The sequence below is a fragment of the Arthrobacter jiangjiafuii genome (assembly GCF_018622995.1).
GTDB classification, from domain to species: domain Bacteria; phylum Actinomycetota; class Actinomycetes; order Actinomycetales; family Micrococcaceae; genus Arthrobacter_B; species Arthrobacter_B jiangjiafuii.
Genome location: NZ_CP076022.1, coordinates 957,527 through 1,072,869, shown reverse-complemented (window position 1 = coordinate 1,072,869; position 115,343 = coordinate 957,527). Strand labels below are relative to the sequence as shown.

General features: G+C 66.9%; 95 protein-coding genes, 1 tRNA gene and 1 pseudogene (2 of these 97 running past the window's edge). 41 read left to right on the top strand and 56 right to left on the bottom strand.

What is annotated here, in order from left to right:
- A protein-coding gene (locus KKR91_RS05110; RefSeq protein ID WP_210230392.1) for a tetratricopeptide repeat protein crosses the window boundary here: on the bottom strand, window positions 1-730 show its 5' portion. 290 nt of this gene lie to the left of the window's left edge; the window shows 730 of its 1,020 coding nt (coding positions 1-730); it begins with the start codon at window positions 728-730; its stop codon lies off the left edge, out of view.
- A 503-nt stretch (window positions 731-1,233) separates the two neighbouring features.
- Here KKR91_RS05110 and deoC point away from each other — a divergent pair.
- The 3 genes from deoC (at window position 1,234) to KKR91_RS17100 (ending at window position 2,461) form a co-directional block, all read left to right on the top strand.
- Window positions 1,234-1,908 carry a deoxyribose-phosphate aldolase gene (deoC, locus tag KKR91_RS05105; protein WP_210230390.1) on the top strand — a complete coding sequence of 225 codons (675 nt, stop codon included), beginning with the start codon at window positions 1,234-1,236 and terminating at the stop codon, window positions 1,906-1,908.
- A gap of 39 nt (window positions 1,909-1,947) precedes the next feature.
- On the top strand, window positions 1,948-2,199 hold the full coding sequence (locus tag KKR91_RS05100) for a hypothetical protein (protein WP_210230388.1): 252 nt from the start codon (window positions 1,948-1,950) through the stop codon (window positions 2,197-2,199).
- A 127-nt stretch (window positions 2,200-2,326) separates the two neighbouring features.
- Window positions 2,327-2,461 carry a hypothetical protein gene (locus KKR91_RS17100; protein ID WP_273544463.1) on the top strand — a complete coding sequence of 45 codons (135 nt, stop codon included), beginning with the start codon at window positions 2,327-2,329 and terminating at the stop codon, window positions 2,459-2,461.
- A gap of 62 nt (window positions 2,462-2,523) precedes the next feature.
- On the opposite strand, the gene mfd is transcribed toward KKR91_RS17100, so the two are convergent.
- Entirely contained in the window at window positions 2,524-6,141 is a 3,618-nt protein-coding gene (mfd, locus tag KKR91_RS05095; protein WP_210230386.1) for a transcription-repair coupling factor, read from the bottom strand.
- Between the two features lie 496 nt (window positions 6,142-6,637).
- On the opposite strand from mfd, the gene KKR91_RS05090 reads away from it, so the two are divergent.
- From KKR91_RS05090 to nhaA, 4 genes are all read left to right on the top strand, one after another.
- The gene (locus KKR91_RS05090) at window positions 6,638-7,393 is read left to right on the top strand and encodes a hypothetical protein (RefSeq protein WP_210230384.1); all 756 of its coding nucleotides are present in this window, start codon (window positions 6,638-6,640) and stop codon (window positions 7,391-7,393) included.
- A 156-nt stretch (window positions 7,394-7,549) separates the two neighbouring features.
- Window positions 7,550-8,047: a DUF2505 domain-containing protein gene (locus tag KKR91_RS05085; protein WP_210230382.1), complete on the top strand. Its 498-nt coding sequence runs from the start codon at window positions 7,550-7,552 to the stop codon at window positions 8,045-8,047.
- 7 nt (window positions 8,048-8,054) lie between these two features.
- Window positions 8,055-8,288 (top strand): SCO4848 family membrane protein, encoded by a 234-nt coding sequence (locus KKR91_RS05080; protein WP_237686581.1) that lies wholly within the window; start codon window positions 8,055-8,057, stop codon window positions 8,286-8,288.
- Window positions 8,289-8,342: 54 nt separating this feature from the next.
- Window positions 8,343-9,776 carry a Na+/H+ antiporter NhaA gene (nhaA, locus tag KKR91_RS05075; protein WP_210230381.1) on the top strand — a complete coding sequence of 478 codons (1,434 nt, stop codon included), beginning with the start codon at window positions 8,343-8,345 and terminating at the stop codon, window positions 9,774-9,776.
- A 13-nt stretch (window positions 9,777-9,789) separates the two neighbouring features.
- Here the strand turns inward: nhaA and KKR91_RS05070 are convergent, their stop codons facing one another.
- The 5 genes from KKR91_RS05070 to KKR91_RS05050 form a co-directional block, all read right to left on the bottom strand.
- A complete protein-coding gene (locus tag KKR91_RS05070; protein WP_210230380.1) occupies window positions 9,790-10,410 on the bottom strand; it encodes a hypothetical protein in 621 nt (206 codons plus the stop codon).
- Complete coding sequence (locus KKR91_RS05065) at window positions 10,407-11,387, bottom strand: hypothetical protein (RefSeq protein ID WP_210230379.1); 981 nt, start codon at window positions 11,385-11,387, stop codon at window positions 10,407-10,409. The genes KKR91_RS05070 and KKR91_RS05065 overlap by 4 nt, the downstream gene beginning before the upstream one ends.
- Complete coding sequence (locus KKR91_RS05060; protein ID WP_210230378.1) at window positions 11,387-12,163, bottom strand: signal peptidase I; 777 nt, start codon at window positions 12,161-12,163, stop codon at window positions 11,387-11,389. The genes KKR91_RS05065 and KKR91_RS05060 overlap by 1 nt, the downstream gene beginning before the upstream one ends.
- A 21-nt stretch (window positions 12,164-12,184) precedes the next feature.
- On the bottom strand, window positions 12,185-12,733 hold the full coding sequence (locus tag KKR91_RS05055) for a hypothetical protein (protein ID WP_210230377.1): 549 nt from the start codon (window positions 12,731-12,733) through the stop codon (window positions 12,185-12,187).
- 90 nt (window positions 12,734-12,823) lie between these two features.
- Complete coding sequence (locus KKR91_RS05050) at window positions 12,824-13,378, bottom strand: alternate-type signal peptide domain-containing protein (RefSeq protein WP_210230375.1); 555 nt, start codon at window positions 13,376-13,378, stop codon at window positions 12,824-12,826.
- A gap of 631 nt (window positions 13,379-14,009) precedes the next feature.
- Between KKR91_RS05050 and KKR91_RS05045 the strand changes: the two genes are divergently transcribed.
- Complete coding sequence (locus tag KKR91_RS05045) at window positions 14,010-14,303, top strand: hypothetical protein (RefSeq protein ID WP_215057284.1); 294 nt, start codon at window positions 14,010-14,012, stop codon at window positions 14,301-14,303.
- A 67-nt stretch (window positions 14,304-14,370) separates the two neighbouring features.
- Window positions 14,371-16,083 (top strand): sensor histidine kinase, encoded by a 1,713-nt coding sequence (locus tag KKR91_RS05040; protein ID WP_210230372.1) that lies wholly within the window; start codon window positions 14,371-14,373, stop codon window positions 16,081-16,083.
- Between the two features lie 54 nt (window positions 16,084-16,137).
- On the opposite strand, the gene KKR91_RS05035 is transcribed toward KKR91_RS05040, so the two are convergent.
- Window positions 16,138-16,866, bottom strand: coding sequence for an MBL fold metallo-hydrolase (locus tag KKR91_RS05035; RefSeq protein WP_210230369.1), 729 nt, complete (start codon window positions 16,864-16,866; stop codon window positions 16,138-16,140).
- Window positions 16,867-16,948: 82 nt separating this feature from the next.
- Window positions 16,949-17,833 (bottom strand): response regulator transcription factor, encoded by an 885-nt coding sequence (locus tag KKR91_RS05030; protein WP_210230367.1) that lies wholly within the window; start codon window positions 17,831-17,833, stop codon window positions 16,949-16,951.
- A 120-nt stretch (window positions 17,834-17,953) separates the two neighbouring features.
- Between KKR91_RS05030 and KKR91_RS05025 the strand changes: the two genes are divergently transcribed.
- Complete coding sequence (locus tag KKR91_RS05025) at window positions 17,954-19,651, top strand: sensor histidine kinase (protein WP_210230366.1); 1,698 nt, start codon at window positions 17,954-17,956, stop codon at window positions 19,649-19,651.
- Window positions 19,652-19,664: 13 nt separating this feature from the next.
- Here the strand turns inward: KKR91_RS05025 and KKR91_RS05020 are convergent, their stop codons facing one another.
- Window positions 19,665-20,546, bottom strand: coding sequence for a hypothetical protein (locus KKR91_RS05020; protein WP_210230364.1), 882 nt, complete (start codon window positions 20,544-20,546; stop codon window positions 19,665-19,667).
- The gene (locus KKR91_RS05015; RefSeq protein WP_210230362.1) at window positions 20,546-21,622 is read right to left on the bottom strand and encodes a hypothetical protein; all 1,077 of its coding nucleotides are present in this window, start codon (window positions 21,620-21,622) and stop codon (window positions 20,546-20,548) included. The genes KKR91_RS05020 and KKR91_RS05015 overlap by 1 nt, the downstream gene beginning before the upstream one ends.
- A gap of 535 nt (window positions 21,623-22,157) precedes the next feature.
- Between KKR91_RS05015 and KKR91_RS17095 the strand changes: the two genes are divergently transcribed.
- Window positions 22,158-23,363: an LPXTG cell wall anchor domain-containing protein gene (locus KKR91_RS17095; RefSeq protein ID WP_210230360.1), complete on the top strand. Its 1,206-nt coding sequence runs from the start codon at window positions 22,158-22,160 to the stop codon at window positions 23,361-23,363.
- Window positions 23,364-23,473: 110 nt separating this feature from the next.
- Here KKR91_RS17095 and sufU read toward each other — a convergent pair whose 3' ends face one another.
- The 12 genes from sufU to KKR91_RS04950 form a co-directional block, all read right to left on the bottom strand.
- Complete coding sequence (sufU, locus tag KKR91_RS05005) at window positions 23,474-23,938, bottom strand: Fe-S cluster assembly sulfur transfer protein SufU (RefSeq protein ID WP_210230359.1); 465 nt, start codon at window positions 23,936-23,938, stop codon at window positions 23,474-23,476.
- On the bottom strand, window positions 23,939-25,255 hold the full coding sequence (locus KKR91_RS05000) for a cysteine desulfurase (protein WP_210230357.1): 1,317 nt from the start codon (window positions 25,253-25,255) through the stop codon (window positions 23,939-23,941).
- A gap of 538 nt (window positions 25,256-25,793) precedes the next feature.
- The gene (locus KKR91_RS04995) at window positions 25,794-28,550 is read right to left on the bottom strand and encodes a helix-turn-helix transcriptional regulator (protein ID WP_210230355.1); all 2,757 of its coding nucleotides are present in this window, start codon (window positions 28,548-28,550) and stop codon (window positions 25,794-25,796) included.
- Entirely contained in the window at window positions 28,547-31,414 is a 2,868-nt protein-coding gene (locus tag KKR91_RS04990; protein ID WP_273544941.1) for a helix-turn-helix transcriptional regulator, read from the bottom strand. The genes KKR91_RS04995 and KKR91_RS04990 overlap by 4 nt, the downstream gene beginning before the upstream one ends.
- Window positions 31,415-31,653: 239 nt before the next feature.
- The gene (locus KKR91_RS04985; RefSeq protein WP_210230351.1) at window positions 31,654-34,389 is read right to left on the bottom strand and encodes a hypothetical protein; all 2,736 of its coding nucleotides are present in this window, start codon (window positions 34,387-34,389) and stop codon (window positions 31,654-31,656) included.
- Between the two features lie 194 nt (window positions 34,390-34,583).
- Window positions 34,584-37,304: a LuxR C-terminal-related transcriptional regulator gene (locus KKR91_RS04980; protein WP_210230349.1), complete on the bottom strand. Its 2,721-nt coding sequence runs from the start codon at window positions 37,302-37,304 to the stop codon at window positions 34,584-34,586.
- A gap of 29 nt (window positions 37,305-37,333) precedes the next feature.
- Window positions 37,334-39,943 carry a helix-turn-helix transcriptional regulator gene (locus KKR91_RS04975; RefSeq protein ID WP_215057281.1) on the bottom strand — a complete coding sequence of 870 codons (2,610 nt, stop codon included), beginning with the start codon at window positions 39,941-39,943 and terminating at the stop codon, window positions 37,334-37,336.
- A gap of 440 nt (window positions 39,944-40,383) precedes the next feature.
- Window positions 40,384-40,971, bottom strand: coding sequence for an aminoacyl-tRNA hydrolase (gene pth / locus KKR91_RS04970; RefSeq protein ID WP_210230345.1), 588 nt, complete (start codon window positions 40,969-40,971; stop codon window positions 40,384-40,386).
- Between the two features lie 66 nt (window positions 40,972-41,037).
- Window positions 41,038-41,646 (bottom strand): 50S ribosomal protein L25/general stress protein Ctc, encoded by a 609-nt coding sequence (locus tag KKR91_RS04965; RefSeq protein WP_210230343.1) that lies wholly within the window; start codon window positions 41,644-41,646, stop codon window positions 41,038-41,040.
- A 269-nt stretch (window positions 41,647-41,915) separates the two neighbouring features.
- Window positions 41,916-42,899: a ribose-phosphate diphosphokinase gene (locus KKR91_RS04960; protein WP_210230341.1), complete on the bottom strand. Its 984-nt coding sequence runs from the start codon at window positions 42,897-42,899 to the stop codon at window positions 41,916-41,918.
- Complete coding sequence (glmU, locus tag KKR91_RS04955; RefSeq protein ID WP_273544940.1) at window positions 42,899-44,434, bottom strand: bifunctional UDP-N-acetylglucosamine diphosphorylase/glucosamine-1-phosphate N-acetyltransferase GlmU; 1,536 nt, start codon at window positions 44,432-44,434, stop codon at window positions 42,899-42,901. Before glmU ends, KKR91_RS04960 begins: the two co-directional genes overlap by 1 nt.
- 73 nt (window positions 44,435-44,507) lie before the next feature.
- Window positions 44,508-44,579 (bottom strand) — tRNA-Gln (locus tag KKR91_RS04950).
- Window positions 44,580-44,745: 166 nt separating this feature from the next.
- Here KKR91_RS04950 and KKR91_RS04945 point away from each other — a divergent pair.
- Window positions 44,746-45,330 (top strand): annotated as a pseudogene (locus tag KKR91_RS04945) (TetR/AcrR family transcriptional regulator); the annotation flags it as partial.
- 6 nt (window positions 45,331-45,336) lie between these two features.
- Complete coding sequence (locus KKR91_RS04940) at window positions 45,337-45,789, top strand: NUDIX hydrolase (protein WP_210230779.1); 453 nt, start codon at window positions 45,337-45,339, stop codon at window positions 45,787-45,789.
- A 282-nt stretch (window positions 45,790-46,071) separates the two neighbouring features.
- On the opposite strand, the gene KKR91_RS04935 is transcribed toward KKR91_RS04940, so the two are convergent.
- Genes KKR91_RS04935 through rsmA form a run of 3 tightly spaced genes read right to left on the bottom strand, consistent with a single transcriptional unit; the run spans window position 46,072 to window position 49,920 of the window.
- Window positions 46,072-47,940 carry an ABC-F family ATP-binding cassette domain-containing protein gene (locus tag KKR91_RS04935; protein ID WP_210230339.1) on the bottom strand — a complete coding sequence of 623 codons (1,869 nt, stop codon included), beginning with the start codon at window positions 47,938-47,940 and terminating at the stop codon, window positions 46,072-46,074.
- 56 nt (window positions 47,941-47,996) lie between these two features.
- Window positions 47,997-48,977, bottom strand: coding sequence for a 4-(cytidine 5'-diphospho)-2-C-methyl-D-erythritol kinase (locus tag KKR91_RS04930; protein WP_210230337.1), 981 nt, complete (start codon window positions 48,975-48,977; stop codon window positions 47,997-47,999).
- A 34-nt stretch (window positions 48,978-49,011) separates the two neighbouring features.
- Entirely contained in the window at window positions 49,012-49,920 is a 909-nt protein-coding gene (gene rsmA, locus KKR91_RS04925) for a 16S rRNA (adenine(1518)-N(6)/adenine(1519)-N(6))-dimethyltransferase RsmA (protein WP_210230335.1), read from the bottom strand.
- 241 nt (window positions 49,921-50,161) lie between these two features.
- Here rsmA and KKR91_RS04920 point away from each other — a divergent pair, with 241 nt between their 5' ends.
- Entirely contained in the window at window positions 50,162-51,400 is a 1,239-nt protein-coding gene (locus KKR91_RS04920) for an XRE family transcriptional regulator (RefSeq protein WP_210230333.1), read from the top strand.
- A gap of 59 nt (window positions 51,401-51,459) precedes the next feature.
- On the opposite strand, the gene KKR91_RS04915 is transcribed toward KKR91_RS04920, so the two are convergent.
- Window positions 51,460-52,545, bottom strand: a complete 1,086-nt coding sequence (locus KKR91_RS04915) for a resuscitation-promoting factor (RefSeq protein ID WP_210230331.1) — start codon at window positions 52,543-52,545, stop codon at window positions 51,460-51,462.
- Window positions 52,546-52,905: 360 nt separating this feature from the next.
- Window positions 52,906-53,829: a TatD family hydrolase gene (locus KKR91_RS04910; protein WP_210230329.1), complete on the bottom strand. Its 924-nt coding sequence runs from the start codon at window positions 53,827-53,829 to the stop codon at window positions 52,906-52,908.
- Window positions 53,830-53,962: 133 nt separating this feature from the next.
- On the opposite strand from KKR91_RS04910, the gene KKR91_RS04905 reads away from it, so the two are divergent.
- From KKR91_RS04905 to KKR91_RS04895, 3 genes are all read left to right on the top strand, one after another.
- A complete protein-coding gene (locus KKR91_RS04905; RefSeq protein ID WP_210230327.1) occupies window positions 53,963-55,039 on the top strand; it encodes an AAA family ATPase in 1,077 nt (358 codons plus the stop codon).
- Between the two features lie 117 nt (window positions 55,040-55,156).
- Window positions 55,157-56,578: a DUF58 domain-containing protein gene (locus tag KKR91_RS04900; RefSeq protein ID WP_210230326.1), complete on the top strand. Its 1,422-nt coding sequence runs from the start codon at window positions 55,157-55,159 to the stop codon at window positions 56,576-56,578.
- Entirely contained in the window at window positions 56,575-59,022 is a 2,448-nt protein-coding gene (locus KKR91_RS04895; protein WP_210230325.1) for a transglutaminase TgpA family protein, read from the top strand. Before KKR91_RS04900 ends, KKR91_RS04895 begins: the two co-directional genes overlap by 4 nt.
- A 76-nt stretch (window positions 59,023-59,098) precedes the next feature.
- Here KKR91_RS04895 and KKR91_RS04890 read toward each other — a convergent pair whose 3' ends face one another.
- Together KKR91_RS04890 and rsmI are read right to left on the bottom strand one after the other, a co-directional pair.
- Window positions 59,099-60,580, bottom strand: coding sequence for an NAD-dependent succinate-semialdehyde dehydrogenase (locus KKR91_RS04890; protein WP_210230324.1), 1,482 nt, complete (start codon window positions 60,578-60,580; stop codon window positions 59,099-59,101).
- A 143-nt stretch (window positions 60,581-60,723) separates the two neighbouring features.
- Entirely contained in the window at window positions 60,724-61,518 is a 795-nt protein-coding gene (rsmI, locus tag KKR91_RS04885) for a 16S rRNA (cytidine(1402)-2'-O)-methyltransferase (RefSeq protein ID WP_237686664.1), read from the bottom strand.
- Window positions 61,519-61,698: 180 nt separating this feature from the next.
- Here rsmI and KKR91_RS04880 point away from each other — a divergent pair, with 180 nt between their 5' ends.
- Together KKR91_RS04880 and KKR91_RS04875 are read left to right on the top strand one after the other, a co-directional pair.
- A complete protein-coding gene (locus tag KKR91_RS04880) occupies window positions 61,699-63,342 on the top strand; it encodes a dolichyl-phosphate-mannose--protein mannosyltransferase (protein ID WP_237687494.1) in 1,644 nt (547 codons plus the stop codon).
- Window positions 63,343-63,384: 42 nt separating this feature from the next.
- On the top strand, window positions 63,385-65,202 hold the full coding sequence (locus tag KKR91_RS04875) for an AMP-dependent synthetase/ligase (protein ID WP_210230321.1): 1,818 nt from the start codon (window positions 63,385-63,387) through the stop codon (window positions 65,200-65,202).
- Window positions 65,203-65,299: 97 nt separating this feature from the next.
- On the opposite strand, the gene KKR91_RS17090 is transcribed toward KKR91_RS04875, so the two are convergent.
- Entirely contained in the window at window positions 65,300-66,892 is a 1,593-nt protein-coding gene (locus KKR91_RS17090; RefSeq protein WP_273544936.1) for a TIGR01906 family membrane protein, read from the bottom strand.
- 197 nt (window positions 66,893-67,089) lie between these two features.
- A complete protein-coding gene (locus KKR91_RS04865; protein WP_210230320.1) occupies window positions 67,090-68,085 on the bottom strand; it encodes a stage II sporulation protein M in 996 nt (331 codons plus the stop codon).
- A gap of 70 nt (window positions 68,086-68,155) precedes the next feature.
- Here KKR91_RS04865 and KKR91_RS04860 point away from each other — a divergent pair, with 70 nt between their 5' ends.
- On the top strand, window positions 68,156-68,959 hold the full coding sequence (locus KKR91_RS04860) for an RDD family protein (protein ID WP_210230319.1): 804 nt from the start codon (window positions 68,156-68,158) through the stop codon (window positions 68,957-68,959).
- Between the two features lie 9 nt (window positions 68,960-68,968).
- Here the strand turns inward: KKR91_RS04860 and KKR91_RS04855 are convergent, their stop codons facing one another.
- The 4 genes from KKR91_RS04855 to KKR91_RS04840 form a co-directional block, all read right to left on the bottom strand.
- Window positions 68,969-70,210, bottom strand: a complete 1,242-nt coding sequence (locus KKR91_RS04855; RefSeq protein WP_210230317.1) for a L,D-transpeptidase — start codon at window positions 70,208-70,210, stop codon at window positions 68,969-68,971.
- Window positions 70,211-70,339: 129 nt separating this feature from the next.
- Complete coding sequence (gene ahcY / locus KKR91_RS04850; RefSeq protein ID WP_210230315.1) at window positions 70,340-71,818, bottom strand: adenosylhomocysteinase; 1,479 nt, start codon at window positions 71,816-71,818, stop codon at window positions 70,340-70,342.
- Window positions 71,819-71,852: 34 nt separating this feature from the next.
- Window positions 71,853-72,029, bottom strand: a complete 177-nt coding sequence (locus KKR91_RS04845) for a Trm112 family protein (protein WP_215057279.1) — start codon at window positions 72,027-72,029, stop codon at window positions 71,853-71,855.
- A gap of 97 nt (window positions 72,030-72,126) precedes the next feature.
- Entirely contained in the window at window positions 72,127-72,510 is a 384-nt protein-coding gene (locus KKR91_RS04840) for a DUF3499 domain-containing protein (protein ID WP_210230313.1), read from the bottom strand.
- Window positions 72,511-72,641: 131 nt separating this feature from the next.
- Between KKR91_RS04840 and KKR91_RS04835 the strand changes: the two genes are divergently transcribed.
- Entirely contained in the window at window positions 72,642-73,208 is a 567-nt protein-coding gene (locus KKR91_RS04835) for a metallopeptidase family protein (RefSeq protein WP_210230311.1), read from the top strand.
- 6 nt (window positions 73,209-73,214) lie between these two features.
- Here the strand turns inward: KKR91_RS04835 and KKR91_RS04830 are convergent, their stop codons facing one another.
- The 3 genes from KKR91_RS04830 to KKR91_RS16960 are packed head-to-tail and all read right to left on the bottom strand — an operon-like array spanning window position 73,215 to window position 78,906.
- Window positions 73,215-74,879 (bottom strand): DUF5719 family protein, encoded by a 1,665-nt coding sequence (locus KKR91_RS04830; RefSeq protein ID WP_210230309.1) that lies wholly within the window; start codon window positions 74,877-74,879, stop codon window positions 73,215-73,217.
- Entirely contained in the window at window positions 74,879-78,367 is a 3,489-nt protein-coding gene (locus KKR91_RS04825) for a glycosyltransferase (RefSeq protein ID WP_210230775.1), read from the bottom strand. Before KKR91_RS04825 ends, KKR91_RS04830 begins: the two co-directional genes overlap by 1 nt.
- Window positions 78,367-78,906, bottom strand: a complete 540-nt coding sequence (locus KKR91_RS16960) for a WhiB family transcriptional regulator (RefSeq protein WP_237686583.1) — start codon at window positions 78,904-78,906, stop codon at window positions 78,367-78,369. The genes KKR91_RS04825 and KKR91_RS16960 overlap by 1 nt, the downstream gene beginning before the upstream one ends.
- A gap of 310 nt (window positions 78,907-79,216) precedes the next feature.
- Here KKR91_RS16960 and KKR91_RS04815 point away from each other — a divergent pair, with 310 nt between their 5' ends.
- A complete protein-coding gene (locus KKR91_RS04815; protein WP_210230307.1) occupies window positions 79,217-79,963 on the top strand; it encodes a TIGR03089 family protein in 747 nt (248 codons plus the stop codon).
- Here KKR91_RS04815 and KKR91_RS04810 read toward each other — a convergent pair.
- Window positions 79,941-80,558: a GtrA family protein gene (locus KKR91_RS04810; RefSeq protein WP_210230305.1), complete on the bottom strand. Its 618-nt coding sequence runs from the start codon at window positions 80,556-80,558 to the stop codon at window positions 79,941-79,943. The two genes, KKR91_RS04815 and KKR91_RS04810, sit on opposite strands and share 23 nt — an antisense overlap.
- 235 nt (window positions 80,559-80,793) lie before the next feature.
- On the opposite strand from KKR91_RS04810, the gene KKR91_RS04805 reads away from it, so the two are divergent.
- The 4 genes from KKR91_RS04805 to manA all read left to right on the top strand — a co-directional run bounded on the left by KKR91_RS04805 (window position 80,794) and on the right by manA (window position 85,519).
- Window positions 80,794-81,918 (top strand): 5-(carboxyamino)imidazole ribonucleotide synthase, encoded by a 1,125-nt coding sequence (locus tag KKR91_RS04805; protein ID WP_237687583.1) that lies wholly within the window; start codon window positions 80,794-80,796, stop codon window positions 81,916-81,918.
- Entirely contained in the window at window positions 81,915-82,439 is a 525-nt protein-coding gene (gene purE, locus KKR91_RS04800; protein WP_210230302.1) for a 5-(carboxyamino)imidazole ribonucleotide mutase, read from the top strand. Before KKR91_RS04805 ends, purE begins: the two co-directional genes overlap by 4 nt.
- 9 nt (window positions 82,440-82,448) lie before the next feature.
- A complete protein-coding gene (locus KKR91_RS04795; protein ID WP_210230300.1) occupies window positions 82,449-84,104 on the top strand; it encodes an LCP family protein in 1,656 nt (551 codons plus the stop codon).
- 65 nt (window positions 84,105-84,169) lie between these two features.
- Complete coding sequence (manA, locus tag KKR91_RS04790; protein WP_210230298.1) at window positions 84,170-85,519, top strand: mannose-6-phosphate isomerase, class I; 1,350 nt, start codon at window positions 84,170-84,172, stop codon at window positions 85,517-85,519.
- A gap of 186 nt (window positions 85,520-85,705) precedes the next feature.
- On the opposite strand, the gene KKR91_RS04785 is transcribed toward manA, so the two are convergent.
- Window positions 85,706-86,734 (bottom strand): lipid II:glycine glycyltransferase FemX, encoded by a 1,029-nt coding sequence (locus KKR91_RS04785; protein WP_210230296.1) that lies wholly within the window; start codon window positions 86,732-86,734, stop codon window positions 85,706-85,708.
- Between the two features lie 76 nt (window positions 86,735-86,810).
- On the opposite strand from KKR91_RS04785, the gene KKR91_RS04780 reads away from it, so the two are divergent.
- Both KKR91_RS04780 and KKR91_RS04775 read left to right on the top strand, forming a co-directional pair.
- Window positions 86,811-87,662: a TspO/MBR family protein gene (locus KKR91_RS04780; RefSeq protein ID WP_210230294.1), complete on the top strand. Its 852-nt coding sequence runs from the start codon at window positions 86,811-86,813 to the stop codon at window positions 87,660-87,662.
- A gap of 187 nt (window positions 87,663-87,849) precedes the next feature.
- Window positions 87,850-88,176: a hypothetical protein gene (locus KKR91_RS04775; protein ID WP_210230292.1), complete on the top strand. Its 327-nt coding sequence runs from the start codon at window positions 87,850-87,852 to the stop codon at window positions 88,174-88,176.
- Between the two features lie 301 nt (window positions 88,177-88,477).
- Here the strand turns inward: KKR91_RS04775 and glpX are convergent, their stop codons facing one another.
- Window positions 88,478-89,518 carry a class II fructose-bisphosphatase gene (glpX, locus tag KKR91_RS04770; RefSeq protein WP_210230290.1) on the bottom strand — a complete coding sequence of 347 codons (1,041 nt, stop codon included), beginning with the start codon at window positions 89,516-89,518 and terminating at the stop codon, window positions 88,478-88,480.
- Between the two features lie 165 nt (window positions 89,519-89,683).
- Between glpX and KKR91_RS04765 the strand changes: the two genes are divergently transcribed.
- From KKR91_RS04765 to KKR91_RS04745, 5 genes are all read left to right on the top strand, one after another.
- Window positions 89,684-90,268 (top strand): DUF4245 domain-containing protein, encoded by a 585-nt coding sequence (locus KKR91_RS04765; protein ID WP_237687493.1) that lies wholly within the window; start codon window positions 89,684-89,686, stop codon window positions 90,266-90,268.
- A gap of 35 nt (window positions 90,269-90,303) precedes the next feature.
- The gene (locus tag KKR91_RS04760; protein ID WP_237687492.1) at window positions 90,304-90,963 is read left to right on the top strand and encodes a carbonic anhydrase; all 660 of its coding nucleotides are present in this window, start codon (window positions 90,304-90,306) and stop codon (window positions 90,961-90,963) included.
- An 84-nt stretch (window positions 90,964-91,047) separates the two neighbouring features.
- Complete coding sequence (locus KKR91_RS04755) at window positions 91,048-92,469, top strand: class II fumarate hydratase (protein WP_210230288.1); 1,422 nt, start codon at window positions 91,048-91,050, stop codon at window positions 92,467-92,469.
- A gap of 164 nt (window positions 92,470-92,633) precedes the next feature.
- Complete coding sequence (locus KKR91_RS04750; protein ID WP_237687491.1) at window positions 92,634-93,299, top strand: TetR/AcrR family transcriptional regulator; 666 nt, start codon at window positions 92,634-92,636, stop codon at window positions 93,297-93,299.
- On the top strand, window positions 93,296-95,020 hold the full coding sequence (locus tag KKR91_RS04745; protein ID WP_210230286.1) for an MDR family MFS transporter: 1,725 nt from the start codon (window positions 93,296-93,298) through the stop codon (window positions 95,018-95,020). The genes KKR91_RS04750 and KKR91_RS04745 overlap by 4 nt, the downstream gene beginning before the upstream one ends.
- Before the next feature lie 85 nt (window positions 95,021-95,105).
- On the opposite strand, the gene KKR91_RS04740 is transcribed toward KKR91_RS04745, so the two are convergent.
- Window positions 95,106-95,576, bottom strand: coding sequence for an NUDIX hydrolase (locus tag KKR91_RS04740; RefSeq protein WP_210230284.1), 471 nt, complete (start codon window positions 95,574-95,576; stop codon window positions 95,106-95,108).
- A 4-nt stretch (window positions 95,577-95,580) separates the two neighbouring features.
- Window positions 95,581-96,093 (bottom strand): prepilin peptidase, encoded by a 513-nt coding sequence (locus KKR91_RS04735; protein WP_210230766.1) that lies wholly within the window; start codon window positions 96,091-96,093, stop codon window positions 95,581-95,583.
- A gap of 106 nt (window positions 96,094-96,199) precedes the next feature.
- Here KKR91_RS04735 and KKR91_RS04730 point away from each other — a divergent pair, with 106 nt between their 5' ends.
- Window positions 96,200-97,024: a DUF1206 domain-containing protein gene (locus KKR91_RS04730; RefSeq protein ID WP_210230282.1), complete on the top strand. Its 825-nt coding sequence runs from the start codon at window positions 96,200-96,202 to the stop codon at window positions 97,022-97,024.
- A 26-nt stretch (window positions 97,025-97,050) separates the two neighbouring features.
- Here the strand turns inward: KKR91_RS04730 and KKR91_RS04725 are convergent, their stop codons facing one another.
- Both KKR91_RS04725 and KKR91_RS04720 read right to left on the bottom strand, forming a co-directional pair.
- Window positions 97,051-98,367, bottom strand: coding sequence for a PhoH family protein (locus KKR91_RS04725; RefSeq protein ID WP_237686676.1), 1,317 nt, complete (start codon window positions 98,365-98,367; stop codon window positions 97,051-97,053).
- A 214-nt stretch (window positions 98,368-98,581) separates the two neighbouring features.
- A complete protein-coding gene (locus tag KKR91_RS04720; protein ID WP_210230280.1) occupies window positions 98,582-99,343 on the bottom strand; it encodes an isoprenyl transferase in 762 nt (253 codons plus the stop codon).
- A gap of 173 nt (window positions 99,344-99,516) precedes the next feature.
- Between KKR91_RS04720 and trhA the strand changes: the two genes are divergently transcribed.
- Entirely contained in the window at window positions 99,517-100,257 is a 741-nt protein-coding gene (trhA, locus tag KKR91_RS04715) for a PAQR family membrane homeostasis protein TrhA (RefSeq protein ID WP_210230278.1), read from the top strand.
- A gap of 2 nt (window positions 100,258-100,259) precedes the next feature.
- Here trhA and KKR91_RS04710 read toward each other — a convergent pair whose 3' ends face one another.
- The 3 genes from KKR91_RS04710 to mca are packed head-to-tail and all read right to left on the bottom strand — an operon-like array spanning window position 100,260 to window position 103,760.
- On the bottom strand, window positions 100,260-102,458 hold the full coding sequence (locus KKR91_RS04710; protein WP_210230275.1) for a thioredoxin domain-containing protein: 2,199 nt from the start codon (window positions 102,456-102,458) through the stop codon (window positions 100,260-100,262).
- Window positions 102,459-102,467: 9 nt separating this feature from the next.
- Window positions 102,468-102,782 (bottom strand): hypothetical protein, encoded by a 315-nt coding sequence (locus KKR91_RS04705; RefSeq protein ID WP_420481422.1) that lies wholly within the window; start codon window positions 102,780-102,782, stop codon window positions 102,468-102,470.
- 48 nt (window positions 102,783-102,830) lie between these two features.
- Window positions 102,831-103,760: a mycothiol conjugate amidase Mca gene (gene mca / locus KKR91_RS04700; RefSeq protein ID WP_237687490.1), complete on the bottom strand. Its 930-nt coding sequence runs from the start codon at window positions 103,758-103,760 to the stop codon at window positions 102,831-102,833.
- Between the two features lie 59 nt (window positions 103,761-103,819).
- Here mca and KKR91_RS04695 point away from each other — a divergent pair, with 59 nt between their 5' ends.
- Window positions 103,820-104,281, top strand: a complete 462-nt coding sequence (locus tag KKR91_RS04695) for a DUF4307 domain-containing protein (protein WP_237687489.1) — start codon at window positions 103,820-103,822, stop codon at window positions 104,279-104,281.
- Window positions 104,282-104,528: 247 nt separating this feature from the next.
- The gene (greA, locus tag KKR91_RS04690; protein WP_210230271.1) at window positions 104,529-105,020 is read left to right on the top strand and encodes a transcription elongation factor GreA; all 492 of its coding nucleotides are present in this window, start codon (window positions 104,529-104,531) and stop codon (window positions 105,018-105,020) included.
- A 12-nt stretch (window positions 105,021-105,032) separates the two neighbouring features.
- On the opposite strand, the gene KKR91_RS04685 is transcribed toward greA, so the two are convergent.
- The 6 genes from KKR91_RS04685 to KKR91_RS04660 form a co-directional block, all read right to left on the bottom strand.
- The gene (locus tag KKR91_RS04685; protein ID WP_210230270.1) at window positions 105,033-105,635 is read right to left on the bottom strand and encodes a rhomboid family intramembrane serine protease; all 603 of its coding nucleotides are present in this window, start codon (window positions 105,633-105,635) and stop codon (window positions 105,033-105,035) included.
- Window positions 105,636-105,638: 3 nt separating this feature from the next.
- Complete coding sequence (gene ilvA / locus KKR91_RS04680; RefSeq protein WP_210230268.1) at window positions 105,639-106,880, bottom strand: threonine ammonia-lyase; 1,242 nt, start codon at window positions 106,878-106,880, stop codon at window positions 105,639-105,641.
- Window positions 106,877-108,109, bottom strand: coding sequence for an AI-2E family transporter (locus tag KKR91_RS04675; protein WP_210230266.1), 1,233 nt, complete (start codon window positions 108,107-108,109; stop codon window positions 106,877-106,879). Before KKR91_RS04675 ends, ilvA begins: the two co-directional genes overlap by 4 nt.
- A 64-nt stretch (window positions 108,110-108,173) precedes the next feature.
- Window positions 108,174-109,124 carry an aldose 1-epimerase family protein gene (locus KKR91_RS04670; RefSeq protein WP_210230264.1) on the bottom strand — a complete coding sequence of 317 codons (951 nt, stop codon included), beginning with the start codon at window positions 109,122-109,124 and terminating at the stop codon, window positions 108,174-108,176.
- A 33-nt stretch (window positions 109,125-109,157) separates the two neighbouring features.
- Window positions 109,158-109,766, bottom strand: a complete 609-nt coding sequence (locus KKR91_RS04665) for an ANTAR domain-containing protein (RefSeq protein WP_210230262.1) — start codon at window positions 109,764-109,766, stop codon at window positions 109,158-109,160.
- 162 nt (window positions 109,767-109,928) lie between these two features.
- A complete protein-coding gene (locus KKR91_RS04660) occupies window positions 109,929-110,774 on the bottom strand; it encodes a Bax inhibitor-1/YccA family protein (protein WP_210230260.1) in 846 nt (281 codons plus the stop codon).
- A 353-nt stretch (window positions 110,775-111,127) separates the two neighbouring features.
- Between KKR91_RS04660 and KKR91_RS04655 the strand changes: the two genes are divergently transcribed.
- The 4 genes from KKR91_RS04655 (at window position 111,128) to KKR91_RS04640 (ending at window position 115,254) form a co-directional block, all read left to right on the top strand.
- Window positions 111,128-112,447 (top strand): branched-chain amino acid ABC transporter permease, encoded by a 1,320-nt coding sequence (locus KKR91_RS04655; RefSeq protein ID WP_210230757.1) that lies wholly within the window; start codon window positions 111,128-111,130, stop codon window positions 112,445-112,447.
- Between the two features lie 13 nt (window positions 112,448-112,460).
- Window positions 112,461-113,441 carry a branched-chain amino acid ABC transporter permease gene (locus KKR91_RS04650; RefSeq protein ID WP_210230258.1) on the top strand — a complete coding sequence of 327 codons (981 nt, stop codon included), beginning with the start codon at window positions 112,461-112,463 and terminating at the stop codon, window positions 113,439-113,441.
- A gap of 122 nt (window positions 113,442-113,563) precedes the next feature.
- Window positions 113,564-114,511 (top strand): ABC transporter ATP-binding protein, encoded by a 948-nt coding sequence (locus KKR91_RS04645; RefSeq protein WP_210230754.1) that lies wholly within the window; start codon window positions 113,564-113,566, stop codon window positions 114,509-114,511.
- Window positions 114,508-115,254, top strand: a complete 747-nt coding sequence (locus KKR91_RS04640) for an ABC transporter ATP-binding protein (RefSeq protein WP_210230256.1) — start codon at window positions 114,508-114,510, stop codon at window positions 115,252-115,254. Before KKR91_RS04645 ends, KKR91_RS04640 begins: the two co-directional genes overlap by 4 nt.
- An 83-nt stretch (window positions 115,255-115,337) precedes the next feature.
- Here the strand turns inward: KKR91_RS04640 and KKR91_RS04635 are convergent, their stop codons facing one another.
- Window positions 115,338-115,343, bottom strand: partial view of an ABC transporter substrate-binding protein gene (locus KKR91_RS04635; RefSeq protein WP_210230254.1) — the 3' portion only. It continues 1,386 nt past the right edge of the window; only the last 6 of its 1,392 coding nucleotides appear in the window; its start codon lies beyond the right edge, outside the window; its stop codon occupies window positions 115,338-115,340.

The following is a 115,343-nucleotide window of genomic DNA, read 5'->3' as shown; positions in this document are numbered from 1 at the left end:
CAGCTGGACTGCCGCCGGTCACAGAGATAGCTAGCTCGGCTCGCTCAATGCACTCCAAGGTGGATGCATCCAGAATGTTTGATTCCAGGCGGACTATCGCTGATGCCTTGTTGAAGAGAGCCCATAGGTTGACGTCGTTGCTTGGGGATAACCGATCCGCTGCGAGTTCGTGATATTGCCGACCCTCCTCAGGCTTCCCCATAAGGAAGGCAACATTTCCGACGGCCCAGTACGCCTGGCCAGCAGTCTGAGGGTCGATGCCGGGCTTGATTTGAGCCAGCATATCCTCAGCCTCGGACCATGCGTCCTCGAGTTGACCGCTCTCGGCCAGCGAGGCAATTAGTGCGTGCTGGATGTCGAACCTGCCCATATGGGAGTCATCATCCGGCACATCCATGGCGGCTGCCTGTTGAGCCACTGTCAGCGCCTCGGCACTTTTCCCGAGATTGTGGAGGGCACGGGCATGAACCGTAAGCGCTCTGGCCTGCATGACCGGATCATTGTTGATCGACGAATCTTCGGCCAGCTGCTTTGCACTTTCGGCAAACTCACACGTCATACCCAGCTCCTGCTGGCATTCAGCAACCAGTAAGGACATGCGCCAGTAGGCATTCCTCTCGCCTGCAGCGTTGGCTTGCCCAGCTGCCCGACTCGCTTCCTCGAGCGCTTGCTGATATTCGCGGCGCTCCCAAGATCTACGCGCCCTATACTCGCTGATCATGTAATCCAAGGGGTCTCCCAAGGCGTCACCCCTCTCTGGCTCAGCAGCAATGCAGATTTAGCTCACACACTACCCGAATGGGGCAGGTGAACTACGTTCCGTGAGTCACAGACTTTATATGACCCTATTTCCGACCAGTTTGAAAAATATCACGACACCGCTGGAGTGCAGCGGTGTTTATCACTATGCTCAGACTGCTCGTCGTTTCATTCGATCGCTAATCAGGGAGAACCACCGTGAAGAAGCTAGGAACTACTCTTCTACTCGCAGCAGCACTGAGCCTCGTAGGCGCCGCTGCCCCCGCAGCAGCTTCCTTTGGGCCCTCAGGCTCGTCGGTTATACAGAGCATCTGGCCCAACATTCGTTAATGAGTTGTGCCTATGGCCGGGATAGGAAACACCAGCATTCCTACCCGGCCATATTTGTGTCCAAGAAAAAACTATAGAGGCTACTTACCTTCCCTGCCATTAGGATTCCAAACCGGGCACCCCGGCTATGGCAAGATAGTGGGCATGCCTACCGCCATTGCGTCCTACATCGACCACACACTCCTCAAGCCCGAGGCCAGCCGCGAAGACATCCTGAAAGTCTGCGCCGAAGCAGCCGAGTACGGCTTCAAATCAGTCTGCGTGAACCCCCTCTGGGTCGGCACCGTGCGCAATGCGCTCAAAGGCAGCGGCGTGCTGACCTGCTCGGTCATCGGTTTCCCGCTCGGAGCCACCACCACCGAGGTAAAGGTCTTCGAAGCCCGCGGCGCACTCCAGGACGGCGCGGATGAGATCGACATGGTCATCGACATTGCAGCAGCCCGGCGTGAAGACCGCGACGCCCTGGTCCGTGACATCGCCGCCGTCGCCGACGAGGTCCACACCGGTGGAGGCATCCTCAAAGTCATCATCGAAACGTCCATGCTGAACGACGAGCAGAAGGTCCTGGCCTGCCAGGCCGCAGTGGAAGCCGGCGCCGATTTCGTGAAAACCTCCACCGGATTCAACGGCGGCGGAGCCACGGTCGAGGACATCGCGCTCATGCGCCGCACGGTCGGACCCGACCTCGGTGTGAAGGCCTCAGGCGGGGTCCGATCCCGGGAAGACGCCCAGGCAATGATCGACGCCGGCGCCACGCGTATCGGGGCGAGCTCCGGTATCGCTATTGTTAAGGGTGGGAACGCCGAGTCGGATTACTAATCCGCCGGCTACTGAAACTTTTTTGAAACGGAGAAAACCATGGCAGGAACACGGTCCAAGCAGCCCACGCACTCGGGTGAAGGGCACCTGGTCAGCAACCTCGTCACTTTTGTCATCTTTTTGGCCATCTTTATGGTCGGGCTCTACTCCCTGACCTGGCTGACCCTGGACAACATCTGGCCGATGGTGATCTGCCTTGCGCTGGCAACCTTCGCGTACCTGGTCCCGTTCATGATGGGACGCTCGGACAGTGCCGCAGTTCTGGCCGAGGGCCGGGTTTCCGGCGAGTAACGACGCTTTTCCTTGTGCACGCAACCACCAAGGTTGCGTGCACAAGTGGTTTAACGAGTAGTTTTCGCCGCGAGGCAGGTATCCGCTACTCTCAGGCTTCCCTGCCGCACCCGCCTATATTCGAGCGATGACCACCACAATGACGCGCCGGGAATGGCGCCGGGACCGGGCCCGCCAACAGCGCATCAGCAGATTCGGCTATGGCATTGTCATCGCAACCGCCCTGACCTGCGTGGTGGTCTTCATCATCGCGATCACTTAGAGTCCCCAGTCAGCGGCGACCCCGCCACCCTGTGCAGGACCGCTCCCGCGCAGGGCACCCCGCTACTCCTTGAACACCGCGTCCACAACCTGCTGCGCCCAAGCCAGGATCTCGGCGTCGACCAGGTCCCGGCCGCCAATCCGGGCGGTCTTCGGCTTGGGCACCAGCACAGCGTTCAGAGCCGGCTTGATCTGCGCTCCCGGATACATCCGCTGCAGCCGCATGGTGCGCGATTCGGGCAGGTCCGCCGGAGCAAACTTGATGAAGTTCCCCTGCAGTGCGACGTCGGTCAGCCCTGCCTCGCGCGCCCCGACCCGGAACCGGGCCACCGAGATCAGGTTCTGCACGGCCAGCGGCGGCTCGCCGTAGCGGTCCACAAGTTCGGCCAGCACCTCGTCGATCGCCTCGTACGTCACGGCGGAGGCGAGCTTGCGGTAGGCCTCGAGGCGCAGCCGCTCCCCCGGCACGTAGTCGTGCGGCAGGTGCGCGTTCACCGGCAGCTCGATCTTCATCTCCGCGGCCTTCTCCTCGGCCTCGCCGCGGTAATCCGCGACCGCCTCGCCCACCAGCCGGATGTACAGGTCAAAGCCCACCCCGGCGATGTGCCCGGACTGTTCCCCGCCGAGCAGGTTGCCGGCCCCGCGGATCTCCAGGTCCTTCATCGCCAGCTGCATGCCCGCCCCGAGCTCGTTGTGCGTGGCCACGGCCTTGAGCCGTTCCAGCGCCACCTCGCCCAGCGGCTTTTCGGAGGGATAGAGGAAGTATGCGTAGGCCCGTTCCCGGCCGCGGCCCACACGCCCGCGCAGCTGGTGCAGCTGGGACAGGCCAAAGTGGTCGGCCCGGTCCACGATCAGCGTGTTGGCGTTGGAGATGTCCAGGCCGGTTTCGATGATGGTGGTGCAGACCAGCACGTCGAAGCGCTTCTCCCAGAAGTCCACGATGATCTGCTCGAGCTTGGATTCACTCATCTGCCCGTGCGCCACGGCGATCCGTGCCTCCGGCACCAGCTCCGCCAGGTGCGCGGCGGTGCGGTCGATCGAGGAGACCCGGTTGTGCACAAAGAACACCTGGCCTTCGCGCATCAGCTCGCGGCGGATCGCGGCGGAGGCCTGCCGGTCGGTGTACGGACCCACGTAGGTCAGCACCGGATGCCGTTCCTCCGGCGGGGTGGCCAGGGTGGAGGTTTCCCGGATCCCGGTCAGCGACATCTCCAGGGTGCGCGGAATCGGCGTCGCACTCATCGCCAGGACGTCCACGTTGGTGCGCATCTTCTTCAGCGCTTCCTTGTGCTCCACACCGAAGCGCTGCTCCTCATCCACGATCACCAGGCCCAGGTCCTTGAACTGGACCTCCTGCGAGAGCAGCCGGTGCGTGCCGATCACCACGTCCACGGACCCGTTCTTCACGCCCTCGATGGTTTCCTTGGCCTGTTTGGAGGTCTGGAACCGGGACAGCGATTCCACCCGGACCGGGAAGCCGGAGAAGCGTTCGCCGAAGGTCTCCATGTGCTGCTGGGCCAGCAGTGTGGTGGGTACCAGCACCGCCACCTGCTTGCCGTCCTGCACCGCCTTGAACGCGGCGCGCACCGCGATCTCGGTCTTGCCGTAGCCGACGTCGCCGGAGACCAGGCGGTCCATCGGGACTTCCTTCTCCATATCGGCCTTGACCTCGTTGATGGTGGTCAGCTGGTCGGGGGTCTCCACATACGGGAACGCCTCCTCCAGCTCGCGCTGCCAGGGCGTGTCCTTCGCAAAGGCGTGCCCCTTGGAGGCCATCCGGGCCGAGTAGAGGCGGATCAGCTCGCCGGCGATCTCCTTGACCGCCTTGCGCGCCCGGGACTTGGTCTTCGCCCAGTCCGAGCCGCCCATTTTGGAGAGCACCGGGGTCTCCCCGCCCACGTAGCGGGTGATCTGGTCCAGCTGGTCGGTGGGCACGAAGAGCCGGTCACCGGGGGCGCCGCGCTTGGCCGGCGCATATTCCAGCACCATGTACTCGCGTACGGTCTTGTTCTGCCCGGCGCCGGTGGCCCGCTGGATCAGCTCCACGAACTTGCCGACACCGTGCTGCTCGTGGACAACAAAGTCGCCTTCGTGCAGCTGGAGGGGGTCGACGGCGTTGCGCCGTTTGGAGGGCATCTTGCGCATGTCGCGGGTGGAGTAGGCGCTGGCCCGGCCGAGCAGGTCCGCCTCGGTGAGCAGGCCGGTCTTCAGCCCGTCAAAAACGTAGCCGCGGCCGGCGCTGGCGGTGGTGATCGAGATGATCCCCGGCGCCGGCTCGGTGTCCACCGATTCGGTGAGCGAGGCCGGAATGTCGTTGTCCTTGAACAGCTCCGCCAGCCGCGATGCCGGACCGGGACCTTCGGTGACGACGACGACGCGCCAGGCGTCGCGCACCCGGGCGCCGATGAACTCCATCATCTCCGCCACGTCGCCCTGGTAGCCGCGGGGTTCGCGCGCGTTGATGGTCAGGGTGTCGATGTCCAGCACGGTTTCGTCGTCCGGGTTGAACGAGGTGATCGACCACCAGCCCACCGAGTTGGCGAGCGCCGCGGAGCGGGTGTCAGCCAGCGACCGGAAGCTGGCCGCCTCCAGGTCCGCGCTGATGCCGGCGGACAGGTCCAGCGGCGCCGCACCGCCGTCGGACGCCGTGGCCCAGGCGGCGGCGAGGAATTCCTCATTCGTGGCGGCAAGGTCGTGCGCGCGGGCGCGGACCTTCTCCGGTTCGATCACCACGGAGAGCGATCCGGCGGGCAGCTGCGCCATCAACGGCACCATTTCGTCCACCAGCACCGGGGCCAGGGATTCCATGCCGTCGACGGCGATGCCGCCGGCGATCTTCTCCAGCATGTCAGCGGCGGCCGGCATCTGGCCCTGCAGCTTCGCGGCGCGGCTCATCACCGAGGGGGTGATGAGGATTTCCCGGCACGGCGGAGCGTACAGCTCGGTCGGGTGGGTGATGTGCGGCCCGGTCAGGGTGCGCTGGTCGGCGACGGCGAACCAGCGCATGGAGTCCACCTCGTCGCCGAAGAAGTCGATCCGGATCGGATGGTCCTCGGTCGGCGGGAAAACGTCGAGGATGCCGCCGCGCACCGCGAACTCGCCGCGGTGCGAGACCATGTCCACCCGCGCGTAGGCGGCTTCGGAGAGCTGCTTGACGACGGCGTCGAACGCCCGCTCCTCCCCCACCTTCAGGGCCACCGGCTGCAGGTCGCCGAGCCCGGCCACCAGGGGCTGGACGACGGCGCGGACCGGGGCCACGATCACGGAGATCGGGTGCCCCTCGGGGTGGGCCAGCCGGCGCAGGACCGAGAGCCGCCGGCCCACGGTGTCCGAGCGTGGCGAGAGCCGTTCATGCGGCAGGGTCTCCCAGGAGGGGAACTCCTCGATGCCGGCCAGCGGCAGGTAGGACCGCAGCGCCGCGGCCAGGTCCTCCGCCTCGCGGCCGGTCGCGGTCACCGCGAGCACCACCGGAGGTGCCGTGGCAGCGCTGCCGGTGCCGGCGTCGTCGGCCGCTGCGGCGAGCCCGTCCACCATTTCCGCCAGCAGCGCCGCCCGCATGCCTTGCGGCGCGCCGATCTGCAGGTCCTCGCTGCGCCGTTCCGGGGTCCGTGAGGCGAGGGTTCGCACCCGTGCGTAGGACGGGTCTTCGGCCAGTGCGGCGCGCAGTCCGTTCAGGCTCATCGGTAGGGGCTCTCCTTGAGGTGAGGCAGTGCAACAGTGTGAGCGTGCGCGCGCCGGTGCGGTGCAACGCAAATACCCGAAGTTCACTGAGGAACCCCGGGGCTTTTCTTCCAGCCTACCCGTTGTCCGGCCGCGGAAAACGCCCGTCCGCTGCGGGCAGATCGCGGGCCGAATCCCCGTGGCTGAGGTGCCCTGGCGGGCGTTACCCCGCGTCCACGCTCTCGACGGGGATAAGCCGATACCCAGAGCGCAGATACGGCGGGTTTCAGGCCGCCAAGGTCGCCATAGCTGCGCACTCGGACCCCAGCGCCACACAGCGCCCCAGGGCACGGATACTGCGCCCGCTATCGGGCTCTGTCCAGCCGCTCTCGCCGGGTGCGGCAGACCGCGGCCAAGCAGCCGGACAGTTATGGATTTTCAATCCCGGCCCTGCCACGCTGGAAAGGCACGGGCACACACCAGACTGCAGATCCCCCCGCCACGTAAGGATTGCCCCATGGCACGCAAACTTCTTCTTCTGACGTCCGCTCTCCTGCTCTCGCTCCTGGCCCTGGCCGGCTGTACCAACAACGATTCCGGGGAGGATTCAAACGCCTCGAACACCGAGAACTCCAGTCCGGAAGGATCCGAAACCTCCAGCCCGGAGGAGACCGGGCCGCCCAGCCCCGGAGAATCGGATTCTTCGAACACGGCAGCAGCCTGCGATTCCTTCTCTCCCGGCAGCTCGGAGCAGGAAGAGTGCGAGGCGCAGGGCGTTCGCGGCAGCACCGAAGACCCCGACCGCTGCGGGAACACCACACCCAGCCCGATCGCCAGCGGGATCATCGAGGGCACCTTCGGCCCGTACTGCGAGAACGCCATCGCCTCCACTTACGACTCCTCGCTGGTTCCCGAAGGCGCCGACACCACAGTCACCATCAACGAGACCGAGGCCTCCACCGACGTGGACCTGATTGTCCGCGGTTTCCTGCCGAACACCCCCTTCACCGCGACGCTGCATGAGGACACCTGCGGCGCCGAGGCCTCGGCAGCGGGTCCGGAATACACCGATACCCAGAACACGCAGTCCCGGAATCTGATCATGAACTTCACGACCGACGACGACGGCGGCTCCGACGTGAGCGTCACCGCGCCGTGGGTCCTGCCCGACGACGGCATCGGCCGCTCGCTGCTCATCACCTCCGAAACCAGCACGCCCGGCACGGACCAATCCGGCGAGGGTGCTGTCGCCTGCATCAGCCTGGAACGCTGACCGGCACATCCGGACGCACGGCGGCCTCCTCGCGGCCACTGTTGGGACCGCCGTTTCGGAGCTGGGGAGGGCCGGAGATTAGGATGTTTGCGGGCCGGTTGAACTGTGCGCACTGCACGGCACGCCGGCAAGACTCATACCTACTCTGGAGGATCCATGGCTTTGAACGCCTCGACCACGCTGCCCTACGACGTCCGGACGGTCACTGACACGTTCGCCAGCGAGGACTTCCTGCGCAGCGTCAGCGAACACGTGGGCGGGGCGCTGGTCTCGGTAACGGTCGACGGTGACACCGCCGCGGCGTTTGTCCTCACGGCGGTGCGCACCCTGCCGACCGACCGGCTGCCGGAGATGGCCAAGAAGTTTGTTGGCTCCTCGCTGACCGTGACCCAGACGGAAAACTGGGCGGCCCCGGCGGCCGACGGTTCCCGTGAAGCGTCGGTGGACCTCTCCGTTGGCGGTGTTCCGCTGAAGGTCAGCGCCACGCAGCGGCTGGTGGCCGTGGCCGAAGGCACCCGGGTGGACGTGGATGGCTCCGTCAGCTCCTCCATTCCCTTCCTGGGCGACAAGATCGCCAAGTCCGCCGAACCCATGATCGGCAAGGCGCTGACCATCCAGGCCGCCCAGGCCGGCAAATGGATCGAAAGCCGCTAGGGCCACCATGGACAACACCATCGTTCTGCCCACCGCGCTGGCGGTCATCCTCATTATCAGCGGCCTGTGGAGCCTGCTCGTCTGGCCGCCCTACCTGATCCAGGCCTACAAGGATCCCCGCGCCCGGGACGAAAAGGGCGCCCCCACCCGGTACCTGACGGTGAATCTGATGAAGGTCACCACCTCCATGGTGTTTGGTTTGGCCACGATCATTGTCGGCTTCCGGGCATTGATGGGCTAACCAGCGGGTTGGTGCCAGAATTTGGAAGAACCGCCCGTTCGCGGAAGGACTTCGATGGCACCGGACCCGCACGATCAGCACGACTCGAAGCATCAGGACCAGCACCGGCAAGAGAATCAGCCCGACGACGGCCCGGCGGGGCAGGTGAGCCCCGCCGGCAGCACCGTCCTGGGCCGGGCCAGCTATCCGGAAGTGCTGCGGATCGGCGAGATCCTACGGAAGGAAACCGTCGGCGGGATCCTGCTGCTGATCGCCACGGTGGCCGCGCTCATCTGGGCCAATTCCCCGGCGTCGGGCTCCTATTTCGCGATCCGTGACTTCGAGTTCGGGTACGAACCGTGGCACCTGGAACTCAGTGTGGGCGAATGGGCAGCGGACGGGCTGCTGGCCGTGTTCTTCTTCCTGGTCGGACTCGAGCTCAAGCGCGAGTTCGTTGCCGGCGATCTCCGGGACCTGAGCAAGGCGATCGTTCCGGTGGCCGCGGCAGCAGGCGGCGTCGTCGTTCCCGCCCTCATCTATGTGGCCGTCAATCTGGTCAGCGGGTCCGACGGCCTGCGCGGCTGGGCGATCCCCACCGCTACCGACATCGCCTTTGCCCTGGCTGTCCTGGCGGTCATCAGCTCGCACCTGCCCTCGGCGCTGCGGATCTTCCTGCTCACCCTGGCCGTGGTGGATGATCTGCTGGCCATCACCATCATCGCGTTCTTCTACACCGAAGACCTGCACCTGCTCTATCTGGGGATCATGCTTCTCCCGCTGGGCCTGTTCCTCTACCTGGCGCAGAGCGGGCGCCGGATCTTTGCCACCCATCCGGCGGCCGCGTGGCTGATCCTGCTACCGGTGGGGATAGTGGTGTGGGCGCTGATGCATGCCTCCGGGGTCCACGCCACAGTGGCCGGAGTGCTGCTGGGGTTCTGCATTCCGGTGCTGCGCCGCGGACCTGACGGCAGGCCGGTGCAGCCCGAACCGGGCAAACCCGGGCTGGCGGAAATCTTCGAGCACCGGCTCCGGCCGCTGTCCGCCGGCTTTGCGGTCCCTGTGTTCGCGTTCTTCTCCGCCGGGGTTGCGATCGGCGGCATCAGCGGACTGGGTTCGGCACTGTCCGATCCGGTAGCGATCGGCATCCTGGCGGGGCTCGTGGCCGGCAAACCGCTGGGCATCCTCGCCACCACCTGGGCCCTCACGACCGCTACCCGCGCCCGGCTGGATGCCAGCGTCAAATGGATCGACCTGCTTGGCATCGGCGTCCTGTCCGGCATCGGTTTCACCGTGTCCCTGCTCGTCAACGACCTGAGCTTCGATCCCGGCACTGAGCACAACGACCATGCCAAGGTCGCCATCCTCGCCGCGTCGGTCACCGCCGCACTGCTGGCCTCAATCCTGCTGCGGATCCGCAACCGGTTCTACCGGCTGGTCGAGGAGCAGGAGTCACGGGATGCGGACGCGGACGGGATACCGGACGTTTATGATGACGACGGCGGGCGTTAGCTGGCGTCGGCAGCTACCTCATGCAGGGGTAGTTTCCCCAGAAGTGTGTGCGGAAGGTGTGGTAAAACATGTCCTTTGAAGCACCCTGCGCCGATCGGAAAAGGATCTGATTGGCTTCGAGCTTGATCGGCCTTTTTCCTGACACCGGCACCGAAACAATCCCCGTTTCCAGGGTGACCTTCAGTGGAACGATGTCTCCACCGGTACCGCCGAAGGCATCGTAAAGTTCATCCATCTTGAAAGGTTCGACACTGTAAATTCCCGGCGGTACCGCATAAGAGACCGATTTTTTCTGCGCCTGGAATGTCAGAATGTGGCGGGCTTCCGGGTCTGCGCCCGCTGCCGGACTCCACTCGACCCGATTGGGTTCCGCCCCCCAAGCCGTCACGCAAACAGGCGCCGTCGGAACCGGAAGTTTGTAACCGGTCGTGCCCACGATATTAACGGTCTGGCTTTGACTCCAATAGGCGTAGGCGGCAGTGGAGCCAATCCCGAGTACCACCGTCAGGACGAAAGCAACGGAAGCCGTGCGGAACCCTGGCTGTGCGCGGAGCCGCCCAAACCATCCATTTGGTTTTCCTGCCGCCGGCTTGCTTTCCGCCATGGGAGCAGCCCCCAACTGCTTCTTGCTCATGCTTGCCTATTCCGTATACGAAGGACCACGGCGGCGGTAAATGCCACCGACATAACTATCAGGAGCGTACCCGACAGCGAACGGATGATCGGTTCGACTGTGCTTTGGAAACCGGCCGGAATGATGTCGGCAGGCTGCTGCGCGCTTACGGCTGGTCCGGTTTCCCGGCTGGTTCCAGCTTCCGCTCCGGCTCCCGTTCCGGCGATCCGAAGCAGGTTTGAACCCGCTCCCGGCACTGTTCCTGCCCCGGGTAGAGGGGTGAACCGCGCAGGCCGGACCGCAGCGTCTCCGCTGGCCGGGCTGACCGAACCGGTAGTTGAGTCGGAGTCGGTGCCCGAAGTTCCGTCCGGGGTGAGGACCGGAGTATTGCCCGGGGTGGTGCCCGGAGTGATTGGATCCTGGTCCCCGCCCGGCAAGGCGTCGCATGCAGGCCGCGGTTTCTTGCCGGGAACCATCGGCTCCAAGAGGAAAAGCAAATCAACGTCCGCCGTGCGATTCATGGTCGCGTTCGGGGCTTCTATAGCCAGGTCCACGACCAGCGTCAATTGGCGCTCTTCCCCGGGCCTGAGATCGATCGTCTGTCCAACATCGGTGCAGGTACCCTGCACGCCGAGCGGCGAGCGGGGCGAAAGTTCAGGACGCAGACCGGCTTTGAAACCCATGTAGCCGTTGAGCTCGGGATCGGACCGAACAATTACTGCGGCCGAGGACAATGACGCCGGTTCGCCGCTGTTGTTACGCAGCCAGAGTGTTGCCGTGTTCGAGGCTCCGGGGACATAGCGCTGTCCCTGTTCGAAGACCGGTCCGGAAACGGAAGACGAATAGCTCTGGCCGTCCACGCTGAGTTGCAGGTGGTCATTGGCTGCGACGGCACCGGGAGCGCCTGCCAGGGACAGGGCTGCTGCAACTCCGCCGAGGGCGGCTGCACTGATTAGCCGCCCGCCTCTGCGGGAGCTGCCTGCTGCGGAGCGGATCATCAGACGGTTGCGTGCTTCCGGGAGACATGGTGGCGGTCGTGGTTCTCCCGATGGCCGCGCCGCTCATCGTGATCACACCCACCGCAGTCGGTAAGAATTGGATCGTCATAATCCTGGGTATCGGCCTGGATCTCAGTGTTGCCGGCATCGGTGAACGCGAAGTCGCTGCTGTCAGCGTCGTCCGGGCCGTGACCTTGCCCCGGGGCCCCCTCGGAACCGGCATCGTCGTCGTTGCGCTTCTTGGCCAGCGCACCGCGGACCATCACGATTACGCCATAGCCCATGAGGGCCACGGCACCCCATTGGGCCATGGCACCGCGGTCCGAGTTGCCCAGGAAGTTGGCGACAAACCCCACATATGGAACTGCGTAGAACAGCTTGCCCTTGACCTGCACTTCACGGACGGGCAGCTCATCGACAACGTCATTGTTGTCGCCCTTCGTGATGAAGACGACCTCGCCGCTCTGTTCAGCGACGACGGAGGTAATCCGGTGCGTGATCACGGTGGGTGAGCCCGACTCGATCTGGTAGGTGATCACGTCGCCGACCTTCAGCTCTTCGAAGGGTATGGGCTTGACCACCAGGAAGGTGCCGGGCGCGTATTTCGGGGCCATCGAGCTGGTGAGGACGCTGTAGGTCTGGGATCCGGTGATCAGGGGAACTGCAACCAGGACCAAGGCAGCCAAGGCGGCGAGGCAAAGCGCAATGTAGCTGACTCCAGTGCCGATGACACCCAGGGGGCTGGATGTGGCTTCTGCTGTCCTGCGACCGCTCATGGTTTTTCCTATCCTCTTGTACTACTTGGTGCCCGGCGCGACCTGCGCCACGCTGAGGTTAACCGGGATGTTGATGGCCTGGCCGACGAACTTTGCCGGGGTATTGCTGCTCAGCGTCACCTTGAAGCAAATGGTCTGTGAGGCTTTGATGCCGAGCACCGGGAGCTTGGGAATCCCCGGTGCGTACGGCAGGTCAGGTGTGCAGGCCGCACGCCCCTGCACGACTGCCGACGTTACGGTCAGGTGGCCCTCGAAGGTGTTGGTTGGAACAACCCCCGTCAGCGACGCCTGCAGGAGCAGCGGGGAATCGGGTGTCACGTTGACGGCGTTGGTCACCATTAGCGGTACGTATGCAGATGTACCGCGGGTCAAGTGGTTCACGTTCAGCGATGGCGTGACGGCCATGTTGACGTCGTTCACCAGGATGTTGAAGTCCGCCGCCTGCACGGTCGCCGGGGTTGTTTGCGCTGCCGCGTTCCACAGTGCGTAGCTGCCCTGGACCGTCATGAGCCCGAGAACCACGGCGGCGAGGATCAGACCTGCCGCTTTCAGTGCTCGAAGGCTCTTCACGAAATTCGTCTCCAGGGGGAACAGGCTGTGCACGGAGCGTGTGCACCGTGCACAGCCAGGGGTTTGAACAGGTGGCGTTGGCCGGTGCCGCTACTTGGTAAGCGGAGCCTGCTGGTCCAGCTTGAACGTGACCGCCTTGAATGCGGCCGCAGCGTTCATGCTGCTCTGTCCCTGGTCCTTGAGGTCGTTGAAAGTGAACTTCGCCGAAACGGTGACGATGCCGGAATCAGCCTCAGTCAGCACAGTTGTCGGAAGGACCGTCCCCTTCGCATTGGCGATGCTGGGCTGCTCAATGGTTACATCCGTGGACTTGAATCCGCCCTGCGTGTAGGAGGGAGTCGACATCGTGAGCTTGGCGGTCATCAGGTCACCGGCAAGCCTGACGTCCAGCTTCTGCGTGTAGGTCAGGACGTCACCCGGAACAACCCTGTAGTCGGCGACGGCGTTGGTCGGGTCCAAGTCGACCACGGTACCGAGCGCGTTGGTCCACTTGCCCTCGCCACCGACAACCGGGTTGAGCTGCAGCTCGCCGGAGGCGATCTGGCCGGCGGCGGTCGTTTCGGAGTCGTTCCACACTGCGAGGGTGCCGCCGCCGCCGAGGAGGAGTGCTGCGCCTACGCCGATTGCCAGTGCGCCTTTAGCCATCTTGTTCATTGTGTTCCCCTTGTTCGTTGTGCTTGAGACTGTTCGGCCCTAGGAAGGTTTTCCTTGCCGCTGGGTATTACTTTGCCGCCCCGTCCTCAAGAAACAACGCGTCCTTCCCGCAGGCTTCATGCAACGTTTGGCCAAGGCTCAAGAAGCCCACAAGGCAACCGCAACATCGACACAACCAGCCCAAGAGGCGGCGCCTTCTGCTTCTGTTTTCCCCGGCGGGTTCCTCCAGACCGGGGGCGCATGGCGGTTTATGGTGCCCAATACGCCACCCAGGGGCACTCGGACCGACAGCCCGTTTGGTGGTGCCGGAACGAGTGGTGGCACCGTTTCAGGGACGGCCAATAATCTTGCCCCGATCTTGAGTCTTCCCGGGGGCGTTCCTGAGCTTAGGGTGGCAGTCTTTTAGAACCATCAAATCAGCGCCTGCGCCTGAACGCGCAGCATCGAGCGGAGGACCCCCCATGGCTTCAACGGCATCCGCTTTTAATGTGCCCGGCACCAACCCCACAACGGCAGGCATGAACCTGGCTGCCCCTGCCCCCGGGCCCCACACATGATGGCCCTAGCCGACCCAGCCCCCGCGCTGGTGTCCGCAGAGCAATTGCGGAGCCTCACGAACCAGGTGGGGCAGACCTCTTGCCAGGAATACATCACTAATTACATTTCCCTCTGGGACGACCGCTTCGACCGACTCTGCAGGGCAGTCATCAGCGCCGACAATGAGGCAGCCATGGACGTGGTCCTCAGCATCAGAATCTCCAGCCAGATGGCAGGAGCAGAACGCCTGGCCACTCTGGCCCACAGTGCGCAGCATCTGCTCGCGCACTCCGGTGTGGCGGAACTTGCCACCATGATCGCCGGCATTGCCGTCTGTGGCCGCGAAACCATGTCCTGCCTGCTGACAACCCTGGACTAAGTTCCGCCTCACAGCCGGGTACTCTGGGAACACAGCAGTCCGGATACCCAGGGGGAATTCAACAACGATGTCGAGGCTCTCCGAACGTGCCCTGTCCCTCCTGGGCCTGCCCACCGACTTCCATGAACTGACCCTCCCTCAACGGGTATGGATCAGCCAAGGACCTCTGGTGCTCACCGTCTCCCTGCTCTGCATCATTTACGCAGTGCTCCTGCCGGAGATCCTGGTCCAACCAATGTTCCAAGCAGGGCTGGCCGCCCTGGTGCTCATCTCCGCTGCCGCTGCCCTGATCCCCTGGGACCGGCTCTGGTATCCCACCTATTGGATCCTGCCGACGCTGGACTTCGTCGCCATCGGGCTGCTGTACAACGGCAGCCAGGGCCTCGCCGTCGGCGTCTACCTGCTTTCGGTCTTCCCCGTCTTCTGGCTGTCCTGGTCCCGGGTATCCGCCCTGGCCGCACGCCTGTTGAGCTTCTTCGGCCCGCTGGTCGTGGTCTGGTACCCCATCTTCGTTTCGGACGGCCCCGTCACCAGGCAGGCGCTGGCAGCGCCCATCCTGGTGCCGCTGGTGACGCTGGCGGCGGCAATGACCGTCACGGTGATGCGTCAGGACATGGAGAGCCAGCAGGCCGCCCTGACGGAGAAGGACCAGTTGCTGGAGGACGCGCTTCGCGAGAGCACCGAGCGTTCCAAGCTGCTCGACGTCGTCCTGAACGCGATCGACGTCGGCGTCCTGGTGGTGGACGCCGGCGGATCAGCCGTACATAAAAATGAGCGAATGAATGCGCTGGACGACCGTGTCCGTCCCCCGGGGAAGGAACACACCCAGGAGAAGGACCTGCTGTTCTTCGGCGCGGACCGCACCACTGACCTCCCCGCAGACCAGCGCCCTGTTGGCCGGGCTATGTCCGGCGAAGCCTTTCGGGACGTCCTGATATGGGCGGGGCCGCCGCATGAGCAGCTGGCGCTGTCATGCTCCGCCCGGATCCTGCACAACGACCACGGTTTTAATGGCGCCGTTATTGCCTTCAGCGATATCACTGCCCTAACCGACGCGCTGCGCGCCAAAGACGATTTTGTCTCCAACGTCTCCCATGAACTGCGGACGCCCCTGACCTCCATCATCGGCTACCTGGACCTGGTCCAGGAGGAGGCGGAGGACACCGGTCTCACCGGAACCATTCCGCAGGCGGTACAGGTAGCCCAGCGCAACAGTGAACGGCTCCTGCTCCTGGTCTCGGACCTGCTGACTGCTGCAACGGGCAGCGTGGCGCTGGAACCCAGCCCGGTTTCCGTCGCCGACCTGATCAGTTCGGGCCTGCGGTCTGCGGCGCCCCGGGCGGCATCGGATGACGTTGAGCTGGTTGCCGACTGCCCGCCCGGGCTAACACTGCAGGCGGATCCCGTGCGGATGGCCCAAGTGCTGGACAACCTGCTGTCCAATGCCATGAAGTACTCCCCCGGCGGCGGCGTTGTCACCGTACGCGCCTGGGCAGAGGCCGGCGACATCTTCCTGCAGGTCCAGGACACCGGGATGGGGATGACGGAAGAGGACCAGCAGGAGCTGTTCACGAAGTTCTTCCGGACCGGGGCCGTTCGCCGGGCCGGCATCCCCGGCGCCGGACTGGGCCTTGCCATCACCAAGAACATTGTCGAGGCCCATGGCGGGACCATCAGCTTGGTCAGCGCCCCGGGCCGGGGATCCAGTTTTACCGTATGCCTGCCGGCAGTTCCGTTGCAGGAACCGGCAAAAATCCTGGCGGATGTCGAGAACAGCTGATCTGACCACACGGGCCAACCGCTCAGCGCCGGTCCCGGGCATCATTGATGATCCTCAGTGCCCGACGGCGCTCTCCGCCGCCCGCCGAACTGTCTCCTGGACGCTGCCTGGGTTTCCGCGCCACGGCGGGCCGTGCCCGGGCAGCACCCAGACGGCGGGCAGCCCGCCAAGCCGGCCGAGGGAATCCAGGCCCCGTGCCGGGTCATCAGTGAAGGGTGCCGGTTGAAGTCCGGTGCGGCCGGTCAAAACGTGCCGGGTGGTGAGCGCATCGCCCACGAAAACAGCGTCGGCGTCTGGCGAATACAAGGCGATGCTGCCGGGTGAATGTCCCGGCATACCGATCACCTCCAGCGCTCCGGGCAGCGGCAGGACCTGGCCGTCCGTCACTTCGGTGACCTCCGTGAGCCAGCTGGTCCGCCAGCCCTTCTTGCGCAGGGCATAGGCGAAAAACACGGCTAGCGGGCCGAGCCGTTTCGCTCCCATTGCTACTTTGGGCTTGTTACCGCCGCGCGCCCGCCCGGCGTCGGCTGTGTGAACGTAGACGGGGATGCCGTGGTCGCGCCGAAGCTTCTCGGCAAACCCGATGTGGTCGCTGTCGCCGTGAGTCAGAACCACGCCACGGACATCGCCGACTGTGCGGCCCATGGCGGTGAGCTCCGCGAGCAGGTCACGCCAATGCCCTGGTAGACCGGCGTCAATGATCGTAACGCCGTCGTCGGTATCGATCAGGTAGGCAGCCACGACGTCGTTACCTAGCCGGTGCAGATGCGGGCCGAGTTTCATCCGGGGCTCCTTGGGACGATATGCCGCTTTCGATGCGTCCCATTCAAAGCCTTGCAGAAGCCCTGCCGCTAGCTGCCGGCAGCTAGCGGCGCGGCGCCAACCGATAGCCGACGCCGCGGACCGTCTCCAGCCAGCGCGGTGAACGCGAATCATCGCCGAGCTTGCGGCGGACGTTGCCCACGTGGACTTCGACAGTGCGCTCGTCGGCCTCACTGATGAACCCTGCGGCATCATATTCATCGCCGCGCAGGCGCCGGACGAGGTCGGTCTTGGTACGAACCCGACGCCCGCTCTCCATGACGGCGTGAAGCAGCTCAAACTCGGTACGGGTCAGCTCAACGGCCGATCCGTCAATTTCGGTGGTCCGGGTGTTGAAGTCCAGGCTCAGGCCGTTGTGCACAAAGCGCCCGTCACCCTGGTCGACGGAAACCGGTGCGGCGGACGGTGCCGGCGACGACGCAGGTGCGGGCAGGAATTCAGACGGCACCGCCCGGTCGCTGGCACCGGCCCCGGACATGCCGGAGATTGCCGGTGATGCTGCGCCGGCAACGGCGGGCGCAACCGCCTGCGGTGCAGTGTCAGCGGCCTCGTCACCGGAGCGCGGGCGGCGCAGCATGGCGGAGATGCGGGCGCGCAGTTCCCGCGGGCGGAAGGGCTTGGTGATGTAGTCATCGGCCCCGGCTTCCAGACCCATGAGCGTGTCCAGCTCTTCGGCGCGGGCGGTGAGCATGACGATGTAGGCATCCGAAAACAGGCGCAGCTGTCGAATCACTTCAAAACCGTCAATATCCGGCAGGCCTAGGTCCAGGGTCACGACCGCTGGATTGTGTTCGCGAACGGCCTTCACACCCTCGGCACCGTTCGGGCTGGTATAGACCTTGAATCCGGACTGCTGCAACACCGCGTTTAACAGGTCGCGGATATCTCTGTCGTCCTCAATGATGACTGCAACGCGCTGTGTTTCCATACGTTAGTGGTTTTCCGTCCTGCGAGACCTTCTGATAACCCGCTCCCCTACGCTGAGATACTACAGCCTCCCCCTATAATCTCTGCTATAGCTAAAAGAATCCCGGGGGTTCCGGTTTATATGTACAGTCTCGAGCGCCGCGCTCTGGAGCTACTTGGCATCCGCACCGCGCTTCACAAATTACCTCTGCGCCTGCGCGTGGCCGCCAGCCAGCTGCCGCTTGTCCTGTCGGTGATCCTCGCCCTGCCCATTGTGGCCGCGGTAAGCCCTGTAACCTTCACGCGGGACGCCTTCCAGCTGGGGCTGCTGCTGCTGGCCGTAGCCAGCGCGGCGTCCGTCATCGTGCCCTGGGGGCGGCTGAGCCGCTGGTCTGTTCCGGCGTACTGGGTGATTCCGCTGTTGGATTTCGCTGCCATCGGCTGCCTGTACACCGGCGGCCGGTCCTCTGTGACCGGGCTGAGCCTGCTATGCCTGTTTCCGGTGTTCTGGCTGGCCTGGTCAGGAGCCGCGCACCGGCTGGGGGCGGTGTTGTCGTTCCTGGGTACCCTGGCGGTGGTGTGGTCTCCGGCCATCAGCACCGGCGCCAACTCGGTGGCCGAGCTGGCCGGCCCGCTGCTGATTCCGGTGATCATGCTGGCCATCTTCTCCACGGTGGCGATTGTGCAGGGCGACACCGCAGCGCAGCACGAGCGGCTTGCCGCCACCGAAGCGGAGCTGCAGAGCAGCCTGGAAGAGACCAGCCTGCGTTCACAGCTGCTGGACGCCGTGCTGGAAACGGTCGACGTCGGGGTTGTGGCGATGGACGCGGCCGGGCGCACGGTGCTGATGAACAGCCGGCAGCGGACCAACCACGCTCTGGCCCGGCTGGACGGCCGGCCGGAGTCCAGCGAGAACGCACTGATCTTCGACCTGGACCAGGTCACGCGGATACCGGTCGGTCAGCGCCCGTCCGAGCGGGCGATGCGCGAGGAATCCTTTTCGGATGTCATCGTCTGGGTGGGTGCCGGTGAGCGTCAGCGGGCGCTGACGGTCTGTGCGCGGGCGCTGCGGACCAACGGTGCGTTTGCCGGGTCGGTGGTGGCCTACAGCGACGTCACCGATATGGTCAACGCGCTCAACGCCCGGGAGGACTTTGTCTCCAGCGTCTCGCACGAGCTGCGCACTCCCCTGACCTCGATCATCGGCTATCTGGACCTGGTGCTGGATGATCTGGACCCCGAGTCGGTTCCGGCCCATGTGAACACCTCTTTGCAGGTGGCCCAACGCAACGCCGAGCGGCTGCTGCTGCTGGTGGCGGACCTGCTCACCACAGCCTCTGGCACCATGCACCTGCACAAGGAAGAAACCGACATGGCGGCGCTGGTGCAGGCCTGTCTGAATGCCGCCGAGGTGCGCGCCGGCGCGGCAGGAGTGGCCTTGAGCTTCGACTGCGAGCCGGAAGCCAATGCATTAGTGGATCCTGACCGAATGTCCCAGGTGCTGGACAACCTGCTCTCGAATGCCATCAAGTACTCCCCCGACGGCGGCAAGGTCACCGTCCGTGCCCGGACCGAAGGTTCCAACCTTGTGCTGGAAGTTGAAGACGCAGGCATCGGCATGAGCGAGGCAGACCAGCGTGAGGTATTCACCAAGTTCTTCCGCACGGGTCAGGTCAAGAAGGCAGCCATCCCTGGCGTCGGCCTTGGGCTGGTCATCACCAAGTCGATCGTGGAGGCACACGGCGGACAAATCTCTTTCCACTCGGAACTCGGTGCGGGTACGACCTTCCATGTGTCCTTGCCGATCCTGAGGTCAACAGCTGCTGTCCCCTTGAAATAGGACAAACCACGAACTACTTCACCGTGAGCTTCGACGCCGGGTGGTGGTGCTTGACTGACGCGACGACCTCATCAGCCTCGCCCTCATCCTCATCGCCGCTTTCCCAATCCTCCACCGCAAGCCGCGGTTTGAACTTCAGCGGCGTGAAGCCGAACCGCACGCCATACCCCGCGCGTGGACGCACCTTCATCAGGGCATCCAGATCAGCAAGACTCTCCCTCCACGCGGCTATCGCCCGACGGGCTTCCTCCTGCCGCTCCGCCAGCGGCACCGGAAGCGTCCCGACGTCGTCGTCCTCCCCGTCCCCACCCAGTTCCACCGCGTAGCTGATCTCCGGTTCCTCGGCCGTCCCGCCGATCTCCACCGCAATGCAGGTTTCCGGCCAATTACCCAGGCCATCCGTGAGGATGTCCTCCCACACGGCCCCCAGCACACCGGCGGTGGCCACGGCATCGTCGCGCGCCACTCCGCTGACCGTGAACCCGGCATAATGGCCGTCCACCAGCACCGACTCCCCCGGAATCCGGGCCACCAGCTCATCGTGCGCCCGCACCAGGAAGTCCAGATCCTCCCGGTCCCGCCTCCAGCCGCCGATCAGCAGCGACGAGAAGATCGCCGCATCGTCCGCCGACTCGGTGATGCGCAGCTCCAGTTCGTCCGCCTTTCCCAACTGGCCGATCGGCTCTGCCAGCCGGTCCACCAGCGCGGACATCCCCCGGCGGGTGCCCACCACCGAGACTTTAAGGGTCGTGGACAGGTGTTGGAGCCCGACCCCGGAGCGTTCCGCCGACACCTGTGCCTCACGGGGCGCGGCGGCAGTCAGTGCCGTCACCATGGCCTCCGCGGTGTCCTTGGCAGCGCGCCGGGAGCTGGAAAGTACGTCGAAGAGTCCCATTAGATGATTCCGTTCAGTGGTCCGGTGAGGAGTGCCCGGGCCAGGACGAGGACGGCCAGGCCGCCCGCCGTCCAGAGCAGGGCAGGGGTAACGGTGCGGCGTTTCAGGATGCGGCCGCTCGGAGGAACGGGTTTGGGTGCCCCGCTGGCGAAGCGTGCCGTCGAAGCCGGACGGTTGGCCAGGCCCGCCATCGCCGCTCCGACGCCAAAGATGAGGCTGGACAGGCGGTCCCAGGCTTCTTCACGGCTGAGGTCCAGCTGTTTGCGGGTGAAGAAGATGATCTGGTCGTCAATGGTTTCGACGTCGAACTCCGGCGCGTCAATGAGCAGCCGGCGCAGGACCTCCGGAGTGAAGACGGCGCCGGCCACATCCTCCTGCCCCTGCGGGGCGTACAGCGTGAAGCTGCCGTCCAGCCCGTCGGCCAGCGGGATCCGCTGCGACTTGGCCAGGCTGGCCGGCACGCTGGAACCGACCCAGGGGTCGTTGCCTTTGTCGAGCAGCATCCGGGGCAGGTGGCGGTCGACGCCGACGGCGGCATAGGTCCAGGCGGTGACGGAGGGCCGGCGGTCCCGTCCGTCACCGCCTGGCGAACCGGTCTGGTAGGAGTAGTGGGCGACCTCAAACGGAAGGGTCTGCGTTGGACCGCTCCGGAACCGGTGCCACGTCCGCCGGTGGTGGCCTTGGCCGAAAATGGTGGCGTCCATCTTGGGGAGCCCGGGGTCCGCCTGGTAGAACAGTCCGTTCCGGTCCACGAAGCGGTTCCGCCGCACGGCTGCAATCCGGGGGTCCTCCCGCGGCCCGCCCAGCAGGAAACCCACTGCGGCCAGCAGGATCCCGCCCAGGAAGATGCCCGAGCCGATGTTGAGGGCCGATAGCTGCGGGCCGAAGGACTCCGCTGCTGCCCGGGCGATACCCATGGAGCACACCAGCCACACGAGAAGACCGGCAGCGGCGAGTCCTGCCAGCACCCGTTTCGGTGCCGCAAGGATCCCCGCAATGCCCGTCAGCGGATAGGCCGCGACGTCGTCAGCGGTCACGGGATCCAGGAAGGCTGACATATCCAGTTGGCTGCTCACTCCGTCAGCGTACGGTGCTGCCCGTGGAAGTCTTCCGCCGACACGAATTGTGCAACTTATTGAATTTTTGGTCCGTCGCCAAGCAACAACCCGGCATTTGTTGCTCCATAGTTTATGCCCTGTGTTTTAGTCCTCACAACGAACGGTTTTTTGTCGGCCGCCTTGTCGTGGTTTTGCGGGAAAACCTTGCGGTGTTGGTATCAATCGGCCCTTCCCCGGTGATTCGTGTGAGTATTCACTAGGTAGTGGGGCGCCGTGCCTGGCCGCGTAGTCCAAAGCGGGGATGCTCCTCCCCCGACACGCTCTGACATGGGCAGATATCACCCGGTGGAGCCGGGGGAAGCAGGCAGCCGGCCTCCTCGACCTGCCTCAAACGCCACTGGCGGGCCACTGCTTTTCTCCAAGTAATTCCGCGACGTACCTGTCGATTGCGCGTTTAGTTGGTTTGGTCTGACTGCTAAATTCCCCCTTGCCAGCGGGGCTTCTGCCCGCATCTTCTGGCCACACAACACTTACTGATTCTGGGGGATATCGAATGAAGAAAACCACCTCTGCCCTGATGCTATCCGGGGCTCTGATGCTCGCCGGCGCCGGCGCTGCCCAAGCCGGCGAGACCGAGGTGCCCGCGGAGAACAATGACCAGTTCTCCACCGCCACCGATACGGCCGCTGCCACACCGACAGTCGAGCCTGAAGCTGCACCGACCGTCCCGGCTGCTCCGGTTGTTCCTGTTCCGGCGGAGCCTGCTCCGGTTCCTGCGGCTAACGATGTTGTTGTGGCTCCGGTGGCTGACGCTCCCCAGGCCGCTCCCGTAGCTGTTCCCGAGGTTCCGGTGGCTGAGCCCGTTGCGGCTGAGCCCGTTGCGGCTGAGGAAGTTGCTCCGGTAGAGGAAGCTGCTCCGGCTGCCGCCCCCATAACTGTCGTGCCTGAAAAGTCCGGCTCGGACCGAGGTCATTCCGGCAAGGGCGACAAGGGCGACGGCAAGGGCGACAAGGACGACAACAACGGCAAGCCCGGCCACGGCAAGCCCAACCAGGGTGACGGCCACGGCAAGCCCGACAAAGACGACAGCAAGCCCGGCGACGGCAAGGGCGACAACAAGCCTGACAAGGGTGACAACAAGCCCGGCGACGGCAAGGGCGACAACAAGCCCGGCGACGGCAAGGGCGACAACAAGCCTGACAAGGGCGACGGCCACGGCAAGCCCGACAAGGGCGACGGCCACGGCAAGCCCGACAAGGGCGACGGCCACGGCAAGCCCGACAAGGGCGACGGCCACGGCAAGCCCGACAAGGACAAGCCAGGTAAGCCCGGTCACGGCCACGACAAGCCGGAGAAGCCGGGTCACGGCCACGACAAGCCCGATTGCGAGGATCCGGAAGAGCCGACCGATCCGACCGATCCCCCGGTCGTCGAGATCGAGATTCCTCCGACCGACCCGACGGATCCCACCGACCCTGTTGACCAGGCCGATCCAGTTGACCCGACCGACCCGGCCGATCCGGTCCTGCTCATCGATCCCCCGGCAACGGTTGTTCCTCCGGCCACGGTTGTTGTGACTGTGACGGCGCCCGGCGTAACTCCGGCCATCCGGACGGCGGCGACTCCGAACTCGCCGATGGTCCTGGCCAGCACCGGCGCGGAGAACACGATGCTTTGGGGTGCTGCCGGACTGGGGACGCTGCTCATGGGCGGCGCTGCCATTGCCCTCAGCCGCCGTGGACGCCACGCAGTGCAGTAAGCAGCACGACCATCAACACCGGCGTTAAATAGCCAGTGGCCCCGGTTTCCCGGGGCCACTGGCCGTTACGTCCTATTCAACCAGCAGCGGACGACGCCCCATCGGGGCCGTCAGTTAGCGGCCAGGAGTGCTTCCTCCAGCGCCACCCAGGCGAGCATGGCGCACTTGACCCGCGCCGGATACCGGGAGACCCCGGAGAAGGCCGCGGCGTCGCCGAGCACCTCTTCATCGGCCTCCACAGTGCCACGGGAGCGCATCACCTCGCGGAAGTTCTCCACCAGGCCCAGCACCTCGTCCCGGGGCAGCCCGGCAGCCAAATCGGTGAGGACCGAGGCCGAGGCCATCGAGATCGAGCAACCCTGCCCGTCCCAACTGATGCCCTCCACAGCGGCATCTCCGGCGGCGGACTCCCCGACGACGGCACGCAGCGTGATCTCATCGCCGCAGGTGGGGTTCAACTGGTGCGACTCCCCCGACCGCGCCTCGGCCGGCGCATCCAGCAGACCGGCCCCGTGCCGTGCCTTGGCATGGTCGAGGATGATCTGCTGGTACAGCTGCTGCAGTTCGGCGCTCATCTACTTCACTCCAAAGAACGGACGGACGCCGGCCACCGCGCGCAGGAACGCGTCGACGTCGTCGGTGGTGTTGTACAGGTAGGTGCTGGCGCGGGTGGTGGAGACCAGTCCGAGCCGGCGGTGCAGCGGCTGCGCGCAGTGGTGGCCCACACGCACCGCGATGCCCTGGTCATCAAGGAACTGCCCGACGTCGTGGGAGTGGACGCCGGCGACGTCGAACGCCGCCAGCCCGATCCGCTCCACCCCGGCGCGCGGGCCGAGCACCCGGATGCCCTCAATGGCTTCCAGGCCTGTGACCAGGCGCTGGCCGAGCGTGTTCTCCCAGGCATGGACGCGGTCCATTCCGGTTTCCTGCAGGTAATCCACGGCGGTGCCCAGCGCCATGGCCTGGGAAATGCGCTGGGTACCGGCCTCGAAGCGCTGCGGCGCCGGAAGGTACTCGGCGCGTTCCATAGTCACGGTGGTGATCATGGACCCGCCGGTGAGGAACGGCGGCATGGCGTCAAGCAGCTCCACCTTCCCGTAGAGGACACCGATACCGGTGGGGCCGAGCATCTTGTGCCCGGAGAACGCAGCGAAATCAACGTCCAGCGCCTTCACATCCACCGGCAGGTGCGGCACGGACTGGCAGGCATCGAGCACGACGAGCGCCCCGGCGTTGCGCGCGAGGCGCACCAGGGTTTCCACGGGATTAATGGTGCCGAGCACGTTCGAGGCGTGGCTGAACGCCAGGATCCGGGTGCGCCCGGTGATCAGGCGCTCGGCCTCCTCGAGGCGCAGCGCGCCGTCGTCGTCCACCGGGATGAACCGCAGGGTGGCACCGGTGCGGGCGGCCAGCTCCTGCCAGGGAATCAGGTTGGCGTGGTGTTCCATTTCGGTCACCACAATCTCGTCTCCGGCGCCGAGGGCGAAGCGGCGGGCCGCCTCCCCGCCGCGGCCGGCCGTGGCGTTGGAGAATGAGTACGCCAGCAGGTTCAGGGCCTCGGTGGCGTTGGAGGTCCAGACAATCTCGCTCGGACGGGCGTTGATAAAGCCGGCCACCTTGGCGCGGGCGTCCTCATACACATCGGTGGCAGCAACGGCGAGGGTATGCGCCCCGCGGTGCACGGCCGAGTTGCGCTGTTCGTAGAATTCCTGCTCGGCCTCGATGACACTGAGCGGGTTCTGCGACGTGGCACCCGAGTCCAGGTACACCAGCGGATGCCCGTTGACCTGCTGGTCCAGGATCGGGAAGTCGTTGCGGATGCGCAGCGCTTCGGCGTTGTCCAGCGGCCCGGCGAAGGGCTTGAGCGTCTCGGGGGTGGAAACCACAGGCACGGGGGAAACTCCTTGGCTGGCCGTCGGGTTGCGGTGGGGTGAGCTGCACCATTACGCAAGTAAAGTCTGTGCTAATCATCCCACTGCTGCGCCGTGCGCGCACCTGAGCCGGGCCTTAGTTTGGGCCACAGCGGTCTCCCCTTGCTCAGGGGGCTTCCGAAGGGGCCGACGACGGCTGGGGGGAAGCCTTGGTCTCAAGAGGCCTCTACGCCGTCGACCCCGCTCGGGGGCCGGCGCCCGCAGGCGCCGGATGATTGGCTGCGACACGGGCAGCGGTCTGTACGGGTAGTTATTCCCTGGGGGAAGTACCGTACAAACCGTGGATTGTGGAACCCGGTGTTCTGCAGAAATCAATCAACAAACAAAAGCATAGAAGCGGCCTTTCCCCCCAGCACGAGTAATGCCTACTCGACTGCCCAATGCTATTTTCCCCTTTTGCCGTAGGTTTACCTGCTCCCTACTTATGCGCCTTTTCCGGCCCGGACCAGCACGAATGCTCTTCGGGGCGGTTTCCCGCCGCCGGCGCCGAAGGCCCGCGCTAGGGTGCCATTGACGCTCCCGGCTCCAGCGCCCGGTACGCCGCCTCGAGATCGGCGCGCCGGCTGATGCCCAACTTCACGTAGATCCGGTACACGTGGCCCTCCACCGTCCGCTGCGAGAGGGTGAAGTGGGCGGCCACGTCTTTGGTGCTCGCACCGGAAAGCAGCAGGTCAACAATTTCATGCTCCCTGCGCGTCAGCCGGACCAGGTGCAGCGAGGGGCTCAGGTAGGAGACAGTGACCCCTGCCAGTTCCCCGCGGCGCCGGCGCAGTTGCTGGATCAGGGCACGCTGCCGCCGGAGGTTGCCGTGCGATCCGTAGAACCGGATCGCGTGCCCGATGCTCTCCACCGCGAGCAGATATTTGCGGTGCCGCACCGCTTCATCCGCTGCCGCCACCATCCGGTCCGGGTTGCCTGACGCCACGGCACCTGCGTACGCGAGGAGTGCTTCCGCGGCGCCGCCTTCGAAGGCTGCGGCCACTTCCTGCAGGCGGTCCGCCTGGTGCAGGTCCCCCGTGGCCAGGCAGAGTTCAAGGATGTCCTTCTCCGCCGACAGCAGGCCGGCGGCACGTGCTTCGGCGGCTATCCGGGCGAGGTCCGCTGCTGCCTTGCCGTCCGTTTCCTGGCCGGCAAGGGCAGCGGCGGCACAGGCGCGTCCCACCAGCCACAGCGGCAGCGGTCCGATGTATGCGAGGCCGCGCAGCTCCTTGGCGTAACGCGCGGTCTGGATCTGGTCCCCGACGACAGTCGAGGCGTAGCCGGCAAGTCCCAGCGCATAGGGCAGCAGCATCTCGGGATCGGCTGCCCGCAGGGCTTCCACCGCGGGGTGCAGGCGCGCCAGGCCTTCACGCAGCCGGCCCTGGTGGATTTCGACGGCGCCCTCGAACACCCCCAGAGTGCCGCCAAAGGCCAGCAGGCGGTGCGCCGGTTCCCGCAGCTTGGCCGCCAAGAGCCGCTCGAGTTCGGCGAAGTAGCCACCGTGCAGCAGCGCCTGCGCGTGGCGGACCAGCACCGAGCCGCAGCCGGCGTGGAGTTGCCCGCCGAAACGGTGGATCAGGTCCATGGCGGTTCCGGAATGTTCGAGGGCGCTGCTGATCCTCCCACCCGACACCAGTATTTCGGCCGCGAGGCTGTGTGCCAGCACCGCCCACTGCGCGTCATATCCGGGGGCCGCGGGCAATGGCCGGTCGGTGTAGGGCTTCAAGCGTCCAAGCGCCTGGCTGTAATCGCCCCGCACCATCAGCCCCATGATCCGCAGCAGCTCGGCACCGGCCGGCACCCCGGGGCCCGGTTCCTGCGCACCGCCGTTCCGGACGGACAGGTCCGCCGAGGCCGAGCACCACGTCGCGGCCAGAACATCGAGCCCGCGCCCCCCGCCGGTGCGCTGGCACAGCCGGGCCGCTGCCAGGGCGGCACGGGTCAGCGTTTCCTCGTCCGGGGCCAGGGTCGGCAGATCCGGTTCCAGCATTCCCTCCAGCAGCACCCGGGCCTGGGCATAGTCGGCGGTTTCCACATAAGCTGCAGCGATTTCGGCCCGGGCGGCCAGCAGATGCGGGGCGGCCTGCACTGCAGCCCCGAAGCGGACGGCGAGGAGCGGCCGGCCGTCGTCGTTCGCCATACGTGCCGCCGCGAGCAACTGCTCATCCTCCACGCCGTCGCCGCAGTCCAGCGCCCATTCCAGGCGGCGGAACATCGCCTCACTCCGGGTCTCATCGTCCGTATCCATGCTGCGGTCATCGTCCAGGGCGGCCGTGACCCGGGATCGGATTGCGGAGCTGCGGACGGCGGGCACCAGGGACCGGATCACTTCGGCATGCAGCGGCTGAGCCACCCGGAGCGGTTCAGCCGCACCGGGGCCGGCCGCCGCCAAACCATCTGCCAGCAGGGCGTGGACGGCGGCAGGCCCACAAACTGCGGTGAGGACGGCGCGGGGCAGCGGCTGGGACAGGGCGAGGGTCTCCAGTGTTTCCCGTTCCTCGGGGGTCCGGTTTCCCAGCTGTCCCTTGACCAGATCCACCACGGCGGCGTCCAGCCCGTCGGGCTCGCGGCGAAGGAACCATGCACCGTTGCCCTCGACCAGCTGGCCGAGCCGGCGGGTCCGGGCGAGCAGGGCCCTCAGATAGAGTGGATTGCCGCCCGATGCAGTGGCCAGCAACGCCGAGGAGGCGCGCAGCAACGGGCCGCCCAGCAGGCCGACACAGACGTCATGGACCGCGTCCGGGGCCAGCGCCCCAAGGTCCACGCGTGCCAGCAGCCCGTCGCGGGCCAGGGACAGCAGCTCCTGGATCCGCGGGGCCCGGGTCCTGCTGAGCACCAGCAGCCGAAGCTCCCCGGACATGGCCAGCTGCGTCAGGACATGGCAGCTGGCCTCGTCCAGCCAGTGCGCGTCATCAACGACCAAAAGCGGCTGCGGGCTGCCCTGCTCACTGACGCGGTGAAAATAGCGGCGGATGGTCCGCAGCACCGCCAGCGGCGATTCCATGTCTGCCGGGTTTGCCGCGTCGAGAAAGGGCGAGAGCACGCCGTACGGCATCCGGGAGAGAACCGGGCTGCCGTGAATGAAGGAAGCGGTCACTATCCCGTCAAGGCGGTGCAGCACCTGGTCGGCGAGCGCCGTCTTACCCATTCCGCCGGCGCCGAGGATCACGACGCCGCGCATCCCCGGTTCCAGCAGCTTCGCCGTTATCTCCGCGATTTCCCGGTCCCGGCCCAGGAGCAGGGCAGGTGTGCGCTGGCCCGCGATACCGGCGCTCACTTTCCGCCTCCGGCTTTTTCGGCCATGATCTTGCCCAACTCACGGCGGCTCCCGACGTGCAGCTTGGAATAGACCTGGTACAAGTGGCCTTCCACCGTGCGTACCGAGATGTTCAGATCCGCCGCAATGGACTTGTTGCTGGTTCCTGCCGCTGCCATACGTGCGATCGCCCGTTCGCGGAAGGTTAGCGCCCTGAGGTACTCGTCGGTGGAGTCCGGCCCCTCGTGGGGTTGTGGCGCCACGGTACCGCGCCGGCTGCGGTGGATGAACCGGACGGTGGCGCGGTCCCCTGAGCCGGAGGCCACCGCCAGCGCGCTCTCGGAGGCCTCCCTGCCAAACCGGATGTGGCCGGCCTGTTCGGCCATGGCCCCGGCCTGGATCAGCAGCTGGGTGTCGTAACTTCCGGTGCCCTTGGCATAGGTTTCGCACATCCGCGCGAACGGCCCCTGCTGCTGGGCGGAAACGGCCAGGAGCCGGTCCAGGTTTTCCCGGTCCCCCAGCCGCATGGCGCTGAGCAGCGACAACAGTTCGTACGCGTAAACACCGCGCCGGTGGTCGTGGGCGGCAAGGTCGAGAAAGCGCCGGACAGCGTGCGGCGAGCCCAGGGCTGCTTCGGCCAGTGCGGCGAAATGCCGGGTTCCGCGGCGAACGGACCAGGGACCGCCGTCGGCCGCCTTGGTCTTCAGCTGCAGGTGCAGCGCGGCTCCTTTGGCGTCACCGCTCAAGGCCAGGCAATAGGCTGTTGCGGATGCGGCCAGCGGGACCAGGGACGCGGGCCCGCCAAGCCTCAGCTGAGCCACTGCGGGAACAAGGCAGCGCAGCGCCGGCTCCGGATCACCGGCGTAGGCATGGAGCAAGCCGTCGGCCAGCTCAGCAGTAAGCCCGGGGAAAACCGTCCGCCCGTGGGAACGTTGCTGGTCCAGCAGCTGCCCGGCACGTTTCAGCGCTCCCATGGCCAGATGCACATGCAGCACCCGGGCGAAGGACCGGGCCAGGTCCGCGCGCCCGATGCCCGGGCCATCCAGCAGCCGCTCGATCTCCTGGGCGAGTTCAAGCGCTTCATCCTGCCGGTTCGTCAGGCCCAGCGCCTCACAGAGCCAGGATCCGATCAGGACGCGGAAACCGTTGTCGTAGCCGGCAGCCTGGGCCTGCAGCGGTCCCAGGTACGCGGCGTTTTCGAGAAAGCGGCCGTGCGCCGAGTTGCAGGCGGCGCGGGCCACGATCATTTCCCGCTCCAGGGCTGCTGCGTCGGAGCGGCTGATGTCACCGGCGGCGGCTAACTCCGCTGTTCGTTCGGTGGCCTTCGCCAGCAGCCCGTCATGTTTGCGGGCAGCACCTTCGGCAAGCAGGCCGGTGTGGGCGGACTCGGACACTGCGCCGGTGGCAGCCATGCACAACACGCGGCTCTCGGCCAGCAGCAACCGGATTTCGTCCAGCGGATCCGGATCTGCCTCGAGGCTGCGGTAGCTGCTCATCGCGGACAAGGCCGCGCCATATTCGCCCTGACTCATCCGCGCCTGAACCAGCTCCAGGACCGCGGCGGGGATGGCCAGGTGGTCTTGCAACCCGGTAAGGAACCGGACGGCGCGGGCCGGATGTCCGGCAGCGTTGGCCTCCCGTGCGGCAGCAACGGCAGATGCGGGGTCCAGGGCTTCGCCGCTGTCCAGCCGCCACAGTGCCAGGCGGACCGGATCAACGATGGCCGCTGCCGGGTCCGGTTGATCGGCACCGGACTCCCCTGTTGCAGGTACCGCCGCTGCAGTCTGCGCCCGGAGGCCCTGAAGCAGGGCGGATTGCGTGGCACCGTCCAGGGCCAGGGAGACAGACCGGGCAAGCACAGCATCCCGCACCCGGATGCTGGGCACGCTTTCGCGGTCCACAGTCAGGAATCCGCGCTCCTGCAGGATATCCACTTCGGCTGGCTCGACTGTATCCAGGGCGTGCGCCAGCGGCAGGGAGCCGGCCAGCGCCACTGTGCGGACCAGGCCAACCTGCGTCTCGCTAAGCCCGTCCAGGCGTGAGAGGACGGCTTCTGCCATGCGTCCGGCCGGTGTTGGCCGCCGGGGATCAAGCACCCAAACGGGGCCGCTGGAGCGCAGCCGCCCAGCCTCACGGAAGTCAGCGCAGGCCAGCCTGAGCAGGTGCGGGTTCCCACCGGCGTGCCGGTGCAGGTTTGCGACGGCGGCACCGGAGACCGGTCCGCGGAGTTCTGCCTCGAGCAGTTCGGCTGTCTCCGCCGTCTCAAGCGGTTCGAGGTCCACCCGGGACAGGATGCCTTCCCGCCACAGGCCCATCAACTCCGCCGGAGCCTTGCTGAAATCCCGGAAGGAGGCGAGCAGGCCGGCCGTCCGGTTCAAGACCAGCTGGCTCAGCGCCATGGCGGAAAACTCGTCCAGTTCCTCGCCGTTGTCCACAGCCAGCAGCACGGCCCGGCCCTTCGCCCGCTCCTGGATGAGCTGGGTGAGCCCGCGCAGGATCAGCACCGGATGTGCGGCCACCTCCGGATCCAGGTCGGAGAGCAGGAAGGTGAGGGCACCAAATGCGGTGCGGCCGGAGAAGGCAGAGCCACGCACGTGCACCACATAGGTATTGCTGCACTGGCGCAGCACGTGGTGGATCAGGGCGGTCTTGCCGCTGCCGGGCTCCCCCACCAGGACACAGCCGGCACCGCCGCCAGCGGCCAACTGGTCGAGGATGGACTGGGTCACCTCCCGCCGTCCGACAAAGGTCGGAACTGTTGTTTCAGGCCGGGCAGCCGGGAGAGTCCCGGTTCGTCCGGGATGCGCATCCGCTTTGCGCTCTGCTGCGCCCGTTTCCGGGGCTGGCTGCTGCCTGGCATAGGTGTGGTGAAAACTGTTCTGCACGGTGAGACCCGTTTCTGCCGGTGATCCTAGCCGCCCGGAGTTATCCGCGGCAGGTAGTTCAGGTGGGATGTCTGCGGCCAGCGTAGAAGTGATCCGAGGGGCGGACACGAGTACCGGTCACCAGTCGCACCGGTCCACTACTCAGGTTTGGGCGGCTGATTGGACCGGTTTGTACCTAGGTTCGGGTAAGGCGGTACTCAGCCAAGCAAGTGATCTCCGTGCAGGACCTTGATTAGCACCTACCCGGGCAGCGGGTTCGAGTGCGCAGCCGACAAGACGTCGCGAAGATCGTTCCGCCCCGAGACATGGAGCAGCCCAAAAACCCGGCCCAGATGCCAGTCCACCGTGCGGGCAGACAGATGGAACCGCTCGCCGAGCGCCACGCTGGTCTCTCCGGCAGCCGCGCGTAGCGCCAGTTCCCGCTCAAAATTTCCGAGTCGGGTCAATGCGCGTTCTACGCTGTTTTCCGGCGAGAGCAGGCGGAAACACTGAAACTCCAGGTGCCGGGCCCGTCGAGATTCGGCGCGGCTGCCGCCGTCGGCCGCCAGCACGCGCGCCCGCTGTGCTGCCGCGTGGGCGAGCCTGGCGTTCTGCTGCCGCAGCGCCGCCCGGCTGGCCGAGATCAGCGACGCGGCGCTGTTGTGCAGCAGTCCCACGGACAGCGCGGAATAGATGGAAGCGGGTGCGCCGTTCGCAGCAGCGGCTGCGGCGCCCAGGTCAGCCGCCGCCTGGAGATCGCCCCGCAGGGAGGCGCCGGCCAGCCCGAGCAGCCCGTCCGGCAGATTGCCTGCGGCCAGGGCTTGCTGTGCGTAGGAGGTCAGGGCAGCGGACGTTTCCCCGGCCCGTGCCTCGTCCGCGGAAGCAAGGATCCGAAAGTAGTGTGCGGCCGAGCCAATCACAGGGTCGGGTAGGGGATGGAACCCCGGTATCTGGGCCGGACCTGCGGAATCCGGCTCAGCCGTCAACGACTCGGCGTAGGCGGCGGCCGCCTGGGCCAGCGGCAGCAGTCCGTCCGGATCGCGGCATTCCAGCTGGGCCAGCGCCGGTCGCAGCGATTCCAGGGCAGCAGGGCCGCGGCCGGCGTAGGCATGGACCAGCCCGGTGGGAAGTTCGGCGCCGGTTGATAAACGCAATCCTGACGCAGTGCCGGGGTTGGCAGCAGACCTAGTCAGCGCCAGTGCTTCACCGAGCTCCCCGCACCGGACCAGGAGAAAAAAGAGAGCCAGGAACAAGCACTCCCGGGTACGCTCCCCGGCGGAAACACCCGTCCGCAGCCGGGAGCGGACCGCCGCCGCCAGGGTCAGCGCTTCGGCAAAGCGCCCGACGGCGGCCGCCTGCTGGGCGAGCCGGATCCCGGCCCAGAGCTGGAGCACGGGCGGGGCAGCCGGGTCCGCGAAGTCATCCCGCAGCGAAACCGGCAGCTCGGCAAGCCGGCCCTCCATCATCAGCAGCTCAGCCCGGGCCAGGTTCACTTGGAGTGCCGGGCCGGGGCGGGCTCCGGAGTCTGATTCCAGCACCCGGTCGGCTTGATCCAGCAGCGTCCAGGGGTCCTCGCCACTCTGCGAAATGGCTGCGGTTACGGCCCGGGACGTGAGGTAGCGAAGACGCAGCTCCTCCGAGGCGTCCTTTTCCTCAGCGAAGGTGTCCCCGGCCGTTACGAGAACCCGATGTGCCCGGGCGTGCTGCCCCTCGGCCCGGAGCGCGTCCGCTTCTTCGAGGATCACCGCCAACGGGCGTCCGTGGGCGGGAAGTGCCTGCGCGAACCGCAGCGCGGCCCCGGAATCACCGATGTGGTTGGCCCACTGTGCTGCTGGCAGGGCAACCCAAGGATCCAGCACCACCCCGCAGGTCAGAGACCACTCGGCCAGTCCTGCTGCGGCTGATCCGGTCAGGCTCCGAAAGTCCACCACACGGCTCAGTTCCGACCAGAGCCCGCGGCTCCGGTTGTAGGGGATCCTGGCGGCTATGGCAGGCGCCTGCAGGTGCCTGGCCAGCCGGACCGGCTGCTCCGACCCTGCGCTGACCGTAATGACCGAACCCTCCTCCAAGGCGTCCACGGTGCGGGCAGGAACCAGTTCCAGGAAAGTGTTCAGCGGCAGCTCCCGGCCCAGCGCCAGGATCTCCACGGCCCGGCGTTCCTCGGCACTGAATCGGCGCAACATGGTTTCAACCCGCTCCGGCAGTTCACCGGCATGCGCCAGGGGACCCGTCCAGACCCAGAATCCGCGGCGGCGCACCAGCGATCCGGCAGCAATCTGGTCCCGGCACAGCAAGGTTGCCGCAAGTGGATTTCCCCTGCTGCGCTCCCAAAGCACACGCTGCGCCAGCCCGGTCAGCGGGCCACCGGCGGTATCTGCCAGCAGTTCAGCGGTCTGCTGCACATCCAGCGGGGACAGATCCACCCGTTTCAACACCCCGTCCATCCATAACCGTACATACTCCCGGTGGCAGCGGATCAGGTCTCCCGTGATGAGCAGCAGTGACACGGTACCCCGCCGGCAAAGCTGGGTTGTCACCAGGGCAGCCTGATCATCCATATCCTCTGTATTGTCGACAACCAGGACGATCCGCCGGCCGGCAGCCTGCCGGAGCAGCTTCGATTCCAGCGCCCGCAGAACCAGGACCGGGCTCTCCAGTTCAGCGGCGGATAAATCGCTCAGCAGCCAGGCCAGGGCTCCGTAGGGAGTCTGCGCCGAGACCGTGCTGCCGCGCAAATGGACGGCCGTCCCGCCGGGCATGGCGTTCACTGCCTCCCTGGCCAGAGTCGATTTGCCGATTCCGGGCCCGCCCAAGATGACCGCTCCCTGGCCGTCGAGCGCCGCCAGCACTGCAGAGAGTGCAGCATCACGCGCGGTTCGGGCCTGCGGTGCCGCCCTCCTCTCCGCGAAGGCATGGGTCATGGAAACGTCCGACGTCGCCGAGTTTGGCAGCGCCGTATTGTCCGTGGGCGGGCACGGCCGCCGCAGCATGCTCATCGGTTGGACCTCAATATCAGGGCCGCGATAAGCGGCTGGTGGTTCACAGCCGTTCCCGGACCGGTTGTTCAGCGGAATTGCCGCCGAAGGCCATGTTCACCCTAGGCTCGCGCGGCCCGCTGCTGCACGGGTATCGGTTACGCGGCCTGGATGGTGCGGTACGTGGTCCGCTACGTCCGCAGGCGCAGTGCTGGTCAGGTAATGGGCCGATCGGCGAGCAGCTCGCTCTTCAGCTCCTCGCGCTTGCTGATCCCCAGCTTTTCGAAGGTCCGGTAGATGTGTCCCTCCACCGTCCGCACCGACAGGGAGAGCCGCTCCGCGATTTCGGCGTTGCGGTAGCCCTGCATAACAAGTGATGCGACGTCGCGTTCCCGTCGGGTCAGCACGGGCGCTCCGGGGCTTAGCCGCTGCACAGGAGCATCTCCGGCCTTTTTACTGAGTATGCGCTGGACACGGAGCAGGAGCGCCGCGTCCCCGTTGGCCTTCGCGAGCCGGAGCGCCTCGGCTGCGCACCGCTCCGCCAGCCGCTTCCAGCCCGGTTCAACCGTTTCGGTCCCGAATCGTGCCAGCTCCTCGGCGTCCTCGTCCAGGACTGCCCTGGCGAAGCGGTCCAATACCCGTGCCTGCGGGCCCTCGAAGTCCCCGGAGATCTTCCGTAGCCGGTTCAAACCGTCCTGGTCGCCCAAAGACAGGGAAAGGAACCGCAACTCGAACTCCGCCGAAATGAATCCGGCCTTCTCAGCTTCAGCGGCGAGCACCTGCAGGGAGGCCGGCGGCTGGGCCTCCATAGCCAGCACGGAAGTCGCGGCAGCCAGGTACCCCTTTGCCAGCAGCCGATAGGGCGCCGCTCCACGCGGTTCCAAAGCCGAGCCTTCGGCCAGCAGTTCTTCGGCCATGGTGGAGGAACGCTCCGAAGCGGCAACGAACGCCCCCAGGGCGATCGCCAGCGGCAGCAGCCCCTCTGGATCGTGGGTCCGCAGCCCTTCCACGGCGGCGGCAAAGTGGGTCAGGGCAGCCGCCGGTTTAGAGGTCCGCAGGTGCATGATCCCTACGGCGAAATCGACGACGCCGGCGATGTGCACCAGCGACCCGAACATACCTCCCATGCCGCGCTGCACTGTGTCCTGCATCTGGGTCCATTCCCCCGTCCAGGAGAGGGCGACCAGGCGGCGGTGCAGCACGAACTGGTAATAGGAGAGGAAACTCTGCCCGCCGCGGGTGAGGATGGCCATCGCATCGCGGGACAGTCGTGCCGCCGCCCGGACCCGGCCTGTTGCGGCCATGAGCTCGCTGAGCAGCGCCTTCCCAATGAGGATCGCCTCTTCGTCACCGGCGTCGCGGGCAGCAGCGAGGATATCGTCCAGCTGCTCTTCCGCCGAGTTGAAGCTGCCGGCTGCGACCTCGGCCATCAGCGCCAACAGGCAGGCGCCGCGGCGTGAGGAGGCAATGTCGGCAGCCAGCTCCGGGTCAGCCTCGGGATGCGTTTCACTGGTCCGTTCGATCCGGTCGACGGCGCCCTGCCAATCCCGGGCGATGGAGGCCAATGCCGGAGAATACCCGTCGTTGTTAATACTCAACTGCACCCTTATGAGCACCGCCATTTTGACCGTGGTGAGGTCTGCGGCAGTTTCCGTGGCTCCGGCAAGCAGGTCTGCCGCCGAGGCCATGCTGCCATCCTGGAAGCAGGCCCGTGCAGCCTGGACCCTGGCGGCCACGGCATGATCGGGGCCCTTGACGGCGCCCGCTGCCCGCAGGGCCGCGGCACTGTCGAAAATATTGTTGGCTCGGTACGCTGCGTTCACCAATTCCGCATCACTGACCGTTTCCCCGCAGTCCAGGGACCAGCAAACCCACCGCAGCAGGTTCTCACCGCCGGTATCGGGCTTCCCGACCGCCAGGAGGCGCCGTCGCAGCCGGGCGCTGCGGGCAGCCGGAACCATCCGGCGGATCACTTCCCCGTACATCGGGTGCATAGGGCGCAGCAGCCGGGCCGGATCAGCGGAGAGGCTTACCAGGCGGGCTTGGGTGAGCGAATCCACGGCGCTATGGAGGCCCAGCCGGAACGCCGTGGCCGCGGGCAGCGGCTCGGCCAGGGCAATGATTTCCAGGGCGTCGCGTTCCTCCTCGGTCAGGTCAGCCAGCTGCGCCCGGAGCAGATCACCCAACCGGCCCCCCGGGGTGAGGACCTGTTCGTGCAGCAGCCAGATCCCGCGTCGGAAAATCAGGCTGCCGGTGCGTACCGTTTCGGACAGCAGCGCCAGGGCCAGCATGGGATTGCCGCCGCTGGCCCTGGCCAGGTCAGTGCTGGTGCCCGTAAGGACCGGGCCTCCGAGCGCCTGCACGCAGAGCTCATGGATCTGGTCCTCGGTGAGCGGCAGCAGCTCGTGCCGGGACAACGTCCCTTCCCAAATCTGGTGTGAGAGGCCTTCGGAAATATCGGAGATCCTCCGGGTCAGGACCAGGATCCGGATCCTGGCCGAAGCCACGAGTTGGGCCAGCAGGTCCGCGGCCTGACCGTCCAGCGCTTCGGCGTCGTCCACAATGACCAGCGGTGCATGCGCAGGATCCTGTCCACCGCCGTCGCCGGTTCCGTGGCTACCATCGGGAAAGAGCTGGTGGAGCAGGGCCCGCATGACGGCAATCGGGGAATCGGTATCCCGCGGATCCAGCTCGGCGATCAGCGGAGCGAGAGCGCCGTAGGGGACCGCGGAAAGCGATGAGCTGGTGTGGATCCGGTGAATCGGGATCCGGCCCTCCAACTGCGCGGCGACAGCGCCGGCCAGCGCACTCTTGCCCATGCCGGCGTCGGCCACCACTACAGCTCCGTGGCCCGCCGGACGCTGGACGCTGGCCAGCACTGAGGCCAGGACATCGTCCCGTCCCACCAGCGGCTGCAGCTCAAATCCGTGTGTCACCAGTCCCCCTGTCTTCCAACCGGCCCGGCCTAGCCTAGGACCTCGACAAGTTCCGGGCGTCCGGAGACACGCAGCTTGTCAAAGATCTTGCCGAGGTGCCAGTCGATGGTCCGCGGAGACAGGTTCAAGGCACGGCTGATTTCCTCCCGGGTAGCGGTGCCGGCTGCGCGGCGGGCCAAATCGGCCTCGAAGGGGCTGAGGGTCTCAAGCCGCGCTTTGATGGAGTTGGCGTCGCGCAGTTCCCGGAAGCTCAGATGCTCAAGCCGGCGGGCGCTCCGGCCCTGGGCGCGGCCAAGCTGATCGCGCCGGCCGCGCAGGAGGCGCTGGGCGGCACTGGCTGCCGCATGGCAGTGCAGATGGTTCTGCAGCTCCAGGGACAGCTGCGCCGATTCCAGCAGCAGTTCCGGGTCGCTGCCGGCCAGACCTGCCCCGAAACAGAACTGGGCCCGGGTCCATGTGCCATCCAAAGGCTCTGCCGCTGCCGCGAGCTCGCGGGCTGCCTCCAGGTCTCCGGCCCTGGCCGCAGCCGTGAGGCAGTCCAGGCCGGCTGCCACCATCCCGGAGTCGAGACAGTTCGAGGCCATGGCACGCAACTGTGCGCCCAGCGCCTCGGGATCCTGCGCCAGTTCCGCCTGCAGCCGCAACATGGCGGTCAACAGCTTTGCCTGTGCAGTTGGTGGATAGGCAAATTCCGCCGCGTCGGCGAGGTACTGTTTGGCCGCGGTGTGGTCTTCCTGCAGACTGCAGGCATAAGCGGCCAGCGTTTGCGCCACGGGCAGGACATCGGTGGGATCCTGCACCTGCAGCTGGTTTATGGAGGATGTCAGAGCCCGCATTGCCTTGTCAGCCCTGCCTGCCAGCGCATGGACCAGGCCTGCTGCCACTTCCCCGGAACTGCCGCGGAAGGCCTTGCGGGTTCCCCATTCGGACAGTGCCTCTACCTGCTCCCCGGCAAGGCGAAGCTCTCCCGCGCTGATCAACCCCATCACGGTCCTTGTGTAGACCCGGTAGCGGGCCCCGGGCGGCAACGTCCGGCCTGTGTCCCAGCCCATTGGCTTCATCAGGGCAAGCGCTTCATTGGCGCGGCCGGTCAGCGCAAGGAATTGCGCCCGCAGCGAGGCCGCCTGGATTCGGAGGGCCGCCGGGAGGCCCTTTCGCGTCGGGATGTGCTCCAGTTCTGCCGGAATCTCCTGCAGGCGCCCGGTGTTGATTGCCAGGGCGGCGCGAGTCAGCAGTACCGTGGTGCGCTGTTCTGCCGTGTCCTTACCCGTGCCAAGGACAGCGGCCGCCTCCCGCAGTGCCACGTCCGGGTCGCCCTGCGTGGGCACGAGCCGCAGCAGTTCGGCCTTGCCGAGCATCAGCGCGCCCCTGGTGTGCGTGTCCGCGACAGCAGCATTTGAAGCCTCAAACCTCTCCACCACCTTCAACGCTTCGAGGTTGGACCCGGATGCCATGAGCGCCCCTACCTCTTCCAACACCATGCCCGGGCTCCGCCGGGCAGCCGGCACGGAGCGGATATAGCTCAACGCGGACGCCGGGTCGTCACCGGCGTTGGCCAGGGCTGCGGCGCGCAGTGCCGTGGCTGGTGCCAGGGTGCCATAACAGGCCAAAGTCCACCCCGCGAAACCGGCCAGCGCCGGCGCATCGAGTTGCTCGGGGTCCATGATGCCGGAGAGCGCCTCCCAAAGTTCACGGCTGCGTCCGGGCGGAACGCTGCCGGCGATAGCGGGCGCTGAGGTGAAGTCGGCCAACCGGGCGGTGCCGGTTTCCGTGACCTCGACCACCCGCATTTCCTCGAGTGCTTCGACGGCCTCGGAACCAACCAGCTGGACGAGCGCCGGGAGCGGAAGTCCCCCGGCCAGGGCCAGCAGTTCAACCAGGGAGCGTTCAGGTGGTGCAAGGCGCTTCAGCCGGGCCGCCATGACTTCCCCAACCTGGGCCGAATACACCAGGGGCTTGGCCAGGACCCAGACGCCTCCCTTCTGGACCAGGCTCTTGCAATTCGCCTGGACAGGCGTATTCAGCCTGATCAGATGGGGGTTGCCCGCGGAATGGCTCTGCATGGCCAACGCTGCCGTAGAGGACACGCGGCCGCCCAGGAGCGATTCCATCAGTGCCCCGGTCTCGGCAAGGGTAAAGGGGATCAGATCAATGCGGCGCAGCAGCCCGTCACGCCACAACGCCAGGAAATCGGGAGCGGCGGCACCGAGATTCTCGACTGTGGCCAGAACCTTGACAGCGGAACGTCGTACCAGCTGTGAGACGGCCATGGTGGTGGAGCCGTCCAGATGCTCTGCGTTGTCCAGCAGGAGCAGCACCGGCAGCCCCGCTGCCTGCTTGATAAGCAGGGCCTCCAACTGCGGCAGCAGCTGCACCGGCCGTTCGGAGACGCCCGCCGGAAGCTCGGAGATGAGCCAGGCCAGCGCGCCGAACGGGGTTTGGCCCGACATCTGGCTGCCCCGGATATTGACCACGTGGAAGTGGGCGGCAGCGGCGGCGGCACGAACGAGTGCGGTCTTGCCGATCCCCGCGGGCCCGACGACAACCGCGCCTGCTCCTGCCTGCAGGGCCGCTCCCAGCTCCGCCAGCGAATCGGTGCGGGCCACAAGCAGGTTCCGCCCTTTGGTGTCACCCCACATATGTTTGTCCACGCCCCCCGCGGCTTTCACAGCTGTTTTCAGCAACCCAGCTGAAGCATAACGGGCGGCTACTGTTGTGAGCGTACGCCGGATGCCGTATTTCGTCCACAACATACAAACGCATCGAGCAGTCAGCGGTGGAAACAGTGCTGTGAGCGGTGGGGACGGTGCTGTGAGCGGGTCGCCGCGAAGACCTGCTTGCTTGCAAAAGGGACCGGCGCCGAGATGGGGGTGGCCCAGTCTCGGAGGCCTCCCGACGCCGGCCCCAGCTTTGCGTTGCCCGAAGGCACGTAACAATTCTAGGCCCGTTGCAGGCACCCAACAATGGGGATAGGCACGTTGGGGATGACGGGTGCCGTACCCGTTTTCACGAACGGATTACCTGTCGGAGCAGGACCTTTTGCTCGCATCCCGGGACGGCTTTGCACTGATCGGCGGTATCAGGACCCGGTCGAGTGGAACTTCTGCTGCGCGGCGGTGAGCCCCTCGGTCAGCAGCAGTTCAACGGCGTCGGCCGCATCGCCGATAAGGACCGGCAGTTCCTTGGCCTCCACGGAGGGGAAGTCCTTCAGCACGTAGTCGGCGGTGTCCATCCGCCCGGGTGGACGGCCGACGCCCACACGCACCCGGAGATAGTCCTTGGTGCCCAGGGCCCGGCTCATGTCCCGCAGGCCGTTGTGCCCGCCCTCGCCGCCGCCGGCTTTGAGCTTGATGGTGTTGAACGGAATGTCGATCTCGTCATGGACGGCCACTACGTTCCCGGCCGGAATGTCGAAGAATTTGCTCAGCGCCGAGACCGGTCCGCCGGAGAGGTTCATGTAGGTCAGGGGCTTGGCCAGAATCACGCGCGGCCCGCCGATGCCCAGCCGGCCCTCCAGGATCTGCGCCCGGGACTTGTGGGTCTTGAAGTTCCCGCCCACGCGGGAGGCCAGGTCATCGAGGACCATCTGGCCGATATTGTGCCGGTTACGGCTGTAGCCGGGCCCGGGATTCCCGAGCCCGACTACAAGCCAGGTGTTGCTGTTCACTACAGGTACTGCTCCTTCGACAAGAACCGGACGGCTCCGTTACGGGGAGCAGACCCCGGAGATGAATTAGACCTCTGCGTCAACTTCGGCAGCTGCAACGGCGATCTGCTCATCCGACGGTGCGCCCAGGTCCTGAACAACGGACTCGGAGATGTTGATGATCATGGTTTCGGGGTCCAGCAGCAGCTCGACGCCGGCCGGCAGGTCCAGGTCCTTGGCGTAGATGTGCTCGCCGGCGACGCGGCCTTCGATGTTGACCACGATGGTTTCCGGCAGGTTCGTGGCGTCTGCGGCAACCAGGACCGTGTTGGCTTCCTGGTTGTAGACGGAGGAGCCCGGTGCCAGTTCGCCGTCAACGTGGACGTTGACCTCAACCTCGACCTTTTCGCCCTTGCGGACGGTCAGCAGGTCGATGTGCTCGATGATCTGCTTGATCGGGTCGCGCTGGATGTCCTTGGCCAGGGCCAGGTGGGATTCGCCGTCGACGTCGATTTCCAGCAGGGCGTTGGAGGTGCGGACAGCCAGCGTGGTGGCCTTGGCCGGCAGCAGGATGTGCATGACCTCGGCGCCGTGGCCGTAGATGACGGCGGGGATGAGGTTGGCAACGCGTGCCTTGCGGGCAGCGCCCTTGCCGAATTCGGTGCGGACGGTTCCTGCGAGCTTCTGCTCAGACATTTCAAACTCCTGATTATGGATGTTCCGTGGTTGCCGGGACGAAGGCGCCGGTATGGGAACAGCGCCGCACTTTGGTCACCGATCCGAGAATCAGGTCCGTGCGGTCAGAAGTTGCCAGCCACCGTCGATAACGGAGTATTGCCCGGATCTATCCGGACCTCTCCCTCGCCTAGGCATCGCAGACCATCCTACCAGCAGCACGCTGCCCGTCCGAACCGGAGTCCGAACGGGCAGCAGCAAAGCGGTTGGTCCGTGCGGACCGGCGGGCCTTAGGCCTTACCGTCGAAGAGGCTCGTCACCGAGCCGTCTTCGAAGACCTCCTTGATGGCCCGGGCAATCAGCGGGGCGATCGAGAGGACGGTCAGCTGGTCGAAGCGCTTGGCCGCGGGAATCGGCAGCGTGTTGGTAACCACTACCTCCCGGGCGCCGGATTCGGCCAGGGTGCGGGCGGCCGGATCGGAGAACACGGCATGGGTGGCGGCGATGATGACATCCTTGGCGCCTGCCTCCTTCAGCACGCGCACGGCGCCGGCGATGGTGCCGCCGGTGTCGATCATGTCGTCGATCAGCACGCAGGTGCGTCCTGCGACCTGGCCGACAACCTGCTTGGACACAGCCTGGTTCGGGACGGTCAGGTCCCGGCTCTTGTGCACGAATGCCAGCGGCGAGCCGCCCAGGCGCTCGGCCCACTGCTCGGCGACCCGGACGCGGCCGGTGTCCGGGGACACGACAGTGACATTGGAGACATCCACGCGGGTGCGGATGTAGTCGGCCAGCAGCGGGATGGCCATCAGGTGGTCCACGGGGCCGTCGAAGAAGCCCTGGATCTGCGAGGTGTGCAGGTCAACGCTCATGATGCGGTCAGCGCCGGCCGTCTTGTACAGGTCCGCGATCAGGCGGGCCGAGATCGGCTCGCGGCCGCGGCCCTTCTTGTCCTGGCGGGCGTACGGGTAGAACGGGGAGACCACAGTGATGCGCTTGGCGGAGGCCCGCTTCAAGGCGTCAACGGTGATCAGCTGTTCCATCAGCCAGTTGTTCATCGGCGCGGGGTGCGCCTGGATTACGAAGGCGTCGGTGCCTCGGACACTCTCGCCGGGGCGGACGTAGATCTCGCCGTTGGCGAAGTCATACGAGGCCAGCGGCAGCAGGTCCGTGTCAAGACAGCGTGCGATCTCCTCGGCCAGCTCCGGGTGGGCCCGGCCAGTGGCTAGGACAAGCTTCTTTTCACCTTGTGCGGTGATCTCGCTGCTCATTAATGATCGCTTTCTCGCGTGGGGGAATCAGTTTCTGAGGAAGAGGTTATGGAATCTGTGGCTGAAGCGGAGGCGTTGGCCGCGGCCGCTGCGTCGGCTGCCGCAGTGCCCGGCCGGTTGGTCAGCACCCAGCCGTCGAGGTTGCGCTGAGGCGCCACATTGATGGCCAGGGAGCCGGCCGGAACGTCCTTGCGGACCACCGTTCCAGCTCCACTGTACGCGCCGTCGCCCACTGTAACGGGGGCCACATACATGTTGTCGCTGCCCATGCGCACGTGCGATCCGATGGTCGTGTGGTGCTTGTTTACGCCGTCGTAGTTCACGAAAACGGACGCCGCACCGATGTTGGACTGCTCGCCGATGGTGGCGTCCCCCACATAGGAAAGGTGCGGCACCTTGGATCCGGCGCCGATGTTCGCGTTCTTGGTCTCCACGAAGGTGCCGATCTTGCCCTTGGCGCCCAGTACGGTGCCCGGGCGCAGGTAGGCGAAGGGCCCGACGTCGGCCCCGTCGCCCAGGCGGGCGTCGGAACCGTGGGTGCGGACCACCTTGGCGCCCTCCCCCACGCTCACATTGGTGAGGGTGGTGTCGGGGCCGACGACGGCGTCGCGCGCCACCGTGGTGGTGCCGTGCAGCTGGGTGCCGGGCAGGATGGTGACGTCCTCGGCCAGCGTGACCCCGGCGTCGATCCAGGTGGTGGCGGGGTCCGCGATCGTGACGCCGGCACGCATCCAGCGGACGAGGTTCCGGCGGTTGTGTTCGGCGTTCAGCGCGGCGAGCTGGACGCGGTCATTGGCGCCTTCCACCTGCCAGAAGTCACCGGTAACGACGGCGGCAACGCGGCCGCCGTTGGCCCGGGCCAGGCCGAGGACGTCGGTGAGGTACATCTCGCCCTGCGAGTTGTCGGAGGTGACCTTCGACAGCGCTTCACGCAGCACGGCGGCGTCGAAGGCGTAGATGCCCGAGTTGATTTCGGTGACGGCGCGCTGGGCGTCGTCGGCGTCCTTGTGCTCGACGATCGCGGTGACCGTGCCGTCTTCGGCGCGCAGGATCCGGCCGTAGCCGGTGGGATCGTCGAGGTGCGCGGTCAGCACGGTGACGGCGTTGCCGTCGATCTGGTGCACGGTTACCAGCTGGCGCAGGGTGTCCGCCTCCAGCAGCGGAACGTCACCGTAGGTCACCACGATGGTGCCGTCCAGCGGTGCAAAGGCGTCCAATGCCTCCAGGGCAACCTGGACAGCGCGGCCGGTGCCGGGAATCTCGTCCTGGTCCACGATCACAGCCTGCGGGGCGGCGGCTGCCACGTGCGCTGCCACCAGGTCCCGCTCGTGCCGGACGACGACGGCGAGGGCCCGGGGGTACAGCGCCTGCGCCGCGGCCAGGGCGTGGCCGATCATCGAGGTGCCGCCGACCGGGTGGAGGATTTTCGGAGTGCGGGACTTCATCCTGGTCCCCGCTCCGGCGGCCAGGACAATCACGGCCGCTGGTCCGCCGCTGGGGGCGCTATCGGTGGATTCGGCATCCTGATTGGTCACGAAGAAGCGCTCCTGTTGTGGTCCGGCCGCTGAAGTGGTGGCAGGCAACCGGGCCTGCGCCCGGCGTTTGCCGTTCCGCCCATAGGATTCGAACCTATACTCCACGGCTCCAAAGGCCGGGGTGCTGCCATTACACCAGGGCGGAAAATGTGCAGGTCACCCCGCACACAAGTGTTTAGTTTGCCATGTCCGGCGACACCGGCGCGAGTTGAACCGCCGCAGGGCCCGTATTACGCGCCGGCCGGCCCCGGATGTCAAGACCGTAGACTGTGGTGGTGGTTAGAATTCCGGCACGCGGGGCACGCCTGCGCATGACCGGCGCGCAGCGGCGCGCCCAGCTTATCGACGTCGCCCGGGGCCTGTTTGCCCTGCGTGGGCTGGACGGCGCCACCATCGAGGACATTGCCGCTGCTGCCGGGGTCTCCAAGCCGGTGGTCTACGAGCACTTCGGTTCCAAGGAAGCGCTGTACACCGAGGTGGTTGATGCCGAGTTTGACCGGCTGCTGGCCGTGATTACCGAAGCGCTCAGCGCCGACGCCGGCCCGCGGATCCTGATCGAGCGGGCCGCGTACTCGATGCTGGACTACATCGAAGGCCATACCGACGGGTTCCGGATTCTGGTGCGCGATGCCCCGCCGTCGCAGCCTGAAGGCACCTTCGCCACCTTGCTCTCCCGTGTAACCGTCCATGTGGAGCACATCCTGTCCAAGGAATTCGGCAACCGCGGGCTGAGCGCCGAGGTAGGCGGGATGTACGCGCAGATGTTGGTGGGCATGGTCGCGATGACCGGCCAGTGGTGGCTGGACGCCCGGACCCCCGACAAGGCCACAGTGGCGGCCCACCTGGTGAACCTGTCCTGGAACGGGCTCACCGGCCTGCAGAAGGATCCCCGGCTCACCCACATGGATCCGGCGTTCCTGCCTCCGGGGACGGAGCCCGACGTGGTCCTGACCCTCTCGGCGGTCCTGGTGCGCGACGGCGCCGGCCGGGTGCTCCTGGTCCGCAAGCGCGGGACCTCGAAGTTCATGCAGCCCGGCGGCAAGCTGGAGCCCGGCGAGTCCTTCAGCGGCGCTGCAGTGCGCGAGGTGCGGGAAGAGCTGGGCCTGGCCCTGGCCGAGACGGACCTCGAGGTCCTGGGCCACTGGTACGGTCCGGCCGCCAACGAGGAGAACACCTTCATCGACGCGGGGCTGTTCGCCTACACGATCTCCGATCCCGGGCAGGCCGGCGGACTGGCTGCTGCCGCCGAGATCGAGGAACTGCTGTGGCTTGACCCGGCACAGGCGCTCGAGCGCGACGATCTCTCCCCGCTGCTGCGCGACCACATCCTGCCCCAGCTGCTCGCCGGGGCCTAGCTGCACTGACCGAGAGTCGGGATCACGCCCGTCAGGCTCGCCGAGAGTCGGGATCACGCCCGTCAGGGGCGCCGAGAGTCGGGATCACGCCGAAAAGAGCGAGCGAAAGCGGCAACATCTCGACAATGGACGGCGTCGCAGCGCACGACATCGACACTCGAAGCCCGTCCAGACCGGACCGGTGACTAGCCCCGCTGAGGGCACGCGAAAGCCCGCACCCGGGAAACGGAACACCGCGAACGGCGTCTCCGCCCGGATGCGGGCCAGCGGCAAGGCCCCCTGCTACTCGAGCTTCTCCGAGGCCTCCAGCCACTGCAGCTCCAGGTCTTCCTGCTCGGATGCCAGGGTCTGCAGTTTCTTGTTCAGCTCTGCCAGCCGGTCAAAGTCGGCTCCGCCGGACTTCACGGTGGCGGCCGTCATTTCGGCGTTGACCTTCTCGACCTGGGCCTTCAGCTTGGTCATCTGCCGGTCGATCCGCACCAGGTCCTTCTTGGCAATGCGCTTTTCCGCCTCGGAGGCACCGGAACCGGTGGCCACCGCCGTCGCAACCCCACCGGAGCCCGGACGCGAGGAGCCCGCCGCTGCGGCACGGGCCGCCTGCGAGGAACCACGCGCCGCCGTCGTCGCCGAGGAGTTCTTCGCCAGGGCGGCACCGCGCAGCTCGAGGTACTGGTCCACGCCGTTGGGCAGACCGCGCAGTTTGCCGTCGCCGAGCAGGGCCATCTGGTGGTCGGTGACGCGTTCGAGCAGGTACCGGTCGTGCGAGACCACCACGAGGGTGCCGGGCCAGCCGTCCAGGACATCTTCGACGGCGGCCAGGGTGTCGGTGTCCAGGTCGTTGGTGGGCTCATCGAGCATCAGCACGTTGGGTTCGCCCACCAGCAGGCGCAGCAGCTGCAGCCGGCGGCGCTCACCGCCGGAAAGCTCGCGCACCGGAGTCCACTGGCGCTGGGCGTTGAAGCCCAGCTGCTCCACCAGCTGGCCGGCCGAGAGTTCCCGGCCGCCGACGCTGAAGACGCGCTTCTCGTTTTCGATGACCTCGATCACGCGCAGGTCGGCGACCTCGTCGAGCTCTTTGACCTCCTGCGTGAGCACCGCGGTCTGCACCGTCTTGCCGCGCTTGAGCCGGCCCGAGGTGGGTTCGATTTCACCGTTGAGCAGCCGCAGCAGGGTGGTCTTGCCGGCGCCGTTGACGCCCACCAGGCCCAGCCGCTCCCCCGGCGCCAGGCGCAGGGTGATGTTCTTGAACAATTCGGTGTCGCCCAGGGTCAGCGACACTTCCTCGAGGTCCAGGACGTCCTTGCCCAGGCGGGCGGTGGCCATCTTGTTCAGTGACAGGGTGTCGCGCGGCTCGGGAACGTCGGCGATCAGGTTGTTCGCCGCCTCGATGCGGAACTTGGGCTTGGCGGTCCGGGCCGGGGCGCCGCGGCGCAGCCAGGCCAGTTCCTTCTTCACGAGCTGCTGGCGCTTGCCCTCGACGACGTTCGCCATCCGGTCGCGCTCGGCGCGGGCCAGCACGTAGGCCGCGTAGCCGCCGTCGAACGGGTCGATCACGGCGTCGTGGACTTCCCAGGTCCGGGTGCAGATTTCATCCAGGAACCACCGGTCGTGGGTGACCACGAGCAGGCCGCCGGCGTCGGCGCGCCAGCGGTTCTTCAGGTGCTGCGCCAGCCAGGCCACGCCTTCGACGTCGAGGTGGTTGGTGGGCTCATCCAGCATGACGACGTCGTCGTCCCCGGTCAGCAGCTTGGCCAGCGCCACGCGGCGCTTCTGTCCACCGGAGAGGGAGGATACCTGGGCGTTCCAGTCGACTTCCTGGATCAGTCCGCTCATGACGTCGCGGATGCGGGCGTTCGAGGCCCACTCGTAGTCGGCGGCGTCGCCCACGATCGCTTCACCGACGGTGAGGTCGCCGTCGAGCACATCGGACTGGTCCAGATAGCCGACGGTGACGTCGCGGCGGCGGGTGACCCGGCCGTCGTCGGGCGTCTGCCGCTCGGCCAACAGGCGCATCAGGGTGGACTTGCCGTCGCCGTTGCGGCCGACGACGCCAATCCGGTCCCCCTCTTCCAGGCCCAGGGAAACCCCGTCCAGGATCGTGCGGGTGCCAAAGGAAATGCTGAGGTTCTCAGCACCAAGCAGGTGTGCCAATCGGTACTACTTTCTTGTGATGTCAGGAATATGGGTGTTGTGCAGGATAGGAAAAGTCAGCCGGCGACGGCGGGCAGCAGCCGCGCTCCGGGCACCGGGCCCAGGACAGCGAGGGCGCGGTGCCCTTCAGCGCGCAGGGCTGTTTCGAGCTCCGCTGCGGCATCGGTGTCCGCTGTCAGGAAGGCAATGGTGGGGCCGGAACCGGACACCATGCCGGCCAGCGCGCCGAGGCGTTCACCGGCGCGCAGCAGCCCGGCCAGCTCCGGCGCCAGGGCCAGGGCCGCGTCCTGCAGGTCGTTGGACATAACGGCTGCGAGGTCCCGGGCGTTCCCGGAGCGCACGGCGGCCAGGATCGACGGATCCGCTGCCTCCGGTTCCGGCACCTGGATCTGCTGTTCCGCACGGAGCGCGTCGAGGGCGCCGTACACCGCAGGTGTGGAAAGCCCGGAATCGGAGGCGGCCAGGACCCAGTGCAGCGGGGTCTCGGAGAGTGCCGGAGCCAGCCGGTCCCCCACGCCCAGTCCGACGGCGGCGCCGCCGAGCAGGGAAAAGGGGACGTCGGCGCCAAGCCCGGCAGCGATGCCGGCCAGTTCCTCGTTGGAGAGGCCGGTGTTCCAGAGGGCGTTGCAGGCTACCAGTGCGGCGGCGGCGTCGGCCGATCCGCCGCCCATGCCGCCGGCCACCGGAACCCGCTTAATGATGTGCAGGTGGACAGCGGCGGGGTGGCCCGTGTGGGCCGCCAGGGCCTGCGCCGCCCGCGCAGCCAGATTGTCCGGTCCCAGCGGGATGCCTGCAACGGGAACGTGCAGGGCGCCGTCGCTCTGGACCGTGACGGTGACGCCGTCGGTATCCGTGGCCGTCGCGTGGACTTCCTCAAACAGCGACACGGCCAGATAGACGCTGGCGACGCCGTGGTAGCCGTCCGGACGGGGCGGGCCGACCAGCAGGGAGACATTGATCTTCCCCGGGGCGCTGACCCGCACGGAGGCCGGAGCCCGCGGCGGGGCCGGTGCGGAAGGAGAATTGGCTGCACTCATATCTTCCAACTTAGAGGACGGGCCGCCCGTGCCGTTAATGCCCGGCCGCTGCTCCCTCGTCCGGGGCCCCGGCATCCTTGGCCTCGGCGATCCGGGCAAATGCGTGGATGTCGATGACCTCGCCGCGGGCCTTGGGATCCACGCCAGCCGCCACCAGCGCGTTTTCGGCCTGAGCCGGGCTGCCGGCCCAGCCGGACAGGGCGGCCCGGAGCGTCTTACGGCGCTGGGCGAAAGCGGCATCAATCACAGCGAAAACCTCTTCGCGGCTGGCGGTGGTTTCCAGCGGTTCGTGTCGGGTGAAGCCGACCAGCCCGGAGGCAATCTTGGGAGCGGGCCAGAAAACGTTCATGCCGATCACGCCGGCCTTGCGCATGGTGGTGTACCAGGCGGCCTTGACCGAAGGCACGCCGTAGACCTTGGAGCCGGGCACGGCGGCCAGCCGGTCCGCCACCTCATCCTGGACCATCACCAGGCCGTGCTGCAGCGACGGGAAGCGTTCGAGCAGGTGCAGCACCACTGGCACCGCCACGTTGTACGGCAGGTTGGCTACCAGTGCCGTGGGCTGAACCGGCAGTTCGGTGATGCGCATCGCGTCGCCGAGGACGACATGCAGCTGGTCGGCTTTTTCCGGACGCCAGGACGCGACGGTAGCGGGCAGGCGTTCAGCCAGGACGGGATCGATTTCGACGGCAACCACGGACTTGGCCGCATCCAACAGCCCCAGGGTGAGCGAGCCCAGCCCGGGTCCGACTTCCAGCACGGTCTCCTCTGGTCCCACGGCGGCGGCAGCAACGATGCGCCGGATGGTATTGCCGTCGATGACGAAGTTCTGCCCGAGCTGCTTGGTGGGGCGCACACCCAGCTCTTCGGCCAGGGCGCGGATGTCGGTGGCACCCAGCAACGGTTTGACCTGCGGGCGGGGGGCGGAAACGGATTCAGTCACGCAGTAATACTAGCCGAGCCGGGGCCGCTCCCCCGGGCCGGACCCGGCAGCCCGGGAGTGCTCAGTCCGGCCAGTTTCCCACCCTGGCTACGGCCTCTACCGCTGTCTTCCGGGCTCCGATAAACCTGTTCATGGTCTTTGCCTCCAGTCTGGGCCGCCACTCTGCCGTCCCTGAAATCCGGCCGGTAGCATTTTCGCTTCGGGCACCTTCCCAGTGTCCCGCGGCCTGGGAAGGGCGGAAATGACTATGGGCGAAACCTTCGGACAACGGCTGCATTTTTTTCGACGGACCGGGCACCTAACGCAGGCTGCCCTGGGTGGCAGCGAGCTGCCGGCCCGGGAGGTGTCCTTGCTGGAAAGGGGCCGGCGGGAGCCCCCGCCGGGTGCCGTCCGGCTCCTGGCGGAGCGGCTGGCCACGGTTGCCGGGCTGCCGCGGGTTTACTTCGAGCTGTCCGCCGCGCAGGCGTGGGACGAGCGGGATTACTCCGCCGCCCGCGGATTTGCGCTCCGGGCTGCTGCGGCGGCTTTGGCTGCAGGGGATGAAACCGGCGAGTGGGAGCTCTCCTACCTGGCAGCGGTATGCCTGCGCCGGCAGCATGCCTACCGGCAGTGCATAGCCGAGGCGGAACGGCTGGCGCAGCATCCACTGGCGGGCGAGGGACAGCCGCTGCGGCCGCTGGCCGAGACCCTGCTGGCCACGGCCTGCCAGGGCGCCGGGCAGCTCGCCGATGCCGTTGTACATGCCCGGCGGGCCCTGGACCTTGGCGTTTCGCTGAAGGTGGGCCCGGAGTATCTGGTGGAGGCCTACCAGGCCTTCATCGCCGCGCTCTCGGAGAGCGGGCTGCAGGACGAAGCCTGGGGACACTGCCGGACGCTGCTGGTTCCACTGCTCGAATCGGGCACCGACCGGCAGACGGCGGGCAAGGGGTTCTGGGCGGTGGGAAATGTGGCGTTCCGCCGCGGCGACATAGCCAACGGCCTGCGCTACCACACACGGGCAGCGTCACTGTTGAGCCCTACGGCAGATTTGGAGGTCTGGGCCGCCTTTAACCGCGCTTCAGCTGCGATGCGGCTGGCCGAGGGGGTGCACGACGACGCCACCCGTGAGTGCCTGGCGCACGCCGAGACTGCACTGTCCGTGGTCGGCGGGACCGAAGAAGACGGGTTGGACAACCTGCACAACCAGGGCCGGTGGCTTCAGCTGTCCGGAAACCACCCGTCCGCAGTTGATGTGCTGAGCACGGTTTATGGCCGGCGCGGGGTGCTTCCGCCGCAAAGTACCGGCGAGGTGGCCCTGCATCTGGGCCTTAGCCTGGCGGCTCTTGGCCGGACCTGGCAGGCTGTGCAGGCGTTTGAGGACAGCGCCGCGGCCTTTTCCCGCGCCGGCGCCCCGGACCGGGCCGGGCATGCGGCCCGGCTGTCAGCCCAGGTGCAGTCCGGGGCTCCGGTGGGCTTAACGGAGCGGACCGGGCCCTGGTGAGAGGTCCCGGTCCGCTGCCTGTTCGACTGGCTGCAGTGTGGCTGCAGCAGGTGGTGCGGTTAAAGCAGCCCCAGCTTGGAGGCGCAGGCGGGCCAGTGGCCCCAGCCGCCGTTGGCGCGCAGCTTCTCGGCCACGGCGATCTGCTGCTCGGGCGTGGCTCCTGCGGCAATCGGCGCGTACTGGCCGCCGCCGGCGCCGAGCCAGCTGGAAGCACTGAACTGAAGTCCGCCGGAGTAGCCGTTGCCGGTGTTGATGTGCCAGTTGCCTCCGGACTCGCACTGGGCCAGGGCTGCCCAGTTCCCGCCGGAGGGAGCGGTGCCGCCGGCCGGAGCTGCCGGTGCCGGGGCGGCTTCCTTCTTCTTGGTGCCTACGGCGATGGTTTCGGCCACGGGCGGCACGGACACGGTTTCACTGACCAGGGTCCGGCTGACCTCACGGCCGTCGACCAGAACGGTGCGGAAAACGCGGACCATCTCGCCGGCGGTTCCCTTGGTGGTGGTCTTTTTCTCGCCGGCGGTGAGCTCCGGGTCAGGCACTTCGGTGCTGTCGAAGGGAACGGGTTCCTTCACCGTCTCTTCGGCACCGGACTGCACCCGGGTAACTTTCAGGACCATGCCGTCCACCAGTGCGGCGCTGGTTGGAGCCGAAACGCGGTCGGTGGCGGCGAGGGTAATGCCGGTTTCGTCCAGGAGGTCCTTGACGGTTCCCGCCGTGGTGGGGCGGTCGTAGGAGGTGCCGTCCATCATGATGGTGACGGTCTTGGGAGTGGAGATCGACAGCGGATCATCCAGTCCTTCCAGGGCGGTGTCCAGCGAGGCCGAGACGGCCGAGTTGGAGGACACCCGCAGCTCTGAAACGAGGTCTGCGACGGTCTTGCCTGTGGTGCTGACCGTGCGGCCCTCGCCGTCCAGCGTGAGGTCCACGGTCTTGGCCTTGAAAACTTCAATGGTGGCGCCGTCGGTGACTTCGGTGTCCGGATCCGGGCTTACGCGGTCCGCTGCGGAGAGCTGGACATCCGCTTTCTGGAGGACTTCGGCAACCGTTCCGCCGAAGGTCTGGACGTCGCTGCTCTGGCCGTCGACGGTCAGGACCACGGACTTGTTGGTGCCTACAAAGGCGACCAGCCCCAGAATGAGGGCGACCATGACTACGGCCTGCCCGGTTAGTTTTACCCCACGCCTCACAAGTGCACTTGCCACGGAATCCCAAACGTTCAAAGCGTCCGGGCACGGGGATTAGGCACGCGGCAGTCGTTGTCCCCGGATCTCACGGGGCGGTGCGTTGTGCAGGCAGGACCTCTACCGCTACCGGGCACAGCGGTGTCCCGGCACGTCAAACGAGGTGCGGGGCACAACTGTCACAGGACGGTGTGTGGTTCGATATCAGTCCGGTGCCTTCCCCGACCCCGGCTAATAGCTCCCTACCGTAACCGAACCGTGACCTGAGGGCAACCTGGGTTTTCTGCTGCCTACAGCTACCCGAGTGGTGGAAGTGATGCGGATCACCTACGCCGAAGCGCCGTCGTCCGTACTCCAGGACCCGTAAACGTCGACGGTGTTGTCCACCAGCAGTTGGCCCAGCTCCGCGAGGTCAGCCCCCAGCTCGGACGCCATGAACCGGACCGTGTGCGGCACCATGTAGCTGGCATTTGGCCGCCCGCGGAAGGGATGCGGGGTCAGGAACGGGGAATCGGTTTCCACCAGGAGCAGCCGCGGGTCAGCGACCGCGAGCGCCTCGCGGAGGTTCCCTGCGTTCTTGAAGGTGAGGGTCCCGGCGAAGGACATCCGCCACCCGTTGGTGTTGCAGATCCTGGCGAGTCCGGCATCACCCGAGAAACAGTGGAAGACGACGTTCTCCGGCGCCCCTTCCTCGAGCAGCACGCGGACGACGTCGTCATGCGCTTCCCGGTCGTGGATCTGCAGGGCCAGGCCGAGCCGCTTGGCGATATCGATGTGCCGGCGGAAGGAATACTGCTGGCGTTCCACGCCGTCGGGGCCAGTGCGGAAGTAGTCGAGTCCGGTCTCGCCGATGCCCCGGACCCGTGGGTGGCGGGCCAGTGCCTCGATCTCTTCAAGCGCGGCGTCCAGGGTGCCCTCGGCTGCCAGGACCGGTGCGTCGTTGGGATGGATGGCTACCGCTCCCAGCAGCCGCGGCTCCTCATCCAGGACCTGCACGGTAAAGCGGGAGGAGGCCAGATCGGTTCCGACCTGGACCGCGCCGCGTACCCCGGCCGCCCCGGCCGCGTCCATGGCGGCGCGTACCCCGGCGGTGCCGGCCTTGCCCGGGGCGAAGTCCAGGTGTGTATGGTTATCGATCACCGGAACGGGCAGCGGTTCCGGTCCGGGAGGGTAGGGTTTGCCGGAAGCGGACTCGAAGTCCAGATAGGCTGCGGGGATTTGCCCCGGAACATAACCGCTGTCATTACACATGTCTTTAACCTTAAGTGAGCTTGTACCCTGTAGTGACATGGGCCCTTCCACACAAGTGCGAGGGGATCCCAGCGCCGCAATCCGGTCCCTTCAGCGGGCCCGGCCTGCACCCGCCGAGGCTTGGAAGGTATCCATGGACGCTCGAAATCCAGCTGCACCCCCCTCCGCTTTTGTCGGGGCCTCCCCCGGGGAGGCAGCGGACGGGCAATCCGCAGCCTGGAGCCGCCAGAGCGCTGCGCCGCACGACGCGGAGTCCTTTGCACAGGCGGCGTCCAGCATCCTTTCCGCCATCAACACCGTGATCGACGGCAAGCAGCAGGCAGCGTCGCTGGTCCTGACCGTGCTCCTCGCCCAGGGACATGTGCTGCTGGAGGACGTGCCCGGCGTCGGGAAGACCCTTCTCGCCAAGACACTGGCGCGCACCATCGACTGTTCGGTGACCCGCATCCAGTTCACCCCTGATCTGCTCCCCTCGGATGTGACCGGGGTGTCCATCTACAACCAGGACACCCACCGGTTCGAGTTCCGGCAGGGTCCTGTCTTCGCCAACATCGTGATCGGCGACGAGATCAACCGCGCCTCGGCCAAGACCCAGTCCGCCCTGCTGGAGTGCATGGAGGAACGGCAGGTCACTGTCGACGGCGGTACCTACCGGCTGGCGGAGCCCTTCATGGTGGTGGCCACGCAGAATCCGATTGAGATGGAGGGCACCTATCCGCTGCCCGAGGCCCAACGCGACCGGTTCATGGCCCGGATCTCCCTGGGATACCCGGACACGCAGTCCGAAATCGAAATGCTCGAGTCCCACCAATCGACCTCGCCCCTGGACCGGGTGGGGGCCGTCGTCGACGTGGCCGAAGTCGCTGCCATGACCGCCCGCGTGCGGAACATCTTCGTCTCCTCCGCGGTCAAGGAATACACGGTGGCGATCGGCCAGGCCACGCGCGAACATCCGCAGCTGCGGCTCGGTGCCAGCCCCCGGGCCCTGCTGCAGCTGCTGCGCGCGGCCAAGGCGCACGCGGCGCTGGCCGGACGCGATTTTGTCCTGCCCGACGACGTGTCCCACCTCGCTGACGCGGTGCTGGGGCACCGCCTGATTTTGGACCGCAAGGCCGCCAGCTCCGGCGAGACGCCGTCGGGCCTGCTGGCGCACCTGCTCTCCCGGGTTCCGGTTCCCCGAAGCCCGGCCGGCGAGCGCCTGCGACGGTAACGTCCGCGACTGCGGCGGCAGAGTTGGGCGGCCTGCGGCGGCAAGCACGCGGCAAAGCTGCGCGGCCTTAGGGAAAAGCTGCACTCCACTTCGCATCATCAGCTCCGGGAAGGATCCATGGATTTCACCACCGCACCCCGGCTGCTGACTGCCCGAGGCTGGGGGCTGGCGCTCTCCGCAGTGGTGGCGCTGCTGGCGGCCCAGGTAATGGGACGCCGGGACGTGTTGGTCCTGGCAGTGTTCCTCCTGGCCCTTCCGCTGCTGGCTGCGCTGTCGCTGCGGCTGGTGCGGCCGGCGCTCGACGTCGAGCGCACGTTCAGTCCTGCAACTGCGGAAGCCGGCGCGCCTGTCATTGTCACCCTCTCCCTGCACAGCTCCCGCCCCTTCCGGCAGAGCGCCGATATGCGCGAGGGCCTGCCGCTGCGCTTCGGCCAGAGCCCGGTGTTCCGGTTTCCGGCCCGGGTCCCGGGCCCCGACGGCGGCAGCATGTATGAGTATCAGTTGCTGTCCACGCGGCGCGGCCTGTTCCCGATCGGCCCGGTATCGGCGGAGTTCCAGGACATGTTCGGATTGGCCCGCGTGCTCCGCACGGTAGGCGGCTCTGATCCGCTGGTCGTGGCGCCGGCACCACTGGCCCTGCCCCGCCTCGCGCTGGGCGGGCCACGGGGCAAGGACGGCGCCCTGACCGGCCCGCAACGGGGCAGCCCGAGCGAAGACGATGTGTCCACACGCGAGTACCGGCCGGGTGATCCAATGCGCCGGGTGCATTGGGCGGCCACGGCTCGTCACGGCGAGTTGATGGTCCGCCAGGAGGAACCCGTCACCTCCCCCCGTGCCACCCTCCTGCTGGATACCAGGGAAGGCTCCCATGCCGACGGTGCGGGGTCCTCATTATGGCTCGATGGCTCCGGCGACAACGGATTGGCCACGTCCGAGTCCTTTGAGCGGGCAGTGTCCGCAGCGGTGTCAGTGGCCGCCTATCTGGTGGAGAGTGGCTACGCGCTGCATCTGCTGGATGCCCATGCCCGGCCTGCCCTCGAACGTTCAGCCTCCGCCCCGGACCGGCAGCAGCGCGACTTCGACGGGGTGGAAGGCCTGAAGGACCTCGCCGAGGGGCTGGCGGCGCTGGAACTCGACCCGAAATCCGCGGCGGCCGGCTCCGGAGTTCCGGACGGCAGCGGAGCCTTCGGCGACGAGCTGCTGAGTTCGCTGGTGCAGCGGCACCGTGGTCCCTTGATCGCGGTCTTAGGCCGTTTGTCCGTGGCTGAAGCACGGCAGCTGGCACCGGCGGCAGACCACGCGTCCAGGGCCTACGCCATCCTGGCGGTTGACCGGCCGCAGGACGCTGCTCCGGCCCTGGCGATCCTGCGTGCGGGCGGATGGGAAGCCGTCGCCGCGGCGCCGAAGACGGACCTCGCTCGCTCTTGGGCTGCATTGGGAGATTCATTTGCCGATTCCCCTGCCCCGGATCCGATGAACCCGCCGGCTGCTCCTTATGCCGTCCCTGGCCGCACCTCCTTCCGGGAGCCGCGCCAATGACCGCCACGCAAACCCGCAACCCCGCCGAGGCCCCCGGCGCATCTGGAGTACGGGTGCCGCGGAAGCCGGCCAGACCGCCCTGGGACGGAGCCGCGGCAGGAGCAAGCGCCGTTGCCGTCCTGCTGTGCATGGTTGGCCTGCACGGCGTCTTTGAAGGCTGGTCCTGGTTTGCGCCGCTGGCGCTGACGACCGTCACCGTGGTCAGCGCCATGGCTGCCGCCCGGCGCTTTCGGTTCCCCACCGCCGCGGTTCCCGCTGCCGGACTGGCCGCGCTCGTCGTCGTCCTGACCTGGCTGTTCGCCTCGTCCAGAGCGTTTTTTGGGCTGATTCCCACTGGCGACACCCTTGAGCACGCAGCCGTACTGCTGAGCGAGGCCCAGGCCACGATCATGAACCAGGTGCCGCCCGTGCTCGCCGAACCGGGGATCGTGTTTGTGGCGTGTCTGGGAACGGGGCTGATCGCCCTGCTGGTCGACACCCTGGCCACGACCCTCCGGATGCCCGCTGCAAGCGGCTTGGGACTGCTGTCACTACTCATTGTTCCTGCGATCCTGAAGCCCGACAGCGTGGGGGTACTTCCGTTTTTGCTGGCCGCAGCCGGGTATCTGCTGGTGCTCGCCACCGGAACCTGGCAGGAACGGCCACGCAGCTCGGCAGGTCCCGAGCGCCGGCCGCCCCGCCGCCAGGTGGGCACAGCGGCGGGAATCGGTGCCGTTGCGCTCGTCGCCGCCCTGGCGCTGCCCGCAGTGCTCCCGGGTTTCACCCAGGGCACGTTTCCGCAGGGTTCGCGGCTGAACCTGTGGACCGGCGGATCCGGCCTGAACCCCGTGGTGGCCCTGGGCAATGACCTGCGCCAGCCGTCGGCTTCAGGCCGTATCCGCTACGCGACTGATTCGGCGCAGGCCCTGTACCTGCGCTCAACGACGCTGGAGGACTTTTCCGGACAGCGCTGGGCGCCGGACCTGCGTACCGACAGCCGCCGTGCCGGGCTGCAGGGCATGAGCCCGCTCGAGGATGACGGGCTGGCCGCAAACGCGCAGACGGTCACCACCCAAGTCACCTCTGAGTCCTACGCCAGCCCCTGGCTGCTGGCGCCGTATGCTCCGGCCAGCGTGTATGGAGCCGCCGGAAGATGGAGCTGGGATCCCAAGACGATGACGGTAATCGCCGAGGATCAGCTCGGATCGCCCCGGCTCAGTTACGAGGTGCAGAGCCTGAGCCCGCAGATCACGCCGTCAACCCTGGAACAGATTGGGGTGGCCCCGGAAAATGCGGTGGACCCGGTCTTCACCGACCTTCCGGCGGATGTGCCGGAGAGTATTCGCGAGGCGGTGGAAACAGCAACCGCAACGGCGCAAGGCCCCTATGAACAGGCCATGGCCATTCAGGGGTACCTCCGCGGCCCGGAATTCAGCTACTCCCTCGATGCTCCGGTGGAGGGCGGGTACGACGGCAACGGCATGGGAGTGCTGGACAGGTTCATGGAGGAGAAGTCCGGCTACTGCACCCACTATGCGGCAGCGATGGCTGTCATGGCCCGGGAAGCCGGAATCCCCAGCCGCATGGCACTGGGATTCGCCCCCGGACGGACCACTGGCAACACGGTGACCGGGACCGATGGCACGGTTCTGCAGGAATACGAAGTTGATTCCCGCGACGCGCATGCCTGGCCTGAACTCTACTTCCATGGGATGGGCTGGGTGCGCTTTGAGCCGACCCCGTCCCGCGGTTCGGTTCCCGCCTACTCGGTTCAGTCGCGGCCCGATGTGGGCCAGGCGCTGCGCGACGAGGCGCTCGAACGGGAGCGCCCGGCCCCGGCGGCGACCGCCCCCGCGACGCCGGCACCCACCGCGCCGGCCAACGCCGCGCCCGTGGCACCGGCCGAAACCGGCGCGGGCCGCTATCTGGGTGTGGCGGCCGGGGTCCTCGCTGCCGCCGGCGCAGTACTGGCCCCGTGGGCGCTGCGCCGCCGCCGGCGCACTCTTCGACGGCGCTGGCTGGACGGTTCCGGCATTGCAGGTGGAGCCGGTGCGGACCAGCGGGGAGGGCCCGCCACCCTGGCCTGGGACGAGGCAGCCGACACCGGACTGGACTACGGGCACGTCCCCCGCCTGGCCGACTCGCCCCGGGCGTTTGCGCAACGGCTGGCGCACGACGCAGGGCTGCCGGAGGGCGCCGCGCTGGCTTTGGAGCGGTTGCGCAGCGCCTACGAGCAGGAAGCCTATGCTGCTCCGGGCCTTGCCGCAGGATCAGGAACTACAGGCTCCGGAATTACAGGCTCCGGACCCTTAGGGTCCTTGCCGGGCTCCGGCGCTCCCGACGCGGAGCGTCTGTGGGCGGACGTCAGCACCATCCGGGAGAGTTTTGCCGCTTCGGCCCCGCCGGGTAAACGGCTGCGGGCGTTGCTGTTCCCGGCCTCGCTGTCCTCGCGGCTCCGCCGGTAGGGGCGGGACCGCCAGGCGCCGGGGGCAGGTCCTGCCCCCGGCGCCGATGGCCAGCCCCATAAACGGGATCGGCAGCTTAGCCGGCAGCGGGATCAGCGATGCCGATGTACTGCGTGTACAGGTATTCCTCGATGCCCTCGGCACCGCCTTCGCGGCCCAGCCCGGACTGCTTGACCCCGCCGAAGGGGGCTGCGGCGTTGGAAACCACGCCGGCGTTCAGGCCGAGCATCCCGGTTTCCAGCTTCTCGCCGATCCGCAGCCCGCGGTTCAGGTCCTGCGTAAAGACATAGGCGACCAGGCCGTATTCGGTGTTGTTGGCCAGGGCCACTGCTTCAGCCTCGGTGGCGAACGTGACGATCGGAGCCACCGGTCCGAAGATCTCCTCCTGCAGGATCCGGGCATCCGGGGCCACGTTCTTGAGGACGGTCGGCTGGTAGAAGTAGCCGGGACCGTCCACCGGTGCTCCGCCCACAACGGCCGTGGCGCCGCCGTCGACCGCGTCCGTGACGAGGGCGTGGACCTTGTCGCGGGACTTGGCATCGATCAGCGGGCCGATCTTCGACTCGTCCTCGGTGCCGCGTGCGGTGGTCATGGCGCCGACCTTCGCGGCGAACTTCTCCGCGAACTCCTCGGCAACGGACTCGTGCACGATGAAGCGGTTGGCTGCGGTGCAGGCCTCGCCCATGTTGCGCAGCTTCGCTGCCATGGCGCCGTCCACTGCCTTCTCCAGGTCTGCGTCCTCGAAGACCACGAACGGCGCGTTGCCGCCGAGCTCCATGGAGGTCCGCAGCACCCGGTCGGCGGCGTCGCGGATCAGGCCCTGGCCCACGGGAGTGGAGCCCGTGAAGGAGACCTTGCGCAGCCGCTCGTCCTTCATGATCGGACCGGTGACTTCACCGGCAGAGGTGGTGGAAACGATGTTCAGTACGCCGGCGGGCAGGCCGGCCTCGATCATCACGGCGGCGAACAGCTGGGAGGTCAGCGGCGTGAGCTTGGCGGGCTTGAGCACCATGGTGCAGCCGGCGGCCACTGCGGGGGCGATCTTGCGGGTGGCCATCGCCAGCGGGAAGTTCCACGGGGTGATCAGCAGGCACGGGCCCACCGGCTTCTTGTTCACCATCAGGCGGGACTTGCCGTCCGGAGACATGCCGTAGCGGCCCGAGATGCGCACGGCCTCCTCGGAAAACCAGCGCAGGAACTCGGCACCGTAGGTGACCTCGCCGCGGGCTTCAGCCAGCGGCTTGCCCATTTCCAGTGTCATCAGCAGGGCGAAGTCCTCGGCCCGTTCGGTCACCAGATCAAAGGCGCGGCGCAGGATTTCCCCGCGCTCCCGCGGTGCGGTCTTCGCCCAGGACTCCTGGGCGGCAGCGGCGGCATCCAGCGCGGCGGCGCCGTCCTCGGCGCTGGCATCGGCAATGCTGAGCAGCACCTTGCCGGTGGCGGGGTCTTCGACGTCGAAGGTCGCCCCGCCGGCGGCGTCCCTCCACTCGCCATTGATCAACAGGCCGGTGGGGACCTGTGCCAGCAGTGCGGCTTCGCGGTCAGCGGTAATACCCATGGGGAATGCCTCCAGGTTCGACGTCGGTTCCCGGGCGCTCCGCCCGTCATCCACTTCACGGTAGGCGCGGGGCGTTCAGGCTGTAAATACAGAAGTGCACCATGCAGGTGCCACGCCACTGTGCAGTTGGCCAAAGGCCGCGATCAGCTGCGCGCAGCCAGGACCGCTGAATACAGCTCGCGCTTGCTGATCCGGGCATCTTCGGCCACAGTGGCCACCGCATCCTTCAGGCGGGCCCCCTGCGCGATGAGGCCGTTCACGGCCGCCACATGGTCTTCGGGCTGTTCGGGGGCTGCCTCGCCGGCGCCGGCGACCACGACGGCGATCTCCCCGCGCACCTCGGACGTTTCCGCCCATTCGAGCAGTTCACGCAGCGGGGCACGCAGCACCTGCTCGTGCAGTTTGGTGAGTTCACGGGCGACGGCGGCGCGGCGGTCACCGCCGAACGCGGCGTCCAGGGCACGCAGCATCGGCTCCAGGCGGTGCGGGGCTTCGAAGAACACCATGGTGCGCTGCTCCCGGGCCAGCTCGTTCAGGCGTGCGCTGCGTTCCCCGGCCTTGCGCGGGAGGAAGCCTTCGAAGCAGAACCGGTCCGTCGGCAGCCCGGACAGCGCCAGCGCGGTGAGGACGGCCGAGGGGCCGGGTGCTGCGGTGACGGTCAGGCCTTCACTGGCGGCGGCCTCGACCAGCCGGAAGCCGGGGTCCGAAACGGCGGGCATGCCGGCATCGGTCACCATGAGCAGGGTCGCACCGCCGCGCACCATCTCCAGCAGATCGGCGGTGCGGGTCGCTTCGTTGTGTTCGTGGTAACTGATGATCTTGCCGGTGGTGGTGATTTTCAGGGCGGAGACCAGCCGGTGCAGCCGCCTGGTGTCTTCGGCGGCAATAACGTCTGCCGTTTCCAGCAGCCCGATCAGCCGGTTGGTGGCGTCGCCCATGTTGCCGATGGGAGTGGCGGCGAGCACGATCTGTCCGGCGACGGCGGCGCCGGTCTTCCCGCCGTCGTTCTCTAGGTGCTTGGTAGATCCGGTCCCGGTGCTCTGCTTGCTGGAATTCACCATCTAACCCTACGCGAGTTGGCGCCGCGGGATCCTCCGCCCGCCGATAGAGTGGAGCGCGTGACTCTGACCGCCAGCGACACCCCTCCCCCGCCCGCGGCACCCCTCGTCAGCGAACCGGGTGCCGCCTTCCGCCTCGGCGAGTTGAGGAACCGGCTGCTGGGCTGGGCTCCGGGCACCACGGCCTCCCTGGGCCTCTGGGGCTGGCTGGCTCCCCTGCTGGCCGCCGTGATCGGCGGCGTGCTGCGGTTTGTCCGGCTGGCTGAACCCCGCTCGTTGGTCTTCGACGAAACCTATTACGTCAAGGATGCCTACTCGTACCTGCTCTCCGGATATGAACGGGAATGGCCCGACGGCGCGAACGACTCCTTCAATGCCGGTACGCCGGACGTTCTGCTCGCCAGCCCCGAATACGTGGTCCATCCCCCGGTGGGCAAGTGGATGATCGCCGCCGGCATGGAGCTGTTCGGCGCGGACAACAGCTTCGGCTGGCGTTTCAGTGCGGCACTGACCGGCACCCTGACCGTCCTGCTGGTGGGGCTGATCGCGGTGAAGCTGTTCCGGTCCCCGCTCCTGGGCGGACTGGCCGGGCTGCTGCTGGCGGTGGACGGGCACCATCTGGTGCATTCGCGCACCTCGCTGCTGGACGTATTCCTGACCTTCTGGATTGTGGCAGCCTTCGGCGCGCTGCTGCTGGACCGCACCGACGGCCGGCTCCGGCTGGCCCGGAAGACCGCTGCCCTGGCCCCGGACGGTTCCGGCAGGCCAACGGCCCAGGCCCTGTTGTACGGGCCCTGGCTGCTGTGGCGGCCGTGGCGGCTGGCAGCCGGCGTATTCCTCGGCCTGGCGGTAGGGACCAAATGGTCGGCGCTGGCGTTCGTGGCGGTGTTCGGGCTGATGACCGTCCTCTGGGATGTGGGCGCCCGTCGGGTTGCAGGTTTCCGGAGCTGGCGCACCGCGGGGCTGCTCAAGGATGGCATTCCCGCATTTTTCACCATCATTCCGGCCGCCGCCCTGGCCTACCTTGCCTCCTGGACCGGCTGGCTCCGCTCGACCGGCGCCTATGACAGGAACTGGGCCGCGGACAACCCGTCCGGGACCTGGGGCTGGCTGCCGGACTGGCTGCGTTCCCTGGCCGAATACCACCGCAGCGCGTACGCCTTCCACAACGGGCTCAGCTCCGAGCACACGTACGAGTCCAGCGCCTGGACCTGGCTGGTCATGGGCCGGCCGACGTCGTTCTTTTACGAGTCCACCCCTGGCGGCACCGACGGCTGCACCGCCGAAAGCTGTTCCACCGCCGTCACCTCGCTGGGCAACCCGCTGATCTGGTGGGCGGCGGCGGTCTCGCTGCTGGTGCTCCTCTTCTGCTGGATCGGCCGGCGCGACTGGCGCGCCGGAGCCATCCTTGCCGGGGTCGCTGCCGGCTACCTGCCCTGGTTCGCTTATCCGGAACGCACCACCTTTTTCTTCTATTCGGTGTCCTTCGAACCGTTCCTGATCCTTGCCCTGACCTATGTGCTGGGGCTGCTGCTGGGCAGGCCGGGCGACCCGGCGGCCAGGCGGCGCGCCGGAAAAGCGGCGGTTGCGATCTTCATCCTGGCTGCCGTGCTGGCCTCCGCATTCTTCCTGCCGGTCTGGACGGCCGAAACTATCCCGTATTCTGACTGGCGGCTGCGTATGTGGATGCCCAGCTGGATTTAGTCTCAATACCCATGTGCTCAGGCACAGAAAGAGAGGCCAACGGTGCGCGAATCCGCCACTGATTTACTGGTCCATCTCGCTGCGGAGTCGAATATCACCGACATCCTGGTGGGACTGCATGCAAAGACCCCCGACCATCCCCTGTTCTCACTGAAGAGCGACGGCGGCTGGAAAAACGTTAGTGCCAATGACTTCCTCACCCAGGTCAGCGAACTGGCCAAAGGCCTGATCGGACTGGGTGTCCGCCCCGGCGACAGCGTAGCCGTCATGTCCAAGACCAGCTACGAGTGGACCCTGGTGGACCTTGCGGTCTGGTTCGCCGGTGCCGTCACGGTACCCATCTACGAAACCTCCTCCCCCTCGCAGGTGGAGTGGATCCTCGAGGATTCCGGCGCCGCCCACGTGTTCGTCGAAGATGGCCGCAAAGCCGCGGTAGTCTCGGCGGCCGCTGCGTCCGGCGACTTCGAGGCCCGGGTCTGGCTCATGCAGGCCGACGGCGCCGAGGGCACCTTCGCGGAGTTGGCCGCTGCCGGTTCCGCCGTCACCGATGACGAGCTGGAAACGGCCCGCACCACGGCCGGCCTCGATTCCGTCGCCTCCATGGTCTATACCTCCGGGACCACGGGCCGCCCCAAGGGCTGCGAAATCACGCACGGCAATTTCGCCCTGTTCGGGGTGAACATCGTGGAGTTCCTCCCCGAGATGCTCAAGGAAAAGGACGTCAGCACGCTGATGTTCCTGCCGCTGGCGCACGTGCTGGCCCGCGCCGTGCAGGTAGGCTGCCTGGCCGCCGGTGTGCGGGTGGGCCACTCGGGCAGCGCGTCGGACCTGATGGCCGACCTGAAGTCCTTCCAGCCGACATTCCTGCTCGCCGTGCCCCGGATCTTCGAAAAGATCTACGCCGGTGCGCAGCAGTCCGCGGAGGCCGCCGGCAAGGGCAAGCTGTTCGCTGCAGCCGCTGACACCGCCGTCGCCTACTCCACCGCGCTGAACTCGGCAGCTGCCGGCGGCAAGGGCCCGTCCGCTGCCCTGAAGCTGCGGCACAAGCTCTTCGACAAGATGCTCTACCCGAAGGTCCGCAACGTCTTCGGCGGCAAGCTGACCTACGCGATCAGCGGCGCCTCGGCGCTGAGCCCGCAGCTGGCACACTTCTTCCGCGGAGCCGGCGTCATGGTCCTGGAAGGCTACGGCCTGACCGAGACCACCGCCCCGGCCACGGTCAACACCGTGCCGCTGGCACGGGTGGGCTCCGTGGGCCTGCCGCTGCCGGGTACCACTGTGCGGATCGCCGACGACGGCGAGGTGCTGATCAGCGGCGCCGGTGTCTTTGCGGGCTACCACAACAACCCGGAAGCCAACGCTGCCGCCTTCACCGGCGAGTGGTTCCATTCCGGCGACGTGGGCTCACTGGATGACGACGGCTTCCTCACCATCACCGGCCGGAAGAAGGACATCCTGGTTACTGCCGGCGGCAAGAACGTGGCTCCGGGGCCGCTGGAGGAGAAAATCCGCGAGCACCGGCTGGTATCCCAGGCCATCGTCGTCGGCGAGGGCCGGCCCTTCGTTACGGCGCTGCTGACCTTGGATGAGGAAACCCTCGCCGCCTGGGCGCGGGAGAACGGATCTGCGCAGCCGGCATCCGAGACCGCTGCAGATGATCCCCGGGTCCGGGCCCTGCTGCAGCAGGCAGTGGATTCAGCGAATGCCACCGTGTCCCAGGCCGAACAGATCCGCAAGTTCACTGTCCTGCCCCAGGACTTCTCGCTGGAATCCGGTCATCTGACGGCCACGCTGAAGCTTCGCCGCAGTGCCGTCATCGCCGATTACTCCGCCGAGGTGGAAAAGCTCTACGCCAAGTAGCGCGCAGCCGCCACCGGTACTCCCGGTAAACAAAACTGCCCGTCCCGGATCCGTGGATCCGAGACGGGCAGTTCTTGTTGGTGCGGCTTGTGTTGGGTCAGACCGCTTCGAGCGAGTCGAGGTAGCGGCGGCGGGCCGCTTCGGCCTTGCTCCGCGAACGTTCCCGCCGGGCCTTGGTAGGCCAGGTGGCAACCAGCACCACAGTGCAGGTCAGCAGGACCAGGGAGGCAATCACGATGCCCGCGTCCATCCAGAACTGGGCCGGGAAGAGCCGGATCAACGTGTCGTCCATCCGGAACGTCCAGTTGCCCTGGGCGAAGAAGATCGTATGCACCTGGGTGAAGAAACTCTCCCAGCCCAGGACTGCCGTCACGATCAGCGCGCCGATCAGGACCAGGGTCAGCACGGCCCCGGAGAAGAACGCCCGGCGGATGCCGCCGGGGCTGCGCTTGGCCAGATAGAAGCAGGCGAGCAGGCTGAGCAGGGCCATGGCCAGTGCGGACACAAACGCGATGGTCAGGACCGTCTTCACGTCCGCCATATGGCTGACTTCGCTCTCCAGGTACAGCCGTTCGCCACCGGTCGTCACCAGGTCGCCGAGGTAGCGGGCGCCGGAGAAGTTCAGCAGGTAATCGACGGCGTAGGAGCCGTACGTCATCCGGTCGTCGGTGGAGAACCCGTAGCTGTCCGCGGGGAAGCCCGGACGGTGGTACTCGGCCCAGAGGAACAGCGGGGTGGCTACGGCCCGGATGGCAGCGGCCAGGAGCATGACCGGGAAGAAGACGGCAACCATCACCTGCAGGACACGGGCCAGGATCGGCTTGGCCTTCCCCGCCCGTTCGCGTTCCTCAGCCCGGCGGCGGGCCTCCTCGGCGGAGATCTCGTCGTCGGCCGTGCGCGCATCCAACGGCTGGCCGGATTCGGCGCTGTCGGCGTCCGAGCGCTCGGCGTCCGTCTGTCCGGCGTCTGCGCGTCCGGCGTCTGTGCGTCCGGCGTCTGTGCCTTCCACGGCCGCGGTCTCCAGAGCGGCGGTTTGAGGGTTCGGATCCGCTGAAGACGTGACGCCTGCTGCCGCTACGGCAGCCGCTGATGCCCCGGCTGCAGCAGAGCCGTCTGCGGCCCCGGTGTCCTTGGCTGCGCCGGTGTCCTTAGCTGGCGCCGCCGCTGGGGAGTCGCCCATGGGTGCATCAAGTGCGCCGGCCTGTTCGGTCTCCTCCGGGGAGAGCTCTCCATAGCCGCTGACGTCGGGCATGGTGCTGGCCCGCCGCATCGGCAGGGTGCTGCGCTGGGCCAGGGAGGGATGGCCGCCCGGTACCACGTCGGCCTCGGCCGCCCCGGCGTCCCGCTGCACCGCTCGTGCGTCACCGGCAGCGTCCGCTGCGGGTGACGCGTCAGCAGGGGCGGTTCCGGCGGCGTCGGCGAAGGCAGCGTCCCAGTCCTCGTGGTTTGAGCCGTCATCGGCAAGACCGGCTGCGGTGCTGCCGTTGGCCGCGGGCGCAGCTGCGGCGCCGTCGTCGGCCGCAAGCGCAGCCGTTTCGGTTCCCACCGCATGCTCTCCGCGCACAATGGTCTCGCTGGCATCGCTGAGGCTGTCCGGGCTATGGCGGTTCTGCCCGGGACGGGTACGCTCCGGTTCGGCGGAGCCTCCGGACGTCGGGTGCTGCTGGGGGGTATCGTCCTGGCTTGCCACTACTTCCTCTTTCACTTCCCTGGCCTGTCTTCATGGCCTGTTTGCGGAGACCGGTGCGCTTTCCGGCTCCCATCCTTCTTCGACCCTACCGGGCAAGCGCATCATGACGGCGCCGCCACCCCGGGGCCCGGCGCGGACTGCGCGGACCGTTACCTATTTGGTTCCTTGAGCAGCGGGATGAGTGCCGGCATGACGGCTCACGCGGTGCGCAGGACATCCCCGGTGTCCCGCCTGGACAGGTCTCCCCGGTGCCCTGCCCGGTAGGCCCGGCCGCCCAGAATAAGCGTGTAGGCCCAGTAGGCGGCAAGCAGTGCTGCTCCGATGCCGATCCGCAGCCAGGTCGGCATCGACGATCCGGTGACAAAGCCCTCCACCAGCCCGGACAGGAACAGCACGATCACCAGGCCCAGGGCCACGGTGAACAGTGACCGCCCCTCGGCAGCCAGTGATGCCGCGCGGGTCCGCCGGCCGGGCGCCACCCAGGCCCAGAAGATCCGCAACCCTGCGGCCACGGCAATGAACACTGCCGTCAGCTCCATCAGGCCGTGCGGCAGGATCAGGGAGAAGAATTGGCCCAGCTCGCCGTAGGCAGCCATGACGCCGCCAGCGGTTCCGACACCCATGGCGTTTTGGTAGAGCACAAACGGGCCCCAGATCCCGGTGATGCCGAAGGCTACGGCCTGCAGTGCTATCCACGCATTGTTGGTCCAGACCAGTCCGGCGAAGGAGGCCGCGGGGTTCTCCGTGTAATAGGCCGCGAAGTCCTGCTCGACGTACTGCCGGATCTCGCTCTCCGACCCCAGAGTCGCCGCGATGACCCCCGGCGTGGTGGCGGCCCAGATTCCGGCCAGCACGGCGATCAGGATGAAGACGGCACCCACGGCAACCGTGAGCCACCGCACCCGGTAGAAGCCCGCCGGCAGCGCGAAAACGAAGAAGTGCACCAGGTCCTCGGCGACATTGGACCGGGCACCGGTGAAGCGGGTCCGTGCCCGGGACAGCCGCATGGACAGGGTGGCGGAGAGGGGGCTCTCGGGGGCCACGGAACGGACCATGGACAGGTGGGCCGAGGTCCGCTGGTAGAGGCGCAGCAGCTCATCGGCTTCCTCGCCGCTGAGCCGGCGCCGCCCGGCAAGCTCGTCCAGCCGCTGCCAGTCGGAGGCATGTACGGCGCTGAAGGATTCCATATCCACGCTTACACCCTAGCGCCCGCCTGCTGGGTACAGTGGACTTTCCATCGCAGCGCCGGCCAGGAGGAGAACCGTGAGTTCGATCGTCACCGGAGAGGCAGTGGTCCTGGAGCTGCGGCCGGCGTCGTTTGCCGCCCGCGCCCTGAGCTCAATCATCGATGTCTTTGTCCAGCTCCTGCTGCTTTTGGCGCTGCTGGTGCTGTTCGCGCAGACGTTGAGCGAATCACTGGATCCCGCGCTGGGCCGGGCACTGATCCTGGTCATCGTGGTGCTGGTCCTGGTGGTGGTTCCGGTGGCTGTGGAGACGCTGTCCCGCGGCAAGTCGCTGGGCCGGCTGGCCATGGGACTGCGGATAGTGCGTGACGACGGCGGGGCGGTGCGCTTCCGCCACGCGTTTATCCGCGGCATGGCCGCCGTGCTGGAAATCTACCTGACCGCCGGGTCCCTTGCCTTTGTGGTGGCGTTGTTCAATGAGAAGTCCAAGCGTCTCGGGGACCTGATGGCCGGAACGTACGCCCTTCGGGAGCGGGTGGGCGCTCCCGCACCTGTGCCGGCCGTGATGCCGCCGGCCCTGAGGGGCTGGGCCGGGCTTGCCGACATTGGCCGGCTGCCCGATGCCCTGGCCCGGCGGGTGTCGCGTTTCCTGGACCAGAGCGCCAGGCTCTCCCCGCGCTCCCGTGCCGCTTTGGCCGCGGAGCTGGCGGCGGAGGTTGCTGCTTTCGTCTCGCCGCAGCCTCCGCCCGGCACTGCCGCCGGAGACTATCTCCGCGCGGTCATGGTCGAGCGGCGCGAGCGCAGTTTCCGCGCCCTGACCCGGCAGCGGGAGCAATCGGAGAGGGTCGGGCGCCGGCTGCACCGGCTGCCCTTCGAGCAGTAGAAGCCGCCCCTACTGCTTGGGCTGGCTGACCCACTCCGCCCAGGGCACGTTCCAGTCGCCGAAGCCGTCCCAGACAAACATGGGTCCGTAGCCGGTGTTCAGGACCTGGACCACGTCGCCGGCGTCGAAATTGTCGTACATGTATTTCGCGCCCTCGGGACTCATCCCGATGCAGCCGTGGGACACGTTCATCACGCCCAGGATGGACTGGGCGGCAGGCAGTGCCTCGTGGATGAAGGCCCCGCCCTGGGACAGGCGGGAGGCGTTCTTGGCGGTGACCGGCTCGTAGTAGTCCTTGTCGCCGGGCTTCAGCCCGATCGACTCGGCCCGGAACGGGATGGTTTCGTGCTGGTCCATGATCACGTGGTAGCCGATGGTGGAGGGCCAGTCCTGGGTGCCCAGCGTGACCGGGAAGGTCCGCGTGAGCACGCCATCGATGTAGACGCGCATCATCTTGTCTGCGTTGTCCACGACGGCCAGCCGGGTGTTGTGCGTGGTGAAGCTGGCGGTTTCGTTGAAGTTGCCGATCATGCCGTTGCCGAAGTCCACGCCGAACAGCTGCATATCCACGGTCACGGTGCTGTTCGGCGCCCAGAACTCCTCGGCCCGGTAGCGGACCTTTGTGTCGCTGATCCAGTAGAACGCCCCCACCTGCCCGGAGGTCGAGGTCACGGTGATGGCAGCTTCCACAGCGGGCTTATTGAGGACGGGTTCGCTGAAGCTCAGCTCGATCGGCTGTCCGGTGCCCACGGTGGAGCCCGAGGCGGGGTACATGAAGGCGTTGGCCTCGTTGGCCTCGGAAACGGTGGTGAACTTCCGGGTCTCGGTGCTGGTGTCGCCGTTGGCGTCGGCCAGCGTGTATTTCAGGGCGTAGGCGGTGTTGAAGGCCAGTTTGCCGGACGCGGTCCAGACTGTGCCGCCGGCGCTGAGCTCTCCCGGGACCGGCTCGCCGCCGGATTCAGGGGCCAGGACGGCGGACTTCACGGTCCCTTCGCTCACGGTGATGACCGGGGCGGTGACCGGATTGACTTCGACCGCTCCGGCGTCCGGCGTCACCACTGCCACCGGTTTGGGGACGGCAGGCTTGCTGGGGCTGGCGGAAGCGGAGGTCGAGGACTCCGAGGCCCCGGTGCCGGTCCCGCCCGTCCAGGATGAGGCCGTGAAGGCTGCTGCGCCGCCGCCCAAAAGCAGAACTCCGGCGACGACTGAACCGATAATCCAGCCTTTGCGGCTGTGTGAACCCTTTGCCATAACCATTACTTTCCCGGTGCTCTCGTTAAACGCGGAGCACGCTTGGCCCCCGGCACATTTTACGCCATCGGCCACCCGGCGGCCGTCCGTGTGTCGCGGTCCGGCCGCCGGTTCCAGTACCGGGTGGTGCTAGTAGCGGTAGTGCTCCGGCTTGAAGGGCCCGGCCACGTCCACGCCAAGATATTCGGCCTGGCTCTTGGACAGCTGCGTCAGTTCAACCCCCAGGGCGTCCAGGTGCAGGCGGGCCACCTTTTCGTCCAGCACCTTGGGCAGCACGTAGACCTGGTTGGCGTAGCCGCCCTCTTCCACGGACTTGCCGTGCTTGGTGAACAGCTCAATCTGCGCGATGGTCTGGTTCGTGAAGGAGTTGGACATGACAAAGGACGGATGTCCGGTGGCGTTGCCCAGGTTCAGCAGCCGGCCCTCGGAGAGCACAATGATGCTGCGCTGCGAGTCGGTTCCCTCATCGAAGATCCACTCGTGCACCTGCGGCTTGATTTCGACCTTGCGGATGCCCGGAACCTTGGCGAGTCCGGCCATGTCGATCTCGTTGTCGAAGTGTCCCACGTTGCCCACGATTGCCTGGTGCTTCATCCCGGCCATGTGTTCGGCCATGATGATGTCTTTGTTGCCAGTGGCGGTGATGAACATATCGGCGGAGCCAAGCACTGATTCCAGCCTGGCCACCTGGTAGCCGTCCATGGCTGCCTGCAGGGCGCAGATCGGATCGATTTCCGTGACGATCACCCGTGCTCCCTGGCCGCGCAGCGCTTCGGCAGCGCCCTTGCCGACGTCGCCGTAGCCGCAGACCACAACCACCTTGCCGCCGATCAGGGTATCGGTGGCACGGTTCAGTCCGTCCGGGAGGGAGTGCCGGATGCCGTATTTGTTGTCGAACTTGGACTTGGTGACCGAGTCGTTGACGTTGATGGCCGGGAAGAGCAGCTGCCCCTCGGCGGCGAGCTGGTAAAGCCGAAGGACGCCGGTGGTCGTTTCCTCGGTGACGCCGCGGATGCCCTTGGCGATTTCGGTCCATTTCCCCGGGTTTTCGGCCAGGGACTTACGCAGTACGTCCAGCACGATCGTGTATTCATGCGCGTAGTCCGGGTCGCCCTCGACCGGGTTCTCCGGCACGGCGCCCGCGGCTTCGAACTTCACCCCGTCGTGCAGCAGCATGGTGGCGTCGCCGCCGTCGTCCAGGATCATGTTCGGGCCGCCGGATCCCTCGGGCCAGGTCAGGATCTGCTGCGCCGTCCACCAGTATTCTTCCAGCGTCTCGTTTTTCCAGGCGAAGACCGGCACACCGGCCGGTTCCTCCGGGGTTCCGGAGCCAACGACGACGGCGGCTGCGGCCTCGTCCTGGGTCGAGAAGATATTGCAGGAGGCCCAGCGGACTTCCGCGCCCAGGGCGGTGAGGGTTTCGATCAACACGGCCGTCTGCACGGTCATATGCAGGGAGCCGGCGATCCGCGCCCCCTTCAGCGGCTGGGAGGGACCGAATTCACGGCGCAGGGCCATGAGGCCTGGCATCTCATGCTCGGCCAGGCGGATCTGGTGGCGTCCGGCTTCGGCCAGGGACAGGTCGGCAACTTTGAAATCGATACTCACGCGGAAGATCCTCAGTTTGGAGTGTGTCGGATGCTTAAACTGTGGCCCGAGGGGCCAGCAGCACGGGAATTCCTTCTTCCAAGGCGTACCGGAGGCGGGCGCCGGAAGCATCCGGAACGGTCGAGACCAGCCAGCCGTCCTCCTCCTCCAGCGCGGAGCCGGTCACGGGGCAACGCAAAACGGCCATGATATCGGCACTGAGTTTAGCCATGGGGGTAACCGCACTTCCTTGGATACGTAGATGCCGCCTGTAAAAAGCGCGGCGCAGGGACCCCAGACTATCCTTTAGCTGCCGGCCGGCGCTGCGGTCAGCTCTGTTCGGGCAGCATCCGCAGGTGTGAGCGGCGGCCGCCGACAGCATCAGCGGGCGGTTCCAGGGCGTGCCGGCCGGAACGTTTGGGTGCCTCTGCAACGGGCTCTTCTGCGGCGGCTTCCCGCACGGCGTCCACGAGTGCGGAGAGATCATCGCGGCTGGCGCTGCGGGGCTGTCCGGAGAGGTTCAGCCTGAGGACTTCCCACCCCAGCGGGACCGTCAGGCGCGCGGCATGGGCGCTGCACAAATCGTAACAATGGGGTTCGGCGTAGGTGGCAAGCGGCCCCAGCACGGCAGTGGAATCTGCATAGACGTAGGTCAGGGTGGCAACAGCTGCCTGTCGGCACGCTGATCTTGAGCACAGTCTTAAGGATTCCACGGAGGATTACTCTACCCGCCCGGGGAACGATGCCCGGGCAGGCTCGCCGGTGAGCACCCCTGCATAAATGCCGCGGGCACCCCGCCAAAAATGCAGTGCCGTGACCGGGGCGCAGCGGTTACAGTTCTTGTATGTCCACCGGAGAAACCTTCAGGGTGTACCTCGGCCCCGAGAATGGCCTGCCGGCTGATCCCCCGGTGACCGGCCCCGCCGACCCCTCCGCTCCCCCGGCCGCCGGACCTGGCACGCGGGCCTCAGTACGCCCGCGCCCCTATCACCGCCGCCGCCGCAACCGGCACGGACGCGGATTGCGCGGGGAGCTGGTTCCCGCACATCTGGCCGGATTCAGGTCCCGCTCGGAACGCTTCGACCTCTGGGTGCTGGAATCGGCCCAACGGCTGGAGCGGCTCTGGGGCGAGAGCATCCAGTCCTACCAGTTCGTGGTGCAGGACATCCCGCCTGGCCTGGAGGAACTTGCCCGGACCGGTGGCCACATCCCCTGCGCCGCCGGCGCACCCGCGGAGGGTCCCCGGCCTGCCGTAATCACCGTGTACCGGCATCCGGTAGAGTCGGCGGCCCGCGGCCTGGTTCCGGTCAGCGAGCTGATCCACGACGTGGTGGTGGAGCAACTTGCCCTGCTCATGGGAATGGATCCCGAAACGGTGGACCCGACCTATGGCCGGTTCCGTCCGTTCTAGCTGTCCTCAGTAGCCGAGCCCCACCGGAACACTCAGGCCGCCCACATTGCCCTTGGGCAGCGGGAGCACCGAGACACCGGCATCTCCGGAGGTGAGGACCTGGGCACCGTACACGGCGTCTCCCGTGGTGCTCACCAGCAGGGCAGCAAGGTCGGAGCCCACGTCGGCCGGCTTCACGGCAACGGTCGAACCGCCCTTGACCGCCACGACGCGCTCTTCCTTCAGGCTTCCATCCTTGCCAACCCCGGTCAGGCGCACTTCAGCGGCACCGGACGGCGCGGCAAACGACAGCACAGACTCGGCCCCTTCCGTCAATACCGCCAGGTGCTCACTGCCCAGGCGCTCACCGGCCGGCGCCACGGCCAGATCTACCGGGGCGTCCTCCTTGGCGCCCCGGCCGGTGACCGCTGCGGCCACCACCGATACGTCCGCTGTCACCTCCACCGCGTAGGTTCCCTCCGGCAGGGAGTCCAGCGGCAGCTGGCCGACGCCGCCGGCGGGAACGGTAAAGACTCCGCCTCCGGGCACGCTCACGTCGCCGCCGGCGTCGAGGATCCGGACCGAGACCACCGCGTTGGTACTGCCGGGAACGGCGACCTGCAGGGCCGGAGCGACCGATTCGTAACCGCTCTGGGCTGCAACCTTCTTGGTATCAGCGGGGTTCTGGATCCGGACACCACTGATCACCTGCTGTGGCGACGCGGGGGTGGCCGGCTGGATCAGCTCCACGCCTCCGGGCGTGACACCGCGCAGGATGCTCTGCTGCACCAATGCGGTAACCGGCCCGCCTGAGGTGCGCACCCGGACGGCGAGGCTGGCCTCGTTCGCGGCCAGGCCGGCCAGGACAATCTGCTTGGTTTCGCCGGGCGGAACCAGGATTCCACGGCTGCCCGCACCCTCCTCTATCCGTCCTTTGGAACCGTAGAGTTCCAGGTCAGCGGTGGCTGCGCTTTCGGAGGGATTGGTCAGGCGCAATACAGCCGTGGCGCCCACAGTGGTGCGGGCACCCATCAGCCACATGTCGTTGCCCGGAGACTGGCAGTTTGCCGCGGCGAGACCGGAAAGGTCCCCGTCGGTGGCGCTGAACCCCACCACGGCGTTGGCCGTGGCCTGCAGGGTGCCGGACGGTTCGGCGCTGAGCAGCGTGGTGTCCGAGACGGAGAAGCCGTTGAGGACCCCGGCGCTGCGGACCCCGGCAAGCGGCCGGGCATCGGGCACGTTTTCAGCGATGGCCTTGATTGAAGTGGTGGCATCAGGCTGAAGCAGCTCGGACACTGGAACGGGGTTCCCCGGACCGCTGAGCACCACGGCACTGAGATTGGTCTTCGCTGATTCCGAAACCGGGCTGAACTGGGGATCCGTTCCGGCCACGCTGCCCGTCAGCAGACGCAGGGGCGCCGGGCAGACAGCTGTCAGTGGGCCCGCGGGCACATCTGCCGCAGCGATGTCCACCGGGCCGCCGGCCTCGCCGGTGGGAACCACCAGGGATCCGGCCACTACGGCGCCCGCGGCGGCAAGGACCAGCACGCCGGCCGCTGCCGTTGCCGCCCGCTGCCGGCGCCGCTTGCGGATTTCACTCCGGCCGCCTGCCTGGACGTTGCCCGTGGGAGCGGACTTCTCCGGGGCGTTTTCCTTCTGCCCGGAGAATTCCTGCGGGTTTTTCTGGCTCATCAGTGCTTTCCTTCGCGCGTGCCGGGTTCCCCGGAGGCCCCTATGCTTGCCCGGGAGTCCGAGCGGCTTTGCCCGGGAGGAAGCGTTTCTGCCGCCGGTACCGTGTCGGCAGCGGCAGCGTGGGTGTCGGCGCCGGCGGCCGGCGAACCGGTTGCCTTCCGTCGGACCGGTTCCTGCCTGCCGGGCAGACGGAGGGTTCCGGTGCGGGTGCGGGTCGGCACTGCCAACAGCACGGTCAGCGCCAGGACCAGCGCCTGGCCGGCACCCAGCCAGGGTTCCCAAACCGATCGGTATTGGACTTCGAGTTCCCCGCCGGAGGAGGGAAGTTCAAAGGCCTGTGCCCAGCCCTGCGTGGTGGCCGGCAGCTCCGAGCCGTTCAGCGTGGCCTGCCAGCCGGTGTCGGAGCGTTCGGAGAGGACCAGGAGCCGACCTTCTTCTCCTTCAGGGATGCTGGTCCTGACGCCGGTGCGCTGTGAAGGCACCACGGCCTGGACGCTGCCGTCTGCGGCGATGATGCGGACCCGGCCGGTGTCTTCGGACAGTGACTCGGTGCCCTTCTCATCCAGCGTTCCGACCACGCGCCACAGCCAGCCCGAACCAGTCTGCCCCACCGGAGCCAGGCCCGGTACGGAATCCATCTTGCTGGCCAGCAGTTCGGCCGAGGTATCGGACTGTTGCAGGACGACGTAGCCCGCACCCAGCCGGGAGAGCTCCGCGCGGGGGTCCACTCCGGTGCCGGCAGTGATCATCGCGACAGCGCGCCTGAGGTCGGCACTGGCGTCATCGTCGAGGGCCAGACCTTCCCCGTTCACGGGACCGGTGATGGTTCGTGCAGCGTAGATCGCCGAGAGCCCGTCAAGGGTCGTACCGCCGTCGCGCATCAATGCTGCGGTGACATTGTCGTTCGCATCGGTGCGCAGCAGCAGGGTTTGCGTGCGGTTGCCGCTGTTTCCCTTGTCCGCGGCGGTGGCAGGCAGTGTCCGTTCCGCTGTCGCGGAGACCAGCGGCAGGGCGCCGTGAACGCCGTTGCTGCCGTCAGCCACGGTGGTACCCGTGGCCAGCGGCACGCTCCACAGCACCAGGCCTGCGGCCGGACCCAGCGCCAGCACCATGCCCAAGAGCACGGCGGTTGGACGGCCGGACGGCCGGGTCCGGCCCGAAGCGTCCGCCCGGCCGGCGCCCGAAGCGGCGCGGGAGGGTCTGTTCAGCAGGGCGTCGCCGGCCAGGAGCGCTGCGCACAGCTGCAGCAGGACGGCGGCCGAAACCAGGGGGCCGGGGAACGGCGTGACCAGCACACCCGGCGCGGTGCCGGTGGCGACGAAGGCGGACAGCGCGCTCAAGGCCAGGGCGGCGAGGCTCAGGCCCCACGCCAGCCGGGCCGCGGCCGTGCGGGGTCCGGTAAAGAGTGCGGCGGCGGACAGCAGCAGGACCGGAGCTCCGATAACCAGCGCCAGTACCAGCGCCCACGGCCCTGCGGGCAGGAAGCCCAGCATCGGCAGCGGGCCGTTGATGTCGAATGCGGCCGGGAAGCCCAGCAGTTGCTGCCACAGCTGTGCGGGATCAAAGCCGAGCGGAACACCGGGATCAGCCAGCAGGGCCCGTGGCCGGTCCAGCGTGGACAGCGCCACGGGAAGCAGCAGGGCCGCAGACGGCAGCAGGGACCACCACAGGGTCCGGGCCCGGCGGCGCAGCCGCAGCGACACCACGAGGACGGCAACGGCCGCAAGGAGGAACAGCGTCGGCGCGGCGGCAGTGACTGCTGCCAGCAGCAATCCCGCAGCGGCGGCGGCGGTCCAGCTCGGCGCGCCGGTGCCGGCGGTCTCGGACGCCGGGGCGGCGGGTTGTCCGCTTCCCACGGCACGAGCCATCGCCAGGACGATCAGGGGCAGCAGGATATGGGCGATCAGTGCGCCGAGCCGGCCATCTCCCAACGCGGCCAGGAGAGCCGGCGCGGAGCCCCAGAACAGAGCGGCCCAAAAGCGCAGGCCACGGCGCCGGGTGAAGGCGCCGGCCGCAAACCAGGCGCTGAGCCCGGCCAGCGGCAGGGCGGTCAGCACCAGGGCGACGACTGCGGTGTTTGTCTGGCCCAGGCCGGCGGCGCCGAGCAGCCACAATACATAGTCGAAGGGGTCGCCGTGGCCGGGATATCCGGATCCGAGTTCAATCCACCAGGTGGAGGCGTTGGCGAAGATCGCGCCGAGGCTGTCGGACAGCGGCAGCAAGGCTCCTCCGGCCAAGGCCGGAGCGCTGACAAACCGGTACATGCCGATCAACGAGGCAGCTAGCAGCAGCAGGACTGCGGCAACGGCGCCGACCCCCACCCAGGTCCGGGACGGTGCTGCGAGCGAGGCGAAGTCGTCGTTGGAGTCGCCGCTGGGTTCCAAGGACCCGGCATCCCGGCTGGTACCGGCCAGCCCGGTATCGCCGGTTCCGGGCACGAGGCCCGGGAAGTCCCCCGCCGGTGCCGTGGGATCAGATTCGAACAGGGACCGGCGGTGTTCGCGGACCTCGCGCCGGCCGCTGCGCAGTGCGTTGACGGCGCTGCGCGGCCGGGTCCGGGTGGCTGCGGCGGCACGGCGTGAGCGGTACAGGTCCACCGGGCGCAGGACGGCGCCGATGCTGGAGGTCAGGGAGCCGACGGCGTACCCGGGATCCTTGGCCAGCATGCCAAGGAAGAGCCGGCCGAAGCCGCCCAGGACTGCCCCGACGGCGAGGAAGGGCACCTGCCACAGGGCTGCATGCTTGAGCCGGAGGAAGATTTCGGCCCGTCGGGAGGCCCGGGCAGAGGCGGCGGTGTTGGGCCGGTTTCCGGCATGGCGCACCCTGGCAGCCGGAACGACGACGACGCGGTGCCCGGCCAGGCGGTTGCGCCAGCACAGGTCTATGTCATCGCCGGTGCCGGGCAGGGCGGGGTCGAAGCCGCCCAAGGCGTCCCAGACGTCCCGGCGGACCATCATGCCGGCTGAATTCACGGCGAAGATATCGCTGCGGGCGTTGTACTGGCCCTGGTCCAGTTCGTCAGCGTCGATGAGGGTGACGCGTTCGGCCCACCGGCTGATGGAAACTCCGACGTCCACGAGCCGCCGTTCGTTCTCCCAGTCCACCTGCTTGGTGCCGGCAATGGTGACCGAGGGAGCGCGCTCCACGGCCAGGAGAAGTTCCTCGAGTGCCTCCGGGGCGGGGGCTGAATCATCGTGGAGCAGCCAGAGCCAGTCCACGGTTCCGTTCTCCGCGGCGGGGGGAAGCTCGGCAAGGCCTGCGCGCACTGCTTCGCCGAAGCCGCTTCGGGCCGGGACGGTCACTATGGGGCTTCCGGACGGCAGCCCCTGCAACAGCAGAGCTGCCGAGGCATCGGCGGACCCGGCGTCGACGCCGATACAGAAATCAGCTGGCCGGGTTTGGCCGGCCAGCGCGGTGAGTGTTTCGGAAAGGTACTGTGCGCCGTTGTGGGCTACAACAACGGCGCAAACACGAACGTGCGAAGGAATTAGACTGCCTGCTTTCGAAGCCGGCGGCGTTCTCGCTCGGAGAGGCCGCCCCAGATACCGAACCGCTCGTCATTTGCCAGCGCATATTCCAGGCACTGGGAGCGCACGTTGCAGGCCGCGCAGACCTTTTTGGCGTCCCGGGTGGAGCCGCCCTTTTCCGGGAAGAAGGCTTCGGGATCCGTTTGGGCGCACAGGGCGTCGGACTGCCAGCCGAGTTCACCGCCGTCGTCGTAGTCATTGCCCAGGCCCGGCAGGCCAATCCAGACGGGGCGGGAGTCCTTTTCCGCCGGCGCGGGAAAGAGGGCAACGGGAGGATCCAGGAGCAGATCCTGCTCTTCAGTGTCCGGCGCCAGGGCCTCATGGGCCGCGAGGAAGGCGGTGGCCTGGTCTTCAAGGCCCGCCGCATCCCGGCGGTACCGCTCAGCCGCACCGGGGTCTGCGGGGTCCACATACCAGTCCACAGGCACGCCCCGAGAGCCGTAGCTCGCTGATGCCTGTGCGGCAATGGACTGATCGTGCGTGTATTCTGCCTGCCCCATGGAAGTCCTCCCGGTGTTATTGTCCCTGCAGCGGATCTTGAGCCGCGCCAGGCACAATCAGCCTGCGTGGAATGCATATCGGTGGTGGATTGCCGGAACAAATCCGATTCACCTAATTACACGCGTGTAATACGATGCCGTCAAGCTGTTTCGGCATCCTATAGAGTCAAGTCCGCGGATCCGGGGCACGCCACGCCCGGATTTCAGCCCGCTTCCCCGGCGCGCCGCTATTGCATTTGCCGGGATCAACACCGATTTTTGCGCACCTACGTAAGTTCCGCGCCACACCATGTCCACGAAATGAGACTCCATGCCTGCACAGCCATCCGTCCCCGCCCTGCTGTCCACGCTGCGTACCCGCCAAGCCACGTCCCCGGCGCTGATCTGGTACGGACCCTCAGGAGAGCGGATCGAGCTGTCCGGCAAGGTCATGGACAACTGGGTGGCGAAGACGTCCAACCTGCTGGTTGACGAACTTGACGCCGAACCGGGCATCCGGATCCGGCTTGATCTGCCGGCACATTGGAAGACCCTGGTCTGGGCACTGGCTGCCTGGCAGACCGGGTGCACGGTCCAGCTCGGCGAACCTGCGCATCCAGGCGGTGCGGCCGCAGACGTTGCCGTTTCGGACGTTACCGTGACCGCGTCCCAGGAGCTGCTCGACACCGCCGGCGGCACCGTGGTGGCCGTGGCGCAGGGCGCCCTGGAGCTGCGCTGGCCCGGAGACCTTCCGGCGGGGGCAGTGGATTACGCGGCGGAGGTGCGCAGTTATGCCGACACCTACCTGTCCGGGGAGGAAGCAGAGGAGGGCTATACAGCGCTGCACAGTTTCCTGGGCTCGGGCCTTAACCTCAGCTACGGCCAGCTGGCCGAAGCGGCCGACGGCGGCACGCGCCAGACGCTGCTCATCCCCGCCTCCGTGGACCTGCCGTCGGTGCTCACTGCGGCGCTGCGGACCTGGGCTGCCGGCGGCACCATTGTGCTGGCGGCTTCAGAAGTGGAAGTGACCGAGCGGCTGCTGGCCGCCGAGCGGATTACGGCGCGGCTTCAGGCCTAGTCGGCTCGGCTTCCATGCTGGACCCTGCGCCGCCGGCGCGGAAACCGCTGCTGGTGCTGCCGGGAGTGGTTTCGGCCTCCATAGGGCGTGCCGGATTCTTGGAACCGGCATCATCGAGCAGCTCGTGGTCTGTCTGGAAGCCGGGCTCGTCGTCCAGCTCGGCATTGAAGACCCAAAAACGGTAGGCGAAGAACCGCAGGATCGTAGCCACACCGATGCCAACGACACCGGCGAATCCGAGCCACTTCGCGTCAGTGATGCCCAGCGGGTACTGGGCGATCCAGGTGAAGCCGCTGGAGATGATGATGCCCACACCGTTAATGATGAAGAACAGCACCACTTCACGGGTGATGTTCGCCTGGCGCCGGTGGCGGAAGGTCCACAGGCGGTTGGCCACCCAGGAGAAGAGGGTTGCCGTGCAGGCGCTGATGATCCGGGCCTTGGTGGCGCTGCCGTCCAGGGGTCCGTGGAGCAGGATCCACCAGAGGCCGTTGTCCAGGACGAAGGCGAAGGCGCCCACGGTGCCGAACTTGGATACTTCCCGCCAAAACAGGGAGAAAAGGCCTCTGAAACGCGTGGACAGTGATGATAACAAGGGTTCCTCCGAGGCCGTTGGTGCGCCGCTGGCCGGGATTGCCTGAGCTGGACACAAGAATCCGCCGCACATTGAAGGCAGACGGTAAGGCTCAATGTTACCTCCGGTTTGCGGGCGTTTGCTGAAGACTGGGCCCGCGGCGGAGGCGGTGAAGGGGTTTTCTGTCTCTTTTCGGTAACCTTGGACCGTGAACTTCCCTATTATTGGCGTTGTCGGCGGCGGCCAGCTGGCCCGGATGATGGCCCCGGCTGCAACAGCCCTCGGTTTTGATCTTCGAGTCCTCGCTGAGGGAGCTGATGCGTGCGCCGTACCCGCCGTCGCCCGGGCAGTTGTGGGTGACTACACCGACCTGCCGACGCTTTCCGCCTTCGCCGCGGACGTCGACGTCCTCACCTTTGACCACGAGCATGTCCCTGCAGAACATCTGCGTTCCCTCGCCGCCGCCGGGGTGAATGTCCAGCCCTCCCCCGAGGCGCTGATCCATGCACAGGACAAGCTGGTCATGCGCGCCGCAGTGGAACGCCTCGGCCTGCCCAACCCGCGCTGGGCCGCCGTGGCCGGCACCGCCGAACTGGTGGACTTCGGCAAGGCGATCGGCTGGCCCGTGGTGCTGAAGACTCCGCGCGGCGGCTACGACGGCAAGGGCGTGCGGATTATCGCGGACGCCGAGGAAGCCCTCGCAGCTGCAGACTGGTTCACCGGAGGCCCCCTCCTGGCCGAAGAAAAGGTTCCGTTCAGCCGTGAACTGTCCGCCCTGGTGGCCCGCACGCCGGGCGGAACCGCAGTGCCATGGCCGGTGGTCCACTCCATCCAGGTGGACGGCGTGTGCGACGAAGTCATCGCTCCGGCCCAGGACCTGGACCCGTCGGTCGCCGCCGCGGCCCAGGCAGCTGCCCTGCGGATCGCCGCCGAACTGGGCGTCACCGGCGTGATGGCGGTTGAGCTCTTCGAGACCCCGGGGCGGGGCGAGGGCTTCCTCATCAACGAACTGGCCATGCGGCCGCACAACTCCGGGCACTGGACCATGGACGGCTCGGTCACCGGGCAGTTTGAGCAGCATCTGCGGGCAGTCCTTGACCTCCCGCTGGGCGCCACGGACGTGCTCGGCGACGTCGTCGTCATGAAGAACTATCTGGGCGGTGCCAACGAGGATCTGTTCAGCAGCTATGCTCTTGCACTGGCTGCCGAGCCGGCAGCCAAAATCCACGCTTACGGCAAAGCGGTCCGCCCGGGCCGCAAGATCGGGCATGTCAATGTGGTGGGCCGCAGCGCTGCGGACCTGCCCCGGGTACGGCGGAGCGCGGAACACGCGGCCGCCATCCTGCGCGACGGCACCGATTCCCAGAAGGAGAACTCATGAGCATCCGGAACACCCCACTGGTCGGGCTCGTCATGGGTTCGGACTCCGATTGGCCGGTGATGGACGCAGCCGCGGCCGCCCTGGCAGAGTTCAACATCCCCTACGAGGCCGACGTCGTTTCGGCCCACCGGATGCCGCTTGAAATGATTGAGTACGGCCAGCAGGCGCACCGCCGTGGCCTGCGCGTGATCATTGCCGGTGCCGGCGGCGCCGCGCACCTGCCGGGCATGCTGGCAGCGGTGACCCCGCTGCCGGTGATCGGTGTTCCGGTACCGCTGAAAACCCTGGACGGCATGGATTCGCTGCTCTCCATCGTGCAGATGCCCGCCGGTGTGCCGGTGGCCACTGTCTCCATCGGCGGAGCCCGGAATGCAGGACTGCTCGCGGTGCGGATCCTTGCCGCCGGCACCGATCCGCTCGCTGCCCAACTCCAGCAGCAGCTGCTCGAGTTCGCCGCGGGGCTGCGGCAGACCGCGCTGGCCAAGGGTGCGAAGCTGCGCACCGCCGTCGGCACCGACTAGGACAGGTCAATGGGTCAGAAGAACATGCATCACGACGGCGCCGGAATGCTCACCGATCCGGTGCGCAATCCGCAGACTGCGCCTTCCGGCGTTCGCACCAAGCGGGCTTTCATCCTCCTGCTGCTGACCCTCGTCCTGCCCGGGTCCGCCCAGGTGGTAGCCGGTAACCGGAGGCTCGGCCGGCGCGCACTGCAGGTGACCTTCACCGTCTGGTTCTTCCTGGCTGCTGCACTGGTCCTGGCGCTGACCGACAGGGCGCTGCTGGTGAACATTGTCACCAATGGCTGGGCCTCCTTCATCCTGATGGTGGTCCTGGTGCTGCTGGCCGCAGGCTGGGCGCTGCTGTTCCTGAACACGTTGCGCATCATCCGGCCACCCCTGCTGGAGCGGCGGATGCGTCCGCTGGTCGCCGGGCTGCTCGCCGTCCTGATGGTCGGCACCAGCGGCGGCCTGGCCTACGGCGCGTACATGCTCAACGTCAGCCGGAGCGCGTTTGGCACCATCTTCGCCTCCGGCCCCTCGCTTGATCCAGTCGACGGCCGCTACAACTTCATGCTGATGGGCGGCGACGCCGGCGAGGACCGCACCGGCCTGCGCCCGGACAGCATGTCGGTGATCAGCGTGGATGCCAAAACTGGTAAGTCCATCACCTTCAGTCTTCCCCGCAACTTCCAAAATGCCCCGTTCCCGGCGGATTCTCCGCTGGCCGACATCTACCCTTCCGGGTACAACTGCGGCGACGAGTGCATCCTGAACAGCCTCTACCAGACGGTCATGGAAAACCACGCGGACCTGTATCCGGAATCCGCCGACCCCGGTGCCGAAGCCATGATGGATGCCGCGTCCGGCATCCTCGGGCTGGAAGTCCAGGCCTACGTGATCGTGGATATGGAGGGCTTCTCCACCCTGGTCGACGCGATGGGCGGCATCACCATCAACGCCGGCGGCTGGGTCCCCATCACCGCCGGTGAAATCCCCGGCACCAACCGGCACTACCCGCCGGACGGCTGGATCCCGCCAGGCACCCAGAAGATGGACGGCTACACAGCCCTCTGGTATGCCCGGTCCCGCGAATTCGTCACCGATTACCACCGCATCGCCCGCCAGCAATGCGTCCAGCAGGCCATGGTTGCCCAGCTCGATCCGGCGACACTGCTGACCCGTTTCCAGGCGATTGCCGCCGCCGGCGAACAGATCGTCAAGACCGACCTTCCGCAGGACCAGCTGGGCAGCTTCCTGGACCTGGCGCTGAAGGCCAAGGGACAGCCCATGGAGCGGCTGACCATCGGCCCGCCGGACTTCGGTACCGCGGCGGACAACTTTGTGACCTACCCGGACTTCGACCTCATCCATGCCCGGGTTGCGCAGATGATCTCCGGCCAGGCTGCGGCGGCGGAGGAAGTACCCGCAGAAGAGGCACCCGCTCCCGAGGCCCCGGCAGAAGAAGCGCCCGCTGAGCAGGCGCCTGCTGATGACAGCGCTGCCGCACCGGAGGCCCCCACTGACAACAGCACCGATATTGGTGCCGAGTCCGGTGCCGTCGCCGATCCCGGCACGGCACAGGAGGAGATCACGGTGGAATACCTGCAGTACCTGGCGGAAATCCAGGACGATGCCACCCTCAGCACGCTGCTGGACAACAACGGCGTGTGCAGTCCCGGGTAACCGCTCTCCTCGCCGTACCGTCCCAGCCGTCCGCCCGTCCGCCCACCCGTTCCGAAACGAGAGCCATGTACCTGCTGAACAACACACTGCGGCCCTACGGGTGGGGTTCACTGACGGCCATGGCCGAGCTTTTCGGCCGGGAGCCCTCGGGCCAGCCGGAAGCTGAGCTGTGGATCGGCGCCCACCCCGGCGCTCCGTCGGCCCTGGTGCCGCCGGTTCCGGCGGCACAGACACTCGATGAGCTGATCGCTGCGGATCCGCACCAGATGCTCGGCCGGGAGGCAGCGGAAACCTACGGCGATGTCCTGCCCTTCCTGGCCAAGGTCCTGGCGGCCGGGGCACCCTTGTCGCTGCAGGTGCACCCCACCGCGGAGCAGGCCCGTGCCGGTTTCGCCGCCGAGGATGCCGCGGGCGTGGACCGCGGAGCGCCGGAGCGCAACTACAAGGACCGCAACCACAAACCGGAAATGATCTTTGCGCTGACGCCGTTCGAAGCATTGTGCGGATTCCGCGCCCCCGATGAGGCCGCCGAACTCTTCCGCGCCGTCGTGCGCGCGGTAGACACGCGGGCAGAGGTGCCTGAACTGCTGACGTGGGCCGTAGCGGAACTGTCCAGTGGTCATGACCCCGCAGACCGGCTGCGGAACGTCTTCAGCACCCTGATCCAGGACGGTCCCGAGGTACGGCACACGGTCACGGTGGCCGCCGATGCCCTGGCCGCCGCCGATCCCGCGGACCTGGCACCGTTTGCGAAGGAACTCGTGACGGTGCTCGAACTGCACGTCTACTACCCCGCCGATCCCGGGGTGCTGCTGTCCCTGCTGCTGAACCGCGCGTCGCTGCAGCCCGGGGAGGCCGTGTACCTGCCCGCGGGCAACGTCCATGCCTACCTGAACGGCCTCGGCATCGAGGTGATGGCTTCCTCGGACAACGTCCTGCGCGGCGGGCTGACGCCCAAGCACATTGACGTTCCGGAACTGCTGCGGACCATCGATTTCCAGCCCCTGCCCGTGCCCGTGCTGGCGGCCGACTACACGCAGATGGGACAGGAGCTGTACCGCCCGCCGTTCGCCGAGTTCCAGCTCCAGCGGATTGAGCTGGAACAGCGCGCCCAGGACCAGGGCGAGGGCTACTCCCCTGCGGCGTCGATGTCAGGTTCCGATGTTTCCGTGCTGCAGAACGGGCCCACCATTGTCATCGTGGTCCGCGGCACTGTGGTCCTGGATTCGCCCAAAGGTGATTTGGTGCTGGAGACCGGGCAGAGCGCCTTCATTCCCGCAGCAGAGGCGCCGGTGATCGCCAAGCTCTCGGCACATTCGGCACAGCACGACGACGGCGCCCTCGCCTTCGCGGTGACCGTGGGCTCCCAGGGCCCCGATGCGGCCGGGCCCGTGGAGCCCCGCCTGGTTTTCTAGCCGCCTGCCGGGTTTCCGGGCCGGCATCTTCCATCGAGTGTTGACGTCGCGCCCCTCTCAGGCAGCTTTTTGGGCGTGATCCCGGCAATGGTCGAAGGCAAAGGGCGTGAGCTCGACACTCGCTGCCGAGTGCTGAGATCACGCCCCTATCCGGCCCCCGGCCACCCCGCGACCGGCCACGGAAGGTCAGCGGCGGAGTTTCGCCTTCGCAGCTGAAGCCAGTCCTCGCAGTTTCCGCAGCCCGTTCTTGGCCAGCGGCAGGGCAGTGGTGAAGACCGGGTACAGCGGGGACAGCGGCTTGTCCCAAGTGCCGGCCAGCTGGTTCTCGTGCTTGGCCCAGCCCATCTTGAATTTGGACACACCGTCATTGAGCAGCCCGTTGAAGTCGTAGCGGATGATCCCGCGTTCCTTCATTTCCGTGATGGCGTGCCATTTCAGCGCGTAGTTCGCCCTCAGGTGCTCGCCCTCCTCGGTCATGCCTCCGTACAGCTCAAACGCGGTATAGCCGCTGGTGGACAGCCACAGGAAGGCAACGACGTCGTTGCCACTGAACGCCGCATAAACCGGTGAGTCCTCGCCCAGGTTGTCGAAGATGTCCAGGTAGTAGCCGTCTTCGTGGATGCCGAAGCCGGCGCGCTCCGCGGTCTGCTTGTACACCGCCAGGCAGTTGGGGATTTCGGCGCGCGTGACGCGCCGGTACTCCAGCGCCTCGCGGCCGGACTTGCGGATGTACTGCCGGTGCTTCTTCGACATATCCGCGAGCAGCTCATCCTCGGTGCGGGACAGGTCCAGGATCAGGGTGCGGCCGATCAGGATGGTGTTGGCCGAGGGCCGGAAACCGGCTGCCGGCAGGCCGGCTACCAGGTCGCCGTCGGCATCCCAGTCCGGTTCGATGCTCAGTGCCACGGGGGAATGTGCAGACTTGATGTAGCCGGCGACGGCGTCGAGGACCTCGAGCTCGCGGCCGGCAACAGACTGGGGGCCCCGGGGAATGTAGGCGAGCGCCTTGAATGGGAACGGCAGCCGGCGCAGCAGCACCTGGGCGGCGCCCACCACCTTGCCGCCGTCGTCCGCCACCAGGAGGCGGTCAACGCTCCAGTTGTGCTCGGCCTTGGTCTTGCCCCACCCCCACAGCTGCTGCGGATGTCCGTTGAAACCGTTGACGGCTTCGTTCCAGCTGGCAGAGTCGGAGCAGGGTGTAACGCGCAGTGTCATGCTTTCCAGCCTACCGGGGATGCCCAGCCCGCCGGTGCGGCTGCTCTGTGGCACCGGCCACTTGCTACGCTCGACTATGACTACTTCATCCTTTGACACGCGCTCCGCGGCTCCCGGTTCCCGGGGTACCGATCTGGCCCGGCAGCTCACCGTCACCGTCTGTTTTGTCGTCGGCATTGTCGGGTCCATGATCGGCGTCGGGGTGTTCGGCGGCACCCCGATTGCCCAGGCCGCGGGCGGTGCGCTCAACGCCGATGCCACCTATCTCGCCCCGGCCAGCGGCGCATTCTCCATCTGGTCCGTGATTTACACCGGGCTCGGGGCCTACACAATCTGGCAGTGGCTGCCGTCCCAGCGCACCTCTGGCCGGCAGCGCTCACTCGGCTGGCTCGTCGCCGCGTCCCTGCTCCTGAACGCGGCGTGGATCCTCAGCGTCCAGGCCGGCTGGGTGGGAATCAGCGTGCTGGTCATTGTCGTCCTGCTGGCAGTCCTGGCGGCCTGCTTCGCCCGCTACTCACGCTCGCCGGCGGCTAACTGGCTCGAAGCCGTAGTGGTTGACGGCACGCTGGGGCTGTACCTGGGCTGGGTATCGGTGGCCACCTGCGCCAATGTTGCCGCTGCGCTCACCGACTCCGGGTTTGACGGCCTCGGCCTGGCTCCGGAGGTGTGGTCAATCGGCATCCTCGCGGTGGTGGCCGCTGTGGGCGTCGGCCTGGCCGCCTACGGGCGGGGCAGGCTCGCTCCGGCGGCCGCCCTGGCATGGGGCCTGTCCTGGATTGCGGTCTCCCGCCTCACCGGCGAACTGCTCTCCAGCGGCACCGCGGTCGCAGCCGTGCTTGCCGCCATCGCCGTGGTCCTCGCGGCCGGAACCTACCGGGTGCTGGGCCGTGGCCGGATCCGCCCGGCCCCGGCCCCCGCCCTCCCCTGACTCGTCCCTGAACCGCCCTTTGCGGCCCGCGGCGCCACAGTGCCGATCCTCGATGCGCTGTACCGGGATGAAAGCGAGTACGTCCGCCGTTCGGTCGCCACCTCGGTTCCGCTGGAGGGGAGTCCGCTTCACAGCCTCCATCCGCAACACCGGGTCAGGGCCCGCCCGTCTAGCCGTGGATTACATCGTGCATCACCGCAAAGCCAACGGAACCCAGACCGGCAAGACCTTCAAGCTGACCACCGCCACCCTGGGCCCCGGGGAAACCCTGGACGTCGCCCGCGAGCACTCGTTCCGGCCGATCACCACCCGCCGCTATCGTCCCGGCCCGCATGCCGTGACTCTGCAGGTGAACGGCGTCCCCTCCGCCCGGGCGGCCTTTGACCTACTCCCGGCACCTGCTGCCGCATCGGTGGGCAGCGCGGACAGGGCGGACAAGGCTGACAGGGCTGCCGACGGCGCTGTCCCGGCTGCCGTGCTGCTTCCCAGGATCCCCGGTGCGGATCAGGTTTGATAGCCTCCCCCGGAGCCCTCGTGCAGACTACGCATGCCTCTGCCTCCCCGGATCGTGCGGCGGTGGAACCGAGAGCGCAGCTCCGGCGGCTTTCAGTCAAAAACCCGCACCGAGAGTGCAGCTCTGGCGGCCAAAACACGAATTTGCCCACCACAGCTGCACACTCGGATCACGACTTTGGCCGTATCCCACCACAGCTGCACACTCGACGCTGAGCCGGCACACGGAAAAGCCCCGGAACCGCGTCCAAGCGGTTCCGGGGCTTTTGTGGCCGGCAAACGGCGGGAGCCTGCTCGCAGGCTTACTTCAGGCGTGCGTAGGACTCCCACTTGTGGGACTGGTGCTCGCCGTCGACCACGCGGATGGTGCCGGACTTGGAACGCATCACGATGGACTGCGTCAACACGCGGTCCTTCTTGTAGCGCACGCCGCGGACCAGGTCGCCGTCGGTGATGCCGGTGGCGGCGAAGTAGCAGTTGTCGCTGGTGACCAGGTCGTTGGTGGACATGACGCGGTCCAGATCGTGGCCGGCGTCGATGGCCTTCTGCTTCTCCTCATCGGAGGTCGGCCACAGCCGGCCCTGGATGACGCCGCCGAGGGTCTTGATGGCGCAGGCGGTGATGATGCCTTCGGGGGTGCCACCGATGCCCATCAGCGCATCGACGTCGGTACCCTCGCGGGCTGCGGCAATGCCGCCGGCGACGTCGCCGTCCATCAGCATCCGGGTGCGGGCTCCGGCGTCGCGGATTTCCTGGACCAGCGGCTTGTGCCGGTCACGGTCCAGGATCATCACGTTGAGCTGGTTGATCTTCTTGCCCTTGGCCTTGGCGATCAGGTGCAGGTTCTGCTTGACCGGCAGGCGCAGGTCCACCATGTCGGCGGCTTCGGGGCCGGTGATCAGCTTTTCCATGTAGAACACCGCGGAGGGATCGAACATGGTGCCGCGTTCAGCCACCGCCAGCACGGCCAGCGCGTTGTTGATGCCCAGCGCCGTCAGGCGGGTGCCGTCAATCGGGTCCACCGCGACGTCGCAGAGGGCTCCGGTGCCGTCACCGACGTGCTCGCCGTTGTAGAGCATGGGGGCTTCGTCTTTTTCGCCTTCACCGATAACCACAACGCCGTTGAAGGAGACGGTGGAGATCAGTGAACGCATTGCGTCGACGGCAGCGCCGTCGGCGGCGTTCTTGTCGCCGAACCCGACCCAGTGCCCGCCGGCGATGGCGGCTGCTTCGGTAACCCGGACCAATTCAAGCGCCAGGTTCCGGTCCGGCTCGTTGTCCCCGACTGCCAGGGCGGGGGAAAGTGTGGAGTACTGAGCGCCTTTGGACACGTCTAACCTCATCTTCGAAATTTCGATGTAAACCGTTTGGTGAACAACCAAAAACGGCTGATCCTTGCTCCGATCATAGTCTGAGTGGCCTTCGCCACCACCAGTGCGCGCAGATTGAGGGAATGGGGCTTGCGCTCCAACTAGGAGTTGGAGCACCGGATAAGCGATCATGGGAGGGTGAGTGAGCAGCAGCAGGACCAAGAGACGCCCGTAACCCCCGTTTTGACCCCCAAGCAGGCCAAACGGGCCAATGCGAGCGTGATCGGCATGTTGATTGCCACCGGCCTGACGCTGGCACTGGTCCTGGTTCCGGTCCTGCTCAACCCCACCCCTACGGCGCAGACCCGCAACGTCGACGTGTCGCAGATCGCAAACCAGGCGGCCGGCGACGCCGGTTACGCGCCGCTCGCGCCGGAGCTGCCCGAGGGCTGGAGTTCGAACTACGCCCGCTGGGAGGCCGCCGGGACCAGCGGGGTCCCCGTTTGGGAAGTGGGTTACGTCACTCCCGGATCAGACTTTATTAGCCTTGCCCAGACCGATGCGGGCAACCCGACCTGGATCGCCCAGATGTCCGACAACGCCAAGGTGGCCGGTGAACGCGCTGCCGGCGGGAGCACCTGGGAGCTGCGGGACTCCGAGGAGGGCGAAGCGAGCCTGATCCTGGAACAGGACGGCATGACCGTGGTCCTGAGCGGAGAAGCCGACCTGGCCGAGTTCGACGTCCTCGCCGAAGCCGTGGTCCGGGAGCTGGGTAACAAGTAGTCGTTCCCTACGGCCCGGGGACTACGCTAAGTAGCGTGACTGAAACGACTGATCCCGTTATTACCCCCGCCCAGGCCTGGCAGACACTGCATGAAGGCAACGCCCGCTTTGTAGCCGGAAACTCCTCTCATCCCAACCAGGACGCCAACCGCCGCAGCTCCCTGATCCATGAGCAGAACCCCTTTGCCGTCATCTTCGGTTGCTCGGACTCCCGGCTGGCCGCCGAGATCATTTTCGACCTCGGCCTGGGCGACGCCTTCGTCATCCGTACCGCGGGGCAGGTGATCGACGACGCCGTCCTCGGCTCCCTGGAGTACAGCGTCGTCACCCTCGGCGTCCCGCTGATCGTGGTCCTGGGCCATGACAGCTGCGGCGCAGTGACCGCAGCCAAGCGGACGGTGGATACCGGGGAGATGCCCGGCGGCCACATCCGCAACCTGGTGGAGCGCATTACCCCCTCCGTCCTGGCTGCCCAGCGCAACGGGTTCACCGAGGTCAACGACATGGTCGTGGAGCACACCAAGCAGACCGCCGAACGCCTGGTGGAAAGCTCCCAGCTCATCGCCGCGGCAGTGGAAGAGGGCCGCACCGCCGTCATCGGCGTTTCCTACCGGCTGGCTGAAGGCGCCGCGGACCTGGTCTCCGGGTTCGGCGCCCTGGCCCACCCCTCGGTGCTGCGCTCCCCACGGGCCTGACGACGGTGACCGGGCCGACCGGCGCGACGCCACGCGCCGTCGTCCGGTTTCGGCCCGGGCGCTGCGGATACTAGGGTTGGGAGCATGACTTCTGACACTCCTGAATTCCGCATCGAACATGACACCATGGGCGAGGTCCGCGTCCCGGTGAACGCCCTCTACCGTGCCCAGACCCAGCGCGCCGTCGAGAACTTCCCGATCTCCGGCAAGCCGTTGGACAGCGCTCACATCGAAGCGCTGGCCCGGATCAAGAAGGCCGCGGCCACCGCGAACGCCGAACTGGGAGTGCTCGACGACGAGCGCGCCCGGGCCATCGAAAAGGCCGCCGACCTGGTGGCCGGCGGCTCCCTGGACGACCAGTTCCCGATCGACGTCTTCCAGACCGGATCCGGAACCTCCTCCAACATGAACACCAACGAGGTCCTGGCCGAGCTGGCCACCCGCGCCCTCAAGGACGCCGGGAGCGATACCACGGTCCACCCGAACGACCATGTGAACGCCTCGCAGTCCTCCAACGACGTGTTCCCGACCTCTGTCCACGTCGCAGCGACCTCCGCCCTGATCAACAACCTGATCCCCGCCCTGGACTACCTGGCGCTTTCGCTCGAGCGCAAGGCCGTGGAGTTCAAGGATGTTGTGAAGTCCGGCCGCACGCACCTCATGGACGCCACCCCGGTGACCATGGGCCAGGAGTTCGGCGGCTACGCCGCGCAGGTCCGTTACGGCATCGAGCGCGTCCAGGCTTCCCTGCCGCGCGTGGCCGAAGTTCCCCTGGGCGGCACCGCCGTGGGCACCGGCATCAACACCCCGGCCGGTTTCCCGCAGCGCGTCATCGAGATCCTGGCCGCCGACACCGGCCTGCCGCTGACCGAAGCCCGCGACCACTTCGAGGCACAGGCCAACCGCGACGCCCTCGTTGAGGTCTCCGGCATGCTGCGCACCATCGCCGTGTCCTTCTCCAAGATCGCGAACGACCTGCGCTGGATGGGTTCGGGCCCCAACACCGGCCTGGGCGAAATCGCCATCCCCGACCTGCAGCCGGGCTCCTCGATCATGCCGGGCAAGGTCAACCCCGTCATCTCCGAGGCCGTGATGCAGGTTGCCGCACAGGTGGTCGGCAACGACGCCGCCATCGCCTGGGCCGGTACGTTCGGCTACTTCGAACTCAATGTCGGCATCCCCGTCATTGCCTCGAACCTGCTCGAATCCATCCGCCTGCTGTCCAACTCCTCCCGGATCATGGCCGACAAGATGATTGACGGCATCGAAGCGAACGTGGAGCGCGCCCGTTACCTGGCCGAGGCTTCCCCCTCGATCGTGACCCCGCTGAACAAGTTCATCGGCTACGAGAACGCCGCCAAGATCGCCAAGTTCGCCGTCAAGGAAGGCAAGACCATCCGCCAGGCCGTCGAAGAGCTCGGCTTCGTGGAGCGCGGCGAGCTGACCGTGGAGCAGCTGGATAAGGCACTGGACGTGCTCTCCATGACCAAGCCCCCGCAGGCCTAGCCACAGCAGACTGCCGCTGCGCAGCTTCCTGCGCAGCGCAAAGGCGCCCGGCCGTCAGGCCGGGCGCCTTTGCGCTGTCCACACACATAAATTGTCGGCCCGCCCCGCACTGCCACCCCCCCCCTAAGTTGCACTATGTCCAGGGTGGTGCAAATATACACTCCGTGACTAATAGTGCACCGGATGACGGCTGCGGGCTCCGCGAGCGAAAACGGACGGCAACCAAGCTCGCCATCATTACGGCGGCCAGGACCCTGACGGCAGCTCGCGGCGTGAGCGGCTTTACCGTCGAGGAGCTGTGCGAGGAAGTGGGCATTTCCCGCCGCACGTTCTTCAATTATTTCCCCGCCAAGGAAGATGCCATCCTTGGCTCCCCCGCCGATGAGATTCCGGCCGACCTGGCCGAAAAGTTCATCGCCGGCGGCGCCAGCTCCGCGCCGGGCACCTTTTCACCCACCCTGCTGGCGGATTTCACTGACTTCGCGGTTGCACTGATGGACCGCATGGCGATCTCCCGCCAGGAGATGAATGCGCTCAAGGACGCGGTGGCCGCCGAGCCCCGGCTGCTCCAGAAAGTCCTGCACGGCTCCCGGGATGCCGAGGACGCAATCGCCGCACTGCTGACGGCCCGGGAAGGAATCCCTGCCGACGACCCCCGGGTCGGGGCAGCACTGGGCCTCTTCGCCTGCCTCACCGAGCGCGCCGGACCTGCCTTCTTTGATCCGGAGAACACCCGCTCCTACCGATCCATCCTTACGGAGCACATCGCCGCCCTCCAGCAGCTCTTCGCCTCTTCCACCCCTCCCACCTCTGCCAAGGACATTTCATGACCGCTACCGCCGCGCGCGCCTCCGAGCCGCTGCTGCTGACCCAGAAACGCATCTGGATCATCTTCTCCGCCCTGATCGCAGGCATGCTGCTCGCCAGCCTGGACCAGACCATCGTCTCCACCGCCATGCCCACGATCGTGGGCGAACTGGGCGGCGTCGAACACCAGACCTGGATCACCACTGCCTATCTGCTGGCCACCACCATCGTGATGCCGATCTACGGCAAGTTCGGCGATGTGCTGGGCCGGCGCAACCTCTTCCTGTTTGCCATCGCGCTGTTCACCGCAGCTTCGGTCGGCTGCGCCTTTGCCACCGATTTCTGGGGCTTCGTCATCTTCCGCGCGATCCAGGGCCTGGGCGGCGGCGGCCTGATGATCCTGTCGCAGGCGATCATCGCCGATATCGTGCCGGCCAACCAGCGCGGCAAGTACCTCGGCCCGCTGGGCGGCATCTTCGGCCTCTCGGCCGTGGCCGGACCGCTGCTGGGCGGTTTCTTCGTGGATCACATGACCTGGCAGTGGGCCTTCTACATCAATATCCCGATCGGCATCATCGCGTTCCTGATCGCTTTCTTCACGCTGACCCTGCCGAGCAAGAAGGCCACCAAGCGCATCGACATCGGCGGCGTCGTCCTGCTGTCCATTGCCACCACCTGCCTGATCTTCTTCACCGACTTCGGCGGCCGCGACGATTACGGCTGGACCGACCCGATGACCCTGCTCTTCGGCGCCGGCATGCTGGCTGCCGCAGCCCTCTTTGTGATGGTGGAAAACCGGGTGGCCGATCCGATCATTCCGATGAGCCTGTTCAAGAACCCGATCTTCGTCAACAGCACCGCCATCGGCTTCACCCTGGGCATGGGTATGTTCGCGGCCCTGGCCTTCGTGCCGACCTTCCTGCAGATGTCCACCGGCACCTCCGCGGCCGTCTCCGGCCTGCTGATGCTGCCGATGATGGTCGGCATGATGGGCACCTCGATCTACTCCGGGTTGGCCATCACCAAGCACGGGACCTACAAGAAGTACCCGATCATGGGCGCCGCGCTGGTCATCCTGGCCATGCTGTGGATGACCACGCTTTCCGCCGATACCCCGGTCTGGGTGATCTGCGCGCAGCTGTTCGTCTTCGGCGCCGGCCTCGGCTACATCATGCAGGTGGTCATCCTGGTGGTGCAGAACTCCGTACCGGTGGACCAGATCGGCACCGCCACCTCTTCCAACAACTACTTCCGTGAAGTGGGGGCCTCCCTGGGCGTGGCCATCTTCGGTGCCATGTTCACCACGCGCCTCTCCGAGAACCTGCACGAGGTCTTCACCGCCGCCGGGTTCGACCCCGCCGCTGCCGGCGAGGCCACCGCCACCCTGCAGCCGTCCGTCATGAATGACCTGCCGGAGCCGATCCGGGACGGCATTGTCACCGCCTACGCCGACTCCCTGGCCCCGGTCTTCTGGTACCTGATCCCGTTCCTGGTCATCGCCCTGGTGCTGGCCCTGTTCCTGAAGCAGATTCCGCTCTCCGACGTGGCGGGCATGGTGGCCCGCGGTGAAGCCGTAGGAGGCCCGGAGGCCGACCGGCTCGAGTCTGAGCGGCTGGCCGCTGCGAAGACAGCCTCGGATCCCGCTGAGCCAGCGCCGGCTCCGGATGCGCTTGATAGGCCCGCAAATGACCCCGGCAGCCCGCAGCCAACCCCGCAGTCAACCCGTAACAACGACGCCGGATAGTTCCGCGTCGCCACTCCCCTGCTCCGGCCCCCTGCTCCTCTTCCGGGAGCAGGGGGCCGGGGCTGTTTAACCGGTGAACCGGCCTTCAGTGGTCAAAGGAGGGAACGCCGTCGGCCTCCAGGGCCAGGTCCAACAGCATGGTGTGGCGTTCGCTCAGCGGCGGCAGCGCGTCCAGGGGGAACCAGCGGACATCCACGGATTCGTCGTCGTTCACCCGGGCTGTTCCGGAGACATAGCGGCAGCGGAAGGCCACGTTGAGGAAGGAACACTCGTCGCCGTTGGGGAAGGTTATGGGCCCGTGCGAGCCGACATGGATCAGGTATTCGATCCGGGCGGTCACACCGGTCTCTTCCTCCACTTCGCGCAGGGCACCGGCGGCGGGTTCCTCCCCCGGTTCCAGCATGCCCGTGACAAGGGTCCAGCGGCCGTTGTCCGCCCGCTGCGCCAGCAGCACCTGCTCCTCCTCATTGAAGACGACGGCGGTGATCCCCGGGAGCCAGAGCAGTTCGTGGCCGATCTTCTCGCGCAGGGACAGGACAAAATCTGGCGTGGGCATGCTCCTACTGTAGGCCAGGCAGCACCATCGCCAGCCCGGCACCGGCGAGCATGAACGGCCCGAAGGCGATGCTCGTCCTGGCGGTTCCCCGCCGGGACAGGATCAGCCACACGCCCCACCCGCCGCCAAGCAGGAACGCGGCAAAGGTGCCGGCCAGCACGAATTCCCAGCCGAGAAATCCCAGGTACAGGCCCAGTACCCCGGCCAGTTTGACGTCGCCGAAGCCAAGTCCTGCCGGGTTGCCCAGGCGCAGCAGGAAGTACGCCATCCAGAGCGCGGCTCCCGCTGCGGCCATCGGCGCGATCCTGGCCGGGTCTCCCGCGGCCAGGGCGGCCGTGCCGAGCAGCAGCGCCGCTGCCGGATAAGCCGGCAGCACCATCCGGTCCGGCAGGCGGTGCGTCAGGGCGTCAACGACTGCCAGCCGGACCGCGAGGACCAGGAAGTACGCGGCTGCCAGACCCAGCAGCCAGAAAGCAGCACCGCCTGCCGCATGATATTCCCCCAGGACCCCCACCATGGGAACACGGTACGCCACAGCAAAACGCGCGGTGCCCGGCCAGGCAGCCCTGTGGATAACGGAACTGCTGCTGATCCGCTGGCAACCACCGGAATACACTGGCCCCATGGCCGACGACACTGCCGCCGGGAGCCCGGCCGAGGCCCTGGAACGGGCCTCCAACAATGACAGCCTGGATTTCCTGGCCCGGGCCGGTTTCGCTGTGATGGCCCTGCTGCACATCCTCATCGGCTTCATTGCGCTGCGCCTGGTTTTCGGCCGGTACGGCGATGCTGACACCAGCGGCGCCCTCGGACCGCTGGCCGCGTCCGCGGCCGGGCCGGCCCTCATGTGGGGCGGGTGCGCCGCCTGCGCCGCGCTGGCATTGCGGCAACTCGGCGAGGCGACCGTGCGCGTGCGCCGGAAACCGGCCGGGACCCGCCTCACCAAGGCGGTTTCCTCCGGGTCACTGGTGCTGATCTACGGCAGCGTCGCGGCGACCTTCGCCGCCTTCGCCCGGGGCCGGGGCAGGGACTCCGGGGATTCCACCGCGCATTTCAGTTCCACAGTCCTCGCCTCGCCTGCAGGCCGGCCCGCGCTTACCGCCGTCGGCCTGCTCATCCTGGGCATCGGCGTGTACTTCATCTATAAGGGTGCGCGCCGCAAGTTCCGGAGCGAACTCCGGCACTTCGCCGGCACGCGCCGGGGACAAGCCATTGAAGTCCTTGGCGTCACCGGGCACGTCGCGAAGGGCATCGCCCTGATCCTGGCCGGCGGGTTGTTCATTTTTGCTGCCCTCCACAACAGCCCCGGAGAATCCACCGGGCTGGACGGCAGCCTCAAACGGCTGCTGGCGGCTCCGGACGGGCCATACATTGTCGCTGTGATCGCTACAGGGCTGATCTGCTACGGCGCTTTTGCCCTGGTCCGGGCCCGCTACGGCCGGATGTAGCGGGCAGATGTAGCGGGCAGCCGGCCTTAGCCGATCTGGCCCTCCTCCAGCAGTTCCGTGACCAGCGCGGCAATCGGCGAGCGCTCGGACCGGGTCAGGGTGATGTGGCCGAAGAGCGGATGGCCCTTCAGGGTTTCGACGACGGCGGCAACCCCGTCATGGCGGCCCACCCGCAGATTGTCGCGCTGCGCGATGTCGTGGGTCAGCACCACGCGTGAGTTCTGCCCGATCCGGGACAGCACGGTCAGCAGGACGTTCTTCTCCAGCGACTGGGCCTCGTCCACGATCACGAAGGAGTCATGCAGCGACCTGCCCCGGATATGCGTGAGCGGCAGGACCTCAAGCATGCCGCGGTCCAGGATCTCCTCCACCACTTCCTTGGAGACCAGCGCCTCCAGCGTGTCGAACACGGCCTGGCCCCAGGGCCCCATCTTCTCCGCTTCGCTGCCCGGCAGGTAGCCCAGCTCCTGGCCGCCCACTGCATAGAGCGGGCGGAACACCACCACCTTGCGGTGCTCGCGGCGCTCCAGCACCGCCTCCAGCCCCGCACACAATGCCAACGCGGACTTGCCGGTGCCCGCCCGGCCGCCCAGCGACACGATCCCCACCGCCGGATCCATCAGCAGGTCAATGGCCAGCCGCTGCTCTGCGGAGCGCCCGTGCAGGCCAAACACCTCGCGGTCGCCGCGGACCAGCCGCACCTGTTTGTCCGCCCCGACCCGGCCCAGCGCCGAGCCCCGGCCGGAGACCAGGACCACTCCGGTGTTCACCGGCTGTTCTGCAGCCCCGGGAATGAAGACCGGACGGTGTTCGTACAGGCCGTCGACGTCGGCGTCCGTGACGTCCAGTTCCACGACGCCGGTCCAGCCGGTGTCCCGGACCAGGCCGGAACGGTATTCCTCGGCCCGCAGGCCCACGGCCGAGGCCTTGACCCGCATCGGCAGGTCCTTGGAGACCACGGTGATGTTCCGCCCCTCATCCGCCAGGGCCCGGGCGACGGCGAGGATACGGCTGTCATTGTCGACGCCGCGGATTCCGTGGGGAAGCACGTCCAGCGATACATGGTTCAGCTCCACCCGCAGGGTTCCGCCGGAGTCGCCCAGCGGAACGGGGGCGCCCAGCCCGCCGTGTTCGGCGCGCAGGTCGTCGAGCAGGCGCAGGGCGGCGCGGGCGAAATAGCCCAGTTCCGGATCGTGGCGTTTCTTTTCCAGTTCGGTGATCACCACCAGCGGAAGGATCACCTCGTGTTCGGCGAACCGCAGCACCGCCCTCGGATCCGAAAGCAGCACCGAGGTGTCCAGCACAAACCCGGCCGGAGCGTCCCCGGCGCCCGGTCCTTGCAGGGCCGGATCCGGTGCCGGACGGGGTTCGGGAGAGGTTCGCGGGGAAGTTCGCGGGGAAGAAGGCACAGCCACGGGAAACTCCACTCAGGGGCGCTGCCCCGGATAGGTGCGGGTGATCAATAGCACCAAGGTACGCCGGGTCGGGCTTTGCCCGCTGCAGGACACAGTTCCGTTTTGTGCGGGGTACCGGGAACTTAGGCCAAGTGCCGGGAAATCAGGATCCGAAGCGGCGCTGCCGGGACGCGTAGTCGCGCAACGCGCGCAGGAAGTCCACGCGGCGGAAGTCCGGCCAGAGTGCCTCGCAGAAATAGAACTCGCTGTAGGCGCTCTGCCACATCAGGAATCCGGACAGCCGCTGCTCGCCGGAGGTGCGGATCACCAGTTCCGGATCGGGCTGGCCGCGGGTATAGAGATACTCGGAGATCTGGGTGTCGCACAGCTCGTCGGTGATTTCGGCTATGGTCTTGCCGTGCGCGGCTGCGTCGTTCAGGAGTTCTTTGACGGCGTCCACGATTTCCCGTCGTCCGCCGTAGCCGATGGCTACGTTGACGTGCAGGCCTTCGGCGTCCGCGGTGCTGGCCCCGAGCGCGTTGAGTTTCCGGCTGAGATCGGCCGGCAGGATGTCCAGGGCGCCAACGGCGTTGACCCGCAGGTCCCCCTTCTCCCCCAGCCGGTCCAGGGTGTTGCCGATGATGTCCAGCAGGGGATCAAGCTCGTCCGGATCCCGGTTCAGGTTGTCGGTGGAGAGCATGTACAGCGTTACCCGGCGCACGCCCAGTTCCTGGCACCAGCCAAGGAATTCCAGGATCTTGTCTGCGCCGGCCTGGTGCCCGTCGGCAGTGGGCGCACCGGCGAGCTTTGCCCAGCGCCGGTTGCCGTCCACCATGACGCCGATGTGTCCGGGAATGCGGTCCGTGCTGAGGCTGCGGCGCAGCTTGCGCTCGTAGTAGGCATACACAACGCCCGGGAACCTCATGCGGAGCCGCACCTGCCTGTCCTCTGTGCCGGGGTAACGCGACCCGGGAGCGGGTGGCGCACTAAAAAGTGTATTCCCAAAATACGCACCGATCGTGCGCGGCGGGTTTTCCGGGGCTGCGGGGGCAGCTCGCCGCTCCGTAACCTACCGTTGCGTAGGTTAGGATTTTTTACATGGCTTCTTCATCGTCGTCCGCCCCGGCAGAGCGGAATCCCACCTCACGGAACGCTCCCGGACCGGTGGAATCCGCCGTCGAGCACGTTGCGGACATCCTGGATATCAAACCGAAATTCCGTGGCTGGCTGCATGCCGGGGCCACCCCGCTGGTCCTGGCCGCCGGCATAGTCCTGATAGCCCTGGCGCCGACCACCGGCACCCGCATTGCTTCCACCGTTTATGCTGTCACCGGAGTCCTGCTGTTTGGCGTTTCGGCGGTCTACCACCGGGGCAACTGGTCCCCCAAGGTCAAGCGGATTCTCAAGCGCCTGGACCACACGAACATCATGCTGGTGATTGCCGGCTCGTACACGCCGCTGGCCTGGGCCCTGCTGCCCCCGGAAAAAGCCGAAGTCCTGCTCTGGTTCATCTGGGGCGGGGCGGTGGCCGGGGTCCTCTTCCGGCTGGTGTGGCTCAATGCCCCGCGCTGGCTCTACACCCCGGTCTACATTGCCCTCGGCCTTGCCGCGCTCGTCTACATTCCGGATTTCCTGACCGTGAATCCCGCCGCAGCGGTGCTCGTCTGTGTAGGCGGCGCCATGTACATAGCCGGTGCCGTGATCTACGCCCTGAAGAAGCCGAATCCGTCACTGGACTGGTTCGGGTTCCATGAGATCTTCCATGCCTTCACCCTGGCCGGCTTTGCCTGCCACTACATTGCCATCCTGCTCGCAGTGCTCTCGGTGCCCGCCGCGTAGCCTCAGCCTTCGGCTAGCAGCTCGGTAAGCTCCTGCGCGCTGGTCACCGGGCGCCGGCACACCATCCCCCGGCAGAGGTAGGCCACGGCGGGCTTTGATCCCGGTTCCCGGCCCTCCAACAAGGGCACTCGGGTCCCGGCCGTCCCGATGCCGTCCTTCCCGTCACCCTCCGGCGTTATCCGGAACGCGAGAACCGGAACCGGGCCTGCGGCGTCGCGCGCGCTGCGCAGCAGTCCGTGAACGCTGGCGGCGTCGGTTCCGGTCACCGCCAGTTCGCGCGGACCGTCTTGGAGGGCCTGCAGGACGGACAAAGCCCAGCCCACCGCCTGCGGCGCCCGGGGCGCCACTATCTCGACGTGGGCGAGCAGCCGCTGCGCCAGGGCCCGGTGCTGCAGCGACCCGGAGTAAGCGGAGTAGGTCAGGAGCACACCGGCGAAGAGCGCCGTTCCGCTGGGGGCGGGACCGTCCATCGGGTCCGCGGCCCCTTGGGCACCCTGCGCATTGGCGAGCTGGTTTGGCCGGATGGCGGTGTCCTGCAGCACGCCTGCCGAGAGGAAGCGCTCCTGGGCGGAGCGGACCAGCGACTCCGCCGCGGTGTACCAGTCCTCGTTGCCGGTGGCCGCATACAGCGCGAACAGCCCCTCGGCCACGCCGGCATAGTCCTCCAGCAGGCCCTCGATGCCCTGGGCGCTGCCGTTGTGGGAGACCCGCCGCAGGGTGGTACCGGTCCGGTGCACGCGCAGCAGGTAGCCGGCCGCGTCCTCTGCGGCCTGCCGGGCGCGCCGTGCGGCATCCTGCTCGCCGGCGTCGCCAAGCACGACGGCGGCGGCAGCCAGCGAAGCCACCGCCAGCCCGTTCCAGCCGGCCACCACTTTCGAGTCCCGCTCCGGCTGGGGGCGCCGGTTACGGGCAGCCAGCAGCTCGGCACGGATGCCGAGCCACAGGTCCTCCCCGGCCGGATCCAGCGGACGCCCGAAGTGCAGGGTGGAGCCGAAGACGCCGTCGGGGCCGGGCTTCCCTCCGTGGGCGCCCAGATTGCCGGCCTGCAGGTCCAGCAGCTCCTCCACCCCGCCGGCGGCAGCACCCAGGACCTCGCGCAGCTGGGCGAGGGTCCAGACGTAGGTGCCGCCCTCCACCCGGTGGCCGTTTTCGATCGTGTCGGCATCCAGGGACGAAGCCAGGCCGCCGCCGTCCACGCGCAGCCGGTCGACCAGCCATCCGGCGGTCTCCCGGGTCACCCGCAGGGCGAGCCTGCGGTCCTCGGCGGAGCCGGCCGTGCGGGCCCACTGCGCGTACAGCCCCAGCAACTGGGCGTTGTCGTAGAGCATCTTTTCAAAGTGCGGCACTGCCCACCGCCGATCAACCGTGTAGCGGGCAAACCCGCCCTCCAGCTGGTCGTAGAGCGCGCTGCGGGCCATTGCGCCCAGGGTGCGGTCCGCCAGCGCAGCGGCTTCGGCTGCCGTGGAGGCATCGCTGCGTGCGTGGGCGAGCAGGAAGCGCAGGGTGGTGGAAGGCGGGAACTTGGGAGCCCCGCCGAAGCCGCCGAACTGCCGGTCTTCCAGTCCTGCCAGGGTCTCCACGGCGGCGGACAGAACGCCGCCGTCCGTCCCGCCCCCGGAACCAGTGGCCAGGTCCGGGGCCGGGACCATGCCGGCAGCAGCACTGTCCGTAAGCGGTCCAAGGAGACGCCGGTTGCCCTGCTGTGCGGAGGCCAGATGCGTGGCCAGCTGGGCGGCGCTCTGTTCGACTTCGGCAGGCCGGTCCCGGTAGGCGGAGGACACCGCCTCCAGCACATCCGGGAAGGAGGGCAAGCCCTGGACCCGCCGGGGCGAGAAATAGGTCCCCGCGTAAAACGTCCGGCCGTCCGGCAGGGTGAAAACGCTCATCGGCCAGCCGCCCTGTCCGGTCATGGCCTGGGTGGCCGCCATGTACACGGCATCGACGTCGGGACGTTCCTCGCGGTCCACCTTGATGGAAACGAAGTTCTGGTTGAGGTATTCGGCCGTGGCCGGGTCTTCAAAGGACTCGTGGGCCATGACGTGGCACCAGTGGCAGGCGGCGTAGCCGATGGACACGAACACCGGCACGTTCCGCCGGCGCGCTTCGGCAAAGGCCTCGTCGCCGAAGGGCCACCAGTCCACGGGATTGCCGGCATGCTGGCGCAGGTAGGCCGAAGCCTCGTTGCCCAGTCTCCCGGCCATCAGGTGCCCCTAGCCGCGTTCGGTGCGGCCGGGCCGTGCGTCGTCGCCGGCTGCCGGCTCCTTGGAGAGCGCGCCGGGCTCCTCGGCGCTGGGAATAAACACGTCGGTTCCCACACCGGTCAGCGCCTGCTCACGGTAACGGACACGGCGGATGCGCTTGACCATATCGCGGATGAGGAACACCACAACCAGCACCAGGAAGGCGGTAGCCAGGAAGCCCAGCAGGCCCGGTGTCACGTCGGCGATACCGACACCGGATTTCAGCTCGTCTTCCTCCATTCCGCCTGGGTTAACGAGCGAGGGCAGGCTGTACAGGAAGTTCACGGGTTTTCTCTCTCTTGGCAGCAGGCAGCTTTACGCCGTCCCTGCCCCCTATCCTAAACCAGCGCGGATACCGGCAAAGAGGTCTGTCTCCGGGAGCTCGGTCTGAACCCTGGACATAATCAGCGAATAGTCTTCCCACGGCCAGACCTTGCGCTGGGAGTCGGCGTTGACGGCGAAAAAGAAGCCGTCAGGGTCAACCTGCGTCCGGTGGCTCTTCAGCGCACGGTCGCGGGCCTCGAAAAAGTCGCCACACTGAATCTGGGTGGTGGTCGGATGGGTCGGTGCCGGAGGCTGGTGTCCCTCGGTGTCGGTTTCAGCCCATGCAGCGATCCGCTCCGCGTAAGGAGAGGACAGACCTGCCTCAATGAGCGCATCGTGCAGCGCCCGGAACCGTTCGGGGTTGAACGCGCGGTCATAGTAGAGCTTCAACGGCTCCCAGGCCGCCCCGGTGCCCGGATACCGGTCCGGATCCCCGGCAGCTTCGAAGGCTTCAACTGCCACCTTGTGCGCCATGATGTGGTCCGGGTGCGGATAGCCGCCGTTCTCGTCGTAGCTGATGATCACGTGCGGACGGAACCGGCGCACGAGCCTGACCAGCGGCGCCGCTGCATGGGACAGGGGTTCCAGGGCAAAGCAGCCGAAGGGCAGGTCCGGCAGCGGGTCCCCCTCGGGAAGACCCGAGTCCATGAAGCCCAGCCACCGGTGCTGCACGTTCAGTTCCCTGCGGGCGTTGGCCATCTCCGTGCGCCGCAGCCCGGCAAGGTCCCGTTTGGCCCCGGCATTGGACTCCATGGCCGGGTTCAGCACGCTGCCGCGCTCCCCGCCGGTGCAGGTGGCCACCATGACTTCGACACCCTGCGCCGCGTAGGCGGCCATGGTGGCCGCACCCTTGCTGGCCTCGTCATCCGGATGGGCGTGGACGGCCAGCAGGCGCAGCGGCTCCCGGGCAGGGGAATTGTCAGTTGGGGCGGTCGGCACGAAGCGGCTCCTGAGAGGTCGGCGGAAATCAGACGGGAAAACTCCGATAAAATGGAGCGGTGAGCATTGAGGAAGGTCCTGACAAGCAGCCGGTCCCTGATCAGACGCCGGATGGTTCTCCGTCAGCATCAAGATTAGCCAATCGATACGGTGCTCCCAAGCCGGGCCTCTCGCGTCGCACCAAGATCGTTGCCGGCGGTGCTGCCCTGCTGCTCGGTGCGGTTGCTGCCGGCTATTTCGCCTTGCCGTCCGAGGGCGGTGACGTCACCTTCAAGGATGTCGGTTTCACGATTCCCGACGCCGGGCATGCCACCGTCGATTTCCAGGTCACCAAGGACACCGACGCCACCGTTTCCTGCGCCGTCCAGGTCCTCAATGAAACCCATGCCGTCGTGGGCTGGAAAAACGTTACAGTGGGCCCGGCCGAAGAGCGGACCACTGCGCACCGGCTCGCTCTGCGCACGGATTCACTGGGTGTGACCGGCGGAGTGAACGCCTGCTGGACCATCGACCCCAACTGATTTCCCTGGAGGGAGGGCCCGCCTTGCCCGTGCGCACGTTTGGTTTCTGCGATCAAGCCCGCAGGGTTCTTGGGTAAACGGGTTTTCAGAACTAGTATGGACCGTACGTTACGCCCCGCCCAGGTGATCAGCACACAGCCGGTCACCGCCCGGCGGGGTCTTTGCTTGTCAGGCCATTCCGGCCTTAAAAGCGTATTCAGCCACCGGCCCAGTTTGTTTGGTCCGGTCGTCACATAAGGAGAGACCCGTGTCCACCAACAGCGCACCTGCCGCTTGGCTCACTCAGGAGTCTTACGACCGCCTGAAGGCGGAACTGGACCATCTGTCCGGCCCCGGCCGCACGGAAATCGTTGCCCGCATTGAGCAGGCACGGTCCGAGGGCGATTTGAAGGAGAACGGCGGGTACCACGCGGCCAAGGAAGAGCAGGGCAAGGCTGAGGCACGCATCCGCCAGCTGACCCATCTGCTCCGCACCGCCCAGGTGGGCGAGGCCCCGGCGGACGACGGCGTGGTGGAGCCCGGCATGCTGGTGGAAGCCAGGATCGCCGGCGATCTGGAGACCTTCCTGCTGGGAAGCCGCGAAATCGCCGGCGACTCGGACATCAACGTCTACAGCGAAAAGTCGCCCCTCGGCGCAGCCATCCAGGGCATGAAGGCCGGCGACACCGCCACGTACACGGCGCCCAACGGCAAGAGCATCTCCGTGGAGATCATTGCAGCCAAGCCCTACAGCTCCTGATTTTTTCGCACGTCATCGCGGGTCCTTCCATTGGGAGGGCCCGCTTTTGCGTGTGCCCCTGCCCTGCCGGTGCCTGCTGAGCAGCACCGCGGCAAGCACTCCCCCGGCCGCGCCGAAGAGGTGCGCCTGCCAGGAAACACCGATGGACACCGGCAGCACGCCCCAGAGCAGCGATCCGTAAACCAGGAACAGGAAGCCGCCGAGCAGCAGCTGCAGGATGTCCCGGTTGTAGATGCCGCGCACCATCAGATAAGCAAACAATCCGAAGACGACGCCGGAAATTCCCACGGTCAGTCCGCCCCCGAAGAGCCAGACACCCAGTCCGGAGGCCAGCCAGGATGTGCCGAGGACCACCAGATACCGCCTGACGCCCTCGAGCAGGGTCAGGAAGGAAAAGACCACCAGCGGCAGGGTGTTCCCCAGCAGATGGTTGACTCCGGCATGCAGCAGCGGTCCGAAGACGATGCCGTCCAATCCCTGCAGCTGCCGTGGCAGGATGCCCAGCTGGTACAGCAGGGCCGGACCGGCAGCCATGGCCAGCAGATAGCAGGCCCAGATCAGTGCCGCCAGGCCCAGGGATACGTACAGGGCCGTCCTGGCCCGCTTCGCCAGCATGCCTTAGCCGTGCAGCACGACGGGCTGGAATCCTTGGGCACGCAGGTTGTTCAGCACCTGTTCGCAGTGCTCGTGTCCCTTGGTTTCCATATTGATGGTGATGGCCACGTCCCCCATGCTGATCGATCCGCCCACCCGGGTATGGTCCACGCCCGTAACGTTCGCATCGGACTCGGCGATGATCCGGGAAATGGTCGCCAGCGAACCCGGCCGGTCATCAAGCAGGATCCGCACCACCAGGTAGCGGCCCGCTGCGGCCAGGCCGCGCTGGATCACTTTCAGCATCAGCATCGGGTCGATGTTGCCGCCGGAGAGTATGACGGCGGTGTTGCCCGGGTTTTCGATCTTGCCGTCCAGCAGGGCCGCCACGCCCACAGCGCCGGCCGGCTCGACCACCATTTTCGAGCGCTCCAGCAGGAAGATCAGCGCACGTGCCAGCGAGTCCTCGCTGACGGTGACGACGTCGTCCACCAGTTCCTTGATGATGGAAAACGGCAGCTGGCCCGGCCGGCCGACGGCGATGCCGTCGGCGATCGTTGACACCTTGGTCAGGGGCACCAGCGCGTCGGCGGCCAGCGACGGCGGGTACGCGGCGGCGTTTTCCGCCTGCACGCCGATGATGCGTACCTCCCGCCCGAGTTCCTTGGCCCGCGCCTTGATTGCGACCGCGACGCCGGCCAGCAGGCCGCCGCCGCCGACCCCCATCAGGACGGTGTCCACATCGGGGACCTGTTCCAGCAGTTCCAGGCCGATGGTTCCCTGCCCGGCGATGATGTCGGCGTTGTCGAACGGATGCACCAGGACAGCCCCGGTCTCGTCGGCGTAGCGCTGGGCCTCGGCCAGCGCTTCGTCAACGTTGTGTCCGTGCAGCACTACCTCGGCGCCGTGCCCCTGCGTGGCGGCAAGCTTCGGCAGGGCCACGCCCAGGGGCATGAAGATCCGGGCCTTGATGCCCAGGCGGGCTGCGGCAACTGCAACACCCTGCGCGTGGTTTCCGGCGGACGCGGCAACCACGCCGCGGTCGCGTTCGGACGGGGAGAGCTTGGCCATCCGGACATACGCGCCGCGGACCTTGAACGATCCGGCCCGCTGGAGGTTTTCGCACTTGAAGTAGACATTGGAGCCGGTCTGCCGGCCCAGGGCACGCGAGACCTCGATGGGGGTCCGTGCGATCACCCCGTCCAGCAGCTTGGCTGCCTCCTCGATGTCATCAAGCGTCACGGGCAGCAGGGCCAGGTCGTTCACTGTGGTTTCTCGTCTTCTGCGTTGTCATCCAACGCGTCATCGTTCTCTTCGGGTGGCGGCGCCGGTGCGCCTACTGCCGCAAAAACAGGGTCCCGCGCCAGCGCGTCGTCGCGCTCCCAGCCGCGGCCGGCAATGTAGCGGACCGTGGTGTTCAGGATGGCCAGCAGCGGGACGGAGAACAGTGCTCCGGGGATCCCGGCGGCAAGGGTTCCGCCGGTAACGGCCAGGATCACGGCCAGCGGATGCAGCGCCACGGCCCGGCCCATGATCAGTGGCTGGAGGATGTGCGATTCCAGTTGCTGGACCAGCAGGACAATGCCGAGCATGATCAGTGCGTTGACCCATCCGTTTGCCACGAGGGCCAGCAGGACGGCAACAAAACCGGTGAGGAAGGCGCCGATCAGCGGCACGAAGGATCCCAGGAACACCAGGACGGACAGTGGCAGGGCGAGCGGGACGCCGATGATGGCAGCGCCCGCGCCGATGCCCACGGCGTCGATAAAGGCGACCAGCAGCTGGACCCGGACATAGTTGACCATGGATTCCCAGCCGTGGATTCCGGCACCATATCCGCCTGAACGGGCGCGGCGCGGCAGGAGGCCAGCCACGAAGCGCCAGATGCGGCGGCCGTCCAGCAGGAAGAACACCAGGGCGAAGAGGGTCAGCAGGACCCCGGCGGCAAAGTGGCCGGCGCCGGTCCCGACCGAGAGTGCACCGGAAAGGATGTTGGCGGAGTTCTGCTGGAGGGTGTTCGAGGCTTCCTGCAGCAGTGAGTCCATCTGGGTGTTGGTGATCTGCAGCGGGCCCGATGCCAGCCAGCCCTGGATCTGTTCGACGCCGGAACGGGTTTCATCCCACAGGTCCCGGAAGCCCAGAGCCAGCTGCCGGCCGACCAGGGTCAGGGCAGCGGCGATGAGTCCGAGGAACGCGACAATCGTGACGGCCACGGCCAGCCCGCCGGGAACCTTGTTCCGCCGCAGCCAGCCGGTGACCGGCGAGAGCAGCCCCGCGAGCAGCCCGGCGATCATCAAGGGAATGATCAGCAGCGAGAAATTCCGCAGAATCCAGACCAATCCTGCTGCGACCACCAGCACGACACCGAGGCGCCAGGCCCAGGCAGCGCTGACACGCAGGGCAAAAGGTACGTCGTCGGTGCCCCGGGTCGTGGAGCGGACAGCCGCCGCCTGCACCGCTTTGGGCGCGGCTACACTGCGTGCGTGAGGTCTCATGGGCTCATCTTTCCACATCGGTTCGGTGTAGCTCCCACCTTTACGCAGCCTTTACGCGGCTGCGTCAGGGGGCCGGTTCCGGGCGGATTCCCCATTCCGCGGCAAAGGACTGATCCGGCTCGAGCCAGCGCAGCCCCTCCCCCGAGTTAAGGGCGTTGGCGGGAGCGGTCATCGGCTCAAGCGCCACCGCGCGGGTGCGTCCAGGGAACGCTTCGGTGACAAATACGTGGACATAGCCAAACTCCGGCGTGCTCCAGAGCATCACGCCGGATCCGTCCGGTGCCTGCAGGCGGTGCCGGTATTCGCCGTCCTCCGGTTCGAGGTCCGTATAGGCGGTATTCAACAGCAGGTCACCGATCCGGCGGCCCCTGCGGAAGTCGCCGGCTCCGGAGACGCTCTCCTGTCCGGTGGGAATCAGCTGTTCGTCAACGGTCAGGCGGGTGCGTCCAGGCACTGTCAGCGTCAGGTCTTCGACCGGGACGGATCCGACGCGCAGGAAGGGATGGGACCCCAGCGCAAACGGCGCCCGGGCCCCGCCCACATTGGTCAGGTGCTGGCGCACGCGGAGGCCGCCGTCGTCGTCCAGGCTGTAGGTGGCCGCGTGAACGAGGTGGAAGGGGTATCCGTGCTGGGGAAATATCTCGGCCTGCAGGGTGAGGCTGCCCGCCGTGGGGGTTCCGGCCGGGGTGTAGCCGGTGTTGCGCAGCAGCCCGTGGCTGGCGTTGCCCAGCGATGGTTCGGTAATGTCCAGCTGCTGGGTGCGGCCATCAAGCGTCCACTGGCCGCCGGCCACCCGGTTCGGCCAGGGAGCCAGGAGGATTCCGCAGGCGGACGGCGGCAGCGAGCTGTCGGCGTAGGTTTCCACGTACTCCGTCCCGTCCACGGAATAGCTGCGCAGCGCGCCGGCGAGGGCGGCGATTTTCGCTTCCGCCCGCCCGGTGGGCGTGTCACGGACAAGCTGGTATTGGGTGCCGGTGGCGGGGACAGCAGCCGTGGCATAGCCGGGTGCGCTCATTTCTCCAGCCTACAGCGGCTCCTTCGAGCTGCGTCACTCCTCAAAGTGTGTGCTCACGCGGTCAGTCACCACCGCCACCACGCCTGCGGCAACGTCGCGGATCTTGACGTTGCGGCTGTTGGAGACGCTGCGGAGGATCTCCACTGCCCGGTCCTGGCTGCAGTTGTTCTGTCCCATGATGATGCCGGCGGCCAGATCCACGACAGTCCGCGATTCCATGGCGGCCTGCAGGTTGTTCGCCCGGTGCGCCTGCCCGTCCAGCCGCAGCGCCAGGGCCAGTGCGGGGGCAATCCCGGCCGCGGCCAGCTCAACGGCCCTGACGTCCTCGGCCCCGAGGGGTCCGGGCCGGGACCGGAAACAGGAGAGGACGGCGATGGCTGGTTCCACGCCCGGCACCGGAACGGAGGCGGCTGCCATGTCCGGCATCTGGTGGACGTGGCCGTCTCCAACCTGCACGGGCTGCCGGCGCGGACGCACGATCCGCAGCGAACAGCCGGCCGGGGCAGAGCTGCCCAGTACCGGGGCAAGGTGTTCCGAGAGATAGGCGGCAAGTGCCTGAAGGAAGCCGTCGAGGTCGGGATGCGCCAGCAGCAGCACTTGGAGCCGGGCCGGAGACAGCTCGGTCTGAGTTGATTCCACCATGCTTATCCCCCTGTCGCCGCACCCAAAAGCTCCGGCCTCACCGGATACTACGGTCCGCTTCACGGCATGCACAGAGTGGATGACCCTTAACGCACAAAGAGGCCGGCAGGCTGGTTGCCTGCTGGCCTCTTTGCGGCATCCGGGGGAACCGGATACCGGTTGTTAGTCGTTGCCGCGGAGGATTGCGAGGATGCGCAGGATCTCCACGTAGAGCCAGACCAGCGTGACGGTCAGGCCGAAGGCAGCTGTCCAGGAGTAGCGCTGCGGAGCGCCCGCCTTCACACCCTGCTCCACGGAGGTGAAGTCCACAATCAGGGAGAACGCGGCCAGGCCGACGGCGAAGATGCCAATCAGGACGCCCAGCGGAATTCCCATGATCTCCACGGAATCGCGGACGCCGAACATGCTGTCGGTTGCGCCGAAGATCATCAGGCCCATGTTGACCAGGGAGAAGACTGCGTAGCCGATCAGCGCGATCATGAAGAAGCGCATGGCCTTGGGGGTTGCGCGGACCTTGCCGCTGCGGAACAGGACCAGGGTCACGGCGAAGACGGACAGCGTGCCCAGCACGGCCTGGAGGCCGATTCCCGGGTACAGGTTGTCCAGCACCAGGGTCAGGCCGCCGAGGAAGAGTCCTTCAAGTCCGGCATACGCCAGGATGAGGGCGGGAACGGGCTCGCGCTTAAAGGAGTTCACCAGGCCGAGGACAAAGCCACCCAGGGCGCCGATGATCATCAGCGGCATGGCCAGGCCGGGTACCAGCAGCATCGGCACTGCCGCACCGACCAGTACAACCGCCAGGCAGGCGAGCGTCTTCATGATGACGTCGTCGTAGGTCATCCGGCCGGTCTGCGCCGGGCCGGCGGACGGCGCCGTGTACAGCTCCTGCAACTGCTGGGGAGTCATCGGTGCGTTCTGCGTTGCCAGGGACCCTTGGTTCATCCTGCCGCCGCGAACCTGGGAGTTGAAGTTCTTTCCGTTGAATACCGGATTACCGCCAAGTGCCATGAAATGTCCTCCATCTGGGGGGCTGTTTACCTAGAGCCTACCAATGTCAACGGGTGGCAGGTACGGGAGATTCCCGCCCCTCTCGGCGGGAGCATAACGGTTTGGCAAAGGAGGTCCGATTGGTGCCGTCGACACTTGCGCCTGCCCCGGAGGACTGAAGTCGTTACCTGATCGCGACATGCGTGCCCTCGAAAACGTCATTGGCTGAAACATTCACTAGGTAACATGATCCACAATCGGTGACAGACGTCACACTCGTATTCGCCTTAGTGCCGAATTCTCGGTGCATCCGGCCTTGGCGTGGAGGTTTTTCGAACTTGCTAAGAACATCGGCGCTGACCAGGTACCTGGGGATGCTGGCAGCGGTGGCAGCGATGTTTGCTGCCCTGCTCTTTGCGGCCCCTGCCGCTCACGCAACAACAACAACAACGCCTACGGCTCCGCCGTCGGGCAGCACGTCTTCGCCTGCCTCGGACGACGCCACGGACGGTGCGGAATTCAGCGACCGGATCAGCGGTGTTGTCCGCAATGCCGGCGTGCCGGTGGAAGGGGTCAGGATCACCGCCAGCGGCAACGGCTATGAAGGCGAAGTCGTCACCGGTCCCACCGGGTCATGGTCGATCGGGGTTCCCGAGCAGGGGGCCTATGAGGTCGAGCTGGACGAGTCCACGCTGCCGGACGGCGTGGCGCTGGCCGAGGGCCAGGAAAACCCCCGCGCGGTCACCTTCGCCAACACCTCGAACATCACCACACTGTTCCTGCTCGGCGAAGGCATTGTCCTTCAGCAGGAGAGTTTCGCCTCGGTACTGACCGAACGCGTGATCGCCGGCCTGAGCTTTGGACTCCTCCTCGCGCTGAGCGCCGTCGGGCTCTCCCTGATCTTCGGCACCACCGGACTCACCAACTTTGCCCACGGCGAGATGGTCACCCTTGGCGCCGTCCTCGCCTTCGGATTCGCGGCGATGGGCCTGTCGGCCTGGATTGCCCTGCCGCTGGCAGTAATCGGCGGTGGTGCCTTCGGCTACATCCAGGACGCCGGGCTGTGGAAACCGCTGCGGCGCCGCGGCACCGGATTGGTACCCATGATGATTGTCAGCATCGGCCTGGCAGTTGCCGTGCGCTACATCATCCTGTTCTTCTTCGGCGGCGGCACCCAGCAGCTCCCGGGTGGCCAGAGCCCGTTGCTGGAACTGGGCCCGGTTTCCATTCCGCGGAACACCCTGATTTCCCTGTTCGTCAGCCTGGCGGTCATCCTGCTCGTGGCAATCCTCCTGCTGCGGACCCGGATCGGAAAGGCCACCCGCGCGGTTTCGGACAATCCCGCCCTGGCTGCCGCCTCCGGCATCGATGTGGACCGGGTCATCCGGATCGTCTGGGTTCTCGGCGGAGCGCTGGCTGCCATGGGCGGCATTCTTTGGGCCTACTACCGGCCCGGTGTGTCCTTCAACATGGGCCAGCAGATCCTGCTGCTGATCTTCGCCGGCGTCACGCTCGGCGGCCTCGGCACCGTATACGGAGCGCTGATCGGCTCCGTACTGGTGGGTCTTTTCGTGGAAATCTCCACAATCTGGCTGGAGGCTGACCTGAAATACGTAGGCGCACTGGTCATCATGATTCTTGTCCTCCTCGTTCGGCCGCAGGGAATCCTGGGCCGGCGCGAGCGCATAGGTTAGGGGCTTAGCTCAGATGGACTTCGTTAATATTCTTCTCGGCGCACTCAACGAGATCATCAGCCCCACCACTGCTGCCTATGCACTCGCAGCCCTGGGACTGGCGGTGCATTTCGGCTATACCGGACTGCTGAACTTCGGCCAGGCCGGCTTCATGGCCGTAGGCGCCTACGGCTTCGCCATTCCGATTCTCTCCTTCAACGCCCCTCTTCCGGTTGCCCTGCTGATCGCCCTGGCGGGGTCGGCGATCTTCGCGGTCATCCTGGGTATCCCCACGCTGCGCCTGCGGGCCGACTACCTGGCCATCGTGACCATCGCGGCGGCAGAGATCATCCGATACATCGTCACCACCAACGGCATGACCAATGTGACCGGCTCAGCCAACGGACTGGCGGCCTTCACCGGGGACTTCTACGGCCTGAACCCGATCCCGCCGGGCAGCTACAATCTGGGTCCCTTCGCCATGAACGAACGTGATGTCTGGGTCCGCATCGTTGCCTGGACGCTGGTCATCGTGGCCTGCCTCCTGGTGTGGATGCTGATCCGCAGCCCCTGGGGGCGCGTGGTCAAGGGCATCCGCGAGGATGAAAACGCCGTCCGCGCCCTGGGCAAGAACGTCTACGCCTACAAGATGCAGGCGTTGGTGATCGGCGGGTTGCTTGGCTCCCTGGCCGGCATCATCTTCACCCTCCCCCGCGATGCGGTGCAGCCGGCCAACTACGGCACCGAGCTGACCTTCTACCTCTACACCGCACTGCTGCTGGGCGGCATGTCCACCGTGCTGGGCCCGGTCATCGGCGCCATGATCTTCTGGGTCATCCTTTCCGTGACCCAGGGACTGCTGTACGGCGCCATCGAGGCCGGCTACATCACTTTCATTACCACTTCCCAGGCAGGGCAGGTCCGCTACATCCTTGTTGGTGTGGCACTGATGCTGCTGATGATCTTCAGGCCCCAGGGCATCCTGGGCAACAAGAAGGAGCTGGCGTTCGCATGAGTCACCAAACTGACGAACCCGCAGACGGCCGCCCCCGCGGCGCCCATGCGGCGGAACCGGCTGCGCAACCGGCTGCGGCAGATACAACTGTGCAGGACGCCGCCACGGCCGGCACCGACCATATGACCGACACCAGGGCCATCGCGGCCGACGACGTCGGACCGGGCTGCCGCAAACGCGACCCGATCCTGATCGCGCGCAACGTGACCCGCACTTACGGCGGCATCAACGCCGTCGACGTCAAGCACGTGGAGATCCCGCGGAACAAGATCACCGCGCTCATCGGCCCCAACGGCGCCGGCAAGACCACCCTGTTCAACCTCCTCACCGGCTTCGATACCCCGCAGTCCGGTGACTGGCAGTTCGAAGGCCGCGACCTGGCCGGTGTTTCCGCCTACAAGGTGGCCCGGATGGGCATGGTCCGCACGTTCCAGCTGACCAAGGTCATGGGCAAGCTCACCGTCATTGAAAACATGCGGCTCGGCGCATCGTCCCAGCCGGGCGAGTCCCTGTGGCGGGCCTTCCTGCCGCCGCTGTGGCGCGGCAGGGAACGGGAAATCACTGACCAGGCGGATGTGCTGCTGGCCAAATTCAAGCTGGATACCAAGCGCAGCGACTACGCGGCGTCACTCTCCGGCGGCCAGCGCAAACTCCTCGAAATGGCACGGGCCCTGATGGTCCGCCCGAAACTGGTAATGCTCGACGAGCCGATGGCCGGGGTCAACCCTGCGCTGACGCAGTCCCTGCTGGACCACATCAAGAACCTGAAGGCTGAAGGCATGACCGTGTTGTTCGTTGAACACGACATGCACATGGTCCGGCACATTGCCGACTGGGTGATTGTCATGGCTGAGGGCAAGGTAGTGGCCGAGGGACCGCCCAGCGAGGTCATGAAGGACCAGGCCGTCATCGACGCGTATCTGGGTGCCCATCACGACGTCGATCTTGGCGATTCCGAAGGCTTTGACAAGCTGGAGGCCGAACTGGAGCACGACGCGGAGTCCTCGGTGGGCACCGGACCTGACGGCGTTGCCGGCAGGCGCATCGACGAACGGAAGGATCAGGCATGACTGCCGAGGCATTCGACGGCGAGTCCGTCGTCAAGGTGACCGATTTGGTGGCCGGCTACATCCCGGGCGTCAATATCCTCAACGGCTGCAGCATCGAAGCCCGGCGCGGGGAGCTGATCGGCATCATCGGCCCCAACGGGGCCGGAAAGTCCACCCTGCTGAAGGCCATGTTCGGGCTGGTGAAAGTGCACTCGGGGACCGTCGTGGTCCGCGGGCAGGACATCACCGGGTTGAAGGCGAACAAGCTGGTCAGCCGCGGCGTGGGATTCGTGCCGCAGAACAACAACGTGTTCCCGTCGCTGACGATCGAGGAAAACCTGCAGATGGGCCTGTTCCAGGCACCGAAGCGGTTCAAGGAACGCTTCGATTTCGTTGCGGACCTCTTCCCCGAACTGCGCACTCGGCGTGCCCAGCGGGCAGGGTCGCTCTCCGGCGGTGAACGGCAGATGGTTGCCATGGGCCGGGCGCTGATGATGGAGCCGGCCGTGCTGCTGCTGGACGAACCCTCTGCCGGGCTCTCCCCCGTCAAGCAGGACGAAGCCTTCCTGCGGGTACATGAGATCAACCGGGCCGGGGTCTCCGTGATCATGGTCGAGCAGAACGCCCGGCGCTGCCTGCAGATCTGCGACCGCGCCTACGTCCTGGACCAGGGCCGAGACGCCTACACGGGCACCGGCCGGGACCTGATGAAGGACCCGAAGGTCATCCAGCTCTACTTGGGAACCCTCGCAGACACCGCGTAAGGACCGCCCAACGAAAGAAGCCCCCGCCGTCGGCGGGGGCTTCTTTCGTTGGTGCTGTTTAGTGCAGTGCCACAGTTGGAACCTTAGAG

Excerpts from the sequence above, each read along its gene's own strand:
- deoC (WP_210230390.1), top strand. The coding sequence starts at position 1,234 with ATGCCTACCGCCATTGCGTCCTACATCGACCACACACTCCTCAAGCCC.
- KKR91_RS05100 (WP_210230388.1), top strand. The coding sequence starts at position 1,948 with ATGGCAGGAACACGGTCCAAGCAGCCCACGCACTCGGGTGAAGGGCAC.
- KKR91_RS17100 (WP_273544463.1), top strand. The coding sequence starts at position 2,327 with ATGACCACCACAATGACGCGCCGGGAATGGCGCCGGGACCGGGCCCGC.
- mfd (WP_210230386.1), bottom strand. The coding sequence starts at position 6,141 with ATGAGCCTGAACGGACTGCGCGCCGCACTGGCCGAAGACCCGTCCTAC.
- KKR91_RS05090 (WP_210230384.1), top strand. The coding sequence starts at position 6,638 with ATGGCACGCAAACTTCTTCTTCTGACGTCCGCTCTCCTGCTCTCGCTC.
- KKR91_RS05085 (WP_210230382.1), top strand. The coding sequence starts at position 7,550 with ATGGCTTTGAACGCCTCGACCACGCTGCCCTACGACGTCCGGACGGTC.
- KKR91_RS05080 (WP_237686581.1), top strand. The coding sequence starts at position 8,055 with ATGGACAACACCATCGTTCTGCCCACCGCGCTGGCGGTCATCCTCATT.
- nhaA (WP_210230381.1), top strand. The coding sequence starts at position 8,343 with ATGGCACCGGACCCGCACGATCAGCACGACTCGAAGCATCAGGACCAG.
- KKR91_RS05070 (WP_210230380.1), bottom strand. The coding sequence starts at position 10,410 with ATGAGCAAGAAGCAGTTGGGGGCTGCTCCCATGGCGGAAAGCAAGCCG.
- KKR91_RS05065 (WP_210230379.1), bottom strand. The coding sequence starts at position 11,387 with ATGATCCGCTCCGCAGCAGGCAGCTCCCGCAGAGGCGGGCGGCTAATC.
- KKR91_RS05060 (WP_210230378.1), bottom strand. The coding sequence starts at position 12,163 with ATGAGCGGTCGCAGGACAGCAGAAGCCACATCCAGCCCCCTGGGTGTC.
- KKR91_RS05050 (WP_210230375.1), bottom strand. The coding sequence starts at position 13,378 with ATGGCTAAAGGCGCACTGGCAATCGGCGTAGGCGCAGCACTCCTCCTC.
- KKR91_RS05040 (WP_210230372.1), top strand. The coding sequence starts at position 14,371 with ATGTCGAGGCTCTCCGAACGTGCCCTGTCCCTCCTGGGCCTGCCCACC.
- KKR91_RS05035 (WP_210230369.1), bottom strand. The coding sequence starts at position 16,866 with ATGAAACTCGGCCCGCATCTGCACCGGCTAGGTAACGACGTCGTGGCT.
- KKR91_RS05030 (WP_210230367.1), bottom strand. The coding sequence starts at position 17,833 with ATGGAAACACAGCGCGTTGCAGTCATCATTGAGGACGACAGAGATATC.
- KKR91_RS05025 (WP_210230366.1), top strand. The coding sequence starts at position 17,954 with ATGTACAGTCTCGAGCGCCGCGCTCTGGAGCTACTTGGCATCCGCACC.
- KKR91_RS05020 (WP_210230364.1), bottom strand. The coding sequence starts at position 20,546 with ATGGGACTCTTCGACGTACTTTCCAGCTCCCGGCGCGCTGCCAAGGAC.
- KKR91_RS17095 (WP_210230360.1), top strand. The coding sequence starts at position 22,158 with ATGAAGAAAACCACCTCTGCCCTGATGCTATCCGGGGCTCTGATGCTC.
- sufU (WP_210230359.1), bottom strand. The coding sequence starts at position 23,938 with ATGAGCGCCGAACTGCAGCAGCTGTACCAGCAGATCATCCTCGACCAT.
- KKR91_RS04985 (WP_210230351.1), bottom strand. The coding sequence starts at position 34,389 with ATGAGCATGCTGCGGCGGCCGTGCCCGCCCACGGACAATACGGCGCTG.
- KKR91_RS04975 (WP_215057281.1), bottom strand. The coding sequence starts at position 39,943 with ATGTGGGGTGACACCAAAGGGCGGAACCTGCTTGTGGCCCGCACCGAT.
- KKR91_RS04965 (WP_210230343.1), bottom strand. The coding sequence starts at position 41,646 with ATGTCTGAGCAGAAGCTCGCAGGAACCGTCCGCACCGAATTCGGCAAG.
- KKR91_RS04960 (WP_210230341.1), bottom strand. The coding sequence starts at position 42,899 with ATGAGCAGCGAGATCACCGCACAAGGTGAAAAGAAGCTTGTCCTAGCC.
- KKR91_RS04940 (WP_210230779.1), top strand. The coding sequence starts at position 45,337 with ATGGATCCGGCGTTCCTGCCTCCGGGGACGGAGCCCGACGTGGTCCTG.
- KKR91_RS04930 (WP_210230337.1), bottom strand. The coding sequence starts at position 48,977 with ATGAGTGCAGCCAATTCTCCTTCCGCACCGGCCCCGCCGCGGGCTCCG.
- KKR91_RS04920 (WP_210230333.1), top strand. The coding sequence starts at position 50,162 with ATGACTATGGGCGAAACCTTCGGACAACGGCTGCATTTTTTTCGACGG.
- KKR91_RS04915 (WP_210230331.1), bottom strand. The coding sequence starts at position 52,545 with ATGGTCGCCCTCATTCTGGGGCTGGTCGCCTTTGTAGGCACCAACAAG.
- KKR91_RS04910 (WP_210230329.1), bottom strand. The coding sequence starts at position 53,829 with ATGTGTAATGACAGCGGTTATGTTCCGGGGCAAATCCCCGCAGCCTAT.
- KKR91_RS04905 (WP_210230327.1), top strand. The coding sequence starts at position 53,963 with ATGGACGCTCGAAATCCAGCTGCACCCCCCTCCGCTTTTGTCGGGGCC.
- KKR91_RS04900 (WP_210230326.1), top strand. The coding sequence starts at position 55,157 with ATGGATTTCACCACCGCACCCCGGCTGCTGACTGCCCGAGGCTGGGGG.
- KKR91_RS04895 (WP_210230325.1), top strand. The coding sequence starts at position 56,575 with ATGACCGCCACGCAAACCCGCAACCCCGCCGAGGCCCCCGGCGCATCT.
- KKR91_RS04890 (WP_210230324.1), bottom strand. The coding sequence starts at position 60,580 with ATGGGTATTACCGCTGACCGCGAAGCCGCACTGCTGGCACAGGTCCCC.
- rsmI (WP_237686664.1), bottom strand. The coding sequence starts at position 61,518 with ATGGGCGACGCCACCAACCGGCTGATCGGGCTGCTGGAAACGGCAGAC.
- KKR91_RS04855 (WP_210230317.1), bottom strand. The coding sequence starts at position 70,210 with ATGGCAAAGGGTTCACACAGCCGCAAAGGCTGGATTATCGGTTCAGTC.
- KKR91_RS04845 (WP_215057279.1), bottom strand. The coding sequence starts at position 72,029 with ATGGCTAAACTCAGTGCCGATATCATGGCCGTTTTGCGTTGCCCCGTG.
- KKR91_RS04835 (WP_210230311.1), top strand. The coding sequence starts at position 72,642 with ATGTCCACCGGAGAAACCTTCAGGGTGTACCTCGGCCCCGAGAATGGC.
- KKR91_RS04830 (WP_210230309.1), bottom strand. The coding sequence starts at position 74,879 with ATGAGCCAGAAAAACCCGCAGGAATTCTCCGGGCAGAAGGAAAACGCC.
- KKR91_RS16960 (WP_237686583.1), bottom strand. The coding sequence starts at position 78,906 with ATGGGGCAGGCAGAATACACGCACGATCAGTCCATTGCCGCACAGGCA.
- KKR91_RS04815 (WP_210230307.1), top strand. The coding sequence starts at position 79,217 with ATGCCTGCACAGCCATCCGTCCCCGCCCTGCTGTCCACGCTGCGTACC.
- KKR91_RS04805 (WP_237687583.1), top strand. The coding sequence starts at position 80,794 with ATGATGGCCCCGGCTGCAACAGCCCTCGGTTTTGATCTTCGAGTCCTC.
- purE (WP_210230302.1), top strand. The coding sequence starts at position 81,915 with ATGAGCATCCGGAACACCCCACTGGTCGGGCTCGTCATGGGTTCGGAC.
- KKR91_RS04795 (WP_210230300.1), top strand. The coding sequence starts at position 82,449 with ATGGGTCAGAAGAACATGCATCACGACGGCGCCGGAATGCTCACCGAT.
- manA (WP_210230298.1), top strand. The coding sequence starts at position 84,170 with ATGTACCTGCTGAACAACACACTGCGGCCCTACGGGTGGGGTTCACTG.
- KKR91_RS04785 (WP_210230296.1), bottom strand. The coding sequence starts at position 86,734 with ATGACACTGCGCGTTACACCCTGCTCCGACTCTGCCAGCTGGAACGAA.
- KKR91_RS04780 (WP_210230294.1), top strand. The coding sequence starts at position 86,811 with ATGACTACTTCATCCTTTGACACGCGCTCCGCGGCTCCCGGTTCCCGG.
- glpX (WP_210230290.1), bottom strand. The coding sequence starts at position 89,518 with ATGAGGTTAGACGTGTCCAAAGGCGCTCAGTACTCCACACTTTCCCCC.
- KKR91_RS04755 (WP_210230288.1), top strand. The coding sequence starts at position 91,048 with ATGACTTCTGACACTCCTGAATTCCGCATCGAACATGACACCATGGGC.
- KKR91_RS04745 (WP_210230286.1), top strand. The coding sequence starts at position 93,296 with ATGACCGCTACCGCCGCGCGCGCCTCCGAGCCGCTGCTGCTGACCCAG.
- KKR91_RS04740 (WP_210230284.1), bottom strand. The coding sequence starts at position 95,576 with ATGCCCACGCCAGATTTTGTCCTGTCCCTGCGCGAGAAGATCGGCCAC.
- KKR91_RS04735 (WP_210230766.1), bottom strand. The coding sequence starts at position 96,093 with ATGGTGGGGGTCCTGGGGGAATATCATGCGGCAGGCGGTGCTGCTTTC.
- KKR91_RS04730 (WP_210230282.1), top strand. The coding sequence starts at position 96,200 with ATGGCCGACGACACTGCCGCCGGGAGCCCGGCCGAGGCCCTGGAACGG.
- KKR91_RS04720 (WP_210230280.1), bottom strand. The coding sequence starts at position 99,343 with ATGAGGTTCCCGGGCGTTGTGTATGCCTACTACGAGCGCAAGCTGCGC.
- trhA (WP_210230278.1), top strand. The coding sequence starts at position 99,517 with ATGGCTTCTTCATCGTCGTCCGCCCCGGCAGAGCGGAATCCCACCTCA.
- KKR91_RS04710 (WP_210230275.1), bottom strand. The coding sequence starts at position 102,458 with ATGGCCGGGAGACTGGGCAACGAGGCTTCGGCCTACCTGCGCCAGCAT.
- KKR91_RS04685 (WP_210230270.1), bottom strand. The coding sequence starts at position 105,635 with ATGCTGGCGAAGCGGGCCAGGACGGCCCTGTACGTATCCCTGGGCCTG.
- KKR91_RS04675 (WP_210230266.1), bottom strand. The coding sequence starts at position 108,109 with ATGAGACCTCACGCACGCAGTGTAGCCGCGCCCAAAGCGGTGCAGGCG.
- KKR91_RS04670 (WP_210230264.1), bottom strand. The coding sequence starts at position 109,124 with ATGAGCGCACCCGGCTATGCCACGGCTGCTGTCCCCGCCACCGGCACC.
- KKR91_RS04665 (WP_210230262.1), bottom strand. The coding sequence starts at position 109,766 with ATGGTGGAATCAACTCAGACCGAGCTGTCTCCGGCCCGGCTCCAAGTG.
- KKR91_RS04660 (WP_210230260.1), bottom strand. The coding sequence starts at position 110,774 with ATGGCACTTGGCGGTAATCCGGTATTCAACGGAAAGAACTTCAACTCC.
- KKR91_RS04655 (WP_210230757.1), top strand. The coding sequence starts at position 111,128 with ATGCTGGCAGCGGTGGCAGCGATGTTTGCTGCCCTGCTCTTTGCGGCC.
- KKR91_RS04650 (WP_210230258.1), top strand. The coding sequence starts at position 112,461 with ATGGACTTCGTTAATATTCTTCTCGGCGCACTCAACGAGATCATCAGC.
- KKR91_RS04645 (WP_210230754.1), top strand. The coding sequence starts at position 113,564 with ATGACCGACACCAGGGCCATCGCGGCCGACGACGTCGGACCGGGCTGC.
- KKR91_RS04640 (WP_210230256.1), top strand. The coding sequence starts at position 114,508 with ATGACTGCCGAGGCATTCGACGGCGAGTCCGTCGTCAAGGTGACCGAT.